The sequence below is a fragment of the Ignavibacteriales bacterium genome (genome assembly GCA_016709155.1).
Classification (GTDB): Bacteria; Bacteroidota; Ignavibacteria; order Ignavibacteriales; family Ignavibacteriaceae; genus JADJEI01.
On the sequence record JADJEI010000001.1, the window covers coordinates 807,399 to 922,741 of the forward strand.

113 protein-coding genes, 1 tRNA gene, 10 pseudogenes and 1 riboswitch (2 of these 125 cut by a window edge) are annotated in these 115,343 nt (G+C 34.7%); of the genes and pseudogenes, 40 read left to right on the forward strand and 84 right to left on the reverse strand.

Annotation, left to right across the window (positions count from 1 at the left end):
• Both IPH11_04140 and IPH11_04145 read left to right on the forward strand, forming a co-directional pair.
• Window positions 1-1,610, forward strand: the 3' portion of a protein-coding gene (locus tag IPH11_04140) for a hypothetical protein (protein MBK6912882.1). 1,213 nt of this gene lie to the left of the window's left edge; the window shows 1,610 of its 2,823 coding nt (coding positions 1,214-2,823); its start codon lies off the left edge, out of view; it ends in the stop codon at window positions 1,608-1,610.
• Complete coding sequence (locus tag IPH11_04145; GenBank protein ID MBK6912883.1) at window positions 1,607-3,535, forward strand: DUF2723 domain-containing protein; 1,929 nt, start codon at window positions 1,607-1,609, stop codon at window positions 3,533-3,535. The genes IPH11_04140 and IPH11_04145 overlap by 4 nt, the downstream gene beginning before the upstream one ends.
• Here IPH11_04145 and IPH11_04150 read toward each other — a convergent pair.
• The 10 genes and pseudogenes from IPH11_04150 to IPH11_04195 form a co-directional block, all read right to left on the reverse strand.
• Window positions 3,527-4,627, reverse strand: a complete 1,101-nt coding sequence (locus tag IPH11_04150) for a DUF4837 family protein (protein MBK6912884.1) — start codon at window positions 4,625-4,627, stop codon at window positions 3,527-3,529. The genes IPH11_04145 and IPH11_04150 overlap by 9 nt on opposite strands.
• A 14-nt stretch (window positions 4,628-4,641) precedes the next feature.
• Window positions 4,642-5,298 (reverse strand): dolichol kinase, encoded by a 657-nt coding sequence (locus IPH11_04155; GenBank protein MBK6912885.1) that lies wholly within the window; start codon window positions 5,296-5,298, stop codon window positions 4,642-4,644.
• Window positions 5,282-7,345: an ATP-dependent zinc metalloprotease FtsH gene (ftsH, locus tag IPH11_04160; GenBank protein ID MBK6912886.1), complete on the reverse strand. Its 2,064-nt coding sequence runs from the start codon at window positions 7,343-7,345 to the stop codon at window positions 5,282-5,284. The genes IPH11_04155 and ftsH overlap by 17 nt, the downstream gene beginning before the upstream one ends.
• A 33-nt stretch (window positions 7,346-7,378) precedes the next feature.
• Window positions 7,379-7,936, reverse strand: a complete 558-nt coding sequence (gene hpt, locus IPH11_04165) for a hypoxanthine phosphoribosyltransferase (GenBank protein ID MBK6912887.1) — start codon at window positions 7,934-7,936, stop codon at window positions 7,379-7,381.
• Window positions 7,923-9,305 carry a tRNA lysidine(34) synthetase TilS gene (tilS, locus tag IPH11_04170; protein ID MBK6912888.1) on the reverse strand — a complete coding sequence of 461 codons (1,383 nt, stop codon included), beginning with the start codon at window positions 9,303-9,305 and terminating at the stop codon, window positions 7,923-7,925. The genes hpt and tilS overlap by 14 nt, the downstream gene beginning before the upstream one ends.
• A gap of 201 nt (window positions 9,306-9,506) precedes the next feature.
• Window positions 9,507-10,595, reverse strand: a complete 1,089-nt coding sequence (gene ribD / locus IPH11_04175) for a bifunctional diaminohydroxyphosphoribosylaminopyrimidine deaminase/5-amino-6-(5-phosphoribosylamino)uracil reductase RibD (protein MBK6912889.1) — start codon at window positions 10,593-10,595, stop codon at window positions 9,507-9,509.
• A gap of 1 nt (window position 10,596) precedes the next feature.
• Window positions 10,597-11,073, reverse strand: a complete 477-nt coding sequence (gene greA / locus IPH11_04180; GenBank protein MBK6912890.1) for a transcription elongation factor GreA — start codon at window positions 11,071-11,073, stop codon at window positions 10,597-10,599.
• A gap of 373 nt (window positions 11,074-11,446) precedes the next feature.
• Window positions 11,447-11,992 (reverse strand): hypothetical protein, encoded by a 546-nt coding sequence (locus IPH11_04185; GenBank protein ID MBK6912891.1) that lies wholly within the window; start codon window positions 11,990-11,992, stop codon window positions 11,447-11,449.
• Window positions 11,993-12,033: 41 nt separating this feature from the next.
• On the reverse strand, window positions 12,034-12,561 hold the full coding sequence (locus IPH11_04190; protein ID MBK6912892.1) for a putative metal-dependent hydrolase: 528 nt from the start codon (window positions 12,559-12,561) through the stop codon (window positions 12,034-12,036).
• A 24-nt stretch (window positions 12,562-12,585) separates the two neighbouring features.
• Window positions 12,586-13,148, reverse strand: a pseudogene (locus tag IPH11_04195) (DNA-3-methyladenine glycosylase I).
• A 150-nt stretch (window positions 13,149-13,298) separates the two neighbouring features.
• On the opposite strand from IPH11_04195, the gene IPH11_04200 reads away from it, so the two are divergent.
• A complete protein-coding gene (locus IPH11_04200; protein ID MBK6912893.1) occupies window positions 13,299-14,759 on the forward strand; it encodes an SDR family oxidoreductase in 1,461 nt (486 codons plus the stop codon).
• Between the two features lie 23 nt (window positions 14,760-14,782).
• On the opposite strand, the gene IPH11_04205 is transcribed toward IPH11_04200, so the two are convergent.
• From IPH11_04205 to IPH11_04250, 10 genes are all read right to left on the reverse strand, one after another.
• Entirely contained in the window at window positions 14,783-15,007 is a 225-nt protein-coding gene (locus tag IPH11_04205) for a hypothetical protein (protein ID MBK6912894.1), read from the reverse strand.
• An 87-nt stretch (window positions 15,008-15,094) separates the two neighbouring features.
• Complete coding sequence (locus IPH11_04210; GenBank protein MBK6912895.1) at window positions 15,095-15,571, reverse strand: PepSY-like domain-containing protein; 477 nt, start codon at window positions 15,569-15,571, stop codon at window positions 15,095-15,097.
• Between the two features lie 92 nt (window positions 15,572-15,663).
• Window positions 15,664-18,672: an efflux RND transporter permease subunit gene (locus tag IPH11_04215; GenBank protein MBK6912896.1), complete on the reverse strand. Its 3,009-nt coding sequence runs from the start codon at window positions 18,670-18,672 to the stop codon at window positions 15,664-15,666.
• Window positions 18,673-18,712: 40 nt separating this feature from the next.
• Complete coding sequence (locus IPH11_04220; protein MBK6912897.1) at window positions 18,713-19,741, reverse strand: HlyD family efflux transporter periplasmic adaptor subunit; 1,029 nt, start codon at window positions 19,739-19,741, stop codon at window positions 18,713-18,715.
• Window position 19,742: 1 nt separating this feature from the next.
• Window positions 19,743-20,102 carry a TolC family protein gene (locus tag IPH11_04225; GenBank protein ID MBK6912898.1) on the reverse strand — a complete coding sequence of 120 codons (360 nt, stop codon included), beginning with the start codon at window positions 20,100-20,102 and terminating at the stop codon, window positions 19,743-19,745.
• Window positions 20,080-21,009: a TolC family protein gene (locus IPH11_04230; GenBank protein MBK6912899.1), complete on the reverse strand. Its 930-nt coding sequence runs from the start codon at window positions 21,007-21,009 to the stop codon at window positions 20,080-20,082. The genes IPH11_04225 and IPH11_04230 overlap by 23 nt, the downstream gene beginning before the upstream one ends.
• 29 nt (window positions 21,010-21,038) lie before the next feature.
• Window positions 21,039-21,320, reverse strand: coding sequence for a hypothetical protein (locus tag IPH11_04235; GenBank protein MBK6912900.1), 282 nt, complete (start codon window positions 21,318-21,320; stop codon window positions 21,039-21,041).
• A gap of 390 nt (window positions 21,321-21,710) precedes the next feature.
• Window positions 21,711-22,457 carry a hypothetical protein gene (locus tag IPH11_04240; protein MBK6912901.1) on the reverse strand — a complete coding sequence of 249 codons (747 nt, stop codon included), beginning with the start codon at window positions 22,455-22,457 and terminating at the stop codon, window positions 21,711-21,713.
• Between the two features lie 291 nt (window positions 22,458-22,748).
• On the reverse strand, window positions 22,749-23,990 hold the full coding sequence (locus tag IPH11_04245; GenBank protein ID MBK6912902.1) for a HAMP domain-containing histidine kinase: 1,242 nt from the start codon (window positions 23,988-23,990) through the stop codon (window positions 22,749-22,751).
• Window positions 23,987-24,664, reverse strand: coding sequence for a response regulator transcription factor (locus tag IPH11_04250; protein MBK6912903.1), 678 nt, complete (start codon window positions 24,662-24,664; stop codon window positions 23,987-23,989). Before IPH11_04250 ends, IPH11_04245 begins: the two co-directional genes overlap by 4 nt.
• A gap of 194 nt (window positions 24,665-24,858) precedes the next feature.
• On the opposite strand from IPH11_04250, the gene IPH11_04255 reads away from it, so the two are divergent.
• The 5 genes and pseudogenes from IPH11_04255 to IPH11_04275 all read left to right on the forward strand — a co-directional run bounded on the left by IPH11_04255 (window position 24,859) and on the right by IPH11_04275 (window position 28,316).
• Complete coding sequence (locus IPH11_04255; GenBank protein ID MBK6912904.1) at window positions 24,859-25,257, forward strand: DUF937 domain-containing protein; 399 nt, start codon at window positions 24,859-24,861, stop codon at window positions 25,255-25,257.
• 205 nt (window positions 25,258-25,462) lie between these two features.
• Window positions 25,463-25,761 (forward strand): annotated as a pseudogene (locus IPH11_04260) (hypothetical protein).
• A gap of 9 nt (window positions 25,762-25,770) precedes the next feature.
• Complete coding sequence (locus IPH11_04265) at window positions 25,771-26,304, forward strand: DUF1003 domain-containing protein (GenBank protein MBK6912905.1); 534 nt, start codon at window positions 25,771-25,773, stop codon at window positions 26,302-26,304.
• A 108-nt stretch (window positions 26,305-26,412) separates the two neighbouring features.
• Window positions 26,413-27,672, forward strand: a complete 1,260-nt coding sequence (locus tag IPH11_04270) for a DEAD/DEAH box helicase (GenBank protein MBK6912906.1) — start codon at window positions 26,413-26,415, stop codon at window positions 27,670-27,672.
• A 137-nt stretch (window positions 27,673-27,809) separates the two neighbouring features.
• The gene (locus IPH11_04275; protein MBK6912907.1) at window positions 27,810-28,316 is read left to right on the forward strand and encodes a hypothetical protein; all 507 of its coding nucleotides are present in this window, start codon (window positions 27,810-27,812) and stop codon (window positions 28,314-28,316) included.
• Between the two features lie 1,565 nt (window positions 28,317-29,881).
• On the opposite strand, the gene IPH11_04280 is transcribed toward IPH11_04275, so the two are convergent.
• The 3 genes and pseudogenes from IPH11_04280 to IPH11_04290 form a co-directional block, all read right to left on the reverse strand.
• Complete coding sequence (locus IPH11_04280) at window positions 29,882-31,414, reverse strand: insulinase family protein (protein ID MBK6912908.1); 1,533 nt, start codon at window positions 31,412-31,414, stop codon at window positions 29,882-29,884.
• Window positions 31,414-32,763, reverse strand: coding sequence for an insulinase family protein (locus tag IPH11_04285; protein MBK6912909.1), 1,350 nt, complete (start codon window positions 32,761-32,763; stop codon window positions 31,414-31,416). Before IPH11_04285 ends, IPH11_04280 begins: the two co-directional genes overlap by 1 nt.
• Before the next feature lie 248 nt (window positions 32,764-33,011).
• Window positions 33,012-34,671: pseudogene (locus IPH11_04290) on the reverse strand (family 43 glycosylhydrolase).
• Window positions 34,672-34,935: 264 nt separating this feature from the next.
• On the opposite strand from IPH11_04290, the gene IPH11_04295 reads away from it, so the two are divergent.
• On the forward strand, window positions 34,936-35,499 hold the full coding sequence (locus IPH11_04295) for a hypothetical protein (protein MBK6912910.1): 564 nt from the start codon (window positions 34,936-34,938) through the stop codon (window positions 35,497-35,499).
• 104 nt (window positions 35,500-35,603) lie between these two features.
• Window positions 35,604-35,987 (forward strand): DUF559 domain-containing protein, encoded by a 384-nt coding sequence (locus tag IPH11_04300; GenBank protein MBK6912911.1) that lies wholly within the window; start codon window positions 35,604-35,606, stop codon window positions 35,985-35,987.
• A 450-nt stretch (window positions 35,988-36,437) separates the two neighbouring features.
• On the opposite strand, the pseudogene IPH11_04305 reads toward IPH11_04300, so the two are convergent.
• Window positions 36,438-38,415, reverse strand: a pseudogene (locus IPH11_04305) (DUF2075 domain-containing protein).
• 95 nt (window positions 38,416-38,510) lie between these two features.
• Between IPH11_04305 and IPH11_04310 the strand changes: the two are divergent.
• A pseudogene (locus IPH11_04310) lies at window positions 38,511-39,328 on the forward strand (DUF559 domain-containing protein).
• A 62-nt stretch (window positions 39,329-39,390) separates the two neighbouring features.
• Here the strand turns inward: IPH11_04310 and IPH11_04315 are convergent.
• The 8 genes from IPH11_04315 to IPH11_04350 form a co-directional block, all read right to left on the reverse strand.
• Window positions 39,391-39,552: a hypothetical protein gene (locus IPH11_04315; protein ID MBK6912912.1), complete on the reverse strand. Its 162-nt coding sequence runs from the start codon at window positions 39,550-39,552 to the stop codon at window positions 39,391-39,393.
• Window positions 39,553-39,807: 255 nt separating this feature from the next.
• Window positions 39,808-40,329 (reverse strand): DinB family protein, encoded by a 522-nt coding sequence (locus tag IPH11_04320; GenBank protein MBK6912913.1) that lies wholly within the window; start codon window positions 40,327-40,329, stop codon window positions 39,808-39,810.
• Between the two features lie 149 nt (window positions 40,330-40,478).
• A complete protein-coding gene (locus IPH11_04325) occupies window positions 40,479-40,691 on the reverse strand; it encodes a hypothetical protein (protein MBK6912914.1) in 213 nt (70 codons plus the stop codon).
• A gap of 114 nt (window positions 40,692-40,805) precedes the next feature.
• Entirely contained in the window at window positions 40,806-42,212 is a 1,407-nt protein-coding gene (locus tag IPH11_04330; protein ID MBK6912915.1) for an MATE family efflux transporter, read from the reverse strand.
• Window positions 42,213-42,334: 122 nt separating this feature from the next.
• Complete coding sequence (locus IPH11_04335) at window positions 42,335-43,924, reverse strand: T9SS type A sorting domain-containing protein (protein ID MBK6912916.1); 1,590 nt, start codon at window positions 43,922-43,924, stop codon at window positions 42,335-42,337.
• Entirely contained in the window at window positions 43,884-44,348 is a 465-nt protein-coding gene (locus IPH11_04340) for a hypothetical protein (protein ID MBK6912917.1), read from the reverse strand. Before IPH11_04340 ends, IPH11_04335 begins: the two co-directional genes overlap by 41 nt.
• An 86-nt stretch (window positions 44,349-44,434) precedes the next feature.
• Window positions 44,435-45,460, reverse strand: a complete 1,026-nt coding sequence (locus IPH11_04345; protein ID MBK6912918.1) for a PD-(D/E)XK nuclease family protein — start codon at window positions 45,458-45,460, stop codon at window positions 44,435-44,437.
• 34 nt (window positions 45,461-45,494) lie between these two features.
• On the reverse strand, window positions 45,495-47,573 hold the full coding sequence (locus tag IPH11_04350; GenBank protein MBK6912919.1) for an exodeoxyribonuclease V subunit gamma: 2,079 nt from the start codon (window positions 47,571-47,573) through the stop codon (window positions 45,495-45,497).
• A gap of 127 nt (window positions 47,574-47,700) precedes the next feature.
• On the opposite strand from IPH11_04350, the gene IPH11_04355 reads away from it, so the two are divergent.
• The 6 genes from IPH11_04355 (at window position 47,701) to rpsU (ending at window position 51,150) form a co-directional block, all read left to right on the forward strand.
• Window positions 47,701-48,345 carry a hypothetical protein gene (locus IPH11_04355; GenBank protein ID MBK6912920.1) on the forward strand — a complete coding sequence of 215 codons (645 nt, stop codon included), beginning with the start codon at window positions 47,701-47,703 and terminating at the stop codon, window positions 48,343-48,345.
• A 226-nt stretch (window positions 48,346-48,571) separates the two neighbouring features.
• On the forward strand, window positions 48,572-49,732 hold the full coding sequence (locus tag IPH11_04360; GenBank protein ID MBK6912921.1) for a hypothetical protein: 1,161 nt from the start codon (window positions 48,572-48,574) through the stop codon (window positions 49,730-49,732).
• Window positions 49,705-49,962, forward strand: a complete 258-nt coding sequence (locus tag IPH11_04365) for a hypothetical protein (protein MBK6912922.1) — start codon at window positions 49,705-49,707, stop codon at window positions 49,960-49,962. The genes IPH11_04360 and IPH11_04365 overlap by 28 nt, the downstream gene beginning before the upstream one ends.
• A 67-nt stretch (window positions 49,963-50,029) precedes the next feature.
• Window positions 50,030-50,488 (forward strand): universal stress protein, encoded by a 459-nt coding sequence (locus IPH11_04370; GenBank protein MBK6912923.1) that lies wholly within the window; start codon window positions 50,030-50,032, stop codon window positions 50,486-50,488.
• Window positions 50,489-50,553: 65 nt separating this feature from the next.
• Window positions 50,554-50,928 carry a hypothetical protein gene (locus IPH11_04375; GenBank protein MBK6912924.1) on the forward strand — a complete coding sequence of 125 codons (375 nt, stop codon included), beginning with the start codon at window positions 50,554-50,556 and terminating at the stop codon, window positions 50,926-50,928.
• Between the two features lie 27 nt (window positions 50,929-50,955).
• Window positions 50,956-51,150 carry a 30S ribosomal protein S21 gene (gene rpsU / locus IPH11_04380; protein MBK6912925.1) on the forward strand — a complete coding sequence of 65 codons (195 nt, stop codon included), beginning with the start codon at window positions 50,956-50,958 and terminating at the stop codon, window positions 51,148-51,150.
• 29 nt (window positions 51,151-51,179) lie between these two features.
• Here rpsU and IPH11_04385 read toward each other — a convergent pair whose 3' ends face one another.
• Complete coding sequence (locus IPH11_04385; GenBank protein MBK6912926.1) at window positions 51,180-52,037, reverse strand: TIGR00730 family Rossman fold protein; 858 nt, start codon at window positions 52,035-52,037, stop codon at window positions 51,180-51,182.
• A gap of 134 nt (window positions 52,038-52,171) precedes the next feature.
• On the opposite strand from IPH11_04385, the gene dacB reads away from it, so the two are divergent.
• Window positions 52,172-53,416 (forward strand): D-alanyl-D-alanine carboxypeptidase/D-alanyl-D-alanine-endopeptidase, encoded by a 1,245-nt coding sequence (gene dacB, locus IPH11_04390; protein ID MBK6912927.1) that lies wholly within the window; start codon window positions 52,172-52,174, stop codon window positions 53,414-53,416.
• 28 nt (window positions 53,417-53,444) lie between these two features.
• Here dacB and secG read toward each other — a convergent pair whose 3' ends face one another.
• From secG to IPH11_04440, 10 genes are all read right to left on the reverse strand, one after another.
• Entirely contained in the window at window positions 53,445-53,774 is a 330-nt protein-coding gene (secG, locus tag IPH11_04395) for a preprotein translocase subunit SecG (protein MBK6912928.1), read from the reverse strand.
• Window positions 53,775-53,790: 16 nt separating this feature from the next.
• A tRNA-Met gene (locus IPH11_04400) sits at window positions 53,791-53,867 on the reverse strand.
• A gap of 70 nt (window positions 53,868-53,937) precedes the next feature.
• Window positions 53,938-54,777, reverse strand: coding sequence for a M48 family metalloprotease (locus IPH11_04405; GenBank protein MBK6912929.1), 840 nt, complete (start codon window positions 54,775-54,777; stop codon window positions 53,938-53,940).
• A 47-nt stretch (window positions 54,778-54,824) separates the two neighbouring features.
• A complete protein-coding gene (gene obgE / locus IPH11_04410; GenBank protein ID MBK6912930.1) occupies window positions 54,825-55,820 on the reverse strand; it encodes a GTPase ObgE in 996 nt (331 codons plus the stop codon).
• A gap of 2 nt (window positions 55,821-55,822) precedes the next feature.
• Window positions 55,823-56,596, reverse strand: a complete 774-nt coding sequence (locus IPH11_04415; GenBank protein MBK6912931.1) for a hypothetical protein — start codon at window positions 56,594-56,596, stop codon at window positions 55,823-55,825.
• Window positions 56,565-57,482: a hypothetical protein gene (locus tag IPH11_04420; GenBank protein ID MBK6912932.1), complete on the reverse strand. Its 918-nt coding sequence runs from the start codon at window positions 57,480-57,482 to the stop codon at window positions 56,565-56,567. Before IPH11_04420 ends, IPH11_04415 begins: the two co-directional genes overlap by 32 nt.
• A 120-nt stretch (window positions 57,483-57,602) precedes the next feature.
• Window positions 57,603-58,373 (reverse strand): succinate dehydrogenase/fumarate reductase iron-sulfur subunit, encoded by a 771-nt coding sequence (locus IPH11_04425; GenBank protein ID MBK6912933.1) that lies wholly within the window; start codon window positions 58,371-58,373, stop codon window positions 57,603-57,605.
• 31 nt (window positions 58,374-58,404) lie between these two features.
• Window positions 58,405-59,469 (reverse strand): DUF1016 family protein, encoded by a 1,065-nt coding sequence (locus IPH11_04430; protein MBK6912934.1) that lies wholly within the window; start codon window positions 59,467-59,469, stop codon window positions 58,405-58,407.
• 21 nt (window positions 59,470-59,490) lie between these two features.
• Entirely contained in the window at window positions 59,491-61,401 is a 1,911-nt protein-coding gene (locus IPH11_04435; GenBank protein ID MBK6912935.1) for a fumarate reductase/succinate dehydrogenase flavoprotein subunit, read from the reverse strand.
• Window positions 61,398-62,075 (reverse strand): succinate dehydrogenase cytochrome b subunit, encoded by a 678-nt coding sequence (locus tag IPH11_04440; protein ID MBK6912936.1) that lies wholly within the window; start codon window positions 62,073-62,075, stop codon window positions 61,398-61,400. Before IPH11_04440 ends, IPH11_04435 begins: the two co-directional genes overlap by 4 nt.
• Before the next feature lie 250 nt (window positions 62,076-62,325).
• Window positions 62,326-62,549, forward strand: a riboswitch (cobalamin riboswitch).
• 110 nt (window positions 62,550-62,659) lie between these two features.
• Between IPH11_04440 and IPH11_04445 the strand changes: the two genes are divergently transcribed.
• On the forward strand, window positions 62,660-64,615 hold the full coding sequence (locus IPH11_04445) for a TonB-dependent receptor (GenBank protein MBK6912937.1): 1,956 nt from the start codon (window positions 62,660-62,662) through the stop codon (window positions 64,613-64,615).
• A gap of 121 nt (window positions 64,616-64,736) precedes the next feature.
• Window positions 64,737-65,261 (forward strand): hypothetical protein, encoded by a 525-nt coding sequence (locus IPH11_04450; GenBank protein MBK6912938.1) that lies wholly within the window; start codon window positions 64,737-64,739, stop codon window positions 65,259-65,261.
• Between the two features lie 53 nt (window positions 65,262-65,314).
• Here the strand turns inward: IPH11_04450 and IPH11_04455 are convergent, their stop codons facing one another.
• On the reverse strand, window positions 65,315-66,361 hold the full coding sequence (locus IPH11_04455) for an ATP-grasp domain-containing protein (protein ID MBK6912939.1): 1,047 nt from the start codon (window positions 66,359-66,361) through the stop codon (window positions 65,315-65,317).
• Between the two features lie 100 nt (window positions 66,362-66,461).
• On the opposite strand from IPH11_04455, the gene IPH11_04460 reads away from it, so the two are divergent.
• The 3 genes from IPH11_04460 (at window position 66,462) to IPH11_04470 (ending at window position 69,633) form a co-directional block, all read left to right on the forward strand.
• Window positions 66,462-67,298, forward strand: coding sequence for a hypothetical protein (locus IPH11_04460; protein ID MBK6912940.1), 837 nt, complete (start codon window positions 66,462-66,464; stop codon window positions 67,296-67,298).
• Between the two features lie 23 nt (window positions 67,299-67,321).
• On the forward strand, window positions 67,322-67,885 hold the full coding sequence (locus tag IPH11_04465) for a hydrolase (protein MBK6912941.1): 564 nt from the start codon (window positions 67,322-67,324) through the stop codon (window positions 67,883-67,885).
• A gap of 509 nt (window positions 67,886-68,394) precedes the next feature.
• Window positions 68,395-69,633 carry a tetratricopeptide repeat protein gene (locus tag IPH11_04470; protein ID MBK6912942.1) on the forward strand — a complete coding sequence of 413 codons (1,239 nt, stop codon included), beginning with the start codon at window positions 68,395-68,397 and terminating at the stop codon, window positions 69,631-69,633.
• 180 nt (window positions 69,634-69,813) lie between these two features.
• Here the strand turns inward: IPH11_04470 and IPH11_04475 are convergent, their stop codons facing one another.
• Both IPH11_04475 and IPH11_04480 read right to left on the reverse strand, forming a co-directional pair.
• Window positions 69,814-70,425: a YIP1 family protein gene (locus tag IPH11_04475; GenBank protein MBK6912943.1), complete on the reverse strand. Its 612-nt coding sequence runs from the start codon at window positions 70,423-70,425 to the stop codon at window positions 69,814-69,816.
• 33 nt (window positions 70,426-70,458) lie between these two features.
• On the reverse strand, window positions 70,459-71,112 hold the full coding sequence (locus tag IPH11_04480; protein MBK6912944.1) for a hypothetical protein: 654 nt from the start codon (window positions 71,110-71,112) through the stop codon (window positions 70,459-70,461).
• A gap of 394 nt (window positions 71,113-71,506) precedes the next feature.
• On the opposite strand from IPH11_04480, the gene IPH11_04485 reads away from it, so the two are divergent.
• Window positions 71,507-71,857, forward strand: a complete 351-nt coding sequence (locus IPH11_04485; GenBank protein MBK6912945.1) for a VOC family protein — start codon at window positions 71,507-71,509, stop codon at window positions 71,855-71,857.
• 61 nt (window positions 71,858-71,918) lie between these two features.
• On the opposite strand, the gene IPH11_04490 is transcribed toward IPH11_04485, so the two are convergent.
• A complete protein-coding gene (locus IPH11_04490; GenBank protein ID MBK6912946.1) occupies window positions 71,919-72,347 on the reverse strand; it encodes an OsmC family protein in 429 nt (142 codons plus the stop codon).
• Window positions 72,348-72,543: 196 nt separating this feature from the next.
• Here IPH11_04490 and IPH11_04495 point away from each other — a divergent pair, with 196 nt between their 5' ends.
• Entirely contained in the window at window positions 72,544-73,011 is a 468-nt protein-coding gene (locus IPH11_04495) for a hypothetical protein (protein MBK6912947.1), read from the forward strand.
• Window positions 73,012-73,037: 26 nt separating this feature from the next.
• On the forward strand, window positions 73,038-74,348 hold the full coding sequence (locus tag IPH11_04500) for an aminotransferase class V-fold PLP-dependent enzyme (protein ID MBK6912948.1): 1,311 nt from the start codon (window positions 73,038-73,040) through the stop codon (window positions 74,346-74,348).
• Window positions 74,349-74,357: 9 nt separating this feature from the next.
• On the opposite strand, the gene IPH11_04505 is transcribed toward IPH11_04500, so the two are convergent.
• From IPH11_04505 to IPH11_04515, 3 genes are all read right to left on the reverse strand, one after another.
• Entirely contained in the window at window positions 74,358-74,993 is a 636-nt protein-coding gene (locus tag IPH11_04505; GenBank protein ID MBK6912949.1) for an NAAT family transporter, read from the reverse strand.
• Window positions 74,994-75,036: 43 nt separating this feature from the next.
• Window positions 75,037-76,488 carry an amino acid decarboxylase gene (locus IPH11_04510; protein ID MBK6912950.1) on the reverse strand — a complete coding sequence of 484 codons (1,452 nt, stop codon included), beginning with the start codon at window positions 76,486-76,488 and terminating at the stop codon, window positions 75,037-75,039.
• Between the two features lie 105 nt (window positions 76,489-76,593).
• The gene (locus IPH11_04515) at window positions 76,594-78,180 is read right to left on the reverse strand and encodes a T9SS type A sorting domain-containing protein (GenBank protein ID MBK6912951.1); all 1,587 of its coding nucleotides are present in this window, start codon (window positions 78,178-78,180) and stop codon (window positions 76,594-76,596) included.
• A 253-nt stretch (window positions 78,181-78,433) separates the two neighbouring features.
• Here IPH11_04515 and IPH11_04520 point away from each other — a divergent pair, with 253 nt between their 5' ends.
• Both IPH11_04520 and IPH11_04525 read left to right on the forward strand, forming a co-directional pair.
• Window positions 78,434-79,024 (forward strand): SCO family protein, encoded by a 591-nt coding sequence (locus IPH11_04520; GenBank protein ID MBK6912952.1) that lies wholly within the window; start codon window positions 78,434-78,436, stop codon window positions 79,022-79,024.
• A 1-nt stretch (window position 79,025) separates the two neighbouring features.
• Window positions 79,026-79,439, forward strand: a complete 414-nt coding sequence (locus tag IPH11_04525) for a copper chaperone PCu(A)C (GenBank protein MBK6912953.1) — start codon at window positions 79,026-79,028, stop codon at window positions 79,437-79,439.
• A 27-nt stretch (window positions 79,440-79,466) separates the two neighbouring features.
• Here IPH11_04525 and IPH11_04530 read toward each other — a convergent pair whose 3' ends face one another.
• From IPH11_04530 to IPH11_04540, 3 genes are read right to left on the reverse strand one after another with little or no spacing between them, the layout of a single operon-like run.
• Entirely contained in the window at window positions 79,467-79,901 is a 435-nt protein-coding gene (locus IPH11_04530) for a transposase (protein MBK6912954.1), read from the reverse strand.
• Window positions 79,902-79,935: 34 nt separating this feature from the next.
• Complete coding sequence (locus IPH11_04535) at window positions 79,936-80,517, reverse strand: pseudouridine synthase (protein ID MBK6912955.1); 582 nt, start codon at window positions 80,515-80,517, stop codon at window positions 79,936-79,938.
• The gene (locus tag IPH11_04540; GenBank protein MBK6912956.1) at window positions 80,518-81,282 is read right to left on the reverse strand and encodes a sulfite exporter TauE/SafE family protein; all 765 of its coding nucleotides are present in this window, start codon (window positions 81,280-81,282) and stop codon (window positions 80,518-80,520) included. It abuts the gene before it with no gap.
• Between the two features lie 570 nt (window positions 81,283-81,852).
• On the opposite strand from IPH11_04540, the gene IPH11_04545 reads away from it, so the two are divergent.
• Both IPH11_04545 and IPH11_04550 read left to right on the forward strand, forming a co-directional pair.
• Window positions 81,853-82,545 carry a hypothetical protein gene (locus tag IPH11_04545; GenBank protein ID MBK6912957.1) on the forward strand — a complete coding sequence of 231 codons (693 nt, stop codon included), beginning with the start codon at window positions 81,853-81,855 and terminating at the stop codon, window positions 82,543-82,545.
• An 81-nt stretch (window positions 82,546-82,626) separates the two neighbouring features.
• On the forward strand, window positions 82,627-83,112 hold the full coding sequence (locus IPH11_04550; protein MBK6912958.1) for a hypothetical protein: 486 nt from the start codon (window positions 82,627-82,629) through the stop codon (window positions 83,110-83,112).
• 40 nt (window positions 83,113-83,152) lie between these two features.
• On the opposite strand, the gene IPH11_04555 is transcribed toward IPH11_04550, so the two are convergent.
• The 4 genes and pseudogenes from IPH11_04555 to uvrA form a co-directional block, all read right to left on the reverse strand.
• The gene (locus tag IPH11_04555) at window positions 83,153-83,722 is read right to left on the reverse strand and encodes a DUF1579 domain-containing protein (GenBank protein MBK6912959.1); all 570 of its coding nucleotides are present in this window, start codon (window positions 83,720-83,722) and stop codon (window positions 83,153-83,155) included.
• A 119-nt stretch (window positions 83,723-83,841) separates the two neighbouring features.
• On the reverse strand, window positions 83,842-84,147 hold the full coding sequence (locus tag IPH11_04560; GenBank protein ID MBK6912960.1) for a HigA family addiction module antidote protein: 306 nt from the start codon (window positions 84,145-84,147) through the stop codon (window positions 83,842-83,844).
• A gap of 3 nt (window positions 84,148-84,150) precedes the next feature.
• A complete protein-coding gene (locus IPH11_04565) occupies window positions 84,151-84,438 on the reverse strand; it encodes a type II toxin-antitoxin system RelE/ParE family toxin (protein MBK6912961.1) in 288 nt (95 codons plus the stop codon).
• A 77-nt stretch (window positions 84,439-84,515) separates the two neighbouring features.
• Window positions 84,516-87,360 (reverse strand): annotated as a pseudogene (gene uvrA / locus IPH11_04570) (excinuclease ABC subunit UvrA).
• Between the two features lie 73 nt (window positions 87,361-87,433).
• On the opposite strand from uvrA, the gene IPH11_04575 reads away from it, so the two are divergent.
• Together IPH11_04575 and IPH11_04580 are read left to right on the forward strand one after the other, a co-directional pair.
• Window positions 87,434-88,057, forward strand: coding sequence for a YigZ family protein (locus IPH11_04575; GenBank protein ID MBK6912962.1), 624 nt, complete (start codon window positions 87,434-87,436; stop codon window positions 88,055-88,057).
• A gap of 123 nt (window positions 88,058-88,180) precedes the next feature.
• The gene (locus tag IPH11_04580; GenBank protein ID MBK6912963.1) at window positions 88,181-88,639 is read left to right on the forward strand and encodes a MarR family transcriptional regulator; all 459 of its coding nucleotides are present in this window, start codon (window positions 88,181-88,183) and stop codon (window positions 88,637-88,639) included.
• 45 nt (window positions 88,640-88,684) lie between these two features.
• Here IPH11_04580 and IPH11_04585 read toward each other — a convergent pair whose 3' ends face one another.
• Genes IPH11_04585 through IPH11_04595 form a run of 3 tightly spaced genes read right to left on the reverse strand, consistent with a single transcriptional unit; the run spans window position 88,685 to window position 90,960 of the window.
• On the reverse strand, window positions 88,685-89,125 hold the full coding sequence (locus tag IPH11_04585) for a hypothetical protein (protein ID MBK6912964.1): 441 nt from the start codon (window positions 89,123-89,125) through the stop codon (window positions 88,685-88,687).
• A 9-nt stretch (window positions 89,126-89,134) separates the two neighbouring features.
• Window positions 89,135-89,776 (reverse strand): O-methyltransferase, encoded by a 642-nt coding sequence (locus IPH11_04590; protein ID MBK6912965.1) that lies wholly within the window; start codon window positions 89,774-89,776, stop codon window positions 89,135-89,137.
• 23 nt (window positions 89,777-89,799) lie between these two features.
• Complete coding sequence (locus IPH11_04595) at window positions 89,800-90,960, reverse strand: S8 family serine peptidase (GenBank protein ID MBK6912966.1); 1,161 nt, start codon at window positions 90,958-90,960, stop codon at window positions 89,800-89,802.
• A gap of 169 nt (window positions 90,961-91,129) precedes the next feature.
• Here IPH11_04595 and IPH11_04600 point away from each other — a divergent pair, with 169 nt between their 5' ends.
• On the forward strand, window positions 91,130-91,333 hold the full coding sequence (locus IPH11_04600) for a hypothetical protein (GenBank protein MBK6912967.1): 204 nt from the start codon (window positions 91,130-91,132) through the stop codon (window positions 91,331-91,333).
• 28 nt (window positions 91,334-91,361) lie between these two features.
• On the opposite strand, the gene IPH11_04605 is transcribed toward IPH11_04600, so the two are convergent.
• The 11 genes and pseudogenes from IPH11_04605 to pgeF form a co-directional block, all read right to left on the reverse strand.
• Window positions 91,362-91,787 (reverse strand): hypothetical protein, encoded by a 426-nt coding sequence (locus IPH11_04605; protein MBK6912968.1) that lies wholly within the window; start codon window positions 91,785-91,787, stop codon window positions 91,362-91,364.
• Window positions 91,788-91,974: 187 nt separating this feature from the next.
• Window positions 91,975-93,769, reverse strand: a pseudogene (gene lepA, locus IPH11_04610) (elongation factor 4).
• Between the two features lie 242 nt (window positions 93,770-94,011).
• A complete protein-coding gene (locus IPH11_04615; GenBank protein ID MBK6912969.1) occupies window positions 94,012-94,422 on the reverse strand; it encodes a hypothetical protein in 411 nt (136 codons plus the stop codon).
• Complete coding sequence (locus tag IPH11_04620) at window positions 94,356-94,964, reverse strand: hypothetical protein (GenBank protein MBK6912970.1); 609 nt, start codon at window positions 94,962-94,964, stop codon at window positions 94,356-94,358. The genes IPH11_04615 and IPH11_04620 overlap by 67 nt, the downstream gene beginning before the upstream one ends.
• Window positions 94,964-96,055: a glycosyltransferase family 9 protein gene (locus IPH11_04625; protein MBK6912971.1), complete on the reverse strand. Its 1,092-nt coding sequence runs from the start codon at window positions 96,053-96,055 to the stop codon at window positions 94,964-94,966. Before IPH11_04625 ends, IPH11_04620 begins: the two co-directional genes overlap by 1 nt.
• A 5-nt stretch (window positions 96,056-96,060) precedes the next feature.
• Window positions 96,061-96,279: a hypothetical protein gene (locus IPH11_04630; GenBank protein ID MBK6912972.1), complete on the reverse strand. Its 219-nt coding sequence runs from the start codon at window positions 96,277-96,279 to the stop codon at window positions 96,061-96,063.
• A complete protein-coding gene (locus IPH11_04635) occupies window positions 96,276-96,938 on the reverse strand; it encodes a deoxynucleoside kinase (GenBank protein MBK6912973.1) in 663 nt (220 codons plus the stop codon). Before IPH11_04635 ends, IPH11_04630 begins: the two co-directional genes overlap by 4 nt.
• Entirely contained in the window at window positions 96,935-97,468 is a 534-nt protein-coding gene (folK, locus tag IPH11_04640) for a 2-amino-4-hydroxy-6-hydroxymethyldihydropteridine diphosphokinase (GenBank protein MBK6912974.1), read from the reverse strand. Before folK ends, IPH11_04635 begins: the two co-directional genes overlap by 4 nt.
• A 2-nt stretch (window positions 97,469-97,470) precedes the next feature.
• Complete coding sequence (folB, locus tag IPH11_04645) at window positions 97,471-97,845, reverse strand: dihydroneopterin aldolase (GenBank protein MBK6912975.1); 375 nt, start codon at window positions 97,843-97,845, stop codon at window positions 97,471-97,473.
• A gap of 60 nt (window positions 97,846-97,905) precedes the next feature.
• Entirely contained in the window at window positions 97,906-98,820 is a 915-nt protein-coding gene (locus IPH11_04650) for an EamA family transporter (GenBank protein ID MBK6912976.1), read from the reverse strand.
• Window positions 98,810-99,565: a peptidoglycan editing factor PgeF gene (gene pgeF, locus IPH11_04655; GenBank protein ID MBK6912977.1), complete on the reverse strand. Its 756-nt coding sequence runs from the start codon at window positions 99,563-99,565 to the stop codon at window positions 98,810-98,812. The genes IPH11_04650 and pgeF overlap by 11 nt, the downstream gene beginning before the upstream one ends.
• A gap of 128 nt (window positions 99,566-99,693) precedes the next feature.
• On the opposite strand from pgeF, the gene surE reads away from it, so the two are divergent.
• Genes surE through IPH11_04680 form a run of 5 tightly spaced genes read left to right on the forward strand, consistent with a single transcriptional unit; the run spans window position 99,694 to window position 104,167 of the window.
• The gene (gene surE / locus IPH11_04660; protein ID MBK6912978.1) at window positions 99,694-100,473 is read left to right on the forward strand and encodes a 5'/3'-nucleotidase SurE; all 780 of its coding nucleotides are present in this window, start codon (window positions 99,694-99,696) and stop codon (window positions 100,471-100,473) included.
• Complete coding sequence (locus IPH11_04665; GenBank protein ID MBK6912979.1) at window positions 100,457-100,858, forward strand: PhzF family phenazine biosynthesis protein; 402 nt, start codon at window positions 100,457-100,459, stop codon at window positions 100,856-100,858. Before surE ends, IPH11_04665 begins: the two co-directional genes overlap by 17 nt.
• 5 nt (window positions 100,859-100,863) lie before the next feature.
• Window positions 100,864-101,319: a PhzF family phenazine biosynthesis protein gene (locus IPH11_04670; protein ID MBK6912980.1), complete on the forward strand. Its 456-nt coding sequence runs from the start codon at window positions 100,864-100,866 to the stop codon at window positions 101,317-101,319.
• Entirely contained in the window at window positions 101,319-103,460 is a 2,142-nt protein-coding gene (locus tag IPH11_04675; GenBank protein ID MBK6912981.1) for a hypothetical protein, read from the forward strand. Before IPH11_04670 ends, IPH11_04675 begins: the two co-directional genes overlap by 1 nt.
• A gap of 17 nt (window positions 103,461-103,477) precedes the next feature.
• Window positions 103,478-104,167 carry a ComF family protein gene (locus IPH11_04680; protein ID MBK6912982.1) on the forward strand — a complete coding sequence of 230 codons (690 nt, stop codon included), beginning with the start codon at window positions 103,478-103,480 and terminating at the stop codon, window positions 104,165-104,167.
• Window positions 104,168-104,174: 7 nt separating this feature from the next.
• Here IPH11_04680 and IPH11_04685 read toward each other — a convergent pair whose 3' ends face one another.
• From IPH11_04685 to IPH11_04705, 5 genes are all read right to left on the reverse strand, one after another.
• On the reverse strand, window positions 104,175-105,803 hold the full coding sequence (locus tag IPH11_04685) for an arginine--tRNA ligase (GenBank protein ID MBK6912983.1): 1,629 nt from the start codon (window positions 105,801-105,803) through the stop codon (window positions 104,175-104,177).
• A gap of 24 nt (window positions 105,804-105,827) precedes the next feature.
• Window positions 105,828-106,244: a ribosome silencing factor gene (gene rsfS, locus IPH11_04690; GenBank protein ID MBK6912984.1), complete on the reverse strand. Its 417-nt coding sequence runs from the start codon at window positions 106,242-106,244 to the stop codon at window positions 105,828-105,830.
• 10 nt (window positions 106,245-106,254) lie between these two features.
• Window positions 106,255-106,728, reverse strand: coding sequence for a LytR C-terminal domain-containing protein (locus IPH11_04695; protein MBK6912985.1), 474 nt, complete (start codon window positions 106,726-106,728; stop codon window positions 106,255-106,257).
• Between the two features lie 27 nt (window positions 106,729-106,755).
• Window positions 106,756-107,238, reverse strand: coding sequence for a hypothetical protein (locus IPH11_04700; GenBank protein MBK6912986.1), 483 nt, complete (start codon window positions 107,236-107,238; stop codon window positions 106,756-106,758).
• A gap of 66 nt (window positions 107,239-107,304) precedes the next feature.
• On the reverse strand, window positions 107,305-107,661 hold the full coding sequence (locus IPH11_04705) for an aspartate 1-decarboxylase (GenBank protein ID MBK6912987.1): 357 nt from the start codon (window positions 107,659-107,661) through the stop codon (window positions 107,305-107,307).
• 175 nt (window positions 107,662-107,836) lie between these two features.
• Here IPH11_04705 and IPH11_04710 point away from each other — a divergent pair, with 175 nt between their 5' ends.
• Window positions 107,837-108,403, forward strand: coding sequence for an aminodeoxychorismate/anthranilate synthase component II (locus tag IPH11_04710; GenBank protein ID MBK6912988.1), 567 nt, complete (start codon window positions 107,837-107,839; stop codon window positions 108,401-108,403).
• Window positions 108,404-108,457: 54 nt separating this feature from the next.
• Here IPH11_04710 and IPH11_04715 read toward each other — a convergent pair whose 3' ends face one another.
• On the reverse strand, window positions 108,458-108,916 hold the full coding sequence (locus IPH11_04715; GenBank protein ID MBK6912989.1) for a RidA family protein: 459 nt from the start codon (window positions 108,914-108,916) through the stop codon (window positions 108,458-108,460).
• Between the two features lie 67 nt (window positions 108,917-108,983).
• On the opposite strand from IPH11_04715, the gene mazG reads away from it, so the two are divergent.
• Window positions 108,984-109,745 (forward strand): nucleoside triphosphate pyrophosphohydrolase, encoded by a 762-nt coding sequence (gene mazG, locus IPH11_04720; protein ID MBK6912990.1) that lies wholly within the window; start codon window positions 108,984-108,986, stop codon window positions 109,743-109,745.
• A gap of 3 nt (window positions 109,746-109,748) precedes the next feature.
• Here mazG and IPH11_04725 read toward each other — a convergent pair.
• The 7 genes and pseudogenes from IPH11_04725 to guaA form a co-directional block, all read right to left on the reverse strand.
• A pseudogene (locus IPH11_04725) lies at window positions 109,749-110,709 on the reverse strand (PhoH family protein).
• An 86-nt stretch (window positions 110,710-110,795) separates the two neighbouring features.
• Window positions 110,796-111,470 carry a LysM peptidoglycan-binding domain-containing protein gene (locus IPH11_04730; protein MBK6912991.1) on the reverse strand — a complete coding sequence of 225 codons (675 nt, stop codon included), beginning with the start codon at window positions 111,468-111,470 and terminating at the stop codon, window positions 110,796-110,798.
• A gap of 39 nt (window positions 111,471-111,509) precedes the next feature.
• Window positions 111,510-111,785 (reverse strand): hypothetical protein, encoded by a 276-nt coding sequence (locus tag IPH11_04735; GenBank protein MBK6912992.1) that lies wholly within the window; start codon window positions 111,783-111,785, stop codon window positions 111,510-111,512.
• A 140-nt stretch (window positions 111,786-111,925) separates the two neighbouring features.
• Window positions 111,926-112,605: pseudogene (gene radC / locus IPH11_04740) on the reverse strand (DNA repair protein RadC).
• 17 nt (window positions 112,606-112,622) lie between these two features.
• A complete protein-coding gene (locus IPH11_04745; GenBank protein ID MBK6912993.1) occupies window positions 112,623-114,365 on the reverse strand; it encodes an ABC transporter substrate-binding protein in 1,743 nt (580 codons plus the stop codon).
• Window positions 114,358-115,266 carry a tetratricopeptide repeat protein gene (locus IPH11_04750; GenBank protein MBK6912994.1) on the reverse strand — a complete coding sequence of 303 codons (909 nt, stop codon included), beginning with the start codon at window positions 115,264-115,266 and terminating at the stop codon, window positions 114,358-114,360. The genes IPH11_04745 and IPH11_04750 overlap by 8 nt, the downstream gene beginning before the upstream one ends.
• Window positions 115,257-115,343, reverse strand: a pseudogene (guaA, locus tag IPH11_04755) (glutamine-hydrolyzing GMP synthase) (it continues 1,451 nt past the right edge of the window). The gene IPH11_04750 and the pseudogene guaA overlap by 10 nt, the downstream one beginning before the upstream one ends.

The window sequence follows — 115,343 nt, forward strand, 5'->3', positions numbered from 1 at the left end:
ACGAAGAGGCTTTAACTTTATCTGAGAATTATATTTTCTACAGAAGGATTGAGCATTTTCTTCAGCTTATGAATAACCGGCAGACTCACACAATTCCTTCCGACACATTAATAAGAAACAAGCTGAGTTTGTTTTTGGGATATAATAATTTTTCGGAATTGGATAAAGATTTGCAATTACGAGCTGAAAAAATAATCTCAATCCGTAATTCTATTTTAGGCACTGATGTTGAATTAAATAATTCAATTGATTTGCTTGAAACCATTAAGTTCAAGGATAGGAAACAAGCCATTCGAAATATTCAATTCCTCCGCGAGGGAGTGGGAGTTTCAGGCAGACGAATTTTTGATAAAAATTCTATTGAAGCCTTTTCAAAAATTGAAAACGAATTATTTCGTCTTCTGAAATCAAGCGTGAATCCGGATTTAACACTTTCTAATTTCGTAAAAATTATTAATCACACTGACATTCCTTCAGTGTGGTACAACCAGTTTCGTGATAAAAATCTTTTTGAAGCTTTTCTTACTTTATGTCAATATAATCAGCATGCAATTGATCTTTTGGTAAACAATGAAATAAATAAAGAAGCCTTCTTAAGTGGAAAATTTTCTGATAATATTCTTCAAGCTGAGTTAAACAATTTTTCAATTCGTCATTTTTTATTTATACTTTCCTCTCAATTTACTCTGCGATTAATTTCCGCTGAAGAGATTTCAAACTTGATAAAAAAATATATAGAGCAAATTATAATCGAGCTTGCTCAAAAAGTCCTTGGAAACAAAATCTCAAAGTCAAAATATTTTATTGCAAGCCTTGGAAGTTTTTCAACCGGTGAAATGACATTTACTTCGGACGTTGATTTATTATTTATTGTTAAAAATATTCAAAAGCAAAAAACAGCAGAAAAATCATTTCGGAATTTTCTTCTGAGACTAAAAGATGCACTTAAGCCTTTTAATGTTGACTGCAGGCTTCGACCCGAAGGTAAGAGCAGTCATCTTGCCTGGGACTTGAATGCGAGTATTTTATATCTTAGCTCAAGAGCAAGAATTTGGGAATTGCAGTCATTCACAAAAATAAATTTTGTTTATGGTGACTTTAATTCTTACACAGCTTTTTATGATGCAATCAGAAACAGAATCGAAAACGAAACTATAGGCAAAATGAAACTCGAAATGTTTCTGATGTATAAAAAAATCATTTCTCAATCCGACTCGCATTTTTCGAGATTTGATTTGAAAAAAAGCAATGGATGTCTAATTGATTTAGAATTTATTGCTCAGTATTTGATTCTTACTAATCCGAACTATTTTAATATTTGTTCGGGCAAAAATTTGAGAAAGAATTTTGAATTACTAACTGACGTGATTCCTAAATCGAAATTAGAAATATCCCTTGACATGAATTACATACTTTTAAAAGAGCTTCAAATTATCGTTCAAACGATGTTTAATATTTCAAATTCAAAAATTCCTTCAGCCGAAAACGAACTAAAACTCTTAGAAAGTTTTTTTTCCAAATATAGAAGCGATAATTTTAAACTAGTACTTGATCGAATAACTAAAGAGAATCATCAATTGTTTAATATAATTTTTAAAGGTGAGAATTGAATTTTATCAAGAATAATTTTGTGTGGCTCAGCGGGTTTATACTTTTTATAATTTATTTAATCACACTCGCACCATCGGTCGTGCAAATAGATGCCGGAGAGCTTGCTGCAGTGCAGGCGACTCTTGGGATTGCACATCCTACAGGATATCCATTATTTACAATAATCGGATTTTTGTTTTCAAAATTACCTCTGCCTTTTTCTACGATATTTCAATTAAATATTCTTGCTTCAATTTGGTGCGCTTCGGCTGTTGTAATTTTTATATTGGCAATTAAAAATATAAGTACGAGGGAAATTCAAAATTTACCTTCGAAACCAGAAAAAAAATCCAGAAAAAAAATGGATGTTCGTATAGAAAATTTAGATTCGCCAATTCCGGAAATCATAAAAACTACAGCACTAATTTTTGCCGGCTTTGTTGTAGGGTTAAACAAAACATTCTGGACTCAAAGTACCTCTGTTGAAGTTTACTCCCTCCATGCGTTTTTGATTTGCCTCATAATTCTTTTTGCAATAAAAGCATATCAATCGAATTACAACGGAAAATTTTTTTCTTTTAAAAATCCCTGGCTGCTTCTTTCAATTGCCCTTGCTCTTGGATTTGCTAACCACATGACGACATTATTAATCCTTCCTGGAATTGCTTATCTGTACTTTAGCAAATTTCAATTTAACAAACCGGCGTTTACCAATTTATTATTTATGGTAACTTCTTTTATTGGATTGCTTACAATTTTTTACTTATATCTTCCGCTTCGAGCGGCTCAACAGCCTGATATTAACTGGGGCAACACTACTGATCTGGATAAAATTTTGCGCCATATTTCAGGAAAGCAATATCAAGTCTGGATTTTTTCTTCTATTGAAGCATCGAAAAAACAGTTAGCTTATTTTATAAATAACTTTCCATCTGAGTTCACATTTATTTTGATACCTGCATTATTAGGATTATTTAATTCTTTTAAATATTCAAAAAAGATTTCTGTGTTTTTTTTGATATGTTTTATTTCAACTGTGCTGTACTCAATCAATTATGATATAAGTGATATTGATTCATACTTTTTGCTGGCTTATATCTCTGTTGGTTATTTTTCATTTTGGGGAGTAATTAAAATTTTCAATTTGATAAAAGTTGAATCACAAAAAATAAAAATTACTTTGGCTTTATCTGCTTTAATCTTAATTCTCCATTTTGGTTTTACTTTTGGAAAAGTAAATCAAAGTGGAATTTATGTTTATGAGGACTACTCCAAAACATTGATTAATAGCGTTCCGAAAAACGCTATTATTCTAAGCTATCAATGGGATTATTTTCTTTCGGCTTCATATTATTTTCAGAATGTTGAAAGCTTCAGGAAGGACGTTTCAATTGTTGATAAAGAATTGCTCAGAAGGTCATGGTACTTCAATCAACTTGAACACAACTATCCATTTTTATTGAAAGGTGTAGCAAGTGAAGTGAAATTATTCAAAGAAGCCTTAATGCCTTTTGAAGCCGATGAGCAATTTAATTCAAATTTATTAGAGTCTTTGTATCAACGAATTATAATCGGGATCATCACAACCAACATTGATGCACACGATGTTTTTATCGCACCTGAATTGGTTGACAATGAAATGCAGCAAGGGCAGTTAAAACTTCCGCAGGGCTATTTTTTAGTTCCTGATCTATTTTTATTCAGGGTTGTTAAAGAGAACAAATATTATCCAGCCTCAAATTCAAATTTTAAAATCAGAATGTCTGAACAAAAAGATAAGTACGTATTAAATATTCAATCTTTTGTTGCGTCAATGCTTTCACGAAGAGCTTTGTATGAATTACAGAACGGCTATCCGGATCGTGCTAAAGTTTATGCTGAAAAGATAGTAAGCGATTTCCCGGATTATGGTTTGCCGCCGGGACTTGCAGATATATTAAAATAGTTCTTCGTCGTTAGCAGCATCAAGAAGTTCATTAATTCTATCTTCGTTTATTTCAGACTTAGTCATGAATGATTGCAGAGTAACATCAAGCTGCTGGAGCAAATTTCGCTTATAATATTTTGGCGCATAAACAGAAGCATCTAGCATATAAATTCTTTTTGACTTTTCATCATAGAAAATATAATTAATGAAAGGACCACCCATACCTTTTATATTCAAATCCCACAATCCCTGTGTAAGTAAAGCATATCTACCTTTAAAATTTACTTCAGTGTTTGTGAAATAATTTTCAGCGATAACAACGTAGCCTGTGTCTTCAGAGGTTTGATAATACTTTTTTGTAAGCCTATTTCTAATCGAGCGAATTGAATCAACAGTTAAGTATGAAGGATCAGCATTTTCAATCCAGTGAATAAATATCCAGCGTTCCATATCACTGCCCGGCGATCTTCGCAGCCAAACAAAATTATCTTCAGCTTTACTCATTGCTAATTTAAAATCAGCTTGAACATAAATAAGCCAGCCGTAGTCTCGTAATAATTTACCCTCGATATTTTTTCTTTCATAGGTAGGAGAGTACAAACTTGCATAAAGACGTTTATCGGATGCATTCTGAAAAGCGTAGAGAAGATTGTCTTTATCTTTTAAAATTTTGAATTCAAGCTCTTGCATAGTGGGAGCTGATAAAATCATCACGAGCTGATTTTTAGCCCAAAGGTTATTTTTAGTTACAATATAATTTGGATCTGCAGAAATTTTTTCTTCAATTTTCTTATCAATTACAGATTTGATATATCTTGCGGTAGAAGTAGATGAATTCAACGGTGCAAGAAGAACTAAATTTTTTTTGTGTTTATACTTTTCAATTTGATTAACCGGAACTCTTTTCAATGTAAAAAGTTTTTCCGGCTGAGGAGTATTGATAATTTTTTGGAAAGCACTGTCTAATGCTGTTTCCAATTCTAAGTATTCGAGTGAATCCGCGACAACAAAGATTTCATCTTCGAGCCCTGTAGCCGGCTTATTTGAGCTATCACACCCGGCGAAAAATAAAATTGGAACGGATAAAATTATTGCAATAAAAAACTTCATAAAAACCTCTGCCGTTAAAAAATAAATAACTTAACCTGGGGCAGAAATAAACTGTATAAACCCAGCATCGTTAATCCAACACTAAGTGGAACCGATAAATTATCATCCGCAAAACCAAACGAAATATTTTCAGCAATAGCGCCGACTGCGGCGGCGAAAATTGCTATTGCGTATTCTTCCGGCAATCCTAAAAATTTTGGTGTTAGAAAAACGACAAGAATTGCACTTATGAAAAAAGCTAAAGTTCCCTCTAAACTTTTAGCAAGAAATTTATGCTTGCCATATCTTCTTCCAATTAAAGCTGCCATAATATCGCTGATGATTAGGATACTGAAAGCAGTGATAAAAATTAATTTTGGAAAAATTATGATGCATATTAAAGCACTGATAAAAACATAAGTAGCACCGGTGAGATTTTTTCTTTTCGAATCTACTTCATGTTTACGAAGCAGAAAGCCAAAGGCTGAGGTAAAAAAAATATTGAAAGACGGTGCGTAATATCTCAATGCTTCTGCAATAAGTGAAATGAAAGTCATTACACTTAAAATTATTATCCCCTCTTTTCTGGAGATAAAATAATAAATGATTGGGATTGATAAAGAAAAGAGATGAATCAGTTTTCTTACTAATTCATCTCTATAATGAATTGTTCCGTTATCTATTTGATTCATTTTGTGGAGTAGAATCTTTGCTTTTCTTTTCTTCGAGCATTTTTTTTACGTGATCAGGAATTTCGGTTCCATTTTCGGGATGATTATTACCATTATTTCTAACTGCCGGTGGAAGTTCTTCACCGCGAATTAGTTTATCAATTTCTTCGCCATCAAGAATTTCCCTCTCAAGCAATTCCATCGAAAGTTTGTGAAGAGTATCAATATGCTCGGCAAGAATATTTTCTGCACGTTTCATCGCGTTGCGAATGATTAATTGAACTTCTTCATCAATTTCGATCGCAACTTTCTCGCTGTAATCCCTGTGACTTTGAATTTCTCTTCCTAAAAATATTTCTTCTCGCTTAGCACCGTAACTCAGCGGTCCAAGTTTATCGCTCATTCCCCACTCACAAACCATTTTGCGCGCAATACCAGTAGCTTTTTCGATATCGTTACCTGCACCGGTCGTATAATGATTGAAAACTAATTTCTCTGCAGCCCGACCGCCGAGAGCATAAGTAATCACAGCTTCAAGATATGATTTTGAGTAAGTATGTTTCTCATCAACCGGTAAGTAACTTGTAACGCCAAGTGCTCTTCCACGCGGAATGATAGTTACTTTATGAACAGGATCAGCTTCAGGAATCATTCGGGCAACCAGCACATGACCAATTTCGTGGTAAGCCGTTGTTTTCTTTTCTTCTTCAGAAATGATAAGACTTTTTCTTTCCATTCCCATCATTACTTTATCTTTGGCTTCCTCAAAATCTATCATCTCAACTTTTTTCTTGTTTTTTCTTGCTGCGAGCAGTGCTGCTTCATTTACAAGATTTGCAAGATCGGCGCCTGATAATCCGGGAGTTCCTTTTGCAAGTATTTCGAGCGAAATGTCATTACTGATAGGAATATTTCTTGTATGTACTTTTAGAATCCCTTCGCGTCCTTTTACATCCGGACGATCAACAACAACTTGCCTATCAAATCTACCCGGACGAAGTAATGCAGGATCAAGCACATCAGGACGGTTTGTAGCCGCAATAATAATAACTCCGATGTTCTGTTCGAAACCATCCATCTCCACTAAAAGTTGATTTAACGTTTGCTCTCTTTCGTCATGTCCGCCGCCAAGTCCTGCGCCGCGATGTCTTCCAACAGCGTCAATTTCATCAATAAAAATAATGCAAGGTGCACTTTTCTTTCCCTGTTCAAAAAGATCTCTAACACGGCTTGCACCAACTCCGACAAACATTTCAACAAAGTCAGCACCACTTATTGAAAAGAAAGGAACCCCAGCCTCACCAGCAACTGCACGTGCGAGTAAAGTTTTTCCGGTTCCCGGAGGTCCTAAAAGCAAAACACCGCGCGGAATCTTACCACCAAGTTTCTGAAATTTAGTTGGTTCTTTTAAGAATTCAATTATTTCCTGCAATTCAAGTTTGGCTTCATCGGCACCAGCGACATCTTTGAATGTCACGTGATGACCTGACTGAGTGGTCAATTTAGCTCGACTTTTTCCAAAAGAAAAAATCCCCCGCGTACCTCCTGTTTGACCCTGCATTTTTCTCATAATAATTACCCATACTGCAATGATCAAAATCCATGGAACAAAACCAATAAGCACATTTAGCCATTCATTAGATTCTTTATCAAATGAATAATTTATCTGCTTTTGCTTCCAAATTACTTCCTGATCTTTTATGAGCGGTTCGGGGATATATACAGAAATAGCAGTTACCGCAGTCGGTTTGTTATTTACTAAAATGGAAGTTTCGCCTTTCAGTTCTGCGCGAAAGTAATAATCGTTGATATCCGATTTTACAACCTTAGCATTTAGAATTGATTCAGGCGCATTGATTAATTTTTCATATTCGGCAAAAGAAATATCAGTATAATTTTCTGTACCGGTACGCATTAGCTGCATTACGATAACTGCAGCTACAATTACAGCGCCCCAGCCGAAAACCATTTTGATTACTTTCGACCAATCAAAGTTATCATCAGGTTTGTTCTGATTGGGCTGCTTTTGATTTTTTTGAAAAGGATTTTTATTCGAATTATCTGCCATTATTATTTTCTTTCAGTTAGATTCATTTACTAATTAATTATCACCGCTCGGAACATAAATAGATCGCAAGTTTCTGTACTTCTGTGCATAGTCCAATCCGTAACCTATAACAAATTTACTTGGAATACTGAAGCCAATATAATCAATTTTGACTTTATATGTAAGGCTTTCAGGCTTATACAGCAGTGATATAACCTTCATACTTGAGGGCTTATGCATCTGAAAATACTCCTCAATATATTTTACCGATAAACCGGTGTCAACAATGTCTTCCACAATTATTATATCTCTTCCGTTAACATCACAATTTAATTCTTTAAGCAGCTTAACTTTGCCCGAAGAAATTTTTTCATCGCCATAACTTGAAAGTTTAAAGAAATCAATCTCACAATCAATCGTTAAACTTTTTACAAGATCTGCCATAAATAAAAACGAGCCGTTCAATACGCCTATAAAGATCGGTAATGTATTTTTATAATCTTCAGAAATTTGCTCGGCAAGTTCTTTAACTCTATTCTGAATTTTTTCTTCAGTGAGATAAGTAACGAACTTTTCTTTCCCTATGATGATAAACTCTTTATTTTGATTCATAATATTTTAATTCTAAATAATTCTTTGTTGACTTTGTCACTTTAAATCTATCGTCAAGCCTTGATCCAATTACCCAAACAACCTTATTTGCTGATAGCAGAACTAACATCTCTTTTTTTTTATACGAAGAAATTTTACTATCTGTTAGAAAATCTGAAATCTTTTTAGATGACCTCATTCCAAGCGGTTTGAACCTATCGCCCGCAGTCCAATTTCGAAGGGTTAATTTTTGATCTACTTTGTCTGCATCAATGTATTCAATATTTCTATTTACACCAAGTTCTTTTGGTAACCTGCCGACTTTCTTTATTGATAATCTTCCATTAAAAATATTGACTGATCCACCGATTGATATTTCCTTCTCACTAAAGCGATGGTCTTTCTTTTTAGCTATCAGTAATCCATCACGTTCTAAGCAGGCAAATAGTTCGCCGGAAAGTTTAACAGTTTTCCCGGTTTCTAAATTTAACAGTGAGACTAAGTTTTTTGCATTGTTAGAATTTTCAGTTTCATCAAAATTTTCTGTGAGTATTTTTTTAAAAAATTCTGTTAAAAGTTCTTCCGGAACACTATTGATTACTTCATTTGCAATAAATAAATCTTCATCTCTATTTTTTTTTACTTGCGACAGAGCTGATTTTAAGGAGCGTTCAACAAATTGATTTATTTCAGAAATATTCTCTGAACTCCTGAGCAAACTCTTATGAAGCGAAGTATTTATTTTTTTAATTAACAAAGGAACTATTTTGTGGCGAATAAAATTTCGTTCATAATCAATGCTGAAATTTGTTGAATCAACTTTGTATTTAATTTTTTTTAATTCCAGATATTTCAGAATATATTCCTTTGTTAAACAGAGAATTGGTCTGATTATCTTATTTCGCTTTACTGCAATTCCACTCATTCCAGCCATGCCCGATCCACGACTGATGTTTAACAAAACAGATTCAGTATTGTCATTCGCATTGTGCGCAGTAGCTATTTTATCAAACCCCTCCTTTTCTGATATCTTTTCAAATTCCTTGTATCGAATAATCCTTCCCGCTTCCTCAATCGAATATTTTCTTTTTGCGAAAACTTTTACATTTTTTTGAATCAGGAAAAGTTCAACTTTTAAGTCAGAGCAGATTTTTTTACAAAATAATTCATCCGCTGCTGCTTCATTGCCCCGCAGCCGATGGTTGATATGTACAGCAGAAATTTGAATCTTAAATCTCTGCTTGTACTTATTTAAAAAATGCAGCAAAAAAACCGAATCAGCTCCACCACTTAATGCAATCAGAACTCTATCACCTTTGCTAAGCAAACTTTTTCTATCAATGAAGCGGATGACATTCTGTTCAATATTTTTTATAAATTTATTCGTCAAATGTTAAAGATGTTTTTTGATTCTACTTTCTCCAAATGAATTTTGTTGGAGATAAACTAATGATCAGTCGGTTAAAATTCTATTGATAAGATAAATAGTTATTTTTTTTAATAGATTTGACTCAAAATTAAGCATTCCATTTGATAAAACTTTATTGATTATTTGAAGATGTGATGCAGGTGGTATAAAAAGCGTGGTCAGTTATTTTCGGAATTCGACTAAAAGTTCTTCACCAATTTTTTCAAAAGAATTGATTTTTAATTTGAAGGCATTTTTTATTGATTTAATTCCAATGGGACCGATTAAAGACAAACCTGTTCCAAGTAAACGGGGTGATTGAAAAAGCAAAATGTCATCAAACAAATTCTCCTTCACAAAAGAAGTAAATAACCCGCTTCCACCTTCAACAATCACAGAAGTGATTCCTGATTCGGCAAGTTTTTTTAAGGCAGATCTAAGATTTATTTTATTTCTTCCTTCGCTTTGAACAAATATAACTTCTGCCCCGAGCTTGTGAAGTTTACTTAATTTTATTTTCTTTTCCTTAGAACTCTCCGAAGTAAGCACTATTAAATTTCTATCCGGGTTGCGTTGAAATAGTTTTAACTTTGTGCTCAATGATAACTCCGCATCGATTAATATTCTCTTGGGATTCCTCCCTTCTGTAAGACTGACAGTCAATTTTGGGTTATCAATTTCTGCGGTTCTGCTTCCAATCAACACTGCATCATATTTTGCTCTTAAAGAATGTGCAAATCGTCTTGCTGATATTGATGACATCCACCTTGAATTACGATGGCTGTCTGCAATTTTCCCATCAATAGTTTGTGTTGCTTTTAATGTAATATAAGGAAGTTTTTTAGTAACAAATTTGAAGAAAAATTTATTCAGTTCTACACACTCGTTTTCGAGTACACCAGCCTTTACTTCAATGCCGGCGGCTTTTAATTGTTTAATTCCCTTTCCGCTGTTTTGTGGATTCATGTCAAGGGTTCCAATAACAATACGGGTAATTTTATTTTTAATTATTTCAGCAACGCATGATGGATTACCATCTCCCTTCCAGCAAGGTTCGAGATTAATAAACATTGTCGAACCGGTCAACCCATCATTAGAAGAATTAATTGCATTTAATTCTGCATGCGGTCCCCCATGTTTTTCAAAAAAACCAGCACTTAAAATCCGGTCATCTTTTACAATCACGCAGCCAACTAACGGATCGGGGCTTACGCTGCCTTTACCTTTTTTAGCAATCTCAATTGCAAGTTGTATGTAAGATTCGTCAGTCAAATTATTTTATATCCAATATTTCATATTCTTGAATACCGGCAGGAACTTTAATCGTAACACGCTCCCCTAAATTTTTTCCCATCAACCCCTGCCCAACAGGTGAAGTAACAGAAATTTTTCCGAGTTGAAAATCAGCCTCTTCCGGTGAAACTAAAGTGTAAGTCAAATCTTTTTTCGTCTTAAGATTTTTCAATTTAACAATAGACAATATGTGTACCTGACTGTTTTCAAATTGCGATGCATCTATAACTCTAACTCTTGAAAGTACGTTTTCAAGTTTACTGATTTTAAGTTCGAATAAGCCCTGCTCTTCTCTTGCCGCATCGTACTCTGCATTTTCAGAAAGATCGCCATGAGCACGTGCCTCAGCTATCTTGCGTGCCATTTCTTTTCTGCCGCCTGTTTTCAAGTATTGAAGTTCTTTTTCAAGTTCCTGAAGCCGCTCTTTAGTAATGTAAACAAAATTTGGTGAAGACATATTTCCTTCCACTGTTGTTTGAAACCGCGATTTAAAAAAAATTACCACCGCTTTGGGCAGTGGCAGTTCAAAAATAAGGATTAAGAGTCAGCTTGTCAAGATTAGAATGAGAATAAATTCATTTGAATTTTATTATTTTAATCAAAATTGCTCTAAGAAAAATATAGACTGTCGTTCAATAACGACCACTGTTAATTACATAAATAACCCGGACAAATTGGTCACTTTATTTTGAAAACATTGGCAGTTCATCAATCAGTTCAGAAGCTAACTTTAATATTACTCCTCTAAACAGCCATTTACCTGCAAATGGTTTAAACTCAGCAGTTGACTCCACGCGATCAACCGAAATAAGATTCGAATTCTTTGCATCCTAGATTGAATAGCCCATCGCAGCTGTTGTGGCAAAATTAATTTTAGCAGAAGATTCCTCATTTTCAGAAGGTGTCGGATTTGAATAGCTCAATTCTGTTATTATGATAAAAAATTCAGAGCTGATATCCTTTGTATAAAAAGCTACTGGATGCTTAAGAAGATAAGTAAATTCTTCCCCCTCCGAAGAAATGAATGACAAATCAACAGTTTCATCCGAACAACCAGGTTCGAAAAATTTCCAGTTTATTTGATTGAAAGTAGAAAACATCTTTAGTGCTTCCGGAAAATATTTCTTATACGAATTAAAAAAAAGATTTCTATCTACCTGATAAACTGAATCGGCATTCGGATTATAATTCATGTCTAAATTCGGAAACCAGATAGTCAGTGACGAATTAGTAAAGGCACTGTCTTCGTAAATTCCTGATCGAAACGACTCATAATTATTTGATTTTTGCTTTTCTATTTGTTTTGAACAGGACAATAGTGTCAGCGAATTTATTAAGGCAGTTGTAATTAAAAGCCGGACAAAATCTTTTTTCATTTTTAATTTAACATTTAATAATTATTCATAGCAAAACCGTTTTACCATTTCATTCGCTTTTTCAACTCTGTAATGTGAGCGAGATGATGTTTGCTGTGCCAGGCATAAAGCGCCAGCAATTTAGAAAGTGATATCTCCTCCCATTCCGGGTGAAAGCATGTGCGTTCGAATTGCTCATCAGTCATTGAGTTTAATAGCACCACCCATTTGATGTGAAGAGACTCCAATAATGTTAAAGGAATTTCAATTGGAGTTTGAAACGTGTCCATCAATTCAGCCCAGAGGTTTTCTTTATAAGTTTTTATTGCAGGATTATCTTCGGTTAGAGCCAGCTTAAATCGTATGTAAGCGTTTAAATGGCTATCGGGAATATGATGAATAACCTGTCTAACTGTCCACCCGCCTTCGCGGTAAGGTGTATCGAGCTGCTGCTGTGTAAGATTTTCAACTTCTTTTTTTAATTGTACTGGAAGCGAAGAAATAGTATTGATGAATTCTCTTCGCATATCTTTTGTTACAGTAATGTTCCTATCAAATCTTCCGATTGGATAGCGCATGTCATGGTTCATTTTATTCCTTTCTAAAAAATATTTTTAATTACATTCGTTATATCTAAAACAATCAACAAGATGATCGTTTACCATTCCTGTTGCCTGCATGTGTGCATATATAATTGTAGAGCCAACAAAATTAAATCCTCGTTGTTTTAAATCTTTACTTATTAAATCAGAAAGTTCTGTGCGTGCGGGAAGTTCTTTTAAAGTTTTAAATTTATTTTTAATCGGTTTGCCATCAACAAACCCCAAATGTATTTATCAAAAGTTTCGAACTCTTTCCGGACTTGAATAAATGCCTTTGCATTTGTAATAGCAGAATTAATTTTTAATTGATTACGAATAATGCCAGCATCTTTCATTAGCGAATTGATTTTCCTTTTATCATACGTGGCAACTTTGTTAAAATCAAAATTATCAAATGCTTTTCGGAAGTTTTGTCTTTTATAAAGTATTGTTCGCCAACTTAATCCTGCTTGAAATCCCTCCAGCAACAAAAACTCAAAAAGTTTTTTATCGTTGTGAATAGGAACGCCCCATTCTTTATCGTGATAATTAATATACATTGCATCGTTTGCAGGCCAGGGACAACGGGTTTTCATTTATTATTCCTTTCCGCGGTAATTTACAGTAAAATAATTCTTCCTTTACTAAAAATATATCTAATTCCTGATAAACTTAAATAATGCTTTAATTAAATTTCAGATGCTCTAGAATTTTTTCCTTAACAGTTTGTTTTGATAAATAAAAAAATGAAAATACTATTAACCGGTGCAACTGGATATATCGGCAAAAGACTTCTTCCCGTTTTGATAGAACAAGGACACGAGGTTATTTGCTGTGTGCGCGATAAAAATAGATTTCCCTCGGAAGGGATTTATAAGCATCATAACATTTCTTTGTTGGAAATTGATTTTCTTAAAGACATTCAAAGTTCAAGTTTAAGTAATATTAAAGATATTGATGCGGCTTTTTATCTCATTCACTCAATGAGTTCAAATGTAAAAGATTTTGGTTCGCTTGAAGAAACCTCAGCAAATAATTTTATACAACTTGTTAAGCAAACTTCCATAAAGCAAATTATTTATCTTGGTGGAATTACTAACGAAGAAAAACTTTCAAAGCATCTTGCATCAAGAAAAAAAGTTGAGGAGATATTAAGTAAAAGCGGTATTCCACTCACATCAATCAAAGCGGGGATTATAGTTGGATCGGGCAGTGCTTCATTTGAAATTATACGTGATCTTGTTGAAAAACTCCCAGTGATGATCACCCCAAAATGGCTTAATACAAAACACCAACCGATTGCAATTAGAAATATTTTAGAATTTCTAACCGGAGTTTTACTTAAACCAGAAACTTTTAACAAATCTTACGATGTTGGCGGACCGGATATTTTATCTTACAAACAAATGCTTTTGCAATTAGCAGAAGTGCGCGGACTTAAAAGATTTATTTATACTATTCCCATTATGACGCCAAGACTCTCCTCTTACTGGTTGTACTTTGTAACATCAACATCTTATATGCTTGCAATAAATCTTGTTAACAGTATGAAGATTGAAGTAGTTGCACAGAATAACGGTCTTGAGAAAATGCTTAACATAAAACCAATATCTTATAAAGAAGCTGTGCAGAATGCATTTCAAAAGATAGAACAAAATAATGTTGTGTCAAGCTGGAAAGATTCTCTTGTATCAAGTTATGTTGATAATTCTTTGCTTGAGCATATAAACATTCCAACGAACGGATGCTTTGTTGATAAAAGAGAAAAAGAAATTGCAACAAGCGCTGAACAAGTTATTGATAACCTCTGGTCAATCGGCGGTGAGCGCGGATGGTATTACGGTGATTGGCTATGGCACTTACGTGGATTTTTAGATAAACTAGCTGGCGGGGTTGGTTTACGAAGAGGAAGAACTAATAAAACAGAAATTCATACTGGCGACACTCTCGACTTCTGGCGTGTGCTTGCCGCTGATAAAGACAACAAACGATTACTGCTTTATGCTGAAATGAAATTACCCGGTGAAGCCTGGCTTGAGTTCAAGATCTTAAACAAAGATGGAAAAAACTTTTTAAAACAAACAGCAACTTTTCGTCCTAAGGGATTATTGGGAAGATTGTATTGGTATTCGGTTCTTCCGTTTCATTATTTTGTGTTTGATGGAATGGCAGAGAATATTATCTATTATAAAGAGAAAATATTATAAATGAATTTGTCCCATTTCATTTTTTAGACTCTTACTTTTTCTAACTTAGTTTCTTTTATCAAACCAATAGTTAAAATTGTTGCGAAAAATATTGACGCAGCTATTGTACCAAAGTCAAGCCCCCCTTTTTCTATCGGCTTTGTAAGAAGGTCGCCAAATGTAGCTCCAAATGGTCTTGTTAAAACAAAAGCAATCCAGAATAAATTTATTTTAGAAACTTTAGGATAGAAATGAAGTTTGTCATTTATTCTTTTTCAGATGCCTTGAAGGTCTGGGGAAGCGACCTTCAAGGCATAATAATTTTTGAGTGAGCTTATTTATTAAAAAACAAAAACCTAATCTTTATCCTCATCATCATCTTCTTCTTCTTCGTTTTCATTGCTCATATCTTTCTGATCAATATTCCCTTTTGAATCAAAGAGCAAATCCTTTTTCACGTTATCTTTTGTAATTTCAGCTTCGAAGGTTACTTCACCTTTTGCACTAATAATTTTTGCCGTTTCTGTTATTTTGAAACCGGCATAATTTTTTTCTACAAATGATGCTGCTGATTTAGGAAGCTCTGAGATTTGAATGGCAGTTTCAGTCTCTTTTTGATTTCCTTTTTCATCAAATACAACAGAAACATCTGTTCCATTTTCTTTGAAGCCAGCCTCAAACTCTGTTTTACCTTCTTTATCCCATTTTACATCCGTTACTTTGGGATAAAGCTTTGAGAAAGAATCTTTAACTGCTTTTGGAACTTTTGTTTCTTGTGCAAAAACTGTAAATGAAACAAGTAAAATTGCGATTAAAAAATATTTCGCTTTCATTTTATGAACTCCTTTTTATGTTGTTGATAATTGTTCTTTTGTTACGCTGTAAACATAAAAAGTGAATCTAAAGAAATTCTGAAGTGAAAATTCTATTTTTCAATTTTCATTAAGATGCTGGGCAGCACAATTATCAGCAAAGGTATAGCAATTATAAACCCTCCTATTATTGCAATTGCCAGAGGCTGATGTAATTGCGCTCCGCTGCCAATTCCAAGTGCAAGCGGAAATAGTGCTGTTATAGCTCCAAGTGCTGTCATTAAATTTGGACGAAGTCTTACCGATATTGCGTATGCAATTGCTTCATCTTTTTTCATTCCGTTTTGTTTCGCTACTGTAAATTGCAGGTAAGTAAAAATAGAATTTTCTCCGATAATTCCGACAATCATAATCAACCCAATATAACTTCCAACATTTAAAGGAGTTCCGGTTAAATATAATGCAAGTACACTTCCGCTTATACCAAGAACAGCAAGAAAAATAATTGCAAAGCCAATTCTTACTTTTCTGAACAGAAAGAGTATAACAGTAAAAACTAATAAGACAGCAAGTAATAAAATGGTAATTAACTCTTTGAAAGCCTGCTGTTGATCGGCATAAGAACCGCCATAGATAATCTGATACCCTTGTGGTAAGGAAATTTTTGCTGAAATATTTTTTTGAATATCAGCAAGGGTGCTGCCCAAATCCCGATTGTTTAATCTTGCAGTAACGGCAACCATTTGTTTTAAATTTTCCCGCTCGATTTCTGCAACTCCGCTTGTTAATCTGAAATTAGCAAACTCATCAATAGGTTTTAATCTTCCATCGGGAATGAATATTGAAGTATTCTTAAGTTCATTTATTGTTTGGTCCTTTTTCTGTTCAATCATTCTGATATCAACCATACGGTTTTTCTCTAATATTGAACCGACGACACTTCCTTCAATTTTTGTTTGTATCTGAAACTGAAAATCCTGTGGAGATAATTGATATTGACTGAGCCTGGCAATGTCCGGATCAAAGGTTAACTCAGGGCCGGCAATTACAATTCCATTAAATACATCAGCGGTGCCGTTTGTGTTTTTAACTATATTGGCAACATCATTTGCTAATTGATAAAGAGTAGTTTTGTCATCGCCAAAAACTTTTATCTCGATCGGTTGAACAGAACTCATCAAATCACCAAGCATATCTGTAATTACCTGACCAAAATCAACACGAAGCGAAGGAAGCGCCGTTTCAATTTTATTTCTTATTTCATCTGAAACCTGTGTAGTGGTTTTATTTCTTTTTTTCTTTAATTGGATAAGATAATCACCACGATTCGGTTCGGTGATAAAAAATCCCATTTGTGTCCCTGTTCTTCTTGAAAAAGACTCGACTTCGGGAATTGTGCTTAAAACATTATCAACATATTGAAGCATTTTATCAGTGTCTTCAAGCGATGTTCCCGGTGGGCTTTCATAATCAAGGACAATTGAACCTTCATCCATTTCAGGTAAAAAGCCAGATGGTAATTTTGGCAGCAAATAATATACAAGAAAAATTAATAGCACAATTATACTGCTTGCAATAAACGGACGCTTAATAAAAAAGTAAACCCAACCGACTTTGTTTGCTGCTTTTGACCTGGCTTTAATTGAATGCTCTTTTTTTGAAAGTAAAAGATAAATAACCGGCAGTCCTATCCAGGTAACAAAGAACGAAGATATTAGAGTGATAATCATTGTATCGGTTAGAACCTTGAAATATGCACCGGCAACACCACTCATTAAAGCAAAGGGAAGGAAAATTACAATTGTACTTAAAGATGAACCAACCATCGCCGGGAAAAGATATTTTATTGCTTTGGGTATAAGTTCATGAGTACTTGTGTTGTGGTTTTCTTCGTGTGTTCTGTGGATTTGTTCAACAACAACGATTGCATCATCAATGATTAAACCTATTGCTGCAGCAATTGCTCCAATTGTCATTATGTTAAAAGTGTAACCAAGCGAATAAAGGATAGTAATAGTTAAGCTAAGAGTAATTGGAATTGTAATTAAAATTACAGCACTTCCTTTTAATGAGCGAAGGAAAATAATCGTAACTATTATTGCTAGTAAAAGTCCAATCCACAAAACATCTTTCAAACTATTGATTGAATCACTAACAAAATCAGCTTGGTTATAAAATGGTTTTAGCACAACGCCTTTAGGTAGAATTTTATTCAACTGAGTTATTTGAGATTTTACACTATCAACAACTTCAATTAAGTTTGAGTTTGGCTGCTTTATTACTGCAACAAGCGGAACATTTTTTCCGTTAGCATTAATTTTTAAGTATTCTTTCAACTCGCCAATTTCAATTGTTGCAATATCTTTCAGCTTAATTGTTCTTTTAGGTGAGTTACTAATGATTGTATTTTCAAGTTCGCTTTTTTCTTCTATAGCTGCATCTGTGATTGTTAAGTATAAACGATTGTAGTCTTTTATATAACCTGTCGATGTAATAATGTTGGATTGTGCAAGGACATCCGTAATAGTTTTTGGTGTAATACCAAGCTGACTCAGTTTGACTGGATCAATTATTATATGATACTCTTTTGTTTTACCGCCAATCACTGCTATTTCTGAAACACCATTTACTCTTGATAAAAATGGTTTAATTGTATACTCAGCAATTTGTCTTAACTCAATTTGACCTCTGCCTTCACCTTCAAGTGAAAAACCCATTACCGGCAGAATGGAAGGGTTCATTTTTTCAATTACGATATTTACATCAGGAGGAAGTTGTTGTTTAATTGCATTTATTTGTGCTTCAATACGCTGTTTGCCTAAATCAATATCGGTATTCCAATTCAGAAAAGCTGAGATTTCGCAACTGCCGCGGCTTGTAGTGCTTCGGATTAAATTTAAGTCCTGAACTTTCTTAATTGCATTTTCTATAGGAATAGTAACAGTAACCATCATTTTATCAACCGGCTGCTGCCCGTTATCAGCAATAATTTTGATTTTAGGAAATGTTATATCCGGAAACAATCCCGATTGAATTTTAGAAAGAGAAAATATTCCTCCTAAAAGAGTAACGAACAGAATTACAATTATCGGACTTTTATATTTCGTGTAAAAGGTGTTCATAGTATTTCATTTATCTAATGAATTATATTTTTAAATTGTTTCATCGTTGCGTTTCCTCAAAATGATTACTCTTTGATAACACTTTCGCAGTATCAGGCAAACCATAAGCGCCATCAACTATAATTCTATCTGTCAATGATAATTTTGGAGTTACTATTTGTACCAAACTATCGTTCTCAATTCCTTTTGTAATCGGAGTTTTAATTGCCAGAGTATCATTTAATAATTTCATTATCCAGAATTTCGTAAGTGTTTCATCTGATTGAATTGCTGATTTAGGCACTACAACGGTATTCTTTATAAAATTCACCGGAATTTTTACCTCAAGATTTAAATTAGCAGGAATATCTTTTCCGTCAGCAAAGTCAATTAGAAATGTTTGTGTTTGAGAAACAGGATCAACGCTTGGAAGTGATTTGGAAATTATGCCGGTAATCTGTTTACCATTTGGAAAAATTAATACACAGCTCGATTTTAATTTTATTTTAGAGATATGCTGGTAAGGAACATTCAGTAAAACTGCAAGTGAATGAGGGTTTGAAATAACAGCAAGCTGTTCACCATCGGAAACAAAATCACCAACATTATAATTTAATTCGGTCAGTATACCGCTGGTTTTTGATTTAATATTCACAACTCCGCTAAAAATCTCATCACTTAATTTTACCCGCAAACTATCAGCTGCATAAGCTTCTTTTGTAATCACTGTGAAAACGATATCGCCAGCATTTACATAATCACCAATATTTTTATAAACCTTTTGAATGAATCCTTGAAATGTTGAGCGCACAATTTCTTTTTTCATAAAAAAAGTAGTTGCATTGAAACTCATATAATCGGTTAAAGATGATTCAGATGGATTTGCAACCTTTACAGGAGTGCCCAACGTTTTTGTAGGTGTTGTTTTGGTATCGCTTGAGCAGGAAACAATAAATATTGAGAAGATTAAAAATATTATTAGTGAAAAAAAGTTTTGAGATTGATTTGTGCTTTTCTCAGGCAATAAAGTTAAGCTTTTGTCCTTGCAGGCGGAGCGAAGCAATCTGTTTATGAAAATTGATTTTCTCATCTTAATAATCCCAATAATTATAATTGTTGATTTCAATCTGATAATTTATTTCGGTTGTGATCTTATTTTTCTTAAAATCAGCAAAGTTTTTGAGTATGGTTAGATATTCAATCATAGAAAGTTGTCCTTGCCTCAATTCCCGCTCAGATATTTTTATCACTGTGTTGTAGCTTTCCATTTGTCTGGAAAGGTTGCTCAAATTGTTTTTCAGACTTTCAATTTTTTTTAATACCGAGCTTTTCTGGTTATCAAGAAGAATTGCGAAATTAGATCTATAATTATTTATTGTTTCAATAGATACTTTGGTTTGCTGCTGTGTTAGCGACCTTTGATTGCCATCAAAAATCGGTAGTGAAAAAATTTACCCCTGCACTTAATCCAAATTTTCTCTGAATATTATTTAACTCAACGGCATTTAAGCCGGTATTAAAAAACAATGAAACTTGCGGTTGATATTTTGTCTCAAAAATCTGCTGCTGATTTTCGATTGAAAGACTATCCAGCTCAAATTTTTTGAAAAATTCGGAATTTGTTTTTATGCTTTTAAGTTTTAGTGAAACAGAATCAAGCTCAACAACACTGCTATCTTTAATTCCACATAACGAATTAAGCTGAGAAAGATTGGAAGTGAATTGAACATAATAATCATTTTCTGCAATTTTTTGATTCTCAATTTCAACAGAGAGTAACAAATACTCGGATTGTTTTGCCATTCCACTTTCTACAAGCTCACCTAAAATTTTTAATTGATCATTTAGGTAAGAGATAAGTTCAGTTGTCATATTATAAAGCTGATATGATAGGTATGACTGGAGATATTGATCAGTAACTTGTTTACTCAAATCTGTCTTTAATAATTCTATGTCATTTTTAATTTTGTTTTCTGAAATAATCCGTTGGTTTGATAATGCATCGTTTAATGCGCCGTTAAAAATATTTTTTTCTATATTAAATTGAGCAGAATACAATCCGCCGTTTGTTAATCCAATATCATAACCAATAGCATTCTGATCCGGATTTGATGTTATAATTCCGCCGCTATTATTGAAGTAAGGAACAAAGAGATAGTTAGCAGATAAATACATTTGAAAACCAGATGTTTGTGCATAATCCAAGTCTCTTTGTAAACTATTAATTCTGAGCAAATTCTGCTGCTCATTTATTGACGGATTATTTTGATAAGCGGCATTTAAATAGAAATCTAAATTTTGCTGGGCAAAGAGATTTGTAGCGAATAGAAGCAGAGTTATAATAATATTTGTTTTCATTTTTCGAACCATTTATAATTCTAAATATCTTATTGTTCACAAACTATCGTACCGTCTGCTTTAAGAATCACTTCTTTGGTTAAAGTCCCTTTCGTTAAATCTACAAGATATGCAATGCTTTTATCAGCTAAGGTTAGGCTTTCTATTTTATGTGCTGGTTGAAAATCAGCATATTTTGCTTTTACCGTTTCCAAAACTTTTGCAGGAGCTTTACTTAAATCAATATCTTCTTCTAATTGGACAAATGTTCCATCAAATAAGAAAATTAATGAATAATCCGGACTATCTTGTTTACTGATGGCAATATCCATTGCGTCTTCACCTGTGCATAAAGGATCGTATGCGGCTTTTTTTATTGCATATCCCGGATAATGTTTGTTTACATACTCTTTAATGTTAATAGGCAGTTTATCTAATGATATTTCTCCACTAAGGGTTTAAAGCTCTGTGTTGTGTCGGGACTAACAGTTTTTAATTGCGTACTTACTTTTTTGTTATTGCAAGCAACAAAAATAAGTAATGCTAATGTGAACAATAAAAATGTAATTACTCTCTTCATTTTTGTATCTCCTTAAATTTAATTGTTGATTTGTTGGTGCAGCAATAGTTCTTTAATTTCTTTGTGCTATAAGATTTTTTTATTAAAAAAGGGAAACAGAACGTTTCCCTCATAATAAATAAAAAGACTATTAACCTCAAATTTAATCTTCTAATTCAACACTGTTATTCAGATTGTTTTCAAAAGACTGAAGCAATGAACTATTATTTGTTTCATCAATTATAATTGTGCCGTTAGTAATCGTTGCCGAGTCAAAATTTATGTTTGCGAACATTTTATCAAAATCAAACATAATAGTGACCGGAACTGTACTGTTTTGTGTGACAGTAATTCCGGTGCCGCTAATTAAAGTTTGGAATGTATTTGAAAATTTTGATTGAAGAACAAACGGAATAACATTCCCATTACTTTTAACAAAGTCTCCATTTACAAATAATGAATTGCCATTGAATGGCGGATTTACATCGGTAAAAAAGTTTAAATCAACTTGTTTAAATGTTCCGGGATAAACTGCAAAAGTTCCAACGTCAACAGAACCACTTGCAATGTTAAAAGTGAATGGACCATTTAATAAAATATCTGGAGCTTCGGTATCGCCATTGTTTGAACCTCCGTCATTATTTTCCCCAGTTTGCTCACCGTCAAATCCTGAATTTTCTTGTATGTTTATTTTGGATAAACTGATATTGAAAGTAGATAAAGACAAATTTCCATTTGCGCTAGCAATGCTGTTTATATTGGTTGCTGTTTTGCCATTTGCTTTCAAAATAACAGTGCTGGATTTGTCCAGCGATGTTGGTGAATTTGGATCTGACTTGTTGCAAGCCGAAAAGAATAGTGCTACTACTAAAGAAGCACTAAACAAGAGAACAATTTTTTTGCTTTTCATCCTAACTCCTTTTGTTATTGTATAAAACAATTATTTAATCTTCCACGCCAGTTTGGCAAATGGAATTGGTAACATTATTATCAAATATCTCCAATTTTTAACTTAGTGAAGTTAGAATATGAATCTGAAGGAATTCTGAAGTGTTAAGGGCAGTTAATTTTACACTTATTTTTAATCCTCAGTTAAATGTTATGGCAACAACAAAATTAAGCAGAGTAATTCTGTTTTTATCGGCATCCTATTAAAGAAAAAAATAGATTATAAAAACCTCATTAAAAAAGCAGAATAAAACTAAAAATAAAGTTTTATTTCGTGCCATTCATTTTGGGTTTCATATTGGATTTTAAAACTATACAAATCACAAATTCTTTTAACAATTGTTAATCCCAATCCAACAGAATCAACACTATTTGTGCTTTTTACAAAACGATTAAACATTATTGATGGATTTTCTTGTAATGGAACACCACTATTTTTTATGCTAAAAAGTTTGTTCTTCAATTCAACAATTATTTTTCCATTTTGATTATTATGCTTTATTGCATTTGAGATTAGGTTTGTAAAAAGAATATTTATTAAAGATTGATTTGCATTAATAGAAGTTTTATCCTCAAATTCAGTTTCAACAATTAAATTTTTGGTTTTTATAAAATCCGAAAATGTTGAAAGAATACTTTTAATTTCATCTTCAATAATTATTGGTGCATTTTCAAACAGATTTTTATGCTCAAGTTTATTCAAAAGTAAAATTGATTTATTAACTCGCTCTAATCTGTTAAGATTTGTTAAAACAGCATTTACTTGATTCAAATCATTTTCGTTTAATTCTTCATCCTGCAACAATATTTCAAGCTTTGATTTTGCAATTGCAAGCGGCGTTTGAATTTCGTGATTCATATCTTCAGAAAATTCTTTTAAACTGCGATATTCATTTTTTGCTCTTTGAGATAAGAACAAAACTGATTTGTTAAGCTGATTAAATTCTTCGATGTTAGTATTACTTAATAATAATTCTTCATCGCTCTTAATGGAAAATCCTTCAAGTTTTTTTAAGGTATCGTAAAAATCTTTGAGAATATTTTTAGAAACTTTATTATTTACAAAGTACAAAACGAAAACGAAAAGCAAAAAAGATATAAGTACAACAGTGAGAATAGAACTAAGCATATCTTCTTTTTCTATTAAAGATATCCGGACAATAACTTTATAAAATTTGCCATTTACATTTGTAAATGAAGTAAGCTGCCTGAATGGTTCTCCATCATCCTCCTCGTTAGACTTAATCAATACATCGTTAAATTCATTTTTATCATTTGCATGATTAACCGGGATGATTTCTACGAAAGGAGAAAAGCTAACCGCTCTACCGTTTTTTAATTCTTGAACAGCTTTTTGAGAAATGTTAGACAATTGTTCGTCGGTTTCTTCAGTAATAGTATTTTCAATAACGAAATAAAGTCCAACCGATACAACTATGAAAACCAATATCGAAACGAAAAGAAAGTAGCGACTTATTTTATTTATAAGCTTCATTTTAATGTTAACTTATATCCAATTCCATAAACAGATTTAATGTAATCATTAGCACCTTGCTCAATAAGTTTTTTGCGAAGATTTTTTATGTGTGTGTAAACGAAATCAAAATTATCAAAAGCATTTGCATCATCGCCCCAAATGTGCTCAACAATTGATTCTTTGGTTAAAACTCTTTCTTTGTTGCTTATAAAGAAAAGAAGTATCTCGTATTCTCTTCTTGTTAGCTCAACAATTTTGTTATTAACTTTTACTTCACGTTTTTCAGTATCAATAACTATTTCGTTAATAATTATTTCACTGCTTCCATCAAACAGTCTTCTTCTTAAAACGGATTTAATTCTTGCATTAAGTTCCGCAAGATGAAATGGTTTTGTAAGATAATCATCTGCACCAAGATCAAGTCCGGTTAGTTTATCATCAATGGTATTTTTTGCGGTGATAATAATTATTCCGCATTTGGGTTGAAGTTTTTTTAACTTTTTAACTAACTCTAAACCCGAGCCATCGGGCAGCATCAAATCAACCATGGCACAATCATATTCATCTAAACTAATTTTCTCATCAGCATCAGAATATCTATGTGCTGTGTCAATTAAATAATTTTCTTTGCCAATAAAATCAACGATAGATTTGGCAAGATCTTTTTCATCTTCAATTAATAAAATTTTCACACTGTAAAGTAAATAAATAATTCTGAAGAAAAATTGAAGCGTCATTAACGTGTGTATAAAATCAAGCTATCAAGCCTAAAACCAGTCCTTATGTATTACTGATTTTTTATTTTTATCCAATACATTATTAAGAAATTAAATCAAGTTTTTAATAAATTTAGATAAGGCTTTTATAAAACTAAGAAAGGATTAAAATGGACATACTTAACACGGTCAAATCCGCACTTGGCGGCGGAGATAAACAAAATGATCTCATGTCAACTGTAATGAATCTGGTTGGCGGACAAAGCGGCGGATTAAATAATTTAATCAGCCAGTTTGGAGCAAAAGGCTTAGGCGATGTTGTTGGCTCCTGGGTTGGAACCGGGAAAAATCTTCCTGTTTCTCCAGATCAACTTAAAGGCGTGTTAGGTGATGATACTGTAAAAAATATAGCATCAAAACTTGGTATGGATTCAAACGCAGTTACATCACAACTTTCAAATCTGCTTCCACAAGTTGTTGATAAATTAACTCCTGATGGAAAAGTTCCTGAAGGTGATTTGATGAGCAAAGCAACTGATTTGCTTGGCGGATTGTTTGATAAAAAGTAAATGGTTCTGAGACATAATTTCACAATGCCGTGATTGAATATCGCGGCTTTTTTTTAGAATATCTTTTAGGTTTGATTTTTCAACAATCAATATTGATTTAAAGAAAGATTATGTAATATTACGTTAAGAATTCTATTAGCATTAGTGCTATGTATCAGTATTAAAATCAAATTTTAATTAGGGAAAACAAAAGTTTCAATCTAAAATGGCAAACAAAACCTCTCAACACATCTTGAATACGGCAGCAAACCTTTTAGGATTTTGTCTTTTCGTTATTACTGCATTACATGTCACCAACCAATTAGAAGCTTACATTATTGATGAATTAACTTCCGGTGTTGCAATTTTACTAACTTTCTCCTGCCTCCTTTCATTTTTTCAATCAGATCAACAAACCTTACAACTGAAAAAAGAACTGAAACGATAGCCGACTATTTATTTATACTCGCACTAATAGGGATTTTAATAATTATTTTACTAATAACACTAAACTTTATAAAGTGAAATTAAACTATGAAGATAGATACATCTAAACTCCTTCAGTCGGAAGACGAACAATTAGCAAAACTTCAACAAATTGTTAAGCAAGCTATAGCTGAAGAAAAATTAATCGTTCAAAACCTCTTACACCAGCCCAAAGAAATCTTAACTAAAGGGCAAACTGTTTCAGACAAGGTCGCAAGATTCGGCGGCAGTTGGATGTTTATTATTAGTTTCTCAATAATACTTTTGATTTGGATTTTATTCAATACCATCTCCCCTCCTAATGATAAATTTGATCCTTACCCATTCATTCTTATGAATTTAGTCTTATCAGCAATAGCAGCAATTCAGGCACCGGTTATTATGATGAGCCAAAATAGAAAAGAAGAAAAAGATCGAAAAAGAAATGAGAACGATTACCTGATAAATCTTAAAGCAGAATTAGAACTAAGAAGTTTGCATCAGAAAATAGATTTATTACTAGAGGATCAAATAAAAATCTTAATCCAGAGCCAGGCAGAACAATTGGGATTACTAAAAAGCATTAAAGCACGAATTGATTAAGCAATTGTTTGATTAATCAAAAACAAAATTGTACAAAATTAAAAAAAACACATAGGAATTATAAATTTGCCAAAGACAGAAGTTAACAACTCAACACACATACCTGACATTCAATTCAAATCATTAAATATTATTGAGCCTATTTTACGGGCAGTAAAAGAAGAAGGCTATATTACCCCAACCCCAATACAAGCACAATCAATTCCTATTATTTTGCAAGGCACTGACTTGCTCGGCTGTGCGCAAACAGGAACCGGGAAGACTGCTGCTTTTGCAATCCCCATCCTTCAAATATTAAGTTCAAATAAAGTTTATCAGAAGAAAAGGAAAGTGAGAAGCCTCATCGTTACTCCGACAAGAGAATTGGCAATTCAAATTGGCGAAAGTTTTAAGGCTTATGGAAGACATACGGGATTAAACTGTGCAGTAGTTTTTGGCGGTGTTAGCCAAAGCCCGCAAACATCGGCATTGCACAACGGTGTGGATATTGTAGTTGCAACGCCGGGCAGGTTATTAGATCTTATGAACCAAGGGCATTTAACTTTGCGTGACGTGGAAATTTTTGTTTTAGATGAAGCAGATCGAATGCTCGATATGGGTTTTATTCATGACGTAAAAAGAATCTTGGCTGCCCTTCCGAAAAAAAGACAATCACTTTTCTTTTCTGCCACTATCATGCCCGAAATAATCAAACTTGCAAACACAATCTTACACCACCCTGTTGAAGTTTCTGTAACGCCCGAATCTTTGACGGTAGATATTATTGAGCAATTTGTTTACTTCGTTGATAAAGGAAATAAAAATGCTTTGCTGGTTGATATTTTAAAAGATAAAAATATTAAACCGGCGTTGGTCTTTACACGCACTAAACACGGTGCGGATAAAGTTGTAAGTTATCTTTTAAAACATAAGATTAAAGCAGAAGTTATTCATAGTAATAAATCACAAACTGCAAGACAGCGCGCACTGACAAATTTCAAAGCTCAAACAACTCGTGTTTTGGTGGCAACAGATATTGCCTCACGAGGAATTGATGTTGACGATTTAGAATATGTATTCAACTATGAAATTTCCAATATGGCAGAAACTTATGTTCATCGTATCGGAAGAACCGGAAGGGCAGGGGCAAAAGGAACAGCAATTTCATTTTGCGATGCGACAGAAAAAACTTACCTGCGCGATATAGAAAAATTAATTGGTAAAAAAATTACTGTAGTCGAAGATCACCCGTTTCCATTGATAGATCATAATCCTGTGAAACCTGCACAACAAGAGCATAGAAAAAATAATTCGGGACATTCAAGACCCGGAAATTTTGAAAAAGACAAAAAGAAAAAATGGACAGGTAAACAAAAAAGATCGCGGTAGGTTTGTTGAACTCAACCTTTTGATGATTTATAAAGAAAAATTATTTAAGTTTGGAAAAATAAAGACTCACTTTAATGAGACTTATACAACTAAAAATGGTTGTATATGTCTGGTTTTGTGAGACCTATAAATGAGTTATGGACTATGTTAGGACAACAACTCAAACGACAAGACAAAACAATAAATTTAATAACGATATGACCAAACAAATCTTTAAAAACACATTAAAAGCATTTACTTTCATAGTATTTATGTCAGCAATCATAAGTTGTAACTCTAACAATAAAACAGAAACGAAAGACAATTCAACCCCAATTTCTGAAAATGAAAGTATTCCAGACACCGTTGTTCAGTTTTTAATTACTTCTTCTTCCAATGATTTTCGTAATCATCAACCACCGACACCTATTGATTTCCGTAATGTGAAAATTGGCTATATTAAATCACCAAACAGCGAAAAGACTTTTCTCTTATGTGGAGAATTTTTATCTCAAGAGAATAAGGAGTGGACTGAGTTTACTACTATTAAAACATCTGGATACGAACAATATCTCGGAAAAACACAATATTGCCAAGATGCAACAATGGTTTTGATAGATAAAAACTTATCAGTTGAATTAAAGAGTAAATTGGCTGAGGAATGAAATATTCGGCAAGCATCAACTTACGAGATAATGTAACTGAAACAAGACCTTTATTTGTTCAACACGAACGACAATTAAAAAATGAACTATAACGACTGTCAATAAAGAAACACAGCCTATAACATCGGCTTAGCATCAGGCGGGGTGACTTGCAAACTTGGAGCTTTATGCTTCTATTCAAGTCCAGTGCTTATTAACAGTTTTATATTCCGGGACACGCCCGAAGGCAAAGCCAGAAACCGTTAAAGCCATAAATAGAATTCTTGACTCAAACAAATAAATATGATGAAACTAACACAACTTTTCAACGATTTTTTTGACAGCGAAAAAGCTGGCGGACTAATTTTAGTCCTCGTGACTGTGTTTTCACTTGTTCTTGCAAATTCTGCCTGGCAAACAGACTATATTAACTTTTGGTATTTTGATTTGGGCGGACACAGTCTCGTTCATTGGATTAACGACGGACTAATGACCATCTTTTTTCTCCTAATTGGTTTAGAGTTAGAGAGGGAAATTTATCACGGAGAACTTTCCAGCTTAAAAAATGCTTCATTGCCAGTCTTTGGTGCTATTGGCGGTATGCTTCTTCCAGCAGGGATATTTTTATTACTCAATTTCGGGACAGACACTCAAGCCGGTGCTGGTATTCCAATGGCGACAGACATTGCTTTTGCTATCGGCATTTTATCCCTTTTGGGTAATCGTGTACCCACCTCCCTTAAAATATTCTTAACTGCTTTAGCAGTAATGGACGACCTGGGTGCAATTATAGTTATTGCAATTTTTTACACAACCTCAATTGCATTTATAAATTTATTTATTGCGTTAAGCATTTTTGGTTTTCTGATTATACTAAACCGACTGAAAATTCAAAACTTAATACCATATTTAGTTGGCGGTGCTGCAATGTGGTATTTTATGATGAATTCAGGTGTTCATCCTACAATAACGGGCGTCCTGTTAGCATTTGCAATTCCATTTGGCAGCGGAAGCGACAAATCACCTTCTTATATTCTTCAGCATTTCATTCACAAACCAGTTGCTTTTTTTATTCTGCCATTGTTTGCAATAGCCAATACCTGTATTGCTGTCGGTGACACTTGGCAAATTGGATTAGGGCAAACAAATAGTTTAGGAATTATTGCAGGACTTGTAATCGGGAAGCCTTTAGGAATCTGGCTCTTTTCAATTATTGGCGTTGGATTGGGACTTTGTGCTCTGCCGACAGATTTAAAATGGAAAAATATCATCGGTGCTGGATTTTTAGCTGGAATAGGTTTTACAATGTCAATCTTCATTACTCTTCTTGCGTTTGACAATGCAGACACTGTTAACAATTCAAAAATTGCAATTCTTATAGCTTCATTCATTGCAGGCGTTATTGGTTTCGGCTTCCTCCAACTGACACTAAAACACGAGCAGAAAATGACTAATCAATTTGACTGCAGAAAAATAATTGTAATCAAAAGCAGGCTTAACCCGGCTCAAGAATTAAATAGAAAGATGATATTTTCTCTAAAAGAAATCATCTCCCCCAAGTTTAGCTTTAGCATAAACTTATTTTCTTATTTAAAAGTCTCTTTTGAATCTATTACATTTACTTTCTTAACATTCAGTTTAAAATTTTCCGTCTCTGAATCTTCCTTTAATATTTCCGGAGGTAACCCCGCCTTCACCAAATTAGAATAACTCATCGGGGAAGGCAGATTATTTTTCAAACTGTTAGCAAGAGCTTCTGCTTCACTTACATCTGTCACAATTGTAATTTTCATTTTATCAATCTGCATATACTTTTTGATCGCATTATTTACATCATCAAGAGTAAGCTTAGAAAGTAATTCACCCAATTCATTAATGTAATTTTCTCTGCCGTACATTTTTGAATCCATTAAATAACCAAGCTGCTGATCAGAAGAGGTAACATAAAGCTTAATATAGCTTTGAAGAAATGCACGAGTCTGTTCAAAATCTTCGGCGGAAATTCCGTTCTTAATCATCTTATCCATTTCACGCAAAGCCATCCTCAGCGCAAAATGTGCGTGACCAATGTTGATATCTTTCAATTCTTCATACTGCGCTTTCAACTGCTTTGCGATCTGAACAGGTCGTATCCACAAAGAGAAATAATTCGATTGTCTCGGCACACCAGATGGAGGAACCATATTGCCTCCCCCGTTATTATACCACTCGATATATGAGTAATCTCCGTAATTCATTGAGCGCTCCTCGCGGATCATCTGATAAAGCTTGCCGTAAGATTTTCTATGTTCGCCCAAATAAGAATTTGCAACCATCAGCGCTGCAAACTCATCATCCGATCGGGTAATTGGCAATGGATAACCCGCATAAATTGCAGATCCGAACGCACCGTCCTTTGCAATTATTTCAACATCAATACCATCAGAAATTTTTACAATTGGCGCAGAAGGTATTACAGGATTTACATCCGGCAAAGTCGCAAGATCAGATTTCAACTTATTTAAAAATTCATCAGTATAACTTCCTGCAATCCCGATCATTAAATTGTTTTTAGTAAAATAATTTTTGAAGTGAACTTTTACATCTTCAAGTGTAAGCGACTTAACTGAATTTGATTTCCCTTCGACCATTGACTGATAATTTGTCCCGCGGAATAGAAAATCCTCAAGCGCTTTCTTACTGTATTCCTCATCAGATGATGCGCGGATAACCTGATCAACATAGGCTTGCTGATTTACTTTTACTCTTTCAAAATCTGCCTCACTGAAAGTGGGATTTGTTATCAAGCCGATCAGGATGGGGTAAAATTCCTTCATCCAATCTTTATGAAATTGGAAAGTAAAAATCGTCACTTCTTTATCAACAGAAGAATAATAACCGGCTGCCATAGGATATATTTTATTCTGAATATCGCTGAAACTCAGTTCGCCGGTGCCGCCTTGCGTTATTAATTCGGCAGTTAGATTAGTCAATCCTTCTTTCCCGATAGGATCCGAGATTGAACCATTCTTAAACATCAGCTTTACTACAACCTTGGTTGAATTAGGCTGCTTCAGTTCTACAACTTCCTGCGCCATAATAATTCCTGTTAATATCAATGAAATAATTAATGCTTTCATTATTTAACCCCGCCTTTCTCATCAGCAGAGATGGTGCCGATGGTTAAACCGTTTTCAATATAATATTTGCTTGCAGCCGTTTTAACATCTTCAATTGTTACTTTGTCATACAAAGCGTAAAGTCTGTTTACAGACTCGGGGTCTCCAGTCAAATAAATATAATGGCTGACAGAGTTTGCAATCGCATTTGGATTATCAATCCCCATTGCATAACTGTATTTTAAATTAGATTTAGTTTCCTGAAGCAGCTTTGGATCAACACCATTTTTTTTTATGTCTTCGATTGCTTTAGTTATTTCGTTTCGAACATACTGGAAATCATCTTTGCTGATAAATGAAGCGTCGATACTGATCAGATATGGATCGCGGGAATCCGTAGCGCTGCCTCCAAGAAATCTGAGCTTTTGTTCATCAATAACAAGCTTTTTATATAGCGCTGAATTTTGAGAAAATAAAATTGTATTCAAAACATCAATTGCAGGCATATCAATTTTGGAATCGCTGAATGCCGGAGCTTTATAATTCATACTCAGATAGGGGGGAATAGAACCATTTTGTAAGTGAAAATATTTTGTCGTCTTTTGTTCCGGTTCAACCGGGATGTCAACAGTATAATTTCCTTTCTGCCATGCTCCAAAATATTTTTCTGCAAGTTCATTTGCTCTTTCCGGTGTTACATCGCCAACAACAACAATTGTAGAATATTCCGGACGATAGTAGCGGTCAAAAAACTTCCTTGAGTATTCATATTGATTCGGCATATCAACTATGTCCTTAAAGAATCCCATTGTCGTATGTTTATAGGTGTGTGATTCAAATGCTGTGTTTAGCAGGTTTTCATAAAGCTGTTGATATGGGCTTGCAAAGTTCTTCGTGTACTCCCCCTTAACTGCGCCTGCTTCAACTTTGAAGTCATGTTCGGAATATTTAAGATTCATAAATCTATCCGCTTCAAGGTCAAACATTTTTTCAAGATAATCTACATTGCCTGTCATGTGATAAATTGTTCTATCTAATGAAGTGTTTGCGTTTGCACCTGCACCGGTCATTTTCAAAACTTTGTTATATTCTTCGCGTGAATATTTATCAGTCCCCCTGAACATCATGTGTTCAAAGAAATGGGCAAAGCCGGTAACACCCTCCTCTATTTCATTTCTTGAACCCACTCTAACTACTATGAAAAATGATGCTAAACCCGGACTATCGAAAGGAATCGTTACCACATTCAAATCATTCGCAAGTTTATGCTGATGAATGGGGTACGGAAGGATTTTTTTGTCCTGAGCACTTAGGCTTGTTAACATAATTGAAATAAATCCTATCATTAATATCGGAGTGTATCTAAACACAATTAGCTCCTTTTAATTTTGTTTGAATTTTTTTATGATTCAAATTTAAGCGAATAAAAGAGTTGAGGCAAAAGAATTAATGGCTTTAATCGGATTTAGAGGATGAGCGGTTATATCAATACCCCAAGTTTGGAATTATTTTGCAATTGCTCGCTGTAACCGAATGAATACCTGAATTGCTCACTTTATTTTGAAGTTATTTTTTTTGTTTATGCCGTGAATTCTCAAAGACAAAAAAAAGGAAACGTTCACTCACAAAATTTAACTTCACTCAATTCAGAAGCACCAGATTCGTTGAAAGACTCTATTGCAAAGTAATATTCCAGATCAATTGTCAGCGCTCTCAACTCTAATTCTGTTTGTCTATCCGCAAACACTTGATAAGTTTCATACAATTTATCCGGCTTGATACCCCACAAAATATTATAGCCGACTGCATCCGGTACAGAGTCCCATTTGATAAAAACATTTCTTCTGTCGTTGTCACGTTGAACGGAAAAATTATCCGGCGTGTTTGGTAAAGCGCCGTTATAATTTCCAAAAATTCTTATATCGCTTATTGCAAGATTTTTAGAAGCGGCATAAATATGTTCATACTTGATATAGCGTGCTGATACCGGCAATGGAAATTCAATGTACGCATTTGGTCTATCGTGTCTTTCATTTGTCAGGTCGGTGATTAATTTCCAATTTACATTATCAGACGATGAGTATATTTTAAATTGTGTATAAACAGTTGAATCGCTTTTATAAATATTATTCTGAAAATCCGTGTAGTTGATTTGCAAAGCATTAACAGTGCAAATTTTTCCCAAATCAAGAACAAGCCATTGATTCGAATTATTTTTTTCAGCCACCCAAAATGTCCTTGGATTTTCATCCGTTAAATTATCCGTCGAATAATTTTCAAAGGTGGAGGCAGATAAAACATTTTTTTTATAAGATAAAAGCATCCAGCCTGTAAATAATTCGTTTGAGGTATTCCATTTCTTGTCGGGAATAAAATGCGGGAAATCTCCAAAGCGTGTGTCGGAAAACATCAGCCCATCATTATCAAACCCCTCCGGAAACATTGCAATTCGTCGTTCAAAATTCCAATTGACTGCAACCCACGGTGTTCCGGTGTTCCACCAGTTGCCGTAATTATCCTGAAAAGTATTTCCATGTCCGGCGCCGGTTACAAATCCCCCCGGCTTATATGACACAGGATTGTTTGGAGCGTATTCAAAAGGACCCAGCGGCTGTTCGCTTACATAAACTCCGTTGGCGTAAACATTGTATTCTGTTCCGGGAGCGCCATACATTAGATAATATTTTTTGTTGAACTTAGTCATCCACGCGCCTTCAACAAATGGTTTGATCGTATCGCGATGATCATAACCGAATCTCTCCCATCCATTCAATTCCGGGTGAAGGTAAATTAATTCTTTGGCTGCATTTTTATAAACTAGTCCATTATTCTTATCCAGCTCATCACCAAAAATTGGATAAATATTTGACGAGCCCCAATACATATACCATTTGTTAATTTCTTTGTCGTAAAAAATACAAGGATCCCACGGACCACCAATACTATCAGCAAGCAATGGAAGCGGAAGATTTAAATAGTCAAGATGACCTGAAGTTGGATCAGTCATAAAATAAATTGGTCTCTGTGCAAAAGTTGATTGAAAAAGCAGGAGTGTGTCGTTGTACGAAAGTGCTGCCGGCGCACATATCTTCCACAGGCCATTTGTCGGGCTTGACGTAATTCCAATGAAGTAAATCTTTTGAATGCCACCACCCTCCTGATATTGTAACAAACAAATAATATTCACCATTATGATTTACAATTACAGGATCAGCACCGGAGCGGTATGATATGCCCAAATCTTTCTGTTCAAAATTATATTGATAATTTATATCCATCGGATTGCAGTAAGTTCTGATTCCGGTTGTTTGCTTTAAGTGGTAAGCTGATAAACACAAGCAGCAAAATTATTTTCATTTCGGATTTATTCCTTTCAATAAAATTTTTTACAATGTAAATCTCATTAAGTAAAGTGACTTTAACAAAAATTCCTTCCCCTTGATATTTTCACTTTGCATTATTCCTCTTTGCTTCGTAAAGAATAATAACTATTTTATCACCGCTTAATTCAATTAAACTATTTATAAACCTAAGGAGTAAAGATGGTACTGTTAATGGATCTCTGGCTTCCTATACTGCTTTCTTCAGTTGTAGTGTTTCTCGTTAGCTCTGTTGTTCACATAGTTTTTAAACATCATAACTCTGATTTTCAGAAAGTATCTTCAGAAGATCAAGTGATGTCTGATCTGCGTAAAGCTAATTTATCCCCCGGTGACTATGTACTTCCTCACACGACGGATAACAAAGTCAGAAACTCTCAGGAGTTCAAAGATAAAATGAATCAGGGACCTGTTGTTATGATGACTGTTTTTCCTTCGGGACAAACAGGGATGGGGGCATCACTCACTTTGTGGTTTTTGTTTTCTCTGGTTGTAGGAATTTTTGCCGCATATATTGCCGGACACGCACTGCCTGCAGGTGCCAATTATCTTTCCGTTTTCCGTTTCACCGGCACAACTGCTTTCATTGGTTACGGTCTTGCACTCGTGCACGACAGCATCTGGTACAAAAGAAAATGGAGCACAACCTTCAAGTTCATTTTTGATGGATTGATTTATGCTTTATTCACCGGTGGGGTTTTTGGCTGGCTCTGGCCTGCAATGTAATCTATATTTTTAAGCAATAAACACACCCCTTTTAAATTCCCCTCTTGAGAGGGGATGCCGAAGGCAGGGGTGTGTTGCTTTACTTATCAGCAAGTCCATATACAATGAAATTCAAATCAAGAAGAAAAATACTCAACTACAATCCCGCATTAAAAGAAAAAGCACGTGAGCTAAGAAACAACAGCACACGGACAGAAATTCTGCTCTGGACTTTCCTTAAAGGCAGACAATTACGCGGGTACGATTTCCACAGACAAAAACCAATTGATGAATACATAGTTGATTTCTTTTGCAGTGAACTTTTACTGGCAATTGAAATAGACGGGCTCTCACACATTGGCAAAGAACTATATGATTCCAAAAGACAAAACAGATTAGAACAACTCGGTGTTAAATTTCTAAGATTTAAAGATGAAGATGTTTTTTATAACTGCGATTATATTGTTAAAGAAATAGAAAAATGGATTGATAATAATGTAAAACAGTAATCCAACACACCCCTTCTTTTCCCCTCTCGAGAGGGGAACAAAAGGGGTGTGTTGCTTGCTAATAAATATAACCCCTGCCCTGTCACTCCGTCCGCCGCGGCGGATTGACCCGAAATCTAAGAGAAGAAGATTGGCGGTATTGTTAAAATCTTTTGTCATACCGAGCGAAGTCAAGTATGACCTCAACAAACTAACTAAAAAATATTGGTGGTATTGTTAAAATTTTGTTAGACTTTTTAAGGTTCTGTTTCATACTGGCGAAGCTATCTCTATGGTAGCTGTCTCAAAAAGGTGTGTAAATTCCCCTCTCGAGAGGGGAAAGGAAGGGGTGTGTTGCTTAGCTAAAAAATATAAGCCCTGCCCTGTCACTACGTCCGCCGCGGCGGATTGACCCGGAATCTAAGAAAAGAAGAGTGGCGGAATTGTTAAAATTTTGTTAGATTTTTAATATTATAATTCTTTAAATCCAATTTCTTTCAAGTACTCAAAAGTTGAATCATAAAATGAAGGAGGGCGAGTATGATCATCTTTGTCTCCTGGTGGAACAACAATCACCATCCCTTGTCGAGCGCGGGTTAACAGTACTCTATAAGCATTCTTCAGATAAACCTGTCTTTCGAGTTTATTAATTCTTTGCCAACGATTTCCTCTGAACGACCAATGTTGCCAACCATTTTTTGTAAATCTAAAATCTGCATCCCATGTAACGCAAACCCAATCAAGTTCTAAGCCTTGTACCTCAAACTCAGTAGCAACATCTTCCAGATAATAAGAAGATCGAACATCTTCTTTTTCTTCAAGAAACCAATGAACGGGATCCATTGGTGATTTTACAAAAATGCATTCAGGCTTTAGTCTCTCAGCCTGCGAAGAAACAACAATCCCATATCGCTCTGTTCCTCTTGCTTGTTCTTTAAGCCATTGTTTTGCTTTAGACAAATCTCGGGTTATTACAATGGGATAATTTGAATTAATATTTTTAAGTGTTGATTTTGCATCATCAACATTAAATCAAGAATTTGTTTTATTAATAATGAAACGTTTTCTGCACGGAATGAACGCATAGAAACAGAAAGGTGTAATGAATCATTAAAGGTAATATTCGTTCTTCCATTTAAATTATCTATTGTATCGCCTGCTCCATATTCACTATCAGTGAGTCTTGAAGAAATATAGACATCCCAATCTTTAAAAGAAGATTGAATCGAATTTATCCACTCGCTTATGCCTGCTTCGCCAGTATTTATCTCTTGACCGCCACCAACTAAACAGACTACAACAGCCCAGTCCTTATGTCGATCTAAACACGAAATGAGAAATTCTGGTTCTGATTGCTTAAAATTTGGTTTATTTTTTTACGTTTCATAAAGTTTGATGTTTGCTCTAAAGTCCAAGCTCTCTGGGCTTCATCAAACAATGCAACGTGTTCAGGTGGGGTACTTAGATCAGTTAAACAATCATCTCTAAAGTTGTGTACATTTTGAATTTTAGATTTAACTGCACTGTGTACTACACCCTTTTTTGTTCTTATTCCGAGTTCCTTATCACGTTTAACTTTATCTCTAACTAAAGCTTCTTTCAGAATTTTTACAAGCGGTCCATTCCCAGATAAGAAAACACTGTACAATTCATTCTTTTCATCAGAATATTTATTTGCAATATTTAATCCTACAAGGGTTTTACCAGCCCCCGGCACACCCGTCACAAAACAAATAGATTTTCTTCTTTCTATTTTTAAGAAGTCTATAATCTTATAAATTTCTTCAGATGTTCTGCTGATATTAATTGCGCTTGCATCACTACGTGATATTTCACTTACAGAGTGACCAAAATACAAAGCCTTTGCCGCTTCTATAATAGTGGGTGTTGGTTTGTAATGACCACTTTCCCAATATTCCTTTTCAATTACTTCGCCATCGCAAAATTTTAGAACATCTTTAATAACTTCCGATAATAATTCTACATTGCTATTAATTGGGTAAAGTAATTTATCATTGTGTGGTGTTGGTGATACTGTTGTATATGAGTGCTTTGCCTTTGTGGCAATTAAAATAGGGGCGATAAATTGTTGGTGACTCGTTTCGTGAAAGTTTTTCAAGTCTAAAGCATAATCCATCACTTGATCAATAGCATAAGAAGTAAATTCTTTTTCACCAATCTTAAACTCTAAAACAAAAATAACTGAGCCAATAAGTACAACTGCATCAATTCGTTGACCCATACGTGGGATTGAAAACTCAAGATAAATTGAACCATTTTCTCTATACGCCTCTAAAACTGCTTTTAATATTTTGATTTCTTCTAGCCAAGAATGTTTCTGGGTTAATTGATCAGAAAAAGGACTATTTAAACTTAGCCTACCTATTATCTCTTCATCTGATGAATTTAGAAATTCAGAAATTGTACTTGAGTAAAATGCGCGATTCATAGTTTGACTTAGATTCTGCCTTCGAGTAAACTCTTTGGAATAATGATTTCATATATTTAATTATTCTTTTAATTAAAATTAGTAAAATTATTTGTATGAGTATTCAAGAAAGATTATTAGTTGGAATTATAAATAACAATAGAGATTTCGAAATCATTCGAGATCAACATTGGTATCGTATTCCTATTGATAAAGCTGGAAAACTTTTAAAGAGACGTTGGCCACCTAAGTGGATTGGTTTTTATCAATCCGGGGGTGTTAAAAATAATTCTTTTATGATTAGTCACTATGCAAAAATCACAGCGATATCCGAAGTCTCCCGTAAGACACTTTTTCCAAATGAAAAGAGAATCCAAAAACAAATGCGCTCTATTACAAAATATCTTTTAATGAATTACTTGCTTTACCTAAACCAATTCTAAGTCGCAGATGGCGTAGAATCGTTTTCATACAAACAACACTCGATAAATTTCTTAAAGCAACTGAGATAAATGATCTCTACGACGGAAGCACTCTTGAGGACAAACTTTGGGCAGCACTTAAACAAAATGAAATTGAAGCCGAGCGACAAGAGTTAATTCAGGTTGAGCAAAAATTTTACTTTTTAGATTTTGCAGTTTATTGTATGAAAGGTAAAATTGATATTGAAACAGATGGTGATAAGTGGCATCACAATCCTGAAGCTGCATCAAAAGACAATATTCGGAATAATGATTTAGCTTCTCTCGGTTGGAACATTATTCGCTTTAATACAAATCAGATAAGAGAACAAATTCAATCTTACTGCATTCCACAGATCAAAACGAACATAAATAATTTTGGTGGGATTAAAATTGATGAGACATTTTCTAAACGATTTCTCCGATACAGATCAGATTCCAATCAATGTAATTTTTTTGAAATTACAGACTAACCTAAGTGATTCTGCATAAGAAATTCTATAATCAACTTTTAAAGTTATTTACCCTGAAAAATCTAAACAATTCGTTCAATTTTCTTCCCCTCCATCAAAACTTTCAATAATCTCTTTCCTTTCATTTCAAGGCAGCCAATAATAGTTCTAATGAATTCCCCGGTAATCGGTTTGCTCGTTTCAGGTGTTACTTTTCTGTTTGTAGTTAGTTTTACTGTTTTCATTCTTACAAATTTCTTGTAATACTGCCGGTAAAATAACACATAGAATTTCTGATAATCATCCATTGCGTGGAGGATTTGTCAACAGGGAAATTAATGGGAAAGAAGCGAGAGACAAGATGTTAATGAAGATAAAAGATTAAAGTAAAAAGATAATATGATTTCAAAATTCAAAAATGTCGAACGTGAGACGAAAGAAGCAAGAGGGAAGACTGCTATTCAGTCGAAGCAATTCAGGTAAGCGCCGGATATTTGCGGTTAAAGATAATTTTCTTTAATAAAAGATATGTGGTGAAGCTCGTGTCCGGCAATGTGATAAGCCAATGCCCGCACTGTTGCTTTGTTGCCGTCGGCAGTACCTTCCCTGATCAGTGCTTCATTATCCAGCCCGTTAAAAAGTGTTATTGTTGATTTGCGCACGGCCTCGTATTCCTCAAATATATTTTTCAGTTCCCTCTCATTTGCATTTGAGTGAAGCGCAAAATCGTCCTGCTCAAAACCCGGGAGCTTTGTTTTATCATTTCTTGCAAAACGCATTGCACGGTATGAATAAATTCTTTCGTCATCAATAATATGGACAAGGATTTCTTTTATAGTCCATTTGCCCGGGGCATAATGGTAAAGCAGCTTTTCTTCAGGCAGTGATAGAATAAAGTTTCTTGTTAACCTGAAATTTTCTTCCATGTGCATTAACACTAGTCCGTCATCGGGAAGCAGATCAATATACATAGAAGCATATTGAGGATATTCGCCGGGTTTTGGTTTTTGAATTATTTTCATAATCAGATTTCTTTATTCAAACTTAAGCAGGCAAGAAGCGAGAGACAAGAAGTTTAATAAAATGATAAATGTTGAATGAAAGAAGAGAAATGTGAGCCAAAAAATGCGAGAAGAAGGAGGTGAGACGAAAAATTCAGAAACTTGAAACGCTATAATTCTCGTTCAATTTTCTTTTCTTCCATCAAGGCTTTCAATAAGCTCTTTCGTTTTATTCCTAAAATCCCAACGTTGGATCTTATTTCTTCGGGTGTGGCAAGAGGTACTATTTTTATTCCATATGTGGGAGCAGATATCCTGGTTAATAAACTCGCCGCTTTTTCGGAGGAGCTGCAGGAACTAAAGAAAAAATATTCCTGAAACATTTACTCCTATTAATTCAAAAACATCATGCATCCGATCACCAAAGCAAGTATAACAATCAATCTGCGTAAATCTGCCTGATCTGCGGAATCTGCGTTCTATTTCTTCGGGAATTATCAAACCTTAATCGTTTTCCACTTCCCTTTCTTAAATAAGAAATATCCAGCAATAGAAAATAGAGTTTCGCAAATTACCACCGTCCAATAAACCCCCGGTGCACCTAAAGAAAGCTGCACCGATAATAAATAAGCAAGCGGTATCTGCATCAGCCAGTAAATGACGAGATTCATAATAGTTGGAGTGCGTGTATCACCCGCCCCGTTAAACGCCTGCACGAGCACCATCCCAAATGCGTAAGAAAAGTATCCAAGTGAAAATATATTTAAACATTGCGCCGCAGACTTAACCACCTCCTTTTCGTCAGTAAAAAAATCGGCAATATCATCCGAGAAGAATAGGAATACGATCATCACAATTCCCATAAAAATTGCATTGAAGAACCCCGTACGCCAGACAGATTTTTCAGCACGTTCAGGTTGAAGTGCGCCAAGGTTTTGTCCTACCATTGTGGCGGCTGCATTTGAAAACCCCCACGCAGGCAGAATTGTAAATATTATAATTCTAATTGCAATAGTGTAACCTGCAAGAGCAACACTTCCAAATGTTGACATAATCCTCATCAGAAAAATCCAGCTCGCCGAACCAATAATAAACTGGGCAGTAACTCCCGAAGAAAGTCTAACAAGTCTTACAACAATATCATTTTTGTACTGCCAGTTGCCACTGTGAATTTTAACAATGCCCCTTCCCTTCGCCAGATGATAAACCTGGTAACAAATACCAACTGCGCGTCCGATTACTGTTGCGATTGCCGCACCTTCAATTCCCCATTCGGGAAAAGGACCAATACCGAAAATGAACATCGGATCAAGAATGATATTAATAGAGTTCGCAATCCACAACGAACGCATTGCAAGAGCAGCATCACCGGCACCGCGGAAAATCCCGTTAATCAGAAATAACAGGATAACTATTATGTTGCTGCCAAAAATAAGTCTTGTATATCCCGCCCCCTCTGCAATAATCATTTCTGATGCACCCATCAATCTTAAGAAATCTTCCGCAAATAGAAGTCCTGCAATCATAATCGGTCCAGCAATAATAAATGCAAGATAGATTGACTGCACCGCTGCAATTGATGCACCCTCGTTATCTTTTTCCCCGACACGTCTTGCAATCATTGCAGTGGTGCCCAAAGCCAAACCCCACCCAAGCGAATATGTAATTGTCATTAGTGATTCAGTTAACCCTACTGCGGCAATTGCATTCACACCAATTTTACTAACAAAGAAAATATCAACTACGGCAAAGAGCGATTCCATAACCATTTCAAGAGTCATCGGAATCGCAAGCAGAATAATTGCACGGTCAATATTTCCTGTCAAGATGTTTGCATCTTCACCAGCTATCCCAAGACGAAGGAGATTCCAAGCCGAGGATATTTTTTTAAGAATAAAGTTCATAAATATTTTTATTGTTAAAAAAGAATTTTGTGAAGATAGGAAATGATGAGCACTTCATTAAATAAAAAATGCCCGACCGGTTTATGGATTTCCTGATCGGGTAGTTTAAAAGTAAACAAAAGCTATTGCATCAAAATCATCTTCTTTGTGCTGATAAAGCTGCCGGCACGCAGTTGATAATAATACACACCGCTTGAAAGGTTGAAAGCCTGTCCTTCAAATTCAACTTCGTAATTGCCGGGCTGCTGCTGTTCATTTACGAGTGTAGCTATTTCGTTACCGAGTACATCATAAATAATAACGTTACTTCCAGGACCCTTCTGCAAATAGATTGGAGTAGAAGGGATCGTATATTTTATTTTTGTTGTTGGATTGAATGGATTGGGATAGTTCTGCTCAAGTGAATAATTGAAAAGCTGAATTTGATCATCAACATCTGTAAATATTGCCACTATTGTCAGCGTTTTTAAAATGAAATTATCAGGATCGAAAGAAACACTACTAACTTCACCTTGCACTGTTAAATCAAACGGCTGCACCTGCTGATCATTAAATATTGTAAGGGTTGTATCGCCTTCCGCAGTAGTAATTTTAATTTTAATCGGCATTGTAAAAAAAGCAGGATTTGAATTAACCTGCTGCTCAAAATTCAAATGGACAAAATATGTGTTGCCTGATTTTTTTTCGCTGCTCCAGGTAACAGTGTAGTGAGGATAATTTTCGCCATAAATCCATTCCTGAAAAAAGTAGTTCAGGTCCATTCCGGAAACCTCTTCGGCAACTCTTTGAAAATCTTCTGTTACAGCAACATCATATTTGAGAACTGGATCATTAGCATAATCTTTCATGATTTTAAAGAAGATACTATCACCAACCACACCTCTTAGCATGTGCAAAACAGTTGCGCCTTTAGAATAACTTCTCGCACCATTAAAAATTTCACCGATGTCTGTAATGTCTTCGACCCAAATCGAACCCTGCGCATTTTTCGCATTCGACATTTCACCGTTCATATAATTTTTGTACCCTGTTGTTCCATTTACAGCCTCAAGGTAAATACCTTCAAGATAAGTAGCAAAGCCTTCATTAAGCCAGATGTGATGCCAATCTTTGCAGGTGATCATATCGCCGTACCATTGATGAGCAAGTTCGTGTGCGACGAGCAGATCGGAATAACCACCGACGGAAGTAATAGTCTGATGTTCCATTCCCCCACCCCAGCCAAATTCTGCGTGTCCGTATTTTTCATTTATGAAAGGATAAATACCAAATCTATCGGAATATATTTCGAGCATATCAGTGGTTTTATCCAAAACCGCCTGCACTGATGGCGTGAATGATTCTGGATAAACATAATGAGTGACAGGCATTGAGTATGTTTCATAATTAAAAGTCTGCTCGTACAAAAAGAAATTAGGTATCGCTAAAGAAATAAGGTAGTGGGAAATCGGATAACTATTGTTCCATTTATAGGTATGAGTACCATCAAAATTATTAATAACTTCTATTAAGCTTCCGTTTGAAACCGGAGTGAGGCTTGTATCAATAGTTACCCAAACATCCGATGAATCAGCTTTGTCTGCAGGTGTATCTTTACACGGAAACCAATCGCTTGCGCCGTATGGCTCGCTCAGTGTATAAATTGTTGGTATTGAATTATGAGTGTCATATTCAAAACTGCCGAAGCCGCTGGAGCCGGGGGTTCCCGTCATATATTATAATTAAAAATAATTTTTCACCGGCAGAGTAAGTTCTATCAAGTGTGATATTTATTTTTCCGTCTGAATGAGTAAAGAGGAGTGGAGTTCCAGAAATAAGAACAGAGTCAACTGTTAACGAATTTTGTAAATCAAGAAAGATAAAATTAGTTGATGCTGCGCTGTCACTAATTTCACAATCAATATTTACCTCGCCTAAAATGAAAGGGCTGGTGTAATCAATAAACAAATTTAATTTGTAATACGTGATATCAATTTGCGGATCACCGGGATAGTCAATATCAAAGTACTGTTTCCCCTTTTCAAAACTTTCTTTTTCTGAAATTCTTATTTGTCTGTTTTCTTCAACAAAACTTTTTTGCTGTGCAAAGGAAAATCCAAATGCAAAAACTAAAATTAAAACTATACTTCTTCTCATTGTCTGCTCAAATATTTATTTATGTTAAACAAACCTACATCAAATTAAATCTGAATTCAAACCAGATAATCACAAACGTTGATGCATTATCCATCAACTTCCTGAATTCTGCAGACAGAACGGAAATTACAGAAACCGCAAATTTTATTCTCGCGGTCCACAAGAGTGCTAAGATTAAATTTTCCTTCGGAAATAAGTAAAGAATATTTATCAATTGCTTCAATACAAATTTTAATCATTTCATTGTTCGAGTTGATCAGTTCTTCATCAGATTTTTTATCTGCCGCTTTTAGCAAGCTTACAATTTTTTTCCCGAATTCCTTCTCAGAAAACTTTAATGAATAGATATAGCCGTGCTGCGGTTTCATATCCTTATTCAATTGCGATTTAATTAGTTCAGAGGCAGCTAACATATAAAGCGGAATCTGCAATGAAAGACCCAGGGTCAGTTCATCAGTTTTTGGCTTTTTACCTCCGAGCTTGTAATCAACGATACTGAATACACCATCCTTCTCATTTATATCAATCCTATCTATTTTCCCTCGCAGAAATGTATTCCCGGTTTTAATTTTTATTTGTTGATTTTGTTTTGAATTATCTTTCTCCAATTCGCCAAATGCGGTTTCAAAAAACATTGGAACAAAACCAGTGTCGGAGTTTCTTTCCTGCAATAGAAACTGATAGAGTATTGAATTTTGTTCAATGCCATTAATCCCGAGAATTTTTTCCTGATCATAAAATGAAAAGAATGATTTGAAGTTTGCCTCGCTGATATTTTGTCGCGCTGTCTCAAATAAAAGTTTTTTTGCTTTCTGAAAATCCTTTTCCGAACAACCGGCGAGAATTATTTTTTGCTTAGTCAATTTAGTATAAAACTCGTATAGAATTTTGTGGAGGAGGCTGCCCATTTCAAGTGCTTCAAAATCTTCAGATGGCTTTTGAGGAGGTTCAAGTTTCAAAACTCTTTCGGCAAAATACTTGAATGGACATTTGGCATAAGTTTCAAGCTGTGATGTTGAATAAATATTACCCTTAAATGATTCAAGCTTTGATTTAGCTTCAGACGATATGTTTGAGCAGATATTTCCGCCGTAAATAGAATTGCTTCCCACCCCTCAAGCCTTTCTTTGTCAGCTACTATTTTTTCTAAAATTTCTTCAATGCTGATTCCATTTTTTTTGCCTGCAGGATTACCTGATCATCATCAACACTATTCTTTCCGATTAGCCGCGAAACTAATGAATCAAAACTTTTCTCATCCTTCTTTCCAATCTGAAAAGACTGTTTGAATTCTGAAAGGAAATTTGATTCAACAAGTTGAGCTTTATCATCTGAATCACTTAATGAAAAGTATAATTTCTTTCGCCATGAACATAGTGCCTGATAAAATCTGTATCGTTCTTCAGTTTGATGAATTTCTTCTTTCTTTCGAAACGAACCCGAAAAAAATATTTCGGGGGAGTACTTCGTCGGCAGATCACCGTCGTTCATTGCCGCGATGAAAAGATAGTCAAATGTAAGTCCGCGTATTTCATCCAGTGTAGTAATTTGAACACCATAGCCGGGAATTTCGTGGACATTATAACGGGCTGCGTTTACAGCATTCCGAATATTATTGAGGAAATATTTCAGCGGGAAAGTTTTATCAATTCCTTCCTCAAGTTTTAGAACCTCGAATAACTCTTCAACGACTGATAAAAATTTATTGAATCCACGTACGTTCAATTCAATGTTCTTGTCATCCCCCCCAAGCAGGTTCTTTAATACTCCAGATGACAAAATAAATTTTCTAAATTCTGTTTTGAATTCGTTAATAGAAAGATTTTTATGAAATGGGTTAAGTATATCATAAATCAAATTAATGTCTTTCAATGCCTTGTTTAGTATTCTTGCTTCACGCTCCGTATCAGTATAATCATCATATTCGTACATTCCAGTTTTTAATGCGGTTTGTATCGAATTACTCCAGTTATCATACCCTGAAATTATTTTAAGTTCAATTGAAACCTTTAACAAATTTGATAGATCCACCTCCCCGACGTTTATGTAGCTGTTGTTTAATGCACGGAATATATTTCTGTAATAAAAATCATTCTCCAGAATTTCGAGAAAATTTACTATTGAAATTACAGGTATGCACGTGTTTAAGGGAATTCTGTCAGTCAAGTTGAACGGAATTTCATATTGATTAAAAGTATATCTGATCAAGGGTGAGTATTTTGTTATAAGATTAAAAACGACGCAAATATTTGCTGGTGGAATTTTTTCACTTATAATAATTGACTTAATTTCTTTTGCGATAATTTCAATTTCCTTTTGACGATTCGAGGCACAGAGTTCTGTAATCAAATCTTTGTATGTAGTGATAGCCCTACCTTTATTAAGAAATAGATTCTCCTTTACTGCTTTTTGAAAGGTTAAAGCAGAATTCGGTGATGAATCTTTAATAATGTTAAACAGTTTTTTAGTCAGGCTATCAACACATTTATCAAGATGATTAAAGATAAATGTATTTTCGTTAAAGTAATCAAAATTTATAAACAGTTTGCTCTTGCTTACCGATGCGGACATATTAATAATTTCTATCTCAGGAGAAGTGAATTCATCAAAACCATTTACTATGATCAATTCAACTTCGGGATAAATTTGCCTGAACGCTTTTGGAAATTCAATTTCATTCATTGAGATTAATTCTGAATAGAGATCCCCGATTTCCCCAGCCTTAAGTTGGTGACATTTTTGGGAATAAATTCGATAAACATTGATTATATCTTTTGCCTTTAATGCTTCAGCTTTTTCGAGATGCGCCGCTTCTTTCTCAAGTTGCTCCGGAGTTATCCCATGACGATTGTATTCAGAAATTACATTTTGTACCCGTTCAAGTGTACCGGCAGGAATCTCGCCTTTATATGAAGAAAAATAATTAAGCTTGCATTCTCTGAAGCTGTGTTTTAACAGAACCGAAGCAATCGTTTCGTTTAATAAAGAAATACTTTTGGAATTATTAAAAGACAAAATTTTTACAACGAACGAACCGAGTGTTTCAATGTTGATTTCAGAAGCTGAACTGTTTGGAGATCTTGTTATGAATTCTTTTTGAAGCTGCCGTAGTTTACGATTTGTCGGAACAATAATCAGTAATTCGGACAGTTTAGCCGAGTTAATTTTTTGCTCAATTAATAAATCCAGATCAATCTTTGAAATATTTTCTTTCGTTAAAATCATTTAATACTCATTTTAATATTTATACTGATCTTCGGAATGATTGTGATCAATATGCACTTATTGAAAAATAAAGTCCTTGCATTTGAATTTTTAATAGCTAATTTTTAAAACAAAAAAAGTGAATGCTATGAAATCAATTATCTTTGCGGCAATATTACTAATTCCTCTTTGCAATTTAAAACCACAAGGCATCGGAGAATTTGCACCCGAAAAAACACCGGAGCACTTTCCTGACAACGCTTTAGGATTGGATATTATGTTCGGCGAAGGTGGATTGGGCTTTGGAGGTTTTTACAGAAGAGAAACAGTAGAGGACTTAACTACATTCGTTGATTTTTCTGTATCTGAAGCAAAAGACGATCGAGAGTTTCAATATGTTGATTATTTTGGGAATACTTTTACAGTGGGTAAAAAAAATCGTGTCTTTCTTCTGCCATTGAATTTTGGAGTGCAATACAGAGTATTTGGAAGTATAATATCGGACAATTTGCGTCCCTATATCAATGCAGCAGTCGGTCCGGTACTTGGATTAACCACTCCTTATGAGAAAGAATTTTTTAAAGCTTTTGGAGATACAAAAACGCATTTAGCTTTTGACGGTTATGTCGGGTTTGGTGCCAATTTTGGACTTGATAAAAAAAATCTTATCGGATTGAACATTCGGTATTATTACACTCAATTTATTGGTGAAGGAGTTGAAAGTCTGGAAGGAAATTTAAGAAAATCATTCAGTACATTTTTTATCACGATAAATTTTGGATTTATGTATTGATTCTCAATTTAAATTTCTTTTCACGTTACATTTTTGCACTGAGTTTCGGAAGATAAATTTAACAGAGCGAAGACAGCAGCATCGTAATTTTTAATTTACAGTTTTTAGTTCACTGCTCTCCATAATATTTTGGGATGAAGCCGATAAATTATTTAGAATTAACTTCACGATAGAAACGTTGATTCCATTTTTTCTTATTCTGATTTTATGTTTTATTGGAAAAATAATGCCGCAGGATTTTCAGTTCGAACAATCATTATACAGCCGACACGAGTTTTATAAAGAACTATCAATTCAAACTAGATTGATTAAGCACAAAAATGTTGAAATGCTTCTTCGCAAACAATCGGAGAATAAGTTATTTCACATTTCTAAAGTTGGTGAATCTGTTGAAGGACGCTCTCTGAATTTGATTAAGGTAGGGAAGGGTAAAACAAAAATATTTTTATGGTCTCAAATGCACGGAGATGAGCCAACTGCAACAGCGGCTATCTTTGATATATTAAATTTTCTTTCTGCTAATGACGATTACAACGAATTCCGGGAAAACCTGTTTAAGAATGTGACCATTTATTTTTTGCCTATGGTCAATCCGGATGGGGCAGAAAGATTTCAAAGAAGAAATGCTTTAGAGATTGATCTAAACAGAGATGCCCGAAAGTTAGAATCACCAGAATCCATGATTTTGAAAAACGTCTTTGATTCGCTAAAAGCTGATTTTGGATTTAACCTGCACGATCAAAGTAAATATTATTCGGTGGGTAATAGTTTTATGTCCGCGGCTATTTCATTTCTTGCCCCTCCCATAGACGAAATAAAATCCATTCCGTCAAATCGCGCTTCTGCAATGAAGCTTATTGGCGAATTGTATTTGATGGCAAACTCATTTATACCGGGTCATATAGCCAAGTATTCAGACGAATATGAACCCCGCGCTTTCGGCGATAATTTTCAAAGGTCCGGGACAAGTATTATTCTCATCGAATCAGGCGGGTGGCACAACGATCCGGAAAGACAATTCATAAGAAAAATAAATTTTATACTGCTTCTTTCTGCGTTCAAATTAATTGCGGAAAAATCATTTAACAAAAAAGATATTTCTATTTATGAATCTATCCCTTTTAACGATGAAAGATTAAGTGATTTTATTTTTAGGAATTTAACTTTGTGCTGTAAAGAAAAATATTATAAAACAGATTTAGCAATTCAATCTGAAGATAAATTTTTGATAATAATAATAAGATTTCGACCAAATCATTTATTTCGGATATTGGGGACATGTCTGTATTTTCAGCATATAACAACTTTGACTTCAGCGGTTATGAATTTCGATCTGGTAAAGAACTTACTTTATCTGAAATGCCTCCCGAGAAACTTGATTATCTAGATTTATTATCTAAAGGAATAACTACTATTATTTTTTCCAATGCCACAGTAGATCAAATATCACAAAATAAATATCCCATTAGGATTACAACAGAAGCCGATACTTTGAAAAGTGGATTAAAATTACAGAGCCCTGCTGAATTTTTATTATTAAAAGACAATATTATTCGCTTTGCTTTTGTAAATGGGAACTTGTTCGATTTAAGAAATGATTTCTGGCTAACTAAATAATTCCTGCGAAGTCTATATCTTAATAATCACTAAATAAGAAATTTTTATAACATAAAGTGGAGCGAATATGTTTAAGATAAAAAACATCCTTTTACCAACAGACTTTTCTAAACTATCTTTGTCGGCAGCCGAATATGCTTTAGAACTTGCAGAAAAGTATAACGCAAAAATTCATATTCTAAATGTTCTCGAAAAGACACCGCCAATATTAGCAATTCGTTCGCTGGATCTATCTCAGGATAAAATATTAAAGGAAATTGATAGTGCTGCTAAAAAATCATTAACCGAAACAGTTCAAAAAATAACTAAGAATAAAAACTTAGAGGTTGTTTCTGTAATACGAAAAGGTAATGATTATGAAGAAATAATAAAATATTCCGAAGAAAAAAAAATAGATATTATAGTAATAGCAACGCATGGAAGGACTGGAATTTTACATACTTTGATTGGAAGTGTGGCAGAAAAAGTAATCAGATTCTCAAAAATTCCCGTATTAGTAATAACACCGAAGATCAAAGGCAATTAATTCCTTGCTTAAATCCGTAATAATGAATATTTTTAGAACTCGTTAAAGAATAGATAAGGAACAATATGGCAAGAGTAAAAAACGTTGAGGCATTTTGCAACAACTGTAATGGCATCAGAAAAATGGAAATTACAGGTGATTTTGCTGCCAATGAGAATAAGAAATGGGCGAAATGTAAAAAGTGCAAACAAACAACCGTAATTGATTTTAATCTTGAAGAGAGAGCCGCAAAAGTATCATTAGAAGGTATTGAAAATAATTCTTTCAAAGTATATTCTCCGGCAGCATCTTTTGAAATTGGTGAAGCGATCTACCATAAAAATTGGGACGATTACGGAAAAGTTGTTTCTAAAGAAATTCTTTCAGATGGGAACCATTCCATTTCTGTTGAATTCCAAAAATCCGGACAAAAAAAATTAATTGAATCATTAACCACATAATCAAAGTTGAAACGAGGTGAATAAAACTTGGTTGGAATTTCCATCGGTGATAACGAATCTATTGACAAAGCTCTAAGACGATTCAAAAAGAAATATGAACGATCGGGTATATTAAAAGAATATAAAAAGCGGACATTCTTTGTTAAACCTTCTGTTAAAAAGAGACAGGAAAAACTAAAAGCTGTTCGAAGAGCACATAGACCTGAATTTTTACCACTCTAATTTCTTCGCCCCGTACAGCGGGGCAATTTTTATTTTAAATCAATATTTGGTTCTGTAACATCTCTTTTTTCTGTACGTAAATAGTTTTTCTCAAAATATTTTACAATTTGATGAAACGCTTCATCAACGTTGTTGCAAAATGTAAATTTATTCAAGTCTGACCGGCTTACCACTCCATTATTTACTAGTGCTTCAAAATTGATTATACTCTTCCAATATTTTTCGTCATATATCATAAGCAACATTTTCTTTTTTATTTTTTCAGTTTGGATAAGAGTTAGTATTTCAAAAAATTCATCCATCGTTCCAAATCCACCCGGAAAAACTATTAAAGCTTTCGCAAGGTAAGCAAACCAAAATTTTCTCATAAAGAAATAGTGAAATTCAAAACTTAAATCTTTAGTTACATATTTATTAACAAACTGTTCGAATGGGATACTAATGTTAAGCCCGATGGAATAACCTCCAGCTAATTTTGCTCCCTTATTTGCAGCCTCCATAATTCCGGGTCCGCCCCCCGAGCAAATAATAAATCTGTTCGAATTAGTTTCGAGTGAAAGCGACCACTCTGTTAATTTTTTAGAAAGTTCAACAGCGTCTTCATAATATTTTGACATATTCAATAGCTGCTGCGCTTGACGTAAATTCTCGGCGAGGAAATTTGTATTCGGATTTATTGTATTAAACTTTTTTACTTCAGCGAGAGAGTCTTTTCTTGACTTAAGTCTTGCAGAACCAAAAAAAACAATTGTATCAATGATTTTATATTTCCTAAATTTGCTTTGCGGTTGAAGATATTCGGAGAGCATCCTGATTATTCTGCCGTCGGAAGAATTTAAAAAATCAATATTTTCGTATGCTTTCAAGTTATTTTTTTTAATTGCCATGATAAATTTCTTTCTAAATTTCAATTAGTAAATGAATGGCTGTTAATAAATAAAAACTATTAATAATTTTTGTAGTTGGAAATTAAAACAATTCTTTCTCTTAAAATAAATATTTTAGAATATTAGAGTCGCATATGTTTAAGATAATAATTACAATTCTATTTTTCTCTGTACAGCTTATCGCCTCAGACAGAGAGGAAACACAACAAAAGATTAGTAATCTACTAACATCACTTTCTGAGAAAACGAATGTGGGACTTCTAATATTCAACCCGCTTACTCAAGATACAATCTTCAGTCTGAATTGTTTCCAAACTATGATTCCAGCTTCCAATACCAAATTATTCACCACATCGGTTGCGTTATTAAGTTTAGGCGGTGATTTTAAAATATCACTGAAATTATTTACAGATGATAGTTATTTTAAGGATGGGGTAATAAATGGAAATATTTATCTAAAAGGATTTGGAAACGCTACCATAACTGAAAATGACCTCCTGTTATTTGTTAAACATTTGCAAGAGTTGGGAATAAATAAAATCACTGGAAATATTGTCGGAGACGAATCTTACTTTGACGATGCTTATTACAGGGCAGATTGGATTGATGATGAAGTCAGTACGGTAAAATTATCACCCATTTCTTCTTTGATAATTGATCGCAACCAAATAATTACATTTAAGAAAAAAGGTCGCCGAACTAAAAAATACGTTGCCGATATTAAACAACCGGCGCTTCACGCTGCAAATCTTTTAAAAGAAAAACTTGATAATGCAGGGATAAATGTTTCCGGCTATGCTGTTCAGGATATAACTCCAATAGGAGGTGAACAGATTGATGAAATTTCAATATCGCTTAGAGAGTTTGTATCGTTGATAAATAAACATTCCGATAACTACCTTGCAGAATGTCTCTTCAAAATCATTGGCGCCGAGTATAGTAATGTTGAAGGCAACTCCTTCTATGCAACTCAAGCAATACTGGATTTTTTAGATCAGAATAATATCTATTCGCATGGGACAGAAATTGTGGATGGATCAGGCATTTCAAGATATGACAAAGTTACCCCCGCCTCTGTGGCTGGTGTTCTGGAATCGATGTATTTTAACTTAAATAGTTTTGAAGATTTTTATAATTCACTAAGTGTGGCAGGTGTTGATGGAACATTACGTTCAAGGTTTACCGGCTCTTATGCAGAAAATAATTTTCATGGCAAAACCGGAACACTTAATGGAGTGACTTCTCTCTCCGGCTATCTCAAAACAAAAGGTAATGATGATTTAATAGTTAGTTTGATTTTTGAATATCAAAAAGGCAGTTCCAGATCGCATAAGAATATTGAGGATGATATAATAATCGCTTTAAGTGAAATGGAATAAAAAGCCCCGTAAAAGCGGGGCTTTAATTTCATTGATTTGGTTGATTCGTTTGAGGTACTGTTGGGGTAGTAGGCAAATTTTGTCTGCCTGATTCCTGAATAATACTCCTTTGCTCGGGTGTAGCTTGACCCGGAAGGAAGAATAAATTAATTACAATAGCAAGTACAGCTAAAGCACCTGCAAGCCACCAAGTTCCTTTGGCAAGAAAATCAGCCGTACGTCTTGTTCCGAACATAGCTCCGGCACCTGCACCGCCAAAAGTCCCCGCTAATCCACCACCTTTGCTGGATTGTAAAAGAACCATCACAATCAATAATACTGCTACGATTAATGCGACAAATGTTAACACAAAGTACATATCTTTCTCCTTAAATTGGTAGCGGGGGAGGGATTCGAACCCCCGACACGTGGATTATGATTCCACTGCTCTAACCTACTGAGCTACCCCGCCAATTATTTTTTCGGGTGCAAATATAGAAACTCCCTCGAATAATTCCAATTTGTAAATAAATGGGTCGAAATTATTTGGATAACTGATTTTTAATATTTGCAATATATTCTTCTCTAAAAATTCCATCAATATTGCTTGTATAATCAACAATATTGATCCCAGCATCATTCAATCTTTGATCAGTATTTGCTATTCTTTCAATCGGATCAGGATGTGTTGATAAAAATGTTGCTATCTCATCAGCCTCTGAATTGACTAAACCTTCATCACGCATTTTTTCAAAAAAGAATTTCACACCACCCGGATAATATCTGGTGTCTTCCAAATAATTAAAAGAAAATTCATCCGCTTCATCTTCATCAGAGCGACTATTAGCAAGGAAAGCAAGTCCGACAAAAAGATTGGCGGCTATCTCTGCTATTTGAGAAGGATTTTCACCCAGTATCAAACTTAATAAGAAAGACACGCCGTAATATGCGGTCATTCTTTGTGTCGCATGTCTGCGTTCAGCATGAGCAATTTCGTGTCCGAGAACACCGGCGAGTGCCGCTTCGGAATCAAGATAATTCAATAATCCGGTGTAGATATATAAAAATCCTCCCGGTAATGCAAAAGCATTAAGTGTATTGGGATCATCAATAATTTCTATTTGATAGGGATAGATATTTTTGTTTTCGATTTGAGGAGAAGTGAGAATGTGCTCGAATATTCGTGATTCGATGTAGCTCTTTACAACTGGATTGCCGTGATATATTGGGTACTCCTGCGGATTGCCATTTATTTCATTTACAACTTCCTGACCGAGTTGAACATCATCTTCCTGCGAGAAGATATTTACACCATCGTCACATGAAATAAAGGAAGTCATCGCAATGACTAAACTGACGGCTAAATAATTTTTTAAAGTCATAGAATTTTTCGAAACATAATATTTTTAGTTTAAAAATTTAGTTGAGTTTATTCGGAATTATGCAATAAACTTTGCCACAGATAATCAAGAATTTCTTGCATACCCGTCCCATCAACTGCCGAGATTAGAAATGTAGGAGAATCAGCATTTCTTAATTTTTTAATTGTCAACTTTTTAATCTCATCTTTTGAGAGCAAATCAGCTTTTGTCAAAGCTACTATTTTTTTCTTTTGGGGAAGCGCTTTACTGAAGGCTTTAAGTTCATCACTTAAAGTTTTATAATCAGCTTTAAAATCCTTTGACTGAATATCAATTAAAAATAATAATACTTTAGTTCTTTCAATATGACGCAGGAATTGATGACCAAGCCCCTTCCCTTCTGCGGCTCCTTCAATAATTCCCGGAATATCTGCAACAACGAAGCTTTGATAATCTTTATATTTTACTATACCAAGATTAGGTTTAAGAGTAGTGAAAGGATAATCCGCTATTTTAGGTTTAGCAGAGGAAACTTTTGAAATAAAAGTTGATTTGCCGGCATTTGGAAAACCTACTAAACCTACATCAGCTATTAGTTTAAGTTCAAGAATTATATCTCTTTCCTCACCGGAAGTCCCTGGTTCAGCAAAACGCGGAGTTTGACGAGTTGCAGTTGCAAAATTACTATTACCTTTACCTCCCCTTCCGCCTTTAGCGATGACAAAAGATTTGTTGTCTTTATCCAAATCACAAATAATTTCTTTTGTCTGCAAATCTTTAACAAACGTACCAACCGGAATTCTGATGATTATATCATCTCCTCGTTTGCCATCTTTAAGTGCACTTCCTCCCGGGGCTCCATTCTTTGCAGAATAATTTTTTTTATATCGAAAATCCAATAGCGTGGAGATATTTGCGCTGGCAACGAAAATTATATCCCCACCGTTACCTCCGTTACCGCCGGATGGACCACCCTTCGGAACATATTTTTCTCTGCGAAAAGTCACAGCGCCTTTACCGCCGTCGCCGGCTTTAATATGAATTTCCGCGTAATCTAAAAACATGTTTAGTTGTTATTAAAATAATTTGAAACAGCATTTGTCAACACTACTGCTTCACGTGAAAATGGATTTATTCTTGAGGAAAGAAAGACTGTTTTTAATATTTCAGTTGCTTCATCATAACTATTGCACTCTTGAATTTTTTCTATTGTCGTAATAAAATCATCTCGATCTTCATTAAATATGTCGCTCACTATTCGTTTTGACTCTTTATCGGAAAGAAAGGAAGCTAAATCTTTCTTAGGGGGAGGTGGAGGTTCGAGTATTTCTTGTTCATAAATTTTTGCTTCATTCTTATTTGTCTCAGTTACTTCCTCTGTGCCAACAGATTTGATTTCATGAGCGGGTAAAATATCTTCTGTCGCTGTTTGATTTGAAGTGATTTCACTCTCTGTTTCATCACTTTTAATTTCTTCAAGACTCAGAATTTCTTCAGAGTTAGAAATAATAGAATCATTTTCTAAAGCTGTTCCATCATCGAACAGAAATTGTTCTTCAGCAACTTTTGGATTTTCAATAGCTGGTAAATTATGATCGTTTGTTTCAAGTTCATTATCAAAAAAATCGAGCAAAGCTTTTTCTTTTTCAGGGGCAAGAAGTGTTTTATCTTCATCGCTATCACAGGCAGGTATGTCCTTTAATAGATCGTCTAACTCATCCGAATCAGAAATATATTCCTTTGTGATATTTGGCAGTTCATTTGGCTGAATAATTTCTTCTTTTGTTTCTTCGGGAATTTTTATTTCATCAAGTGGGATTTTTTTCGGAGTCGGTGTCATAAGTCTGCTCGGCTTCAAAATCATCTTCGATAGTTTCTTGAGTTTGTTCAACATTTGGTAATTCAGTATTGTTTGATTCTTTAACTTCAAGGTCAATGTTTTGTTGTTTAACTTCAGTTTCGTATGGTAATGAAATATCTGAAAAAAGAATTTTTTTAAGTTCAACGATTTCTAAATTTATCCGCGCGTCTTTCGCAGTTGCATGATTCAAACGTAATAAATATTCTATTTGGTTTTTTTCCTTAAGAAATAATTCGACATATCCCAGATTAACTTTGGTTTTTGACAATGCGCCAATATTGAAGAAATCTGCCATAGTATAAAGTGCATTCTCAACAAGTTTTTCCGGCTGTGTATTAAATAATTCCCTGTCTATTTTGCTGATGATAAGTTCAAATTCAGCCACAGAAAGATTAGCTAATTTTCGTCGTGTCAGATATTCAAGAATAATTTTCTTTAGAAAAGATGAGTAGTAAACGTAATTTAAGATCAGGTTTATTTCTTCAAATGACTTGGTTGAACCATCTTCAAAAATAAGTTTTGTTAACGACCATCGAGGTCTCACGATATAATTGGCATTAAACGAAACTGCCTGAATGATGAGCCTTTTAACATCTTCGAACGCAATTCGCTTGGAAAATTTTATTTCATCAGAAATTGAATTGAAGCATTTCGAAATTTCTTTCCCTGAATAGTCAAACACAGAATCTTTTAATAATTTTTGTCTGTCCTGAAAAATAAGGTAATCAATCTCGGAGGAAATGTAGGTTGTAATTGCAGGATGTAGATTGGCGTTCAATAATTTTTCGATGGTAAAAAATGTACCAAGGTTTTTGATATTATTGAGCGATAAATCCGAGATGAATTTTATTTCTTTATTGAACATTACATTTATTCTTTATAAATCATATCTAAAATATAAAAAATCCCGATTAAGGCTAAGCCATACTATGGCAAAGTTAATCGGGAAATTATAAAAGCTCAATATTTAATGTGTTGAAGTTTTCTAAACCTCAACTTCCTTCGACTTGACTTTTGCCATTATAAAATCTCTGTTCATTCTTGCAATATTAGTAACCGAAATCCCTTTTGGGCATTCGGCTTCGCAAGCATACGTATTGGTGCAGCTTCCGAACCCGAGTTCGTCCATAACTTTTACCATTCTCTCAACTCTACGGTAACGCTCCGGCTGCCCTTGCGGCAGAAAAGCATATTGCGAAACTTTTGCAGAAACGAACAGCATTGCACTTGCATTCTTACAAGCTGCAACGCAAGCGCCGCATCCGATACAAGCAGCAGCATCCATTGCAAGACTTGAAACTTCTTTGGAAATTGGGATTGCATTTCCATCGGGTGCACCGCCGGTATTAAATGAAACATATCCGCCGGCATATAAAATTTTATCAAATCCCGAACGATCAACCATTAGATCTTTAATTACAGGAAATGCTTTTGCACGGAATGGTTCAACCCAAATTGTTTCGCCGTCTTTAAAGTTACGCATGTGAAGCTGGCAAGTAGCTATCTTGGGCAGCGGTCCGTGCGGCTGACCATTAATTACCAAACCGCAAGTTCCGCAAATACCTTCGCGGCAGTCGCTTTCAAAATGTATTGCTTCTTCACCCTTTGCTTCGAGCGAGTTATTTATTTCATCCAACATTTCGAGGAAAGAGGCATCGGGAGAAATCTGAACTTTATATTCAGCAAAACTTCCTACACTGTTTGCGTTTTTCTGTCTCCAGATGTTAAGTGTAAGATTTAATTTTTTCTGTTCCATTATTTGTAACTCCAATTTATTATCAAACTTTTTAGTTATCAGATTTATTTGTTTCAGAATACAAAAAATATTCTCCAAGCTCGTGCAATTTTTGCTTTAGAATATTTCTATCAATCAACTGGGTTTCGTACTCCGTAATTTTTGTTGGCGAAAGATTTCTATTGATTGCATAGTTAACAACTTCATCATCTTTGGTTTTGCATAAAATTAATCCAACACTTAGGTTTTCGTGTTCCAACTTTTGTTTTTTATCAAGTGCTTCAAGGTAAAAATTCATTTTGCCAAGATACTCTGGACTAAAGTCATCAATTTTCAAATCTATAGCAACAAGACATCGCAAACCTCGATGAAAAAAAAGCAAATCAACAAAAAAATCTTTACTGCCAACCTGCAAACGATATTCTTCGCCAACAAAAGTAAAACCTTTTCCTAATTCAAGGATGAACTCTTTAAGATTTTTCACAAGAGATTTTTTTAAATCTTTCTCATTAAAATCCTTCGGTAGATCAAGAAATTCAAAGATGTATTTATCTTTAAAAACCTCATTTACTTGCTGTGAGCGAGTTTTTTCTAATTCTGTCAACACTGTTGACAGTTTTTGATTTGAGCCTTCTTTCAATTCTCTCACCACTGATGAGAGTTTTTGCTGGGATAACAAAAACCTTTCATAAACAGCACAGCTAATCTGTCTCTCAAGTTCACGTTTCGAATACTTCTCTTTTATTGATAGTTTTAGATAAAACTCTTTTTCCTCAATTGTCTTCGTTTTTGTAAAAATATGGAGATTATTAGTCCAACCTAATTCTCTCACCAGTGGTGAGAGTTTTGGAAATGCTGAATAAACCTCATAAAATTGTTTCATTCTCCATAGATTTTGCTGTGAAAAACCACGAACTCCATTTATCTCAGTTTGAATATATTTAGAAAGCTCTTCAACAGTTCCTTTTCCCCAACCATCGGATTCAGTTTTGTTAGAAATGTATTTTCCAACATTCCAGTAAAGATCAATAAGCTCTCTATTAACAGAAGCAAATGCTCTTTGCTTAGATTGTTTTATTAGTTCAACAATCTGAGTGAAAGATTTTTTTTCAATTATATCTGCTTCGGCAACTTTCAATTATTTGTAACTCCTTACAGCAAGTTTCAGATATTCAAATTTCAATTCTTCTTTGTGGAGATTCCATTTATTCTCTCCGGCAAATTCCCACGCCGCAACGTAAGAATAATTTGCATCATCACGTTTTGCTTCGCCGTCTTCAAATTGATGCTCAACACGGAAATGTGCGCCGCAGCTTTCATTTCTGTCTAACGCATCGGTCGCAATCAGTTCGCCAAGTTCAAAATAATCTGCAAGTCTGCCGGCACGTTCAAGTGTTTGATTTACATCGCTGCCGCTTCCGGGAATTGTAACGTTCTTCCAGAATTCTGCTTTCAATTCTCTTATTTCTGCAATTGCTTCTTTCAAACCTTTTTCGTGACGAGCCATTCCAACTTTATTCCACATTATTCTGCCAAGCTGTTTATGGATATCATCAACAGTTCGCTTTCCTTTTACAGACATTAGTTTGTTTGTAAAATCTTTAACACTATTCGCAACTTTTTCAAATTCGGGATGATCAGTTTTTATTGCTGCAGGTTTTGTTGTTGCAAGATAATCGCCCATTGTGTATGGAATAACAAAGTAACCATCAGCCAAACCTTGCATAAGCGCAGAGGCACCCAAACGATTTGCACCGTGATCTGAAAAGTTTGCTTCGCCAAGTACAAATAAGCCGGGAACAGAACTCATCAAATTATAATCAACCCACAAGCCGCCCATTACATAATGCGGAGCGGGATAAATCATCATAGGGGATTTGTATGGATTTTCTCCGTTGATGTTTTGATACATATCAAAAAGATTTCCGTAACGCTCTTCAATTACCTTTTGTCCAAGACGATTTATGGATTCACTAAAATCAAGATAAACTGCATTGCCGCCTTTTGCACCTCTGCCTTCATCACAAACTTCTTTTGCTGCTCGTGATGAAATATCTCTCGGTGCAAGATTTCCGTAGGATGGATATTTTCTTTCAAGATAATAATCTCTTTCAGCTTCAGGAATATCATTTGGATTTCGCATATCACCTTTTTTCTTCGATACCCAAATTCTGCCATCGTTACGAAGTGATTCACTCATCAATGTTAATTTTGATTGAACATCACCGTGAAGTGGAATGCAAGTAGGATGAATTTGAGTGTAACAAGGATTTGCAAAAAATGCACCACGCTTGTGAGCGCGCCAAATTGCTGTTGCGTTACAGTTCATTGCGTTGGTTGAAAGGAAAAATACATTTGCATATCCGCCGGTTGCAAGAACAACAGCGTGTGCAGAATGTTTTTCAATTTCACCGGTAAGTAAATTTCTTACAACAATTCCTCTTGCTAATCCATCAACGACAACTACATCGAGCATTTCTCTGCGAGTAAAAAGTTTTACTGAACCTTTATCAATTTGTCTGTTGAGTGAACTTACTGCACCAAGTAAAAGCTGCTGTCCCGTCTGACCGCGAGCATAAAAAGTTCTTGAAACTTGTGCACCACCGAAAGAACGATTATCCAAAAGTCCGCCGTATTCTCTTGCAAACGGAACGCCTTGTGCAACACATTGATCAATTATGTTTGAGCTTACTTCCGCAAGACGATAAACATTTGCTTCGCGCGCACGGAAGTCGCCGCCTTTAATTGTATCATAAAATAATCTAAAAGTAGAATCACCATCATTCTGATAAGCTTTGGCAGCATTGATTCCGCCTTGTGCAGCAATGCTGTGTGCTCTTCTTGCGCTATCGTGAAAAGTAAACGCCTTAACATTGTAACCAAGCTCGCCAAGAGTTGCTGCAGCAGATGCGCCAGCCAAACCGGTGCCAACAACAATAATATCAAATTTTCTTTTGTTGGATGGATTAACCAGTTTCATATTGAATTTATGGTTAGTCCATTTTTCGGAAAGATTTCCTTCGGGAATTTTAGAATCTAATTTTGTCATTGGTTACCTCCGTAAAAAAAGAAAAAGTAAATCGGCATCGAAGCAAAACCTAATGCCATAATAATTGCGTAAAGTGTTCCAAGTTTTTTTATAAGTGGAGTGTATTTATTATGGTTCCATCCAAAAGTTTGAAACGCACTTTGGAATCCGTGATTAAGATGAAAACCTAAAAGCAGCACTGCAACAACATAAAGCAGTGAGTACCACCAGTAGCTAAAAAATCCAACTACAACTTGAAAATACTGCTCAGTATCTGCTAAACCAGATGGATCGTAAACATTGAATCTCCAGAAAAATGTTCCAAGGTGAAGTACGAGAAAAATAAAAACGACTGATCCCGTAATAAATGCCCATCTTGAAAATATGGTGCTGTTTTCGGATGAACCGTTTATTTTATAACGGGTTGGTCGTGCTTTTTTATTTTCATACCAAAGCCGCACACCATTAAATATGTGCAGCACAAAAGCTGTTAGCATAACTATTTCAATAATTCTGATAAGTGGTTTGATAACATCTAAAGTACCAACATAACCATTAAAAGTTTCAGCACCGAAGAACAACGTTATGTTTCCAATAAGATGAATGATTAGAAAAATGATTAAGAAACTCCCGGTAACAGCCATCGTAAATTTTTTGCCGATAGAGGAGTTAGAAAAATTTAGTAGCCAGCTCATTAAAAGCTCCTTTTAAATGAAAAATAATTTTTGTTCAAAGTGATATGAAAAAGATGTAGTTCGTTGGGGAATGAATCAGGTAGTGAAGCGAAAATTTTTCTAATAAAATTTCTGAAAGAATGCATATTCTGATAATTACGATAAAACTTGAATACAACTTAGAAAAAATTTATGAAGGTGAAAAGTTTTAGTCAAAAATTTTTTCAACTTTATTTGAATCTTAAAATTATAAAAGTATTTTAGCACAAGTTCTTTGAACAAAATTTACGGTGTTCCAATCCCGCTTTAATCGGGGTAATGGAAATTATAGGGAAGTGCGGTGATTCCATAAAAGGAAAATTCCGTCGCTGTCGCGCAACTGTGAATCAATGTAGAATGTAAAATGTAGAATTTAGAATGATCTTAATTCTACATTCTTAATTCTAAATTCTGCATTGTTAAGCCAGGAGACCTGCCGCAAATCAATATATAATCAACCTTCGCGCAAAAGGTAAGATTTACGATGGTCTTTCAAAATCTCCATTCGTTTCATCTCAACTTAATTACGCGAAGTTACTTTTAACCTTTTATAAGGAGTAACTTCAATGCACAATACAAAATTTCTTTTTGCCCTTTTCGCTCTCTTAGTATTTTCTCAAATCGCTTTTACACAAAATTCTATCATTCAAAAAACAGATACTTCTGGTTTTTATAGAATGAACGAAGTGGTCATCTCCGCAACAAAAACTTTGTCTAACTCGGTTGAACTTGCAAATTCAATTTCAGTTATCGATTCAGAACAAATTTCAAATAGTAACTCAAATAATGTTTTTGATGTTTTGAGAAATGAAACCGGAATTAGTTTTACAAGGCAAGGCGGCAACGGCACTTTGTCTAATATTTATATCCGTGGTGCAAACTCTTCTCACACTTTGGTTTTAATTGACGGAGTTGAAGTCAATCTAATAAATGATCCAGGCGGAGTTTATGATTTTTCTGCATTACCAATTGATAATATTGATAGAATAGAAGTTCTGCGCGGACCACAATCAACTCTTTATGGATCAGATGCACTGGCAGGTGTAATAAATATCATCACAAAAAAGGGAAACGGTTCACCCAGGTTTTCTTTATTAACCGAAGGTGGATCATACAATTCGTATAAAGCACAATTAGGTGTTAATGGATCTTTACAAGAATTAACTTACTCAGTTGCATTAAGCAGAACCGGCAGCGATGGATTTTCAAATGCTTCAGAAAAATATGGCAACACTGAAAAGGATGGTTACACTTTTAATAATTTATCTTCAATTATTGGTTATAACATTAATGAAAATACTCAAGTAAATTTTTATACAAGATTTACAAAGTCGAAATCTGATTACGATCAGTTTGGCGGAGTTTTTGGTGACGATCCGACTTATGTTTTTAATCAGGAAGAACTATCATTGCGAGGTGAAGGTAAAATAAAATTATTCGATGGTAGATTGAATCAAAAAATTGGGTTATCTTTTTTTAGAAACCTTAGAAAATATTCCTATGACACTTCTGCGTCAAACATTTTCTATTCTCACAGTTTATATGATGGAAGAAAATATAACCTTGATTGGCAGAATGATTTTCAGCTTAATGAATCCAATCTCTTTACAAGTGGAGTTGATTTTGAATATGAAGAAATGTCTTCCGAATATTTTTTCTTGAATTATGTCGGACTGCCGGATTATGCAAGTATATTTCCATTAAGAAATTCAAAAACAATCAGCGGTTACATTCAGGATCAATTAAATTTAGGGAATATGTTTTTCGCCTCGGCAGGAATTCGTTATGATCATCATAATCAGTTTGGGTCACAAATTACTTATAGATTCGCCCCTGCCTTTCTGATCACTGGAACTTCAACCAAAATTAAAGCAACAGTTGGAACAGGATTTAAAGCTCCCTCTTTGTTCAATCTTTATGATCCAACTTACGGCAATGAGAATTTGAAGCCTGAAAAAAGTTTCGGTTGGGACGTCGGTGCAGAACAGTTTTTATCGAAAGAAAACTTTTCAATCGGAGTCACTTATTTTGACAATAAATTTTCTGATATGTTTGGTTTTGATAATGTGACCTTCCAAACCATAAATATTAATAAGGTAGAAACTAATGGGGTTGAGGTTTTCACCAAAGTAATTTTATTTGATTATCTAACTTTGAAAGCTAATTATACATTCACAAAAGCAGTGGACAAAAGTGAAAACACTCCAGACTACTGTAAAAAACTTTTGAGGCGCCCCGAAAATAAAATTGGATTGTTAATTGATTATTCATTCATAGAAAAAGCGAATTTAAATGCTGAACTAATTTGGGTTGGCTCGAGAGAGGATTTTGATTTTTCAAACTTCACAAGAGTAGAAATGAAAAATTATTTGCTCGCAAATTTTGCAGCGCATTATAATTTATTTAACTTTTTGCGATTAAATATTCGGATTGAAAATCTTTTAGACACTGATTACGAAGAAGTATTTGGATATGGAACAGCGGGTTTATCATTTTACGGCGGAATTAAGCTTTCGCTTTAATGACAAAACTTTGACATTTAACCTTTGACATTTGGCGTTAATAAACTTTATCTTTGAACTAATTATTACAAGAAATATCTTTTATAGATTTTTATTGAAAGGAAAAACGATGACTGAACAAATTAAAAAAATAAGCCCAAGTTTTTGGGTGCTTACATTAATGGTATTTGTTGCTGCATTTGTGCGACTACTTCCTCACCCGCCAAACTTTGCACCAATAGCTGCAATGGCTTTATTTGGCGGTGCGTACTTTAATAAAAAAACACTTGCATTTGCAATCCCACTTGCTGCAATGTTTTTAACTGATGCAATAATTGGTTTTTACTCTTCAGCCTGGCTAACGTATCTCAGCTTTGCTTTGATTGTAGTGCTTGGAATTGTGATGCTAAAAAAAGTAAGTGTAAAAAATTTAATCTTTGCATCATTAACAGCTTCAGTAAGTTTCTTTGCAATCACAAACTTTGGTGTTTGGGCACTTGGAACATTATATCCTAAAACTGCAGCAGGCTTAATGGAAAGCTACATTGCAGCAGTTCCATTTTTCCAAAATTCTTTGCTTGGCGAATTATTCTTTGTTGGTGTAATGTTTGGAGTTTATGAATTGATAAAACACAAAGTTCCTGCGCTTGCAAAAGTAAAAGCATAATTTTATTTCTTAAGTCCCTTCTCTTTTGGAGAAGGGATTTGGGGATGAGGCTCTTACTTTGCTCTCTTCCCTCTTTCATAAGCAAGCATAACAATTCTCTTTAGAGCCCGGGAATAACTTAATCCTGCAGCGTGTGCAGAGCGCATAAATCCCGCACCCTCTGTTAAATCGGGATTTGGATTTACTTCGAGAACGAAAAGCTGATTATCTTTTGATAGTCTTATATCAACCCGCGCATAATCTCTTACACCCATTACGTTAAATGCTTTCAATGCTGTCTGGCTTGCAAACTGCTCTATTCGTTTATTTAGTTTTGCCGGACAGATAGGAATGGTTTTGTGATATGCTTCGTGAAATGGATCCCACTTTGCCTGATAACTGACTATGTTGTGCAGGTTTCCAGGCATGGAAGCAAAATCTATTTCACTGATCGGCAGGACAAAAGGATTTTTATCACCCATTACGGAAATATTGAGTTCTCTTCCTTCAATAAATTCTTCAACAAGTGCGGGCTGTTTGAAATAGTCCAGCACGTATTCAACCCGCTGCTTCAATTTAATTTTATTTGTAACTATGGAGGCGTTTTCAATTCCTACACTCGCATCTTCATAGGCAGGTTTTACAATCAAAGGATATTTTAAACCGTGATTAAAATTCTTAGCGGTTGAATTGAATACGACAAAGGGCGGTGTAAGAATTCCATAGGACTTTAATAACTGCTTTACCAGAATTTTACTTTGGCAGGTTGATAAAGCCATTGGAGAAGCCCCGGTGTATGGAATATCTAATAGCTCGAATAATCCGACGATATTCATTTCCAGACGCGGGTTATCGTTAAACAATTCAATAAAATTAAAAATAACGTCGGGCTTTTCCTGATTGATCATTTTGATCAGAGAATCAAGATTATCTTTCAGATTAAATGTAAATGCCAGGAACTTAGGAGAGTTTATTTTTCTGGCTATGTATTCAAATTCTTCTATCGGGGTAGTCTTGTCAACTTCGAAGAACGGTATGAACGACAATTCCGCACTGTTTTTCTGTTCTTTTTTGAAGTATAATTCGGGGTGAGCTTCATTAAAGGCTACAGCTATTTTTATTTTTTCTTTCATAGCTCAAAAATAACCGAAAAAACGCTAGTGCCCAAAGTTAGAGCGATGAATTATTCAATAACATTATTTAACTTTCTTATAAAAAAATATGAGTTTTTATCCCCAGCCATATAAATATCAATGCGGACCCTTCGCATTAAAGTACGCACTTGTAATGCTTGGTCGTTTCGAGAATGAAAAAAAAATTGGTATGAAAGCGGGAAGCAATTGGTGGTATGGTACTGATGAAATAGGGCTTGCAAAAGCTGCAAAAAGTTTTGACTGCAAAATGAAATACTTCCGCCGCGAAACTCCCGACGAAGCACTAAAGGCATTAACGGGACATTTGCGGCAAGGCTATCCTTGTATTTTGAGTGTTGACAACTGGGAACATTGGTTCACGGTAATCACCGAACAGCAGGGAAAATTTATTGTAGTTGACAGCGGACTTGAAAAGGTAATTGTTATTTACACGGGATATCAATTGCTAAAAAGATGGAAATATGTTGATGATGAAACGGAAAATATCAGCTATGACGGGTATGCGTTGATTCCGAAATTTAAGATAACTACCCGCGCAAGATTTACTTTAGAAAATGCACGCTATGTTATGCGAGATAGTAATATTGAACTTGCAACAAAGTGGGATACATACTTCAATGATTTAATAACTATCTGCAGACCGCGCACTTCGCTTTCAAAAAATATTATTTCGTTTATTGAATTTCTGCGGCGGCATGAAAAATTACTCGTTAGGTCAGTAGCGAACTGGCATGGAACACCGACTTATCACGAGCTTGATAAAATTCTAAAGTATATGCAGTTCGTGGCAGAAATTTACGATCTTGTTATTCATACTGAAGACCAGAAAAAAGCTCTAATTGACCTGACTTCTATCCTGATGATGTATTCTTGCGGTAAATATGGAATGGATCCTATTTATTAAAAATAATAAACAGCGAGGTGAATATGATACTCAAAAGAAATGAATTGATACTTAGACCAGAATCCACTGCACTTGTGATAATTGATATTCAGGAAAAAATTCTGAAAGTGATGTCCAATCCTGTTGGAGTAATCGAGAACACTTTGAAGTTGATTAAGGGCTTCAAAGTTTTAAGTCTTCCAATTTTTCTTACCGAACAATATCCAAAAGGATTGGGACCAACTGCCAGTGCATTAGCTGAAGAATTAGTTGGAATTAATCCAATTCAAAAAATGAGTTTTAGCTGCTTTGGAGCTGATAAATTTTTTCAGAGATTGACTGATAATAACGTTACACAAATCGTTGTTTGCGGAATTGAAACTCACGTTTGTGTTCAGCAAACCGTTTTGGATTTATTGGCAAATAATTTTCAGGTTAATGTTGCCGCCGATGCTGTTTCATCTCGACGAGAAATTGATTACTCCACCGCTTTGAATAGAATGAGCAAACATGGTGTTGAAATCACAACTGCCGAATCAATACTTTTTGAATTGTTGAATGTTTGCGGCACTGATGAGTTCAAACAAGTTTCTAAAATTGTAAGATAAATTTTACGAATAAAAAAGCCGACTTAGTGCCGGCTTTTTATCTCCTCTGAATGTTCCTTTCGATTAACATGTAACCGAAGTTTTGCTATAGGTAGGTATTTATTGAGCGGAAAAAATATTTATATTGCTCAGGTAATCCAGCGCATAAATTTCTAATTGTCAACTTTTTCTTTAAGACTAATTTATTTTAACCAGCCAATTCTTTTAATAAATTCTCTAAGGCTCGGCTCTTTCGAAAGAGTTCTGATATAATAAATTGAAAATTTTTGTGACTCAAAGAAGATAAGACATGAGTTTTAATGACTGATTCAATAAAAGACATAAATTTTATAATCTTACAGTAAATAATTCATACAACCTAAAGTAATTATTACACTCCAATAATTTTTCTGATGCAAAACAGGGAATTTATCAATCGATTTTAATGGCACAAGTGTTGAGTAACTTAATCGTCATTTAGGATAGAAAGATGTGCATTAAAATACATTGAACACCGAAAATATTGCAAAGTGAATATAAAAATTAAGAGTGCTGAAGTATTAGAAGAAATATTAAAGGATTTTTTCTCATCCCGTGATATTAATGAGTTTAAAAAAAGTTTTTTAAGCCCCTCTCCAAAAAAATCCAGGCAATCATCGGAATCAGTTTCTGAAGGAAAAGTGCAATTAAATTTTGAGCTTCCGACAGATTTTAATCTGATTACACAAATTGACTTGCTAATTACATTTTCTGCCGATAAACTTCCCAAAATAAAATTTCTTGAACTTTTACTTTTTCTCAGCCACACCACCGGTTCCGCAGGCGAGTTTGCGACTGCTATTGATCTTAACAAAAAGATTATCAAGCAAACAAAAAACGACTCACTTCTAAAAAATATTGCTGCCAATGCATATCTCTTCCTTGGGGAAATTTATAGCCGTCAGGCACAGTGGGAAGAAAGCTTTGCCAGCATAAAGAAAGCCTATTCGCTTTTCAAAGAGTTAAACGATTCTAAGGGTTGTGCAAACTCAGAAAATCTTTTAGGAACTATCTACGGCGATATGGGTAACCTGAAAAAGGCAGTTGCACATTTTGAAAGTGGCATTGCGTACCTGGATGAGAGCGTTGATATTTCATTGACTGGAAAAATTGAAATCAATCTCGGCATAATTAATAATATTCAGGGAAATTATCACTCTGCTTTATCTTATTTAAAACGAGCTTTGGTAAATTTCCAGAAGATTTCTGAGCCGGGTAGAATAGCTGAAATAAGACATAATATGGGAATGGTTTTTATTAAACAAGCTGATTACAATTCAGCATTGGTTGAATTTGATCATGCCTTGGAGATAGCCATTAAAGGGAGTTTTGCTCAGACAATCGGAATTACTTATTTAAGTAAAGCTTATGTTTTTACTTTGATGAGAGATTTTAGACTTAGTGAAGCCTACTTGAATAAAGCGATGGAAATCTCTTATAAAATAAACGACAGACTTTCAATTGCTGAGGTTTATAAAGTTAGAGGCATTATTCAAAGAGAAAATAGAAACTTCGACACTGCCGAAAATTTCCTCCTAACTTCGTTAAGAATAAATAAAGAATTGGATAACAAACTTAACGAAGCAGAAACGCAAACTGAACTTGGTATCCTCTATAAACTAACTAAAAAGAATAAACAAAGTAAGCAGGCTTTTAGTCAAGCATTTGAGTACTACCAGAAAATTGGAGCTGCTAACGAAATTAATAAGATCCAGGAATTGTTCACATAAAGGTTTTCTGCATTTTTACTGCTGTTGAAAATTTTATCACTGTTCGATTATTAAGCAATGATTAACTGATACTTCCATGGACGACTTTTATTATTAGAAAATAGGCTGAATGAGATTTACAATTCAGCCTATTCTAATTAACAATTCACTAATATTCCAAGTATTCAAAAAGTAATGAAGCTAATTTCCGAGATTGAAATTTTTTAACCCATCTAATCCCACGCTTGGCAAAGCTACTGCCGCTACAATCATTCCAATAACAAAATAAACCACAACAGCAATTATAATAACTACGATTAAGTAACCGGCAAGTTTATCCTGCGGCGTGTCTTTAACAATTTTCAATCCAAGATACATTAGATAAAGTGAATACAAACCGAGGATACCAAGAATACCAAGTACAGGAATAATGCTAAAAATACCTGCTATCCAGGCTGCCGTATATGAATAAACTGCTACCTTCAGTGAAGCGATCATATTTTTTGTTGAACCAAAAGAAGGAGCAAGGGCATCTATAATAAATGCTACTACATAGATACCTACTAACGAAAGGATATAATATACCACAGCATAAATCAATCCGTTTGTAACCGGTATTTTATATGAACCCAAAAATCCCAAGTTAACCCCGATTAAAGATTGACCAATGAAAGTAGCAACTACAGGAATTAGCGCAAAGATCATTGCGTACTTTGTGAATAATTCACCAACTGAAGCTGCTTCATTTTTAATAACTTCCCACTCTGTTTTTGGTGTCATTAAAATATTTTTAGCGCGTTCAACTAAGCTCATATCATTCTCCTAAAATAAATTGTAAATAATTAATTATTGAATTCCAAAGTTTTTCCACGACTCAAGTTTGCTTAAACCTATTTGACCGAGAGCGCTTTTCAACTCTTCCATCGTAATATTATTGCCGCTTGCTTCAACAATAAAACGAGAGGAAACAAGCACCTGCAGTTTGCCATACTTACCTTCGTTGTTGTACTCTTCGTAAGCTTTGTAGCCTGAAAAATTTGTTGTCTTTTCGTAGCCGGAATCAGTTTCGCGGTCAAATTCTCCCATCGCCCAACCGTAGGCTGCCATTTGCGTTAGTCCGCTCATATTGCCCATATCGGTTATATTTATGTCAAAACTTTTTGATCCATCTTCAGAACTATAATCAGCTTCAGCGTGTGATATATTCATATTGAAAGCCGCAGTCTTTTCTCCCGATGAATTCGTACGTTTCATTCCATTTATACTTTCAGGGTACAATGCTTTTAGTTCTCTGAAATCCACAGGCTCAACTTTTTTTCCTTCCGTCAAATTCTCGCCCATTTGTTTCATCTTTTCAGCGTAGGCTTCGGGACTGTTTTCGTCAACTTGCTCGTTTGAATTCCCCTCTTTATCTGCTACTTTTTCTTCGCCGCTTTTTCCGCAGCTCCAAAAAATTAGTGTTAATGAAATAAACAATATGTAAAGAACTCTTTGCGTCATATGGCCTCCGGATTAGTTATAGTTTGTTAATTGATGATTTAGTTGTTGATTGGAATTGATTTCACGAAAGATGAAATTAAGATGTGAGGAATATTTTTCCGAAACGAATTTACTCATAGAATATCTTTCTATTGTTAAAATTAATACGCCGGATAAAGATCAATCAAAACTTAACAAGGCTTGACTTTACAAACAAAAGATAAAATAAATTTTGATATTTTTTTTCCGCTGAATTTTGTCTGTTCGTGACACATTTATAACTGTATAATTTGCATTCAGCACCAAACCAATTTTTTTTTAATAGATTTTTATTTTCAATCGCTTGTTAATTCTAACTAATAAAATTAATTTTAATTATAGAAACATAGTTCATAATAAAAACAAAGGGACGATTATGCACAGTTCTCTCATCGCACATTTGGAAATTCCTTCAACCGATCTTGATAAATCAAAAGAATTTTACAACAAAGTATTTGGTTGGGATTTTAAACCATTTGGAAAAGGGTATTTGCTTTTCAATAATCACAAAGGAATAATGGTTGGCATACGCAGTGTCGAAAAAGTTTTTAAAGGTGATTCAACCGTATTTCATATTAATGTTGAGAACATTGAATCAATCTTAGCCAAAGCTGAGAAGGCGGGTGGAAGTATCAAACGCGGAAAAACAGTTATCCCCGCAATGGGCTGGTACGCTTTGATTTATGATATTGATGGTAATACGATTGGATTATTTCAGAAGAATTGATTTTTATTTGAGGAAGCAGAAAGATTACTAAAAAAGTGGGAAGGGCAAACCCTTCCCTTGCTTAATTTGACTCAATTATTTTAAACGAATGAGTTAGCTCTAAAGCCTTACGCAACATTGCCGAAACGCTGCAATATTTTGTCTGCGATAAATCAATAGCTCGTTCAACATCTTTTTCCGAAATATTTTTTCCATAAAAAACATATTCAATATGAATTTTTGTGTAAACCTGCGGATGTTCATCAGCCATTTCTGCTGAAATATTCATTTCGAATTTATCAAGCTGAACTTTCTTTTTCTGAAGTATGCTTGCAACATCACTTCCTGAACAACCACCAAGTGAAAGTAATATTAATTCCTTCGGTCGAATGCCTGCGTTGCTTCCTCCAAAATCCTCCGGTCCATCCATCGTAACCCAATGATTAGAATCGGTTTTACCAACGAAAGTAATTCCTTTTACCTGCTGAACAAATGCTTTTTTTGTTGACATATTTTCCTTTTTTTTATTTCGTAAGATGTTTGTTTTTCTTACAAGATTCAAATTATGTTTGTTATAGAATATTTGCAGAATTAGTTAAATAAAATTGTTTTTAGTTCAGAATTACTTTTTGAAATGAATAACTATTTGATTTACTTTTAATATAGAGTTAAGATTTTATTAAGTAAAATTTATTCGGAGAAACAAAATGATAATAAAACAAAACCACCCAGCTTTAATTTTACTCTATCTCATTGCTTTCTTTTATTTTTTCTCTCCTCAACTTTCAGCCCAAAACGAAAAGAAAATTATATCCACAATCGAAGCGCCAAAGCCGGTTGGACCATATTCACAAGCTGTCGAAGTTGGCGATATGCTTTTTATTTCGGGACAAATTCCACTTGATGCTTCCACCGATAAACTTGTTGAAGGTGGTATCGGTGTACAAACTTTACAAGTGTTGAAAAATATTGAAGCGATACTTTTAGCTGCAGGTTACACAAAAGAAAATATCGTGCAGTGCCAGGTTTACCTTTCTGACTTGAGTTTGTACCCGACCATGAATAATGTTTACGAAAATTTTTTTGTTGAAAACTTTCCCGCCCGTTCAGTTATCGAAGTAAAAAAATTACCCCGCGATGTTCTAATTGAAATTATGGCAACTGCTAAAAAATAATTTTACATTAATCTAAAAGGTCAACAATGCCAACACGCCGCAAATTTATTAACCAATTTGCTATTGCCGGAACAGGTGCGCTAATGCTGCTAAAATTCGATGCACTCGCAAGAGCAAATGACGCTGTTCTCAATATGCCACCTCAGATCTCCCCTTCCCTTACAGCATCAGATGAGGATTTCTGGGGACGCATTCAATCTGCTTTTGAAATTGATAGATCAATTATAAACCTAAATAATGGAGGAGTATCGCCTTCACCTGCTTCGGTTAGTAATGCTTTGAAGCAATACATTGATTATTCAAACAAAGGTCCGTCTTATTTTATGTGGCGTCACCTCGAACCAAATATTGAGTTAGTTCGTGAAAAACTTGCTAAGACTTTTAACGTTGATAAGGAGGAGGTTGCTATTACCCGGAATGCAAGTGAATCACTCGAAAATGTTCAGCTCGGAATTCCAATGAATGCCGGAGATGAAGTAATTACAACAACTCAGGATTACCCTCGAATGCTTACAACCTGGCAGCAAAGAGTGCGGCGCGAAAATATTGTAATTAAAAAAGTCTCATATAAAATTCCCACAAATAGTTTTGATGAACTTCTAACTAAAATTGAAAAAGAAATTACTCCCCGAACAAAAGTTATTCACGTAAGCCATACAATCTTTTTAACTGGACAAATTATTCCTGTTAAAGAAATCAGTGCGATTGCCCACAAGCACGGCGTTTTATTAATTTGCGATGGGGCGCATTCTTTCAATCATTTTCCATACAAGCAAAGTGATTTAGACTGTGATTTCTTCGGTACAAGTCTGCACAAATGGACTTATGCCCCAATCGGAACCGGATTTCTTTATGTCAGAAAAGAGTTGATAAAAAATATCTGGTCGCTGTTTGCTTCAGATGAAAAGCAAGAAAACGACATTAGAAAATTTGAAGAGATTGGAACTCACCCCGCAGCCAATCATAATGCCATCGCTGAAGCATTAGCTTTTAACGAAACCATCGGCATTGAAAGAAAAGCAGAACGGTTTCGTTATCTTCACAGCATCTGGATTAATCGTTTAAGAAAATACGAGAATGTAAAATTCCTTGTAAATATTGATGATCCAAATCAATATTGCGGAATTGTGAATGTACATTTTGAAGGTACTGATCCGGTGAAAGTCGTAAATCATCTTTTAGATAAACACAAAATTTTTACAGTCGCCATAGTTCATGATGAGTTTAAAGGAATTCGAGTTACTCCAAACGTTTACACACTTGTTTCTGAAATGGAAATCTTTGCTGATGCAATGGAAAAAATAGCAAGGGGTGAGGTAAAAGATTTGGAAGAATAATCTAAGTTATCAATTTCCTAAAATATCCTGGACAATCGGTTTCAATCCGCCAAAGAATAACTCGACGGCAATTACCATTACGATCAAACCCATTAAACGGGTAAATAATTTATTGCCGTTCTCCCCGATGAATGAGATAATTTTCCTCGCACTCAATAATATTAAATGGGTTAATCCTATTACTAAAAAAATCACAATGACAAAAGCAGTTTTCTGACTGATCATTCGCGCATCGTTCATATACACAATCGAAACTGTGATTGCGCCCGGACCGGTGATAATAGGAATTCCGAGTGGTGTAATTGCAAAATCCTTTGCCGCTTCGAGTGATTCTTCACCATCAGATTTTATCTTTGCTAATTTGCCGCGCAGCATATCAAAGCCGCTCATAAAAAATAAAATACCGCCGACAATTCTCAATCCATTAATCGAAATATTAAAAAGATCAAAAATGAACTTGCCGCCGAAAGCAAAAAATAGTAAAACAATTAATGCAGTAGTGGTAGCTTTCAATGCTATAATGCGCGCTTGTTTGGAATTCATTTTTTCAGTCAGCGAAGTATAAACCGGTATCACACCAATCGGGTTTATCATTGTAAACAAAGTTGTAAAAGCTAAAAGGGAAAATTCAAATATTTTATCCATATTTTTTAATCTGTGTTAATCTGCCTAATCAGTGTTACTTGCGTTATTGTCTTAATATTTCTTCTGCAGTAGTTTTGATTAGCTCCCAGGCTGCCTCCACGTGACTTCTTTCCTGCCTGATGCTGCCGATTGTTAATCTGATGACAAACTTACTGTTAAGTTTTGTATGGGATAAAAAGAACTTTCCCGAAGAATTAATTTTATCCAAAAGTTTGCTGTTAAGCTCATTCAATTCATCATCACTTAGATACGCGGGATTGAATCTAAAACACACCGTTGAGAAATGTACGGGCGCCATTCTTTCAAAGGTAGGGTTATCATCTATCCAGCGAGCGAACTCTTTTGCTAATTCAATGTGGTTTTTAATTCGTGATGCTAAACCATCCACTCCGAAATACCTAATTATGAACCACAGTTTTAACGAGCGAAATCTTCTACCAAGTTGAATTCCATAATCCATCAAATTTTCAACTTCATTATCCTGATTGGTCCTTAAATATTCTGCTGACAAACTGAAAGCACGCTTAAGCATTTCTGGTTTGCGTGTAAAATAAACACTAAGGTCTGATGGTGTAAACAACCACTTGTGCGGATTGATTACAATCGAATCGGCTTTCTCCCACCCTTTCGAAATCCATTTCATTTCGGGAATCATTGCAGAAACGCCTGCGTAAGCAGAATCAATGTGCAACCATAAATTATATTTTTCAGCAATCTCAGCTATCTCTTCGACGGGATCAACGCTTGTGGTAGATGTTGTTCCAACAGTGGCAACGACACAAAACGGTTTCCAGCCATTTGACAAATCTTCTTTAATTGCTTCTTCAAGCTTTTTAGGAATCATTCTAAATTGATCATCAACCGGAATTTTTCTGATTCCTTCTAAACCAATTCCGAGAGTTAATGCCCCCTTATCAATTGATGAATGAGCATGTTCTGAAGCATAAAGTTTTAGTCGGGGAATATCATTTCTACCTGCCATACCTTTTTCGCGAAATTGAAAACCAATCTGTTCACGAGCGGAGGCAATCGCATGCATAGAACTTGTGGAAGCAGTGTCATAAATTATTCCCCAATAATTTTCCGGCAGCCCGATCATTTGTCTGAACCAATTCATCATTGCTTTTTCAAGTTCTGTAAAGGCGGGTGAAGTTATCCAGAGCATTCCGTTAACATTTAATGAAGCACTAAGAAGCTCAGCGAGAATGCCAGGCCCGCTTGAAGTGGAATTAAAGTAAGCCATAAACCCCGGATGATTCCAATGAGTTATTCCATCCATCAGGACTTTATCAATATCACTAATAATTTTTTCGAATCCTTCTCCCAGAGGTGGAGGCGAAAACGGAATACGCTGATAAATTTCGTTTGGTTTAATCCGGGATTGAACCGGATATTTTTCAATGTTAGATAGATACTCCGCTATCCAATCAACTAATTGATAGCCATACTTGCGGAATTCTTCGGCGGACATATCACCTTGAAAATTACTTTGCATAGATTTAATAAAAAATTAAATGAACTTTTTATGCAAAGTTAAGACTTTTTTCAGTGCAATGATTTATGAATGAGTTAATAAGTTTAAAAAAGATTACACGATTGATTATTTCAGTAAAATTAATTTCTTTGTATTTGAAAAATTCAATGATTCCATTCTATAAAAATAAATTCCGCTTGCAAATTTATTTCCATCAAACTCTATTGTGTAACTGCCCGGTTCTTTTTCATCATTTACTAAAGTTGCAATTTTTTCTCCAAGTAAGTTGAATACTTGCATTTCAACATTTCCTTTGACTGGAATTTCAAAATCAATTTTTGTTTTGGGGTTAAATGGATTGGGATAGTTCTGACTTAAGAAATAATGCTCCGGCAAAACAGGTGGCTCATAAATTACTATACTTGATTTTTCAACAAGCTGATCATAAGTCAGGGAGTGAAGTATCTTTGCATTATTCTGCATTGCTCTGATGCTTTCAAATCGGTTCGTCCCAAGACCAGGAACGAGTGCAAGCATCACCCATTGAGTATCATTGGGAGCTAATGTAAAAGGTCCGGAGAAAAAAACAAAACCGGCTTCTCCGTTTGTATTTGATTCTGGGTAAACCCACCCAATATTTGTAACGGGGTCGCCATCAAAAGGGAATTTAGTTTCTTCGCCAGTAATTGGATTAATTATTTTTTCTCCAATATCGTCAAAGCCTCTAGCGATATTCCACGTTTCCATTAAGTTAGTATAATAATTTGAAAGATGCGAGAGGTAAGAATCCTGTGGATAATAAGATGAAAGGGACAGATTCTTATAATTAATTATTTTATTGCCTTTAAAAATTGCCGAGTCACCATACGATTGAGTTATTGGACCATATAAAAGAGTATAGCCAACTGCTGGAGGGGGAGAATTAAACCAAGGATGTGAATTAGTACCAGACCAACAATAGCCTAATTGGTTTGCAACATCAACCGCTGGTGGATTAGAACCAGCATCATAAAAATCAATGTCAGTCCAGAAACCAATGAATGTCGAATCAATATTTTGTGTCCCTTTATTAATAATTTCATATTCTAAAAAAATCACATTCGAAAGAATATTCTCTGAAGAATATCTACCCCATGCATAAACTAATTGATGAATTTCTAAGGGCATAATTGGAAGAGTGTCTAAATCAGTGTTCCATTGTTTTCGTCTATACAAACTTGAGTCATAAGCGTTATATACCGTATAAAGGAGTTGATCATTATAAACCAATGGATTATTTAGGCTATCTGCAGGAGCGCCCCATTCGATAGGCCATTCATTTACATCTGGATTAGAAAAATTGGTATCCCCCTTTGATATTTTATAGACACGATATTTTAGTGAGTCTTCCGGTCTCGAAATCATTGCAGAGTTATTTTCGAGAATTGGACCTGGTGAATAATAGTTAATCCATCTTGATAATGACAAGTGAGGAAAATTGTCTATCTTTCCAATTACCCAAATTCCCTGGTCATACATTACGTACGAACCTCCACTTAATATTTTCCAAAAAGCCCCGCCATATCCATCGTTACTTTGTGTGGAGCCGATATTATTAATTCTAATTGTGATATTATTTGTGTCTAGTATTTGCTGATTTCGATATGGTTCTTGTTGACAATAGATAAACTCTATAAATAAAAAACAGCATAAACCTATAAGATTTTTATTCATTCTTCACTTTAGTTTTTTACAATACTTCAATTCTACATTTTTAATAATGATTTTATTTTTATTAATTAACTTTACAATCAGAGTGCCACAATTTATTTATTATATTTATCTAACAATTCAACCAATAATAAAAGAACTACTACGAAATATTTTCGCAGCCTGCGAAAACTTTGCGTCTATGATTCAATTTTCTCAATTACTTTTTTTATCTACTTCCTTTTGAATAATTTTGACCAACTAAAATTAAGACTTTATGAAACATATTTTATCTATATTAATTATTCTTTCTTTTACTCTAACTTCCTGCATTCAGGATTTTCCGATAGATAAAAACCTATCAAACGTCAATACAAAATTGATTGATCAAAACGGAAATGGGAAACAATTTAACAATGTAATCGCAGGTAAGACAACGGTGATTGCTTTCATTTACACAAACTGCCCGGATATTTGCCCGATGACTACTCACAATATGCAGCTTGTTGATGAAAGGCTATTGAAAGAAAATGTCACCAACATTAATTTCATAGTCGTCTCATTTGACCCGGAAAGGGATACGCCGGAAGTATTAAATAAATTTGCCGCGATCCGTGATATTGATTTGAAACGGTGGGGTTTTTATACGGGTGATAAAACATCAATCGAAGAACTCATGGATGAGTTTGAAGTAAAAGCATTCCCTTCAGATACATCTTATTCAAGCGAAGGGAAGCTTAGATACTCAATGATTCACACTGATAGAATTTCTCTGATTGATTATGAAGGCAGTCTGCGGAAATATTATTCCGGCAGTAAATTAAATCTTGATGAACTTTATAACGACATAAAAAAATTAGAGGACTAATATGAAATACTTTCTTTTTTTACTAATTCCACTTTTCACTTTTGCCGGCAATGATGATATAAAAGTTACTAACCCCTGGTTCAGACTTGTTTCCGAAGGAATGACCACCGGGTTATTCTTCACTGTTGAAAATACAGGCGATAAACCTGATACGCTCTACAATATCTCAAGCAATATTTCCGATGAACTTGAAATTCACGAAACATACTCCAAAGGAAATGATCAGATGGGAATGAGGCAGGTGGATTTTATTGTGATACCCGCGAAAAGCACCTTTGAATTTAAACCGCGTTCATTTCACGTAATGGTATTTGAAGTTAAGAAAGATATGCCCATAGGTAGTGAGGGTGAGTTTACTCTTTTTTTCAAACGAGCAGGTAAAATAAAAATTACTGCAATTTCAAAAGAAGTATAGTAATTAAATGATTCGGATTGAAGCTTGCTAATAAATTCCATAAGCTTCAACAAAGTGCTGGTATTCTTCTTCGAATGATTCGGTGCGGTGATGATCTTCCTGATCGTTGATGTATTCAACAACTTTCTGAATATTTGAGGGTGATACAGAAAATGCGCCATAACTTTTTTCCCAACTGAAATCTTTTTCAAAAAAGTTTTGCTCATTCAGCCACGCGGCTGCAGCGTTTCTGATCTTATTCACAAGCTCATCAATTGAATAATGAAGCTGCAAGTCAACTAGCATGTGCAAATGCTCTCCAACTGCTGAACATGATTTGATTTTGATATCATTCATCTCACCAAAGTGAAAGAGAAAGTTCCTCAACTTTAATGCAACCTCCTTGTGAGAAAATAATTTTTCCTCTTCTTGAGTTGAAATAATTACATGAAGCCAGCATTTTGCTACTGTATTTGATCCCATTAAACTTCTCCTGAATAAAAATATTTGTTTTCCTTCACAAACTAAATCTAATCTTGTTAATTTCCACTAACGATTCCTCCCGCCACTCACCAGGCTGAAGGCTGCCAAGACTCCATTCACCTACCTTTGTCCTGATCAATCGAAGCGTTGGATAGCCAATGTTTGCAGTCATTCGACGAACCTGTCTGTTCCTTCCTTCTTTAATTGTAATAGAAAGCCAGCTACAGGGAATATTTTTTCTTTCACGGATTGGTTCCGAGCGTTCCCAAATGGATGGGGCATTGATTAGCTTTACGATTGCGGGTAAGGTTAATCCATCACTCAGCTCAACACCAACTCGTAATTTATCTAAAGCTGATTCTTCAGGAATTCCTTCTACCTGAGCAAGATATTCTTTCGGCATTTTATGTTTGGGGTCCGAAATTAAATGCTGAATTTTTCCATCGTCTGTTAAAAGGACTAATCCCTCACTATCATAATCGAGTCTGCCGGCGGCATAAACATTTTTAATGCTAATAAAATCAGCAAGAGTTTTTCTACCGCTGCCATCAGTGAATTGCGTGAGTACTTTGTATGGTTTGTTAAATAATATTAATCGGCTCACTACAGTAAATATTTATTTGATAAAATAAATTATAGAAACAGCAACACCGATAATTACAACAAATATTCTAAGAGTGTCAGGTTTTATTTTGCCGGCAATCCTGCCCCCTAATGCACCCCCGGCTAAAGCACCGATTGACATAACAACTGCCGCCGCCCACACAACCTGATCCAAAAACATAAAGTATATCGCCGCTGAAATATTCACACTCAATGATAAGACCTGTTTGACGGCATTCAGACGCGTAAGTGAATCGTCAAGCACAAGCCCAAGAACTGCGAGGATAATTACGCTCAATCCTGCGCCAAAGTAACCGCCGTACACTGCAGCAATTGCAATTGGAATTACCATCCATACTTTAGTTGATAATCCCTTAGTATATTTCCCACCCCGTTTGAGTAACCACTTTCGTAATGGACTTTGAAGCGCGAGCAGTATAGAGGCAAACAAAATTAAGTAAGGTATAAGTTCGCCAAATACTTTTTCACCGGTATTCAATAGAAGCAATCCGCCGGCTAACCCACCCATTATACTTGCAGGGATCAAAGTGATTAAAATTGATTTTTGATTTTTAAGATCATTGGATTGAGCCATTGCGCCGCCAAAGTATCCGGGACAAAGCGCAATAGTGTTTGTGATGTTTGCGGCAACCGGGGGGATACCCAGGGCAGTAAGTACCGGAAATGAAATGAGTGTACCACCCCCTGCAAGGGCATTCACTCCTCCTGCAGCAACCGCGGCAAGAAAGACAATCACAAACTCATATTCAGTTAACATAAAACCAATTCAAATCAGTAATGTAAAAATTATTTTTTATGATATGATAATTACTAAAAGAATATCCCTGCAACAAATGATCTTGCGCCATTGACGGACTTCTATCCTCATAAAATAATTTGAAATATGCCACGCTCGAAAAATCATTCCCTTAAATTTTTCTCATTCAAAACTCTGAATCTTCCGTTTCCATCTGTTAAAGTTGTTCGGTATTTCTTACATTCATTTTTACCTATTATGGAAATTATTACATCAGATAAATTTTATTTTTACTTACTTCTAATTAAAACGAATACAATAAAAAATTTGCTAATTATAATCTTATTTTTAAGAATAGGTAAAAATATTCATTGAATGCTATTCTTAATTTTTGAAATAGAAAAAAATAATCATTAAATCATATTCTTAATTTTCAGAATAGCCAATTAAACTTATTTAATCCATTTAATAAAATATAGAATAGTGTAAAAAATTTATTGGATCATAATCTGAAAATCCTGAATATCATTTGGCATTCATTTTGTTTATTTCTTAAAAAACAGAATGTAATAAAATAGAAACCTGAGCCTTATGATAAACTTAAAACAATTCTTCAACAATCACTTTGCAACTAAGGAAATTTCTGATAATAGCTTGAAGCAATTCGCGGAAATTCACATACAACGGCTGGCAGCAAAAAACACGGGGGGGCAGTATAACCAGATAATTTCGGACACGACTACAGTTTACGATGCCTACCTAAGTGCAATTTCAGATGAAGACACTAAGTTCGCTGCTCAGCAGGGGCGAACTATTAACCTCATGAAAATCGTTGATGAGTTCAAACAGGCAGTTAGTCAAAAGGAGGGAACAATTCGCGGTATATGGGGGGTGGCTTCAAAAGAGTACCAGGAGTTTTTCCCTTACGGTATTACTGAATACTGGGCTGCTCATCTTTCAAATATTGAATCACTGATAACAAGGTTTGTAAATTCTGCTGTTTTGCACCAGGCGGATCTTGGTGCTGCTTTTGTAGATATGTTTAATGTTTATAAGACAAATTTTGCAAACGCCAGAAGTGCGCAGCTTTTAAAGATGGCAGAGGTGGTAGATGCAAAAACTCTATCTGCACAAAACAGAAAAGCACTGGAAATTCAATTAATGAAAAACATAAATATGCTGGCAATCGAGTTTGCCGGAAATGTTGATGAAGCAATGGATTTTTTTAATCAGTCAGTGCTAAAAAATTATAGAAAGAAGAAGACTGAAATACCTATAAATTAAAATATTTTTTTAAAATAAAATTTTTTACATTTTTACACAGAAAATATTTTCTTTGATTAATGAAAAACTAAGAAGGTCATAATGGAACTATTAGATAGAATGCAATATGCATCAGAGGCTATTCTCGAAGGTGACAAACTGATGGAGGAGGGAAACATTAAAGATGCTATTGAAGCGTACAAAACGGCAGTAGAATTTCTGCCGACATGGAAAACTCTAAACAAGCTTGGTGAGGCTCATTACGCCGATAAGAATTACTTAGATGCATTTAAAAGAAATTTCGAGGCAATGGCTTTAAATCCCGACATCGGAAAAGTGAAACATGACCTTGGGTTAATTGAATATCAGAATGGAAGGTTTGACCGATCAATTTATTTTTTTGAACAGGCGCTGCTTGATGAAGCATTGCCGGAAAAAGATTTAGCAATTCTTTATCTGGGTATGTGTAATTATGAATTAAATGAGTGGGGAAGAGCTCTTCACTATTATGAAATTTACAGTCAGTTCCATCCGGAAGATGAGGATATAAAATTTATTATGAATGATATTCGCAGGCAGATAAATTAAAGATGCAGAGCAAAATTAACTCTGCATCTTTAAGGAGAAATTATTTCACACGCCTTGCATGCATTTCCATGGTTTTCATTTCTTTACCATCCTGTTCCATGTACATTTCCATAAATTCATGATCGTCATCAATGTGTTTCATGATTTCCTTTACCCTCATCTCTTTTCCAGTTGGATCTGTAGATGTGCCTCGATAAGTAATTGTTCGAGTTGCTTCATCCATAGTCCCTTCAAGCATCATGATGCCTGTCCCGAAATTATCAATCCACGTTGAGAAGAATTTTTTCTTCGCATTATCGTAACCGGTAATTTCCATACCGTGGAAAGGCATACCTGTATATTCACCTTCAAATTTACCGAGGAAATATCTTCCATCCATAATAGCTTCGTACTTCATCTTGCCTTTAGATTCGGTAGGCGGCTGTGAAGGATCCATCCACATTTTCATTTCGGTATTCCACTCCCCCACCATTCCCGACATCATTTTGTGCATTGGACCGGGAGTCATAAATTCCTGCCAGGCTTTCATCATATCTTCATCTTGTGCGAATGAAAAACTGTTAAAGCCGACAAACAAAAACAGTGCTGCGAACAAAGAACGAGTTTTCATAAGAACCTCTCTTAGATTGTTAAAGTAATTATTTGATTAGACACGCTGAACTAAATTAGAATGAATTTTGAAATAATTCAAGAAGAAAATGACACGATAAAATAATCTCTATCAAACAACTAAGTTGCTGCATAACGGCGAACTTCACGAACAATCCGATCTTTTAAAATATCCTTCTCTATCTCCAAATTATATTTTAGTTGCAAGTTCAGCCAAAATCTTTCCGATAAACCAAAGTAGTGGGATAACCGGAGTGCTGTCTCCGCTGTAATAGTTCTTTTGCCAAGAACAATTTCATTAATCCTGGTTGGGGTAACATTTAAATCCTTTGCTAAACGATACTGACTTATCCCCATTGGAATAAGAAATTCTTCTAACAAAATTTCTCCAGGATGAACAGGTGATATTTTCTTTTTAAGGCTCATGTTTTATCCTTTATGATAATCAATAATCTGAACTTGATGTGCGCTGTTTTCTTTCCATTGAAAAACAATCCGCCACTGTTCATTTATTCGAATACTATATTTCGCGGCTAATTCTCCTGATAGTTTTTCCAACCTGTTTCCAGGTGGAATTTTTAAATCACTTAACCTCTCGGCGGCATCAATTAAAAGTAACTTTTTATAAGCTGACCGATTTAGACTAATAGGAAATCCTTTCATAAAATTCCTATTGAATACAAGCTCAGTATTTTTATCTGCGAATGATTTAATCATTTATAAATTTTATAGATAATACTAATTAGAATCAAGATTATATTAAGTAAGATTTTTTAACTATCAAAATTATTTTCTCACTTTATTTCTTTACCCAAATACTTGCCTGTTATACTCTTTTTATTTTTAACTATTTGTTCGGGAGTTCCTTCTGCAATTATCTCCCCACCGCTTTCACCGCCGCCCGGACCAAGGTCTATTATCCAATCAGCTAATTTTATTACGTCAAGATTATGCTCAACTACCACAACTGTGTTACCTTTATCAACAAGCTTATTTAGTACTTTCATTAGAATGTTTACATCCTCAAAGTGAAGTCCGGTGGTTGGCTCATCAAGAATATAAAGAGTTTTGCCAGTGCTCACTTTACTTAGCTCGGTAGCAAGCTTTACCCGTTGCGCTTCGCCGCCGGAAAGTGTTGTAGCTTGCTGACCAAGTTTTATATATCCAAGTCCAACATCATGAATAGCTTTTATTTTTCTTTTGATCCTTGGAAGATCTTCGAAAAATTCGAGAGCCTCATCAATGCGCATTTCCAAAATATCTGAAATGGATTTTGTTTTATACAAAACTTCGAGAGTTTCGCGGTTGTATCTTTTACCGCGGCAAACGTCGCAGAGCACATAAACATCGGGTAGAAAATTCATTTCGATTTTTTTTAATCCATCACCGCTGCATTCTTCACACCTTCCGCCGGCTACATTAAAACTAAAACGACCTGTAGCGTAGCCTCTTATTTTAGATTCAGGCATTTGGGCAAAAAGGTCGCGGATGAAAGTAAACAAGCCCGTATAAGTGGCAGGATTCGAGCGCGGTGTTCTGCCAATTGGTGATTGATCAATCTCGATTACTTTATCAATATTTTCCAAGCCTTCAATTGAATGATAAGGAAGGGGTACCGTGCGGGATTTGTAAATCTTGTTCATTAATATTTTAACCAGCGTCTCATTAACTAATGAAGACTTGCCTGAACCGCTAACTCCGGTTACAATAGTTAATGTGCCAAGAGGAATTTTAAGATTAACATTTTTAAGATTATTACCGGAAGCTCCTTTAAGTTCAATATAATTTTTATTTCCTTTTCTTCGGTCAAGTGGAATAGAAATTTCTTTCCTGCCTTTAAGATAGTCAAGCGTCAAAGAATTTTTCCCGTTGGAAGAATTTAACAAAGTTTCTCTTTCCCCGGCAAGACAAACCTCCCCGCCATGCACACCTGCACCGGGACCAAGGTCAACAATGTAATCAGCACTTTCAATTGTTTCTCTATCGTGCTCAACAACAATAACAGTATTGCCAAGATCACGAAGATTCTTTAATGAATTTATCAATTTAATATTATCGCTTTGATGAAGCCCGATTGAAGGTTCATCAAGCACATATAAAACCCCCGAAAGTTGTGATCCAATTTGTGTTGCTAATCTAATCCGCTGACTTTCTCCGCCTGAAAGAGTACGTGCCGAACGATTGAGAGTTAGATAATCCAACCCAACATTTAAGAGAAAAAACAATCTCTCGGTAATTTCTTTGAAGATTGGTTTAGCAATTATCGCTTCACGCCCGTTTAAATCAAGTGAACTAAAAAATTCATGACATCGAGAAATAGAAAGGTTAGTTATCCCGGTAATATTCTTCCCATTAAAATGAACAGAAAGAGATTCCTTCCGAAGTCTTCCCCCTCCGCAAGTTGAACACGGAACAGTATTCATAAATGACTCAACCCAATCACGGATATTATTGGAGGTTGAAGTATTATAAAAATTTTTTAGATAATTAATTAATCCCGAAAAACTATGCAGATAAGTAACCGGCTTGCTATTTCCATAGTTGTAAGTAAAAGAAATTTTTTCTTTTGTGCCGTTGATAAGAATATCTTTTTGCTCAGTTGTTAAATTTTTAAGAGGGGTATCAAAATCAAACCCGAATTTTTCAGCAACAGATTTAAGTTGATTGAAAAACCAAATTGAACGAGGCTTTCCAAGTGCGGCTATCGCTTCTTCATTAATTGATTTATTCCAATCAGGAATTATTAGATTCATATCAGGCTCTTTTTTTCTCGCCAAGTCCTTCACAATCTTTGCACGAACCATAGGGGGAGTTAAATGAAAATGAATTTGGCGCAAGCTCCTGATAACTAATTCCGCAATCCAAACAAGCTAAGTGCTTGCTGAATATTGAATCCTTTTCACCGTCATTAATAATCACAACCCCATCCCCATAATTAAGTGCTACGTTAACAGACTCGGTTAATCTTTTCCTGGAGGATTCAGAAGCTGAAAGTTTATCAACAACAATTTCAATATTATGTATTTGATACCGATTAACATGAAAACCATCAATAATTTCATGGAATTTATCATCCACACGAACTTTAACAAAGCCATCAGAAGCAATCTGCTCGAACAGTTCCCGGTAATGACCTTTTCTTCCCCGAATCATCGGAGCGAGAACATAAATTTTTTTACCGCTATTAGCCACAATAATTGAATCAATAATTTGAGAAGAAGACTGCTTTGAAACAGGCTTACCACAATTATAACAATGTTGAACGCCAAGCCTTGCAAAAAGTAAACGCAAGTAGTCATAAATTTCTGTTACTGTTCCCACAGTGGAGCGAGGATTGCCGCTTGTAGATTTTTGTTCAATTGAAATTGCCGGGCTTAAGCCTTCAATTAAATCAACGTCCGGTTTTTCAAGCATGTCAAGAAATTGCCGGGCATAAGCCGAAAGCGATTCGATATATCTCCTCTGACCTTCAGCATAAATTGTATCGAAGGCAAGAGATGATTTGCCAGAGCCCGATAAACCAGTGACTACTGTAAATGAATCACGTGGAATATCAAGGTCAATATTTTTTAGGTTATGTTCGCGTGCACCGCGGATAATTATTGTATCTTTTTCCAATGAAGATTTATATTTTTTAATTCAATCAATTATATTAGGAATAGCAGTTCAGATAATCAAATATTTTTGTTATGCGTCAGTCAAGTCAATAATTATGAATAGTGTAATCGAAATCCGAACAATAGGTAAAACAGTAGAATTTGAATTCAAGGAAAAATCATCCGGATTTCTTGCAATATTATTTCCTATTCAGAGTGAAGAAGATTTTAAGAAATCATTTTTAAAAATAAAAAAGACATATTTTGACGCTACACATCATTGCTATGCTTATCGTTTGCATGATGGAGCCTTCAAGTATTCGGACGATGGCGAACCTGGCGGCACTGCCGGGGTTCGTATTCACAATGCTCTTACTCATTTTGATGTTACAGATGCCGCTATTATTGTGGTACGATATTTTGGTGGTACAAAGCTCGGTGTTGGACCTCTTGGCAAAGCATACTACCACGCCGCATTTTCCGCTATCGAAAAGAGCAGTCTGATAAAAAAATACGCTTATAAAAAATTTATTCTCACAGTTGATTTTACTGATATGAAGATAATTCATAAAATAATTGATGACTATGGCGGAAAGATTTTAACTACTAATTATTCAGAGAAAGTTTCATTCGAAATCTTATTTAAACAATCTGATCAACTTAAAATAGAATCAAGATTAAAAGAATTTTCAGAAAGTACATTGATCTATTCAATAACTCAAGATGTAGAATTTTTATAAATTTCAGACATAATAGTTCATAATGGACTTAGATAGAAAAATTTAGAAAGTGAAAGATTCTTCTTGACTTAATTTTAATGTTTAGCGATTTTTGCTATCATCAATTAATTATTTAGGGGACTTATGGAAGAAACGAATAGCATAAATAGTACGGCTGAAAAATTAGCCAGTTTAACTTTCAGCTTGTTAGCAAATTGTCAGGAAAAAGAAATCAGATTAGCTGAAGCACACAAACTTACGCAAGCTGAGTTCCGATGCCTGAGATTGTTTGGCGCTGAAGAAAGCGTGAACAATAAACAAATAGCCGAAAGAATGAATCTCAGCCCAAGCCGGCTTACTCGAATTATAGATGGCTTAGTTCAGAAGGAATATGTCCTTCGTGAGATTGATCCAAGTGATAGGCGCAATATGAGAGTTTTCCTTTCGAAAAGGGGGATGGCACTTGTGCAGCAATTAAATAATGCTTATCTCAATATTCACAAAGAAATTTTGCAGGATATTGATGAAACCCAGCACCGTCCGCTAATTACTGCAATGACTCATTTGCTTTCTGCGTTAGAAAAATGGATTGCAAAAACATAAACCGGATTATTTTAAAAATTAAAGGGAGCTGAAAGGCTCTCTTTTTTAATTTAGTTCTCCTCGCTTCAAAGCATTCAAATATTTTTTTGTCCACTCAAGATCTTCAAACAACGTTCTTAATTTCGCAAAAGCCTCCGGTGTTAAGTCAAGAAATACAGTAGTAAATATTTTTTGTGCCTGCTCATCTAACAGCATAATAATTTTTTTCAGTTGATCAGTCGCCCTCAAAATATTTTCAGAGTAATCTTTTTTAATACTTTCTATATTCGAATAATCTGAATTTTTTGAAGCACTAATTAAAACGCGGGCTAAACCATTTAGATATTTTGAGGTGAAACTTAACTCTTCTAAAAGTTGAAGTTTTTCTTTTACGATACAAATATCAAATAGCAGATGAAGTGAATCGCGATTCTTTATTTTCTGCTGAGAAAATTTATCAACTACTTTTAATAATTCTATTCCACTTGAAAGACTTAATTCATTCATAAGATTTGTTCAAATTTTTATTCCAATCCCCAATCCATCACCAATCGGTTGAATAGAGCTTCTTAAGTTGGGCTGAGTTAAAAATATCTTGTTGAATTCTTTTATATGATTAGTTGAAATTTTATATTCAGCGGGAACACTTTTACCGGCAACAAATCCATGCCACAAAAGATTATCAACAACAATTACTCCACCCTTCTTTAAAAGAACAAGCGAGTAATCCAATAATCTTTTATAATCCTGTTTATCCGCATCCAAAAAAATAAAGTCATATTTCTTTGTAAGCTGAGGAATAATATTGAATGCTTCTCCTTTGAGAATATGGATTCGATCTTTCAGCCCCGCTTTTTCTATAAAACTTTCGGCAAGCGAAATATTATCTTCACTTTTTTCAATCGTATCTACGATTCGTTTCTTCTTCAATAATCTTGCAATCCTAATTGAGGTGTATGCGATAGCCGTTCCAATTTCTAAAACCCGTTTAGGATTATGAATAAGGATTACTTGCTCAATAAATTTAGCCGACTGTTTTGCAAGAATTGGAATATTTTTTTCGACAGCAAACTTCTCCATCTCTAATAATAATTCATCGGAGCTGCTATCAAAATCAGAAAGATATTTCTGCTGGTTGGGGTAAATAATTCGATTCATAATTATATTCTCACTAAATAAATCTATTTCAATAATATCAGTTTTCTTCCGAACTGCTGTCCATTAAGTTCAACTAAAAAATAATAAACTCCGCTTGCACACAAATATCCGTTGTCTGAATATCCATTCCACTCCATAAAATTTTCACCTTCTGCAGTAACAGTCTCGAACGATTTTACTTTTTGCCCAGCTGCATCAATAATCATCAACTTTAATTTTTCATTTCCTGCTGATTTATAATTAAACCGAACGGTATTGTGATCTGAAGGGATATAAGGATTGGGATAAAGATCACTAATTATATAATCACCGGCAAAAGCAGGCAACGAGAGATTAAGAGCAATTTCCAGATCGCCATAACTGAATTTGTAGTTCGTATTTGACGGCTCACGAATTGTATTACCCAAACTATCGGTAAATGAAAAATAAAATTGAACTAATTCATTATCAAAATATGCCGGTACTTCAACATTGTATTTGTACAAATTATCAAAACCCATTGGCAACGAGTTGCTTTGTCCTTCCTTGCCGATAAAATTAACCTTCACCGAACCCGGGACAATAGAAGTATTATTAAAAAATATTTTATTTAGAATAAATGAATTTGTAATTCTTTGAAGGTTGGGGTATGAAATTGCATTCACAGCAGACACTAAACCATAGCCTCTTTCATTGTCAGGAGATGCTGCATTATCAGACGTTTCCATTAGAATACTTCGCACCTGAATATTTGATAAATGCGGATAAGTTGAAAGTATTAGTCCCGCAACACCGGCGACAATCGGTGCTGCAGCAGAGGTACCACTATTAGATGCATAACCGCTAAGCTGTGAGGCGATCACTCCCCACACAGATGTTCCCATCGCAACAACCTCAGGCTTTATTCTTCCATCGAAGGTTGGACCGCGGCTGCTGTATGTATCAACATTATTATTGCTTGTGACTGCACCAACTGAAATCACATCAAATGCATCAGCCGGCGAAGTAATATAAAACCAGGGGGATGAACCTTCGTTGCCAGCAGATGTAATTGTAACTATGCCTCTTTCAAAAGCAAGATTGACAGCCTGACTAACAATTGTTGTATGACCATTCATATCTGAATACGAATATGAAAAATCAGTTGCATCAAACTCACTGTAACCGAGCGAACTGCTTACTACATCAACGCCTATTGAATCCATCCATTCGAGTGCGGCGGCGTAATTATCTTCTTCAACGTGAGTTTCACTTCGTATGTCTTCAGTTTTTGCAAGTACAAAATCAGACCCAAATGATGCTCCGATTAGTGCCCCATCCTTAAATCCTCCAACGATTGATAAAACATAAGTGCCGTGACCATGTTGTGATAAGTTGTCTTCACTTTCGTTTGCTGTTATGCTGTCCTTAAAAATAAAATCATACTCGGCTAAAACGTCTGTATTTATTAATGCTTCGTGTTCGTGCCAGTTGAAGCCGGTATCGAGCAGTCCGATGATTACTCCCTCCCCTGTAATTCCTTTTGAGTGGACTTGCGGGATCCCCGAAAGATCAAGCTGCGTAAATGAATTACCATAAGATAAATCTTGATCTTCAGCAGGTTTATTTAACTGTTGATCTGGTTGAGTGAAATTATTTTTAAAACGAGTGTTCTAACAGGAATTATCTTTTCGACAAAAGATAATTTCTCAACTATATTTTTTTGTTCATCATTTAGATATGCTGTAACTGAATTAAACCACTTGAGCTTATTTTCTATTTTAATTCCGTTAGAAATTATTTCTCTGACATATTCCGCTTTTAACGGCAGATCTTCAAATGAAATGAGGTGATCTTCATCAAGAGTTTTTTTTCTGCGCTCAATACTTTTGTGTGATAAATTAGAAAGTGCATTTTGAAATTCAACGCTGTGTTTGCTAAGAGTTTGATTTTTGTCAATGCCTTTATCTTTAAAATAAATAAAGTATTTCGTCTGAGCAGATGAGTAAAAGGTAATCAGTATAACGAATAGGGCTAATGTTTTTAATTTCATATAATTAAAAATGTTATTGTTGAAAAGTTTTATGAATCAAGACTTCTGAAAAATTATCAAAAATATTTGATACTGTCACACTGAGTGGTGGCATTGCCACCATCGTAGTGTGAATTTATTATCAATATTTCCATCCTTCGACAGGCTCAGGATAACAGAAAAATAATATTTCAGAAGTTTCGAATAATTATTCATCAATTTGCAATACCGCCAGGAATGCCTCCTGCGGAATCTCCACGTTACCGACTTGCTTCATTCGCTTCTTTCCTTCCTTTTTGCTTCTCGAGTAATTTTCTCTTACGGGTAATATCACCACCGTAGCATTTTGCAAGAACATTTTTTCTAAGTGCTTTCACTACTGATTTTGAAATTACTTTCGTACCGAGCGATGCTTGAATAGATATCTCAAACATTTGTCGCGGAATTAAATCTTTTAACTTTGCGCACACCTTCTTTCCCCAATCGTAAGATTTACTACGATGAACAATCATAGAAAGCGCATCTACGGGTTCGCTGTTAAGAAGAATATCAAGCTTCACTAAATCAGATTTCTGATAACCGATAAATTCATAATCGAGTGAAGCATAACCGCGCGTGGTTGATTTTAGCTTGTCATAGAAATCAAAGATTATTTCTGCAAGTGGAATTTCAAATTGAAGGTCTGCTCTTGTTGGATCAAGATAGGTAGTGTTTTTGTATGTGCCGCGCTTTTCCATAGCAAGTTTCATGATGTTTCCGACATACTCGCTCGGGGTAACTATTTGTGCTTTCACATAAGGTTCTTGTACTTCATCAACATCGCCGGGTGGGGGCATCTCTGCAGGATTATCCACAACAACCTTCTCGCCTTTTTTGTTATAGATGTAATACTCAACGTTTGGCAGAGTTGCAATAATTGTTTGATTAAACTCGCGGCGCAATCTTTCCTGAACAATTTCCATGTGAAGCATGCCTAAAAATCCACAGCGAAAACCAAAACCGAGTGCTACGGATGTTTCAGGCTGATAGATCAAAGCCGAATCATTCAACTTATATTTTTCAAGTGCATCGCGTAAGTCCTCAAAGTCTTCCGTTACTGTTGGGTAAAGTCCGCTGTAAACCATTGGCTTTACTTCTTTGTAACCGGGGAGGGGTTCTGCTGCACCGTTGCGTGAATGTGTAACCGTGTCGCCGACTTTAGCATCGTGAACATCTTTCATTCCCGAAATCAGGTAGCCAACATTTCCTGCACTTAATAATTCTGTTTTTATTTTACGCAAACCGAGCACCCCAATTTCTTCGGCGATCATTTCTTTGTTGGTTGCGAAGAATTTTATTTTATCCCCGGTTCTTAAAGTTCCATTAAATAATCTTATGTAAGCGATTGCGCCGCGATAAGGATCAAAAACCGAATCGAATATAACCGCCTGCAATTTATCCTCGGGATCGCCTTTGGGAGGGGGAATTTTTTCTACTATCTTATCTAATAAATCTTCAATACCAATTTTTGATTTAGCGCTGACTAAAAGTATTTCATTTTCATTACAGCCGATTAGATCAACTATTTGTCCTTTTACTTTTTCAACCTCTGCACTTGGCAGATCAATTTTATTTATCACCGGAATAATTTCAAGCCCGGCATCAATAGCAAGATAAAGATTGCTGATTGTTTGCGCCTCCACTCCCTGTGCTGCATCAACAACGAGCACCGCCCCCTCGCATGCGGCAAGCGAACGGCTGACTTCATAAGTGAAATCAACGTGACCGGGCGTATCTATCAAATTCAAAATATATTCCTGAGCATCCTTCGCTGAGTACTTCATCTGAATGGCGTGAGATTTAATTGTAATCCCGCGTTCACGTTCAAGATCAAGATCGTCAAGAATCTGAGCCTTAGCTTCGCGTTTAGTAATTGTTCCTGTTTGCTCGAGCAGGCAGTCTGCTATAGTGGATTTACCGTGATCAATATGTGCAATTATGCAAAAGTTTCTAAAGTTTAACATTAATCTCTCTAAATTGGATTGCTAATATAAAGACGGGCGCAGTTTGTTAAAAGGTAGATGAGTTTCTAAATTTAAATAGATGTTATCGATAAAGGTTTATTATTGGTTTGATTTTCAATTTTATTAAGCCAATGGTAAGTAGATAACCTTAGATAATTAGGTACTAAAGAATATTAATTCTTATTAAAATATTGTCCAACACATTTTAGAATTATTGCAGTATTTATTGTGTTTTAACTAATTCAGGATTTAGAATTCAAATAATTATTGTAAGAATCAATTATTATACCCTCCCTAAGCGCAAACTCCGAAATTCTCATTTCGTCAATCTTAAATACTTTAAAGATATGTTCGAGGATCAGCAATCCTGAAGGAAGAATATCCGCACGCTTTGCTTCCATTCCACGTATGGATAATCTTTCATCGGTAGTTTTTTTATTCAGTACTTCATTCAGAACCATTTGAAAATCATCAGCAGTTATCACAAAGTTGTTCATTGATTTGAGCGGCTTTTTCTTATTTAAAGACGAAATAATAAATGCAACCGATTGTATCGTTCCCGATGCGCCAACGGCTGTGTCATACTTCATATCTTGATAAGGAATTGGATGTTTATTAAAAATATTTTCGATGTAGCTGCGACATTCGGAAATGTTTTTTCAGTAAGAATATGATTTGGGAAAAACATTTTAGAAAGACGAACAGCTCCCAATTTCAAACTTTCAACAAATTTAATTTCTCCGGAATGCGAATAAATTATTTCAGTGCTTCCCCCTCCAATATCAAAACTGACAGCATTTTTATTCCTTAGATTTAGCGCCATATTCATTCCGAGATAGATAAGTCCGGCTTCGTGTTTGCCATCAATTACTTCAATTGATATTCCGGTTTCGGCTTTTACTCGTTCAATAAAATAGACTTTGTTGCGTGCTTCACGGATTGCACTTGTTGCTACGGCTCTTGGCTGGGAGTGGTAATAATCTGCAAGCTGTTTAAAATTATTCAGGAGGAAAATCGTCTTTTGAATATCATCTTCAGAAATTTCGCCCAGACTTCCTTCAGAACCGGCGGCTAATCTTACTACCTCCCTTTCTTTATCGAGATATTTGAATGATCCGTCTTTTTTTATTTCAACAATAATCATGTGAAAGGAATTTGTTCCCATATCAATTGCTGAAAATATTTTACGTGCCATTATTTTTTCTGATTATCTAAAATAGATTTACAAAGTTGAAAAACATCAGTCGGATGGACGTCATCAATCAATTCTGATTTACGAAGAAAAAATTTATTGATACCAATCGGCGCCCAGTTCAGAGGGTTTGTCGGTCCAAAGATGCTTATCTGCGGAGTCTCTGTAGTACCGGCAGCGTGCATTACTCCTGTATCATTACTAATAAATAAATTACTTTTAGATATTAAAGATGCAACTGCGGTTATCCGCTGATTCAGAAAAGTAAGTATTTTAATCGGAGAGTTCGCCAGGATAAAATTTATTTCATCTCGATCAGTATCAGTGCCGGTTAAATAAAATTTTACTTTATATTTTTTTTGAAGTAATCCGATCAGTGTGACATAATTTATCAGCGCCCATTTGTTCTGCGGTTTGCCGGCGCCAACATGTAAGCCAATAATTAATTCTCCATTTGTCGGTTTGATTTTAGAGATAAAATTATTTGCAATCAATTCATCATTTCTATCTAAAGTTAATTCTGATCTAAAATCTTCAGTGGCAATACCGAACGGTCGTACAATATCAAGAATCCGTTCAGCGATATGACAATCATGATATTTTCGCCAATCAAGATTGATTCTTCTATCAAAAAGGAAAGCACTATCATTCACTTTGCCATCTAATGAAGCCGGACCAATCCTGATTTTCGATTTTGAAAATCTTGCAAGCAAATTACTTGTTAAAGAAATTGAAACTGTTACGGGAACAATCACAACGTCATAATCAGTTCTAAGAATTTGATAAAGTTTTTTAAGATAATTGAACTGAAACAATTTGCTTTTATCGAAGACAAACAACTTTAAGATAAATTTATTTTGTACTGCTGCGAAGTTCTGGGGACTTGCAATTAAAGTGACGTTTGCTTCCGGATATTTTTGTTTGACTGCCTTGAACAGCGAAACACCGGCAAACATATCGCCAAGCTGATTATGCTGCCTGATGATGAGAATTTTTTTAGGGTTTCCTAAATCGAGGCTGTTACTTTCTTTAAGCGAGAGAAATATTTTTAGGAAGAATAATATTAAGCTTGAAAATATTTTTTCATACTTCATATAATCTAATTACCGGTTTTTTTTTTCGGATCGTCATTTACTTCAATGTAATGTGCATCTTCAATATCGCGATATTTGCTTTGTTCATTTTTCTGCCGGTTCAGATTTGAATACTTCTTTCTCGAGGCATTCATTGAAGCATTCAACATTTTTATATAGAGAATGAGCTTATAAATAATAAAAAATATCAAAAAATAAATTAACAGTTTGAAAAACCCGGTCATTCCTGCCTCCTTGATTCGGGTTTGAAGTACTCGGTATATCCGCGGTCCTCTCTGAATATCTGCTTGAAAAGTTCGTCAAAATCTTCTTCATTATTTACAAAGTCAATGTCGGTTGAGTTAACGATGAGCAAGGGAGTAGATTGATATCTGAAAAAGAAATGGTTGTAGGATTCACTTAGTTCTTCGATGTAACTTCGTGTTAAATTCCGTTCGATTTTTCTTGCTCGTTTTTTAATGTTATACATTAATCTTTCCGGTCCGGATTGAAGATAGACTACGAGATCCGGTTTACGTAAACTTCTGGCAAGCAGCGGAAAAATAGATTCGTATAATTTCAATTCTTCAGCACTCAAATTCATGTATGCAAAAATTCTATCCTTTTCAAAAATGTAATCCGAAACAATAAAGTCAGTAAAGAGATTTTCCTGATTAAGCTGCTCCTGCTGTTTATACCTGTTGATCAGAAAAAACATTTGCGTTTGAAATGCAAACCGTCTTCTATCAGAATAAAATTTTTCCAGGAATGGATTTGCCTCAAATTCCTCAAGGATTAACTCTGAGTTGAGTCGTTCTTTTAATTTTTTGGCTAGAGTAGTTTTACCTGCACCAATAGCGCCTTCAATAGCGATGTATTTAACTTCAGTACTTTCCAAGTTCAAACCGTAATTGCTTTAATGTTTTCATGAATTTTATTTAGGATATTCTTTGTCTTAAGTTCTTTTAGTAGTTCACTAAGTTCAACTTTTAAAATCGGGTGAATCAAATGCGGTTCAATTTCAATTAATGGAACAAGGACAAAGTCACGTTCAATAACTCCGGAATGCGGAATAATTAATTCATTTTTGTTATAAATAATATCGTCATAAAAAAGAATATCAAGATCTAATTCACGCGGACCCCATCGCTCGCGTTTAATCCTGCCAGCTTTTTTTTCAATAGATTTTAAAAATAAAAACAAACCTTCGGGTAATAATTTAGTTTTAATTTTTATAACGGCATTTAAAAAATTTTCCTGTTGAACTTCACCCATTGGTAATGTTTCGCAAATGGAAGATACATTTTCAATTGAGGATGAATCTGATTCATCAATTTCACTTAGTGCAAAACGAATGTTCGCTAACTTATCACCTTCATTTGTTCCGATTCCGATAAAAGCGGTATGCGAAAAATCTTTTATTTGGTGAATCAATATTATTTTATTTCACTCCGGTTTTTTATTACTTCAACTTCAACACACTCAACAACACCGCCGACGGGCGGATTATTTTTTCGGACACGGACAGCTATTTCATTTATTCCTTCAAATCTTTTCATCAATTCATCGGCAATTTTGTTAGCTAATGATTCAATGAGATAATGTTTTTCTTTAAGTGCAAGCTCGTACATAAATGAATAAACTTTATGATAGTCAATTGTGCCGCTCAAACTATCTTTAGTTGCGGCTTTAGAAAAGTCGGTATAAATATCTACATCTGCTTCAAACTTTCCCCCCACGCTTTGCTCTTCCGAACGAACACCATGATAACCGTAGAAAGTTGCTTTTTTTATTCTGATTATATTCTGCATAAATACTTAAGAGTAGTAATGAAATTATCCTAACTAAAAATAGTGATTTTCGACTAATAATCACTGCCTGGAAATGGACTCGCTCGTCTCATTTCTAAATATTTTGAATAGATTTTCAAACGCAATTCCTGCCAATACTAATACTGCACCGGCAATATGCCGAGGCTGTAAACTTTCGCCGTAAAAAATCCAACCAATAATGATTGCAATGACCGGAGTAATAAAAGAGATTAATGAAAGCAGCACAATATTTATTTTTTTCATCAACCAATAATAAGAGGTGAAAGTAATAACACTTCCGAATAATGCTAAATACAATATTGATAACACCGCCGGCATTGTTATCGTGATGTTATTAATATCTTCAAACCATAAACCTATAAACGCAAGAAACATTCCGCCAATTAACATTGGGAAAAAATTCATTGACAAAGGATGAAGGTGTGAGCCATATTTTTTTATAACTACAGCAATAACTGCCTGCATAATTGCACTGATCACTACCGCAATCATGCCAATCAAATTATCTGATATATTCCCGGTTAGATCATTTGAAAATATCACTATTATTCCAATAAAGCTGATTATCATTCCAACAGTCTTTAAGAAATTAATCCGCTCTGTTTTAATTAAATAAAAAGTAAAAATTGCGACAAAAAAAGGATAGACAGCAAACAAAACAGCGGCTAATCCTGATGGCACAAATTGTTCAGCCCAATAGACCAATCCGAATGGAATAACGAATGAAAATAATCCCATAACAACGTATAGCATAATTGCAACTTTATCAAATTGAAAATGCAATTTGCTTAATCTTGTGATAAGTAATATTGCAATTGCGGCAATAATAAATCTTATTCCTGCTGAAAAAAGAGGTGTAAATGATTCAAGCCCAATTCTGATTGCAAGCCAGGTGGAGCCCCAGATCAGACAGATCAAACCATAAACTAAAACTATTTTAAGTTTATCGGTCATCTAAATGATCCTTCATACAAATTACAGCAAGTGATCTGCCGGATTTTTTTCCATCTCTTCTATACGAATGAAAAATACTTTTATAAGTGAATGTGCAGAGAATTGACTTCAGAATATTACATTTTTTTACTCCCGCCTCGACCAAGAAATCATAATTTATTCCCGAAACATCAAGCAGATATTTATGATCTCTTTTTACAGAATATTTTTCGGGAAATTTTTCAGCGACCTCATTATCAACTTCATAATTAATTTGACTGATACTCGGTCCGATATAACAAATGAAAGTGGTCGGGTCAGAATGAAAATCATCTACAAGCTTCGAAATAGTTTTTAATAATATTTCCTTATAAGTTCCCCGCCAGCCGGAGTGAACAGCAGCAATCACTTTTTTAGATTTATCATAAATTAAGATTGGAGTACAATCGGCAATACTGACAGCAAGCGCCAAACCACGCCTGTCTGTGATCATCGCATCGGACTGCCCGCAATTTCCCGGTGAATCAACATAGGTAATTATATCACTATGGATTTGGTTTTGAAACGCAGATTCTTGTTCGGACAAATTTAGAGCGTCAAAAAATAAATTCCGATTTTCTTTTAAGATTTGTTCATCATCCCCGACATTGAATGATAGATTGAAGAAGAATGGTTTTTTTCTCCCCGCACCAATTTTAGAACTAACTCCGGAAATAATATCCCGGTAAGGATTGTATATTTTTGGTCTAATAATTAAAGGCTGCATTAATAATCTTTTTTATAATTATAAATTACAAAACGGGATGAAGATATATTTAATAAAAATGAATGAACATTTGTAAATTTATAATTGCAAACATTAAATCTTCTGAACAATTAGACTAAAGGAATGAATTGAAAATTTTAGTATGCAATGATGATGGGATTAATTCTCCAGGAATATTTTCTCTTGCAAATGCTTTAAAAGAAATTGGAGAGGTAACCGTGGTAGCTCCGAGAAATGAACAAAGTGCAGTTGGTCATGGAATAACAATGCAGTACCCTTTGAGAGTTACAGAATATTTTAAAAATGATATTTTTTTTGGTTACGCTGTTGATGGAACTCCGGCTGATTGCATCAAAATGGGTATCAGGAATATTATGAAATCTTCCCCCGATCTTGTGGTTTCGGGAATCAATAATGGTTCAAACACAGCGATAAATATTATTTATTCAGGAACAGTTTCAGCAGCCAGAGAAGCTGCTATAATGGATGTGCCTTCCATTGCAATTTCTGTAACAAGTCACGCAGCAAAAGATTTTACATTCGCCGGGAAAATTGCACGACTGCTTTCCGTCGAAATTGTTTCAAAAAAAATACCTGCAGGTACTTTATTAAACGTCAATGTTCCGGCAATTCCGGAAAATCAAATTGGGGGGATAAAATTGACTAAGCAGGGAAAATCAAAGTGGGATGATATTTATGAAAAAAGAATTGATCCATTCGGTAAAGATTATTATTGGCTAACCGGTAACTTAATGGAAATGGATAACGAAATTGATACTGATCAGGCGGCAGTTAAAAAGAATTTTGTGTCAGTCACACCCATCCATTTTGACCTGACTGACTATGATACTTTTAATAATATGAGGGAGTGGAAACTTGAAACTTTATTAAATGGTAAGAAAAATTAAGTACTCGCGGATAAATTCTTTTACATCTAATTCCTTTGCCGGAAATCCTGCCGGTGTGTTGATGAGCAATAAACTTTCAGAATCTGAAATGCAGTTAATTGCGCGCGAATTAAACTTTGCGGAAACTACATTTATTTCATCATCAAATTATTGTAACTACAAACTAAGGTGGTTAACCCCAACGTCTGAAGTTGATCTATGCGGACATGCTACAATTGCCGCATTACATTTTTTAAAAGAAAATAATGAGCTTGCGGAGAATCAAGAATTAATTTTTGAAACACGTTCGGGCAATCTTCGCTGTGGTTTTAAGGATGGAAAATACTTTATGGAAATCCCGATTAATATTGTCGAAAATTTTGAGGATGACAAAAAAATATTTTAACTGCATTGAGAATAGAAGAGGAAATTGTTAATTCTGATTTACCGTTTTTGATTCATAATAAAATTCTTTTTATCGCTATTGATTTTTTAAACGACCTTAATAAAGTATCACCCAATTTTATTGAGCTAAGTAAAATCACAACAAATAGTTTGTTTAATTCGGTGATGCTTTATACTCTTCAAACAAATGAAAGTGCAAACCAGGCTTACTCAAGATTTTTTGCCCCCGCAGATGGAATTGATGAGGACATAGTTACGGGCTCAGCTAATGGTCCCCTTTTATTAATTCTGAAAAGATTAAACTTGATTGATACAAGACCTGAAATTATTGTTTGCACATTTGAACAAGGTGATATTTTAAATCGTCCTGGACGTGTAACTGTAAGTTATAACCAAAATAAAAATGAATTAATCATAATTGGAGATGCGGTGACCGTTGTAAGAGGGGAGTTTATAATCTGATGTTTGGGATTTATGATATTCAAATTAATTATTCATACTCAAGTTATTTTTTAATTCTTGCTATAATTCTACTGATTGGTTTTACTTATTTCATTCATCGAGTTACAGTACCGCCGTTAAGTGCATTCAAAAGGAGTGTACTGATTCTCTTGAGATCAATTTCATTAATATTGCTTCTCTTTCTAATCTTCGAACCTGTTTTAGGCTTTTCAAAAAAGATAGAAATCATTCCAAAGAATTTAGTTTTCATAGACAATTCTCGTTCAATTAAAATTGATGACGGTTCGGACCGTCAAACAAAAATAAAAAATATTGTAAATGATTTTTCTTCTTATTCCACTAATTTCGACTTTCAGACATTTGGCAGCGATATCAAAACTGTTTCGAAAGATAGCCTTGAGAAAATCAAATTTGATGAAGGTTTGAGTAACTTTGCAAATATTTTCAACCAGTTAAATACTGAAGAGCAAATTATAACTTCAATCACTGTAATTAGCGATGGTGGAATTAACGACGGAAGCAACCCGATTTTCCAGGCTGAAAAAATTGGTGTACCTGTTTTTACAATTGGTATCGGCGACACATCCACACGAAATGATGCTGAGGTAAAAGGCATATTCAATAATAATTTTATCTACTCAGAAACTCCGACTCAAGTACTTGCGACAATTACCAATTATAAACTAAGCGGCGGAAGCACCTCCCTTTCTTTATTCGAAAATGATAGACTGCTTGAGCAAAAAATTATCACTTTAAGTGAGGAGGGAGTGCAAACAGAAAAGTTTGATTATACACCCCATTCTACCGGCGAGAAGAAATTAACAATATCACTCGGCAAAACTGCTGCTGAATTTTCAGATGCCAATAATAAAAAAATATCTTTTATAAATGTTTTAAATGATAAAGTCAAAGTCCTGCTCGTAGCAGGTTCGCCCTCCGCTGATTTGTCGTTTATAAAAACTTCTTTGTTGAGTGATAAAAACTTAAGTGTAAATTCAATTACACAAATATCGGCTGATAAATTTCTTGAGGATCATAACAAATCAAAACTAATAGACAGTGCTGATGTTTTTTTCCTTATAGGATTTCCTGCAAAGAATACTCCTTCTGCTGTCATAGATGATATTTATTCTAAAATAAAAAACGACAGGAAGCCGTTCTATTTTCTATTATCAGAAAGCACCGACCTTAATAAACTAAAAATATTTACGCCGGTTCTGCCTTTTTCAATCAAGCGGGTGGGTACAGAACAGATAGAGGTTCAGCCAAATGTAACGGCAAAGGAAAGTAGAAATAATATAATTAAAAATGATGCCAATGATATAATTGAAGAGTGGAATAACCTGCCTCCAGTGTTTCAGGAAAATACTGAGTTTATTGCCAAACCTGAAAGCGAGGTGATTATTAATTCCAGAATAAATAGTATTCCGATTTCCAATCCGCTTGTTATCTCCTCGAATCTTGGGAGTCGCACAATTGCAGTTTTAGCAAAAGATATTTGGAAATGGAAACTTCAGACTTCAGATAAAACATCCGACTTATTTGACAGATTCATATTGAATTCGCTGCGCTGGTTAAATACAGATGAGAAGCAGAAAAAAGTATTAATTAAAACAGACAAAAAAATTTATTCACCAGGAGAGGTTATAGATTTTACAGCACAAGTATATGATGAGTCATTTAATTCTGTTGTTGATGCCTCTGTTGATGTTGAGATTACAAACGACAAGAATTCTTCAAAAATTACTTTGACTTCGTTACAAAATGGACTCTACGAAGGGAAGTTTCTAACAAATGATAGAGGTGATTTTTCATTTAAGGGTAGTGCAAATAAGGATAATATTCTTTATGGTCGTGATGGGGGTTCCTTTAATATAGGGGAGTTGGATGTTGAATTAAGTGCGTTCCAAATGAACAAGGAATTTCTTAATAATTTATCCATCCAAAGCGGTGGTAGATTTTATATGCCTGATAACTATTCCGGAGTTTTTAAATTGATAAACGAATTAACTATTCAATCTTCCAAAGAGAAAGAAATCAGAAAAGAATTTGCTCTATGGTCTAATGAATGGTTATTGGTAATCTTGATTTTTTCTTTAGCGATTGAATGGCTCTTACGAAAACTGTGGGGTCTTCTATAATCTTCTAACTTTCCAGTATGAATTTTATAAGTCTTAAAAATAATTTATTTGGCTTTTTCCTTCCGAGATTTTGCCCCGGATGCGGTTCCAAACTTGATATTAATACAGAACCCATTTGCAGAGATTGCCTTTCCTCTATGCTTCGCGTTGCCCAAACAAGATTAACTTATGAGTACAATAAAAAATTTGCCGGGGAAAAACTCATAACTGAATTTATTTCGCTGTACGAGTTTGAAAAAGGCAAAGAGCTTCAAAACATTCTTCATTCTTTTAAGTATCAAAATAGATTTTTAATAGGAAGATACTTCGGACAACTTCTTTATCAATCATTCAAAGAAAAAATTGATCTTTGGGAAATTGATTTTTTAATTGCAGTACCTCTTCATCATTTGAAAAAAGCTGAACGGGGATATAATCAATCGGATTATATTGTAAAAGGGATTTCATCAATGTCAGGAATTCCAGTAAAAAACTTCCATCTTAAAAGGCAGCGCTACACTGAATCGCAAACCACGAAAACCAAAGCAGAAAGACTGCAAAATATGGCTGAAGCCTTCAAGCCAAGAAAGGAACAGCAGCTAATTAATAAGAGAGTATTATTAGTTGATGACGTGATTACAACAGGTGCAACTATTTCGGAATGTGCCAGGGCTTTATCAGAAAAGGGTGTGGCTAAGATTTTTGCAGCTTCAATCGCAATTGCTTGATAGGGAATTACATTTTTTCGGGTGCAGAAACTCCAAGAATACTCAGTCCATTTCTCAATACAATTTTCACAGCTACAATCAGCGCCAATCTTGCCTCTGCTAATTTCCTTTCAGAACCGATAATTCTGCAAACAGTGTAAAAGTGATGAAACAATGCCGCAAGCTCTTCGAGGTAATTGCAAAGTTTGTTTGTCTCACAAAGCTCAGCACTGCTTAAGATTTCGCTGCGAAACTGATGAAACTTCTTAATCAAATCAAGCTCTTCTTCTGCTTTTAACAAATCAAGCGAATCAAAGGATGGGGAAATATTCTCGGTTTCTGCCATTCTTAATATTGAGCATATTCGAGCATGTGCATATTGTAAATAAAAAACGGGATTTTCATCGGAATGTTTTTTTGCAAGACTCAAATCAAAATTCATGTGCGAACTAATGTTTCGCATATTAAAAAAATATCTGACAACATCCGAACCGACTTCGTCAATTAACTCATCGAGTGTAATGAAGTTAGCCTTTCTTGTTGACATCTTAACTATTTCATCCCCCTGCATTATCGTTACAAATTGATGGATAAGTACTTTAACGATTGATGGATCATATCCAAGTGCTTTAATGCCGGCAAGGACATCAGGATAAGTGGCATTATGATCAGAGCCAAAAAGATCAACAAGCAGATCATAACCACGCTCAAATTTGGTAATATGATATGCAATATCGGGAAGACGATACGTTGGTTCACCCGATGATTTGACAATAACTTTATCTTTCTCCTGACCAAGTTCGGAAAACTTTAACCAAATGGCTCCATCCTTTTCATATGAAAGGTTTTTTATTTTAAAAGTATTAAGGATCGAATCAATTTTCTTTTCTTCGTACAAGGAATTTTCGTTATAGAATATTTTGTGCCCGATACCCAGCCGCTTCAAAGTATTTTTAATATCAGCAAAAATATTTTGTTCGGCTCGTTCTTTAAAAATAGATTCGGCTGACTGAGTTTGAAGCGAGTCTCCAAATTCATCGAACAATTCTTTTGCAATTTCTCGAATGTATTCGCCTTGATAGTAATCTTCTGGAAAAGTTATTTCCTCTCCTAAAAGCTGTAAATAACGCAGGCGAACTGAATCGCCAAGCACACGCATTTGTCTACCGGCATTATTAAAATAATATTCTCTGTCAACCTTGTACCCCACCCATTCGAGAAGATTAGCAATTGTATCCCCGATTACAGCATTGCGTCCATGTCCGACTGTTAAAGGTCCTGTTGGGTTTGCTGAAACAAATTCTACGTTAGCCCGCTTACCATTATATTTTTTACTTTTACCAAAATCATCGTTATGAAGATTTATTTCTTTTATAATTGATGAAATGAATTTAGGACTAAAATAAAAATTGATGAAACCGGGACTTGCAATTTCAATTTTAGAAATCTCATCGGAAGAATATTCCAGGTTAGAGATAATCTCTTCAGCAATTTGTTTTGGATTTTTACGAAGCTGTTTTGTCAACAACATTGCAGCATTAGTAGAAAGATCACCATTTGTTCTGGATTTTGGTACTTCGAAGATCAGCTCAATATTATTTAAGTATGACAGCTTCTCAGAAGTTTTTTTAAAAATTGTTTTTAAAAATTCGTTCAATATTATTCTTTAAGTATAATGACGTTATTCGGGTTTAATTTTTTTAGGTCTGCCTTTTGGTTTTGGAGTGGAATGCTTAACAACAGGCTGAAGAGCAGGATCTTCAGCAATCGTAATCTCTGCATCACCCCAAAGTTTTTCCAGGTTGTAAAATTCACGAGCATCTTTTTTAAAGACATGGATAACAAAATCCACATAGTCTAGCAACACCCAGCTAAGTGCTTTATAACCCTCTCTATGCCAGCATCTTATCCCCTGCTCTTGCAATTTATCTTCTATCTCATCGGCGATTGCTTTTACTTGCGTGGTAGAGTCTGCTGAACAAATAATAAAATAATCAGCAAAGGCTGCCAGATTTTTAAGGTCGAGTATTTTAACATCCGATCCTTTTTTATTGAAAATCAATTCGGTAATTCTATTTAAAAAATCTTTTTGTTTCAAATTTGCATTCCTATTTGTATGGTTTTAATTGTGAAAAATCTTTCCCGATAATGACAGATAAATCTAAAAAATAATTTTTATTAACCTGATCAACTATTTTATTCCTTTCAATTCCGATAAGATCGGCGGTAAAATTAGCTTTGTTCCTATCGCCGCTTCTATTAATTATTATTGTGTAATCTACATCAAAGGAACGGTAATTCCCCAATTGAACTACATCAATTTTATTTTTTCTTAAATGATCTGTTATAATATCAGCCACACCGGAAGCTCCACAAGCATTTAATACCTCGACCTGAATTCCGAAACCTGATTTTGACGCCTTTTGCTCTGCTTCATTTTCCGAACGCACTAATGAAATTCTGACAGTCAAGGAGTAGATGAGATAAACTATGCCAACTATCAAAACAAAAATAATAAGATTAAAAACGAGATTGGAAGATTTATCGAACTTTAAAATTATAGGGGGAGTTTTATCCTTCACTTAATTCCTACTTCTGAAAATGTGAAGTCATCTTTCAAAAAACGGGTCATAATAACTATTGAATAAACCATGGCTGTAAGGATAATAATAATTAGGGACATTTTGATATTGAACTGAAATATAAACATCATTCCAGGGTTTATAATTTATTGCTGCGCGGCTAAGATAAATTCCTGTAAGGCTGTTCGAGAAATCTTTTCCCAATGAGCTATACGGTGAATGAACTAAACTTGCATCAACCTGCACATTAAAATTATTCGATAGATTAAATAACATACTGTTGGTGTAAACCCCAAGCGCCAAACCTTGCCCGCCAAAGCCTGTGTAAGACAAGCTGTAAGAATGGCTCATGTGAAATGAATCCGAATTCAAGAAACTAAATATAGAACCACCTGTTTGCTCAGATACAATTCCTTCTTTAATACTTTCCTTCGGAAAACCTGAACCTTTGAATTGTGCAAAAGTATTTAAGCTTAATATAGCAACCGAAACTAAAATTAATATTTTCATGTAATTTCTCAATTTTATTTCAATGTTAACAAAATGGAATCAATTTGTCAATTGATATGATTATACCTAATTAATATTTTTAATTTTGTTCTGCTTATCTACGAACACTATACGAGGTTTGTGCAACCTGGCATCTTCGTCTGGCATTTGTGAATATGCAATAATAATTATCTCATCACCAACATAACCTAACCTTGCAGCAGGACCATTGAGGCAAATGATTCCGCTGTCTTTTTCACCTGCTAAAGTGTAGGTTTCCAACCGTGAACCATTGTTTACATTCACAACCTGAACTTTTTCGAAAGGTAAAATATCTGCGGCTTCAAGCAGTGTTTTATCAACAGTTATGCTTCCTTCATAATAAAGTTCTGCTTGTGTTACAGTTGCCAGGTGAATTTTTGATTTGAACATTTCTCTTGTCATCGTACTCATTAGTTTTTTTATTTTCTTGTGCTAATATACTTAGATGAGCACCTTACTTTCAAGGTAATCTTACAACTTAAAAGTGATTTTAATTACAAAAATCGAGGATGAAGTATTTTTAATATTTAGATTAGATGTTCATATTTTGAATAGAATAAAAATAAAAATATGACTAATGAAAATATTAGTAATTGATAATTACGACTCGTTTACTTTTAATCTTGTTCAATTAATAAATTCTTCCAGATATAAAATTATAATTAAGAGAAATGATGAATTAAACGAGCAATCAATAAAATTGGTTTCACCCGATAAAATATTAATTTCGCCGGGTCCTGGTAAACCTGAAAATTCTAAGGCTTCTATGATTGCAATCAAACATTTCGGTAGTCGAATTCCTATACTTGGTGTTTGCCTGGGGCACCAAGCAATTGCAATTGCATTCGGAGCCAAAGTTGTGAAAGCATCTGAGCTTTTACACGGCAAGACTTCTAAAATTTATCATGATGGAAATAAAATCTTTAATAATATGCCCCAACCTTTCACTGCAATGCGCTACCATTCTCTAATCGTTGACAAAAATACGCTCCCCGATGATTTGATAATCACTGCCGAAACTTCAGACGGGCTTGTAATGGGAATTAGGCACAATAACTTTCCGATTGAAGGAATTCAGTTTCATCCTGAATCAATTCTTACCGAAAATGGGAAAAAGCTTGTTAAAAATTGGCTGCTGTCTTAATTGAATTAAAATATTTATTTACGAATAATTAGTTTGCACTCGAATAGAGATAAATTATCCAGCAAGACGGGCAATCATTTCAATTTCCACTGCTGCATTGATAGGCAGTTCGTTAACACCAACCGCGCTCCGTGCATGTTTTCCTTTTTCGCCGAATAGTTTTACCAACAGATCGGAAGCTCCATTGGCAACTTTAGGCTGCCCTGTAAAATTATCAGCACTGTTTATGAATACTGTTACTTTAATTATCTTTTCAATATTATCAAGACTTCCCGCTGAGTTTTTAATCACACTTAAACAATTCAACACACATAATTCGGCTGCGCTTCTACCCTCCTCTTCCGTTAAATCCTTTCCTATCTTACCTTTGAATTTCAGTTCTCCCTCCAATACCGGAATTTGTCCTGAAGTAAAAATCAAGTTATCTACAACAACCGCAGGCACATAAGAAGCAAGCGGAATTGGTGCTATTGGAAGTTGAAGCCCAAGTTCGATTAATTTATCTTCTATCATGTCAATACCTCCGCTAAATTTATTATTTTAGAAATAAAAATATTATTCAAAAAACTAATTGATTATAATGACAAACAAATTTACAGAATTAGTAGATATAGTTAAAAGACTTAGAAAAGAATGCCCGTGGGATAAAGAACAAACCAATGATTCAATTAAAGCCGCAACGGTCGAGGAAGCTTATGAAGTTGTGGAGGCAATCGAAAATAAAAACTATGATGAACTGAAAAAGGAACTTGGCGATTTACTTCTACATGTTGTATTTCATTCAGAAATTGCTGAGGGGGATGGAAAATTCACACTTGAAGAGGTTATTGATCAATTGAAAGAGAAACTCATCCGTCGGCACCCGCATATTTTTGGTGATGTCGTGGTTAAGAATGCCGAAGAAGTAAAAATAAATTGGGAACAAATAAAAATGACAGAAGGAAGAACATCTTTATTGGAAGGGGTGCCGGAGAATCTTCCAGCACTTCATCGTGCACATCGCCTTCAGGAAAAGGCATCAAAAGTGGGATTTGATTGGGAGAAAAAGGAGGATGTTTGGGCGAAAGTAATCGAGGAAATTAAAGAGATGCACGAATCTGAGAAAGAAAATAACTTAACAAGACTTGAAGAAGAAATAGGAGATGTATTTTTTGCTCTTGTTAATTACGCCCGTTATTTAAAAGTAAATCCTGAAAGCGCCCTGCGCATGACAAATAAAAAATTCATTAAGCGATTCAGTTATGTCGAACAAAAAATTATAGAAAGCGGAAAATCTTTAACCGAATCATCTTTGCAGGAAATGGATAAATATTGGGAAGAGTGCAAGCACCTTCGGCAATAATGATTATTTTGAATTGCCGTTAAATTTTTCGTAAGCGTTAATGATATCTTTAACAAGTTTATGACGAACCACATCGGCTTTTTCAAAATAGACAAAACCAACCCCCCTGTATTCCCTGTAATATTTCCTTTGCTTGAATTAGACCGCTTATTGATTTTGCAGGAAGATCTATCTGGGTAATGTCACCTGTAACTATGGCTTTGGAATTTGCACCGAGTCTGGTTAAGAACATTTTCATTTGTGTGTCGGTTGCATTTTGAGCTTCATCAAGAATTACGAATGCGTTGTTTAATGTTCTGCCGCGCATGTACGCAAGAGGAACTATTTCAATTGTTTTCTTTTCAAGATAACCTTTGAGTTTTTCGGAAGGGATCATATCGTCAAGCGCATCATAAAGTGGACGAAGGTAGGGGTCAATTTTTTCTCTAAAGTCACCGGGTAAAAATCCAAGGTTTTCGCCAGCTTCGACTGCCGGTCTGGCAAGAGTAATTTTATTTACTATACCTTTTTTTAGGGCGTTGACTGCGAAAGCAACAGCAAGATAAGTTTTACCCGTTCCTGCCGGACCAATCGCAAAACAAATATCATTCTTAATTGCAGTCTCTAAATATTTCACCTGCCCTGGAGTCTTGGCTTTTATTACATCATTCTTCGTGTAAAGAATAATTTTATCAAATTCCTGCTCGCTGATTATTTCTTTACCATCAATTGTAAGATCAAGGATTGTTTCAACATCGCGTTCAAGGAGTTTTCCGCTGGTGTTTAATGCAAACACCATTTCTTTTAATACCTTTTCAATTATTTCAATTTCTTCAATAACTCCTTTAATAGTTACAGTCTCGCCTCTAACGATAATTGTGGAATTGAATTTATCCTCGATTAATTTAAGATTTGAATCGTTAACTCCTAATAGGTTAAGCATATCTACGTTTTCAAGAGTAATTCTTTTTTCTGAAGCAGTCATATTTCGTTTAAAAAATAAAAGCCCTCATCATCATTAGATGACAAGGGCATCATTATAGAAAATACAATTAGCAAATTGAGAAGCGCTTATTGAACCGGAGCTGGTTTATAATTCATTTTCAGTTTTTCGTACTTAGATTTTTCTTCTTGAGTTAACTGAGGAATTTTGAAAATTTGCTTTGGATAAATAAGATCGGGATTTTTAATTTGATCTCTGTTAGCGTTATAAATTACTGGCCATGCAAAAGCATTTCCGTAATGATCAGATTTTTTTGCTATGTTCCAGAGGCAATCACCTTTAACAACTGTATAATTAACTTCCTTAGATTCCTCAACCCAATTATCAAGCATTCTTTGCAACTGGTTATGAACCTTATCATAGAATTCAGGAAGAGCGCTTATCTTATTCATCTTAAGGGCATCAAGGTCTTTCTGTCTGTCAGCTTTAGGACCTTCTTTTCTTTTGATCATTCCTTCTAAATCAGCAACTGCTTTTCTGAAATTATCAATATCAGATTTTGTTGCTCCAACCATGGCGTATAATTCGTTCATACAATCTTCGTATGGTTGAATTTCCATGGATTTTAAATTACTTACATCAGCTTTGAGTGTGTTAATTTCCTGAGTAAGCATTTCAGACTTATCTCTAAGTCTCTGCATTTCAGCTTCCCACTCTTCAGTTGTCATTTCCTGAGCGATAAGGCTCGCTGAAAAGATAATCATAAGTGAGAGAATTCCGAACAAATATTTTGTCAATTTCATATATAACCTCCTATGAAGGGTTTGTTAAAAAACTTTTTATTACTTGGACATTTTTTCGAGATTGGCTTTAGTCTCTTCTTTTTGCTTTTCGCATTGAGCGAGTTTCAGATTTTTCTCCTGAATTTCTTTCTCTAATGCTGTTCTTTCTTCTCTAAGCGAGTTAGCTTCTGCTTCGAGAGATGTAACCTGTTTTTGTAAGTTTTGTAATTCCAACATCTGTGCTTCACTGACTCCGCCGCATCCGGTCATAAATGCAACTGCTGTCACCAAAACTCCTGTGAAAATGACACTTCTCAGATTCATTAATAATTTCATATAGTAACCTCCGATTAATTATGTTAATTGTTCATTGTTAAAATATCAATTTGAAAGATTTTTATCAACAAAAAGATTTTTTTATTCAATTTTTTTTAAGTGAATAATGCGGTTTAGCAATGAATTTTAAGGGCAAAAATTTATATCAATCTTTTTTCAACAAAACTTGTATAACCGTTTCCTGCTATTATCAGATGATCAAATACCGGAATATCTAAAATCTTTCCAGACTCCACGATTTTTTTTGTGATACTAATATCTTCATTGCTTGGTTCTAAATTTCCGCTTGGATGATTATGAATTAAATTATACTAGCAGCAGAATTTTCTATTGCACTTTTAAATACTTCACGCGGATGCACTACACTCGAATTTAGATTCCCGATTGAAATGGTATCCCACTTAATCACCTTGTTTCCCGAATTAAGTGAAACGACTATAAATCTTTCTTTTAGTTCATCATGCAAAAGCGGAATAAAAATTTCTGCAACTTCCACCGGTGACGTAATTTTTTTATTAGAAAACCATTTACTTTGATGAAGAATTCTCCTGCTGATTTCAAATGCTGCAAGAAGTGTTGCAGCTTTATCTTTACCTACTCCTTTTTGTTTCTTCAATACGAAAGCACTTTTAGTAGCCAGTACAGCAAGATTACCTTCTGCGTCCATTAAATCCTGAGCTACCTTAATAACAGACCTTCCTTTCGTTCCTGTTCTCAATAGAATAGCGAGCAGTTCCGCATCGGTAAGGCTTTGTGCACCTCGCAATACTAACTTTTCCCGTGGTCTATCTTCTAATGGGAGTTCTTTAACGCCGCTCATTCACCCTCCTTCGATTTTTAATCCGAACGGAATTTATCAACGAGTTCAAAAATCCCATCTCTAAATCTTACGATGTTGATATATTTATTAATTCTTTTCGAATCGAATGAAATATTATTATGATACCCGTTGCTGATAACTCCGGAAATCATTTTCATCTTGATATTGCTTCTACTGTTATTAATATTTCGTAATATGGTAAGAATGTATTTCCCCGTGTCGTAGCCATATAAAACGTTTCTTCCGGGTTGATATCCGGCGAGCGCTGAAAATGATTTGGAGAATACATCGAAGCTGCTATCCTGAAAGTCAATAAAATAATCTGAGGTAAAAGTGAGTTTATTACTTAGCGAAGAAACAGATTCAATATCCTTAACAAGATACCAATCCTGATTACCATAGATTGGCAAATCTATTCCGCCGGAATAAAGCTGAGAAAGAAGAATTGAGGCATCGCTTTTATCTGAAAGGGGAACATATATTCCTTCTATCTGCTTGGCGACTGATTTTATTTTAGTTATCTGAGAACTGAAATCATAGTTATCTTTTCGATAAGTTTCCCTCAACACTATTTCACCACCGAGATTTTCAAATTCTGTTATAAATGATGCAGCGAGGAGGGGTGAGTAATTATCAATAGAATTAAATACAGCCATCCGATGTTTGTCTTCTACGTAGTAAAGATACTGTGCAAGCATCCTTCCCCGCTCAGCAATGGGAGGGTTTGCCTGAAAAAAATTGTCAGAGATCATTGTCAAATCAGCATCCGTAGCAGTTGGTGAAATAATAGGAATGTCAGTATCATTAAGTGCCTCCAGTGTCATTCGAACTTCATCGGAGAAGATTGGTCCAAGGATACATTTGACTGATTCATTATTAATTAACTCCTCTTTTATTTCACTTATCTTCTGCCCATCGGTGGAGGAAGTTTTTACCAACAACCCAATTTTATCTTTTCTGCTTTTATTAAACTCTGAAAAAGCAAATTTAATTCCGTCAAGGATTTCATCACCTGCAGATTTGTTTAACGGATCGCTAATTTCTGATAAGGGAAGCAGCACAGCCACCACCGTACCTTCTCCGCTATTCCCAATATTCAAGTCGCTGCCTTTTAAATTTTCCGCTGCTGCTCTTTCTTCAGCAGTTGGATACTTTGTTATAATTTCAGATACAGCTCTGATAGAATTTATAGTGTCGTTTTCTTTCTGATAGGCTTTCGCCAGAAGCAGCAATAAAAAGGGTTTAAGTTTAGAGGAGGTCACCTCATCTGTAATTTTTTTTACCTGATAGGAGTTGAAATAATTGATGGAGATTTGTTCGGCTATTTTTTTTGCCTCTGCATAATTTGAACTTGAAGCAGTTTGCTCAATTAGCTGAAGCAGTGACCTAAAACTATCCTCATACTTTTCCTGTTTGAGAAAAATATTTGCGATAAGAAATTGTGCTTCATCTGCATATTTAGTATCTGGATAATCCTTTAGAAATTTATTCGTTAAACTAAGTGAGTAGAAATAGTTGGCTTCTTCAAATTCAATTTTACAGAGAAAAAAAATAGAAGCAGTCGTTTTATCATTGGATTCATATAATGAAACAATTCTATTAAAAATAACCGCTGCATCTTCATATTGACCTTTTTCAAATAAATTGACGGCAACATTGAACTCAGAATTAATTTTTTCCTGTTTTTCATCCACCTGCGAAAAATTTTTCTGGTTCAATAAAAGAATAATTGTAAAAAGTATTAAAAGAATCTTATTCATTTGAATTAATATTTTTTTTCTGATAGATCAATTTCTCAAGCGGTTCAATAAATCTTCTTTTTTGTGGTTCTAATTTTACAGCTAAATCATAATACTTCAATGCTTCATTAATATTATTTTGTTGAAGATAAATTTCAGCTAACAAATAGCAGGCTTCTGGCGTAATGTTTTCATTATGGTTTACAAAAAACAGTAGCGAGGACTCCGCCTTTGAATAATTTTGTACTTTAAAATAAATTTTACCTGCCCAAAGATTTATTCCAGGATCGCCCGGTCGAACAGCAAGGGCTTTTTCAATATGAGTAACTGCATGCTCTATCATTTCTAATTCATAATAGACAATTCCATATAGCATATTAAATGTATCATCATAGTAGAAAGTCTTTTCATATTTTTTTAACAACTTAAGCGCATCAGAATATTCGTTAAGTTGAATTTGAGATTTACGTAATAAGAATACTGACTCAGTTTCCAATTTAGACTTGACAATTTTCATGTATCTTTTCAAGTGAAGAGCAGCGTGTTGATATTCTTGAAGCATGAAATGAGCGTACCCGATTAAAAATGAAACTTCGGGAATATCTTCCGGCAAAATAAAACTTAATGTATTAATCGCCTCATCCCATCTAGAATTTCGCAGCAAAAATTCTCCAAAGTACATTAGCCCATATTTATCGTCAGGATAATTTGCTGTGTAATTTTTTAGCACTTCAATTGCAGGATTAATATTACCCATCGCCTCACACACTTCGCTAAAAATCATGTAAGAGTCAAGCTCATCCTCAAACTCTTCAATTAGCGAATAAGATATTTGAAAAGCATGAAGAAAATTTCCTTCTTCTTTATAACGCTCCACCTGAGCGACAAGCGCTCTTAGTTTTGCTTTTTTTTCTATTCCCATTCTATCGTAGCTGGCGGTTTAGAACTTATATCATAAACAACGCGGTTTATTCCTCGAACTTTATTTATAATCTGGTT

Coding starts and splice junctions, on each gene's coding strand:
- IPH11_04665 (MBK6912979.1), top strand. CDS start 100,457: ATGGTAAGAAAAATTAAGTACTCGCGGATAAATTCTTTTACATCTAAT.
- mazG (MBK6912990.1), top strand. CDS start 108,984: ATGACAAACAAATTTACAGAATTAGTAGATATAGTTAAAAGACTTAGA.
- IPH11_04445 (MBK6912937.1), top strand. CDS start 62,660: ATGCACAATACAAAATTTCTTTTTGCCCTTTTCGCTCTCTTAGTATTT.
- IPH11_04460 (MBK6912940.1), top strand. CDS start 66,462: ATGAGTTTTTATCCCCAGCCATATAAATATCAATGCGGACCCTTCGCA.
- IPH11_04735 (MBK6912992.1), bottom strand. CDS start 111,785: ATGAAATTATTAATGAATCTGAGAAGTGTCATTTTCACAGGAGTTTTG.
- IPH11_04265 (MBK6912905.1), top strand. CDS start 25,771: ATGAAGATAGATACATCTAAACTCCTTCAGTCGGAAGACGAACAATTA.
- obgE (MBK6912930.1), bottom strand. CDS start 55,820: ATGTTTTTAGATTACGCGGAAATTCATATTAAAGCCGGCGACGGCGGT.
- IPH11_04710 (MBK6912988.1), top strand. CDS start 107,837: ATGAAAATATTAGTAATTGATAATTACGACTCGTTTACTTTTAATCTT.
- IPH11_04340 (MBK6912917.1), bottom strand. CDS start 44,348: ATGAGAAGAAGTATAGTTTTAATTTTAGTTTTTGCATTTGGATTTTCC.
- IPH11_04255 (MBK6912904.1), top strand. CDS start 24,859: ATGGACATACTTAACACGGTCAAATCCGCACTTGGCGGCGGAGATAAA.
- IPH11_04520 (MBK6912952.1), top strand. CDS start 78,434: ATGAAACATATTTTATCTATATTAATTATTCTTTCTTTTACTCTAACT.
- IPH11_04245 (MBK6912902.1), bottom strand. CDS start 23,990: ATGAAGCTTATAAATAAAATAAGTCGCTACTTTCTTTTCGTTTCGATA.
- IPH11_04625 (MBK6912971.1), bottom strand. CDS start 96,055: ATGAAGTATGAAAAAATATTTTCAAGCTTAATATTATTCTTCCTAAAA.
- IPH11_04350 (MBK6912919.1), bottom strand. CDS start 47,573: ATGATTTTAACGAAAGAAAATATTTCAAAGATTGATCTGGATTTATTA.
- IPH11_04555 (MBK6912959.1), bottom strand. CDS start 83,722: ATGAAAACTCGTTCTTTGTTCGCAGCACTGTTTTTGTTTGTCGGCTTT.
- IPH11_04490 (MBK6912946.1), bottom strand. CDS start 72,347: ATGTCAACAAAAAAAGCATTTGTTCAGCAGGTAAAAGGAATTACTTTC.
- greA (MBK6912890.1), bottom strand. CDS start 11,073: ATGTCTTCACCAAATTTTGTTTACATTACTAAAGAGCGGCTTCAGGAA.
- IPH11_04485 (MBK6912945.1), top strand. CDS start 71,507: ATGCACAGTTCTCTCATCGCACATTTGGAAATTCCTTCAACCGATCTT.
- IPH11_04565 (MBK6912961.1), bottom strand. CDS start 84,438: ATGATTAAATCATTCGCAGATAAAAATACTGAGCTTGTATTCAATAGG.
- IPH11_04365 (MBK6912922.1), top strand. CDS start 49,705: ATGCCTCCCGAGAAACTTGATTATCTAGATTTATTATCTAAAGGAATA.
- IPH11_04220 (MBK6912897.1), bottom strand. CDS start 19,741: ATGAGAAAATCAATTTTCATAAACAGATTGCTTCGCTCCGCCTGCAAG.
- IPH11_04440 (MBK6912936.1), bottom strand. CDS start 62,075: ATGAGCTGGCTACTAAATTTTTCTAACTCCTCTATCGGCAAAAAATTT.
- IPH11_04300 (MBK6912911.1), top strand. CDS start 35,604: ATGAAATTCAAATCAAGAAGAAAAATACTCAACTACAATCCCGCATTA.
- IPH11_04525 (MBK6912953.1), top strand. CDS start 79,026: ATGAAATACTTTCTTTTTTTACTAATTCCACTTTTCACTTTTGCCGGC.
- pgeF (MBK6912977.1), bottom strand. CDS start 99,565: ATGCAGCCTTTAATTATTAGACCAAAAATATACAATCCTTACCGGGAT.
- IPH11_04715 (MBK6912989.1), bottom strand. CDS start 108,916: ATGATAGAAGATAAATTAATCGAACTTGGGCTTCAACTTCCAATAGCA.
- IPH11_04240 (MBK6912901.1), bottom strand. CDS start 22,457: ATGAAAAGCAAAAAAATTGTTCTCTTGTTTAGTGCTTCTTTAGTAGTA.
- IPH11_04730 (MBK6912991.1), bottom strand. CDS start 111,470: ATGAAATTGACAAAATATTTGTTCGGAATTCTCTCACTTATGATTATC.
- IPH11_04435 (MBK6912935.1), bottom strand. CDS start 61,401: ATGACAAAATTAGATTCTAAAATTCCCGAAGGAAATCTTTCCGAAAAA.
- IPH11_04150 (MBK6912884.1), bottom strand. CDS start 4,627: ATGAAGTTTTTTATTGCAATAATTTTATCCGTTCCAATTTTATTTTTC.
- IPH11_04415 (MBK6912931.1), bottom strand. CDS start 56,596: ATGACACCGACTCCGAAAAAAATCCCACTTGATGAAATAAAAATTCCC.
- IPH11_04420 (MBK6912932.1), bottom strand. CDS start 57,482: ATGTTCAATAAAGAAATAAAATTCATCTCGGATTTATCGCTCAATAAT.
- IPH11_04745 (MBK6912993.1), bottom strand. CDS start 114,365: ATGAATAAGATTCTTTTAATACTTTTTACAATTATTCTTTTATTGAAC.
- IPH11_04425 (MBK6912933.1), bottom strand. CDS start 58,373: ATGGAACAGAAAAAATTAAATCTTACACTTAACATCTGGAGACAGAAA.
- IPH11_04375 (MBK6912924.1), top strand. CDS start 50,554: ATGGCAAGAGTAAAAAACGTTGAGGCATTTTGCAACAACTGTAATGGC.
- IPH11_04580 (MBK6912963.1), top strand. CDS start 88,181: ATGGAAGAAACGAATAGCATAAATAGTACGGCTGAAAAATTAGCCAGT.
- IPH11_04405 (MBK6912929.1), bottom strand. CDS start 54,777: ATGACTTTAAAAAATTATTTAGCCGTCAGTTTAGTCATTGCGATGACT.
- IPH11_04295 (MBK6912910.1), top strand. CDS start 34,936: ATGGTACTGTTAATGGATCTCTGGCTTCCTATACTGCTTTCTTCAGTT.
- IPH11_04155 (MBK6912885.1), bottom strand. CDS start 5,298: ATGAATCAAATAGATAACGGAACAATTCATTATAGAGATGAATTAGTA.
- IPH11_04275 (MBK6912907.1), top strand. CDS start 27,810: ATGGACTATGTTAGGACAACAACTCAAACGACAAGACAAAACAATAAA.
- dacB (MBK6912927.1), top strand. CDS start 52,172: ATGTTTAAGATAATAATTACAATTCTATTTTTCTCTGTACAGCTTATC.
- IPH11_04605 (MBK6912968.1), bottom strand. CDS start 91,787: ATGAAATTAAAAACATTAGCCCTATTCGTTATACTGATTACCTTTTAC.
- IPH11_04355 (MBK6912920.1), top strand. CDS start 47,701: ATGAAATCAATTATCTTTGCGGCAATATTACTAATTCCTCTTTGCAAT.
- IPH11_04385 (MBK6912926.1), bottom strand. CDS start 52,037: ATGGCAATTAAAAAAAATAACTTGAAAGCATACGAAAATATTGATTTT.
- IPH11_04190 (MBK6912892.1), bottom strand. CDS start 12,561: ATGAACCATGACATGCGCTATCCAATCGGAAGATTTGATAGGAACATT.
- IPH11_04200 (MBK6912893.1), top strand. CDS start 13,299: ATGAAAATACTATTAACCGGTGCAACTGGATATATCGGCAAAAGACTT.
- IPH11_04480 (MBK6912944.1), bottom strand. CDS start 71,112: ATGACGCAAAGAGTTCTTTACATATTGTTTATTTCATTAACACTAATT.
- IPH11_04750 (MBK6912994.1), bottom strand. CDS start 115,266: ATGGGAATAGAAAAAAAAGCAAAACTAAGAGCGCTTGTCGCTCAGGTG.
- IPH11_04335 (MBK6912916.1), bottom strand. CDS start 43,924: ATGACGGGAACCCCCGGCTCCAGCGGCTTCGGCAGTTTTGAATATGAC.
- IPH11_04505 (MBK6912949.1), bottom strand. CDS start 74,993: ATGGATAAAATATTTGAATTTTCCCTTTTAGCTTTTACAACTTTGTTT.
- IPH11_04510 (MBK6912950.1), bottom strand. CDS start 76,488: ATGCAAAGTAATTTTCAAGGTGATATGTCCGCCGAAGAATTCCGCAAG.
- IPH11_04360 (MBK6912921.1), top strand. CDS start 48,572: ATGCCGCAGGATTTTCAGTTCGAACAATCATTATACAGCCGACACGAG.
- IPH11_04320 (MBK6912913.1), bottom strand. CDS start 40,329: ATGAAAATAATTCAAAAACCAAAACCCGGCGAATATCCTCAATATGCT.
- IPH11_04560 (MBK6912960.1), bottom strand. CDS start 84,147: ATGAGCCTTAAAAAGAAAATATCACCTGTTCATCCTGGAGAAATTTTG.
- IPH11_04585 (MBK6912964.1), bottom strand. CDS start 89,125: ATGAATGAATTAAGTCTTTCAAGTGGAATAGAATTATTAAAAGTAGTT.
- IPH11_04650 (MBK6912976.1), bottom strand. CDS start 98,820: ATGACCGATAAACTTAAAATAGTTTTAGTTTATGGTTTGATCTGTCTG.
- IPH11_04540 (MBK6912956.1), bottom strand. CDS start 81,282: ATGTTAACTGAATATGAGTTTGTGATTGTCTTTCTTGCCGCGGTTGCT.
- IPH11_04595 (MBK6912966.1), bottom strand. CDS start 90,960: ATGGATTCAATAGGCGTTGATGTAGTAAGCAGTTCGCTCGGTTACAGT.
- IPH11_04675 (MBK6912981.1), top strand. CDS start 101,319: ATGTTTGGGATTTATGATATTCAAATTAATTATTCATACTCAAGTTAT.
- IPH11_04330 (MBK6912915.1), bottom strand. CDS start 42,212: ATGAACTTTATTCTTAAAAAAATATCCTCGGCTTGGAATCTCCTTCGT.
- IPH11_04620 (MBK6912970.1), bottom strand. CDS start 94,964: ATGGCACGTAAAATATTTTCAGCAATTGATATGGGAACAAATTCCTTT.
- IPH11_04325 (MBK6912914.1), bottom strand. CDS start 40,691: ATGTTTCAGGAATATTTTTTCTTTAGTTCCTGCAGCTCCTCCGAAAAA.
- IPH11_04590 (MBK6912965.1), bottom strand. CDS start 89,776: ATGAATCGAATTATTTACCCCAACCAGCAGAAATATCTTTCTGATTTT.
- IPH11_04280 (MBK6912908.1), bottom strand. CDS start 31,414: ATGAAAGCATTAATTATTTCATTGATATTAACAGGAATTATTATGGCG.
- IPH11_04210 (MBK6912895.1), bottom strand. CDS start 15,571: ATGAAAGCGAAATATTTTTTAATCGCAATTTTACTTGTTTCATTTACA.
- IPH11_04315 (MBK6912912.1), bottom strand. CDS start 39,552: ATGAAAACAGTAAAACTAACTACAAACAGAAAAGTAACACCTGAAACG.
- IPH11_04680 (MBK6912982.1), top strand. CDS start 103,478: ATGAATTTTATAAGTCTTAAAAATAATTTATTTGGCTTTTTCCTTCCG.
- IPH11_04630 (MBK6912972.1), bottom strand. CDS start 96,279: ATGACCGGGTTTTTCAAACTGTTAATTTATTTTTTGATATTTTTTATT.
- hpt (MBK6912887.1), bottom strand. CDS start 7,936: ATGAATCAAAATAAAGAGTTTATCATCATAGGGAAAGAAAAGTTCGTT.
- IPH11_04230 (MBK6912899.1), bottom strand. CDS start 21,009: ATGAAAACAAATATTATTATAACTCTGCTTCTATTCGCTACAAATCTC.
- IPH11_04700 (MBK6912986.1), bottom strand. CDS start 107,238: ATGAAAATATTAATTTTAGTTTCGGTTGCTATATTAAGCTTAAATACT.
- IPH11_04495 (MBK6912947.1), top strand. CDS start 72,544: ATGATAATAAAACAAAACCACCCAGCTTTAATTTTACTCTATCTCATT.
- secG (MBK6912928.1), bottom strand. CDS start 53,774: ATGTACTTTGTGTTAACATTTGTCGCATTAATCGTAGCAGTATTATTG.
- IPH11_04530 (MBK6912954.1), bottom strand. CDS start 79,901: ATGGGATCAAATACAGTAGCAAAATGCTGGCTTCATGTAATTATTTCA.
- ftsH (MBK6912886.1), bottom strand. CDS start 7,345: ATGGCAGATAATTCGAATAAAAATCCTTTTCAAAAAAATCAAAAGCAG.
- folB (MBK6912975.1), bottom strand. CDS start 97,845: ATGCAGAATATAATCAGAATAAAAAAAGCAACTTTCTACGGTTATCAT.
- IPH11_04515 (MBK6912951.1), bottom strand. CDS start 78,180: ATGAATAAAAATCTTATAGGTTTATGCTGTTTTTTATTTATAGAGTTT.
- IPH11_04235 (MBK6912900.1), bottom strand. CDS start 21,320: ATGGATATTGCCATCAGTAAACAAGATAGTCCGGATTATTCATTAATT.
- IPH11_04575 (MBK6912962.1), top strand. CDS start 87,434: ATGAATAGTGTAATCGAAATCCGAACAATAGGTAAAACAGTAGAATTT.
- IPH11_04475 (MBK6912943.1), bottom strand. CDS start 70,425: ATGAGCTTAGTTGAACGCGCTAAAAATATTTTAATGACACCAAAAACA.
- IPH11_04545 (MBK6912957.1), top strand. CDS start 81,853: ATGATAAACTTAAAACAATTCTTCAACAATCACTTTGCAACTAAGGAA.
- IPH11_04370 (MBK6912923.1), top strand. CDS start 50,030: ATGTTTAAGATAAAAAACATCCTTTTACCAACAGACTTTTCTAAACTA.
- IPH11_04185 (MBK6912891.1), bottom strand. CDS start 11,992: ATGAAAAAAGATTTTGTCCGGCTTTTAATTACAACTGCCTTAATAAAT.
- IPH11_04465 (MBK6912941.1), top strand. CDS start 67,322: ATGATACTCAAAAGAAATGAATTGATACTTAGACCAGAATCCACTGCA.
- IPH11_04705 (MBK6912987.1), bottom strand. CDS start 107,661: ATGACAAGAGAAATGTTCAAATCAAAAATTCACCTGGCAACTGTAACA.
- IPH11_04215 (MBK6912896.1), bottom strand. CDS start 18,672: ATGAACACCTTTTACACGAAATATAAAAGTCCGATAATTGTAATTCTG.
- IPH11_04550 (MBK6912958.1), top strand. CDS start 82,627: ATGGAACTATTAGATAGAATGCAATATGCATCAGAGGCTATTCTCGAA.
- IPH11_04500 (MBK6912948.1), top strand. CDS start 73,038: ATGCCAACACGCCGCAAATTTATTAACCAATTTGCTATTGCCGGAACA.